This window comes from Leptothoe sp. LEGE 181152 (assembly GCF_032906605.1).
Lineage (GTDB): Bacteria > Cyanobacteriota > Cyanobacteriia > Phormidesmidales > Phormidesmidaceae > Leptothoe > Leptothoe turfae.
The window spans coordinates 1-115343 of record NZ_JASATU010000017.1 but is presented as its reverse complement, the minus strand read 5'-3'; the positions used below and the strand labels follow the sequence as shown (position 1 = coordinate 115343).

The 115343-nt window shown below is 47.2% G+C and carries 92 protein-coding genes and 1 riboswitch (1 of these 93 running past the window's edge); of the genes, 46 read left to right on the top strand and 46 right to left on the bottom strand.

The genetic code is table 11. The annotated features are described in order from the left end of the window. Positions 1-501, top strand: the final stretch of a protein-coding gene (locus QGP82_RS08805) for a LuxR C-terminal-related transcriptional regulator (RefSeq protein WP_499058462.1). The gene continues 918 nt to the left of window position 1, outside the view; the window shows 501 of its 1419 coding nt (coding positions 919-1419); its start codon lies beyond the left edge, outside the window; its stop codon occupies positions 499-501. A 25-nt stretch (positions 502-526) separates the two neighbouring features. Here QGP82_RS08805 and sir read toward each other — a convergent pair whose 3' ends face one another. Further along, positions 527-2278 carry a sulfite reductase, ferredoxin dependent gene (gene sir / locus QGP82_RS08800; RefSeq protein ID WP_499058459.1) on the bottom strand — a complete coding sequence of 584 codons (1752 nt, stop codon included), beginning with the start codon at positions 2276-2278 and terminating at the stop codon, positions 527-529. A gap of 517 nt (positions 2279-2795) precedes the next feature. On the opposite strand from sir, the gene QGP82_RS08795 reads away from it, so the two are divergent. After that, positions 2796-3584: an inositol monophosphatase family protein gene (locus QGP82_RS08795; protein ID WP_163698544.1), complete on the top strand. Its 789-nt coding sequence runs from the start codon at positions 2796-2798 to the stop codon at positions 3582-3584. Between the two features lie 120 nt (positions 3585-3704). On the opposite strand, the gene QGP82_RS08790 is transcribed toward QGP82_RS08795, so the two are convergent. Together QGP82_RS08790 and QGP82_RS08785 are read right to left on the bottom strand one after the other, a co-directional pair. Beyond that, complete coding sequence (locus QGP82_RS08790; RefSeq protein ID WP_163664189.1) at positions 3705-4646, bottom strand: RNA polymerase sigma-70 factor; 942 nt, start codon at positions 4644-4646, stop codon at positions 3705-3707. Between the two features lie 12 nt (positions 4647-4658). Beyond that, positions 4659-5117, bottom strand: coding sequence for a carboxymuconolactone decarboxylase family protein (locus QGP82_RS08785; RefSeq protein ID WP_499058457.1), 459 nt, complete (start codon positions 5115-5117; stop codon positions 4659-4661). A 249-nt stretch (positions 5118-5366) separates the two neighbouring features. Between QGP82_RS08785 and QGP82_RS08780 the strand changes: the two genes are divergently transcribed. Beyond that, positions 5367-7709: an ATP-binding protein gene (locus QGP82_RS08780; RefSeq protein WP_499058455.1), complete on the top strand. Its 2343-nt coding sequence runs from the start codon at positions 5367-5369 to the stop codon at positions 7707-7709. 289 nt (positions 7710-7998) lie between these two features. Beyond that, positions 7999-9606 carry a ribosomal protection-like ABC-F family protein gene (abc-f, locus tag QGP82_RS08775; RefSeq protein WP_499058453.1) on the top strand — a complete coding sequence of 536 codons (1608 nt, stop codon included), beginning with the start codon at positions 7999-8001 and terminating at the stop codon, positions 9604-9606. 101 nt (positions 9607-9707) lie between these two features. Here the strand turns inward: abc-f and QGP82_RS08770 are convergent, their stop codons facing one another. Then, the gene (locus tag QGP82_RS08770) at positions 9708-10121 is read right to left on the bottom strand and encodes an ArsR/SmtB family transcription factor (RefSeq protein WP_250564922.1); all 414 of its coding nucleotides are present in this window, start codon (positions 10119-10121) and stop codon (positions 9708-9710) included. A 239-nt stretch (positions 10122-10360) separates the two neighbouring features. On the opposite strand from QGP82_RS08770, the gene QGP82_RS08765 reads away from it, so the two are divergent. Next, complete coding sequence (locus QGP82_RS08765; protein WP_250564923.1) at positions 10361-10717, top strand: urease accessory protein UreE; 357 nt, start codon at positions 10361-10363, stop codon at positions 10715-10717. A 401-nt stretch (positions 10718-11118) separates the two neighbouring features. Here QGP82_RS08765 and QGP82_RS08760 read toward each other — a convergent pair whose 3' ends face one another. After that, complete coding sequence (locus tag QGP82_RS08760) at positions 11119-12540, bottom strand: NAD(P)/FAD-dependent oxidoreductase (RefSeq protein ID WP_163664195.1); 1422 nt, start codon at positions 12538-12540, stop codon at positions 11119-11121. Positions 12541-12915: 375 nt separating this feature from the next. Here QGP82_RS08760 and QGP82_RS08755 point away from each other — a divergent pair, with 375 nt between their 5' ends. The 3 genes from QGP82_RS08755 to QGP82_RS08745 all read left to right on the top strand — a co-directional run bounded on the left by QGP82_RS08755 (position 12916) and on the right by QGP82_RS08745 (position 16234). Then, positions 12916-14049 (top strand): saccharopine dehydrogenase NADP-binding domain-containing protein, encoded by a 1134-nt coding sequence (locus tag QGP82_RS08755; protein WP_499058450.1) that lies wholly within the window; start codon positions 12916-12918, stop codon positions 14047-14049. 338 nt (positions 14050-14387) lie between these two features. Continuing rightward, positions 14388-14939, top strand: a complete 552-nt coding sequence (gene comJ / locus QGP82_RS08750; protein WP_499058448.1) for a competence protein ComJ — start codon at positions 14388-14390, stop codon at positions 14937-14939. 134 nt (positions 14940-15073) lie between these two features. After that, complete coding sequence (locus tag QGP82_RS08745; protein ID WP_499058446.1) at positions 15074-16234, top strand: methyltransferase domain-containing protein; 1161 nt, start codon at positions 15074-15076, stop codon at positions 16232-16234. Positions 16235-16359: 125 nt separating this feature from the next. Here the strand turns inward: QGP82_RS08745 and QGP82_RS08740 are convergent, their stop codons facing one another. Both QGP82_RS08740 and QGP82_RS08735 read right to left on the bottom strand, forming a co-directional pair. Then, positions 16360-17196: a hypothetical protein gene (locus QGP82_RS08740; RefSeq protein WP_499058445.1), complete on the bottom strand. Its 837-nt coding sequence runs from the start codon at positions 17194-17196 to the stop codon at positions 16360-16362. A 224-nt stretch (positions 17197-17420) separates the two neighbouring features. Continuing rightward, entirely contained in the window at positions 17421-20165 is a 2745-nt protein-coding gene (locus tag QGP82_RS08735; protein ID WP_499058443.1) for a cation-transporting P-type ATPase, read from the bottom strand. 673 nt (positions 20166-20838) lie between these two features. Between QGP82_RS08735 and QGP82_RS08730 the strand changes: the two genes are divergently transcribed. Then, the gene (locus tag QGP82_RS08730) at positions 20839-22023 is read left to right on the top strand and encodes a WD40 repeat domain-containing protein (protein WP_499058441.1); all 1185 of its coding nucleotides are present in this window, start codon (positions 20839-20841) and stop codon (positions 22021-22023) included. A gap of 43 nt (positions 22024-22066) precedes the next feature. Here QGP82_RS08730 and QGP82_RS08725 read toward each other — a convergent pair whose 3' ends face one another. Beyond that, positions 22067-22657 carry a glutathione S-transferase family protein gene (locus tag QGP82_RS08725; RefSeq protein ID WP_499058438.1) on the bottom strand — a complete coding sequence of 197 codons (591 nt, stop codon included), beginning with the start codon at positions 22655-22657 and terminating at the stop codon, positions 22067-22069. An 83-nt stretch (positions 22658-22740) separates the two neighbouring features. Further along, the gene (locus tag QGP82_RS08720) at positions 22741-24696 is read right to left on the bottom strand and encodes a S9 family peptidase (protein ID WP_499058436.1); all 1956 of its coding nucleotides are present in this window, start codon (positions 24694-24696) and stop codon (positions 22741-22743) included. Between the two features lie 676 nt (positions 24697-25372). Between QGP82_RS08720 and QGP82_RS08715 the strand changes: the two genes are divergently transcribed. Together QGP82_RS08715 and QGP82_RS08710 are read left to right on the top strand one after the other, a co-directional pair. Beyond that, positions 25373-25702 carry a PadR family transcriptional regulator gene (locus tag QGP82_RS08715; RefSeq protein ID WP_163669492.1) on the top strand — a complete coding sequence of 110 codons (330 nt, stop codon included), beginning with the start codon at positions 25373-25375 and terminating at the stop codon, positions 25700-25702. 1 nt (position 25703) lies between these two features. Then, positions 25704-26597, top strand: coding sequence for a cytochrome b N-terminal domain-containing protein (locus QGP82_RS08710; RefSeq protein WP_490796175.1), 894 nt, complete (start codon positions 25704-25706; stop codon positions 26595-26597). Between the two features lie 54 nt (positions 26598-26651). On the opposite strand, the gene QGP82_RS08705 is transcribed toward QGP82_RS08710, so the two are convergent. Then, complete coding sequence (locus tag QGP82_RS08705; RefSeq protein WP_499058434.1) at positions 26652-29156, bottom strand: VIT domain-containing protein; 2505 nt, start codon at positions 29154-29156, stop codon at positions 26652-26654. Between the two features lie 156 nt (positions 29157-29312). On the opposite strand from QGP82_RS08705, the gene QGP82_RS08700 reads away from it, so the two are divergent. From QGP82_RS08700 to QGP82_RS08675, 6 genes are all read left to right on the top strand, one after another. After that, the gene (locus QGP82_RS08700) at positions 29313-29816 is read left to right on the top strand and encodes a globin family protein (RefSeq protein WP_250565564.1); all 504 of its coding nucleotides are present in this window, start codon (positions 29313-29315) and stop codon (positions 29814-29816) included. Between the two features lie 132 nt (positions 29817-29948). Further along, a complete protein-coding gene (locus QGP82_RS08695) occupies positions 29949-30797 on the top strand; it encodes a YwiC-like family protein (RefSeq protein ID WP_499058431.1) in 849 nt (282 codons plus the stop codon). A gap of 231 nt (positions 30798-31028) precedes the next feature. Continuing rightward, positions 31029-31793, top strand: coding sequence for a phosphonate ABC transporter ATP-binding protein (gene phnC, locus QGP82_RS08690; RefSeq protein ID WP_250565139.1), 765 nt, complete (start codon positions 31029-31031; stop codon positions 31791-31793). A 78-nt stretch (positions 31794-31871) separates the two neighbouring features. After that, positions 31872-32765, top strand: coding sequence for a phosphate/phosphite/phosphonate ABC transporter substrate-binding protein (phnD, locus tag QGP82_RS08685; protein WP_163669486.1), 894 nt, complete (start codon positions 31872-31874; stop codon positions 32763-32765). A gap of 111 nt (positions 32766-32876) precedes the next feature. Beyond that, positions 32877-33701, top strand: coding sequence for a phosphonate ABC transporter, permease protein PhnE (gene phnE, locus QGP82_RS08680; RefSeq protein WP_163696177.1), 825 nt, complete (start codon positions 32877-32879; stop codon positions 33699-33701). Positions 33702-33961: 260 nt separating this feature from the next. Continuing rightward, positions 33962-34867 carry a hypothetical protein gene (locus QGP82_RS08675; protein WP_163669482.1) on the top strand — a complete coding sequence of 302 codons (906 nt, stop codon included), beginning with the start codon at positions 33962-33964 and terminating at the stop codon, positions 34865-34867. 47 nt (positions 34868-34914) lie between these two features. Here QGP82_RS08675 and QGP82_RS08670 read toward each other — a convergent pair whose 3' ends face one another. Further along, positions 34915-36627, bottom strand: a complete 1713-nt coding sequence (locus tag QGP82_RS08670; RefSeq protein WP_499058428.1) for a TAXI family TRAP transporter solute-binding subunit — start codon at positions 36625-36627, stop codon at positions 34915-34917. A gap of 85 nt (positions 36628-36712) precedes the next feature. Here QGP82_RS08670 and QGP82_RS08665 point away from each other — a divergent pair, with 85 nt between their 5' ends. The 8 genes from QGP82_RS08665 (at position 36713) to QGP82_RS08630 (ending at position 47186) form a co-directional block, all read left to right on the top strand. Further along, entirely contained in the window at positions 36713-36943 is a 231-nt protein-coding gene (locus QGP82_RS08665; protein WP_499058426.1) for a hypothetical protein, read from the top strand. Positions 36944-37159: 216 nt separating this feature from the next. Next, complete coding sequence (locus QGP82_RS08660; RefSeq protein ID WP_499058423.1) at positions 37160-37495, top strand: CU044_2847 family protein; 336 nt, start codon at positions 37160-37162, stop codon at positions 37493-37495. Positions 37496-37509: 14 nt separating this feature from the next. Then, positions 37510-39300: a VMAP-C domain-containing protein gene (locus tag QGP82_RS08655; protein WP_499058420.1), complete on the top strand. Its 1791-nt coding sequence runs from the start codon at positions 37510-37512 to the stop codon at positions 39298-39300. Then, complete coding sequence (locus QGP82_RS08650) at positions 39297-40298, top strand: AAA family ATPase (RefSeq protein WP_499058418.1); 1002 nt, start codon at positions 39297-39299, stop codon at positions 40296-40298. Before QGP82_RS08655 ends, QGP82_RS08650 begins: the two co-directional genes overlap by 4 nt. Before the next feature lie 23 nt (positions 40299-40321). Continuing rightward, complete coding sequence (locus tag QGP82_RS08645; RefSeq protein WP_499058415.1) at positions 40322-43066, top strand: SAV_2336 N-terminal domain-related protein; 2745 nt, start codon at positions 40322-40324, stop codon at positions 43064-43066. A gap of 175 nt (positions 43067-43241) precedes the next feature. Further along, complete coding sequence (locus QGP82_RS08640) at positions 43242-44054, top strand: formylglycine-generating enzyme family protein (protein ID WP_499058410.1); 813 nt, start codon at positions 43242-43244, stop codon at positions 44052-44054. 226 nt (positions 44055-44280) lie between these two features. Next, positions 44281-44715, top strand: a complete 435-nt coding sequence (locus tag QGP82_RS08635; protein ID WP_499058408.1) for a class I SAM-dependent methyltransferase — start codon at positions 44281-44283, stop codon at positions 44713-44715. Positions 44716-45158: 443 nt separating this feature from the next. After that, on the top strand, positions 45159-47186 hold the full coding sequence (locus tag QGP82_RS08630; protein ID WP_163696170.1) for a S41 family peptidase: 2028 nt from the start codon (positions 45159-45161) through the stop codon (positions 47184-47186). Between the two features lie 105 nt (positions 47187-47291). Here the strand turns inward: QGP82_RS08630 and QGP82_RS08625 are convergent, their stop codons facing one another. The 3 genes from QGP82_RS08625 to QGP82_RS08615 all read right to left on the bottom strand — a co-directional run bounded on the left by QGP82_RS08625 (position 47292) and on the right by QGP82_RS08615 (position 48284). Further along, positions 47292-47537 (bottom strand): hypothetical protein, encoded by a 246-nt coding sequence (locus QGP82_RS08625; RefSeq protein WP_163669474.1) that lies wholly within the window; start codon positions 47535-47537, stop codon positions 47292-47294. A 100-nt stretch (positions 47538-47637) separates the two neighbouring features. Further along, positions 47638-48138: a helix-turn-helix domain-containing protein gene (locus tag QGP82_RS08620; RefSeq protein ID WP_163669472.1), complete on the bottom strand. Its 501-nt coding sequence runs from the start codon at positions 48136-48138 to the stop codon at positions 47638-47640. After that, positions 48135-48284, bottom strand: a complete 150-nt coding sequence (locus tag QGP82_RS08615) for a hypothetical protein (protein ID WP_163696165.1) — start codon at positions 48282-48284, stop codon at positions 48135-48137. The genes QGP82_RS08620 and QGP82_RS08615 overlap by 4 nt, the downstream gene beginning before the upstream one ends. Before the next feature lie 206 nt (positions 48285-48490). On the opposite strand from QGP82_RS08615, the gene QGP82_RS08610 reads away from it, so the two are divergent. Further along, positions 48491-48796: a nucleotidyltransferase family protein gene (locus tag QGP82_RS08610; protein ID WP_163696163.1), complete on the top strand. Its 306-nt coding sequence runs from the start codon at positions 48491-48493 to the stop codon at positions 48794-48796. Continuing rightward, positions 48789-49178, top strand: coding sequence for a HepT-like ribonuclease domain-containing protein (locus QGP82_RS08605; protein ID WP_163669466.1), 390 nt, complete (start codon positions 48789-48791; stop codon positions 49176-49178). Before QGP82_RS08610 ends, QGP82_RS08605 begins: the two co-directional genes overlap by 8 nt. A gap of 271 nt (positions 49179-49449) precedes the next feature. Here QGP82_RS08605 and QGP82_RS08600 read toward each other — a convergent pair whose 3' ends face one another. Continuing rightward, positions 49450-51303 carry a metallophosphoesterase family protein gene (locus QGP82_RS08600; protein ID WP_499058405.1) on the bottom strand — a complete coding sequence of 618 codons (1854 nt, stop codon included), beginning with the start codon at positions 51301-51303 and terminating at the stop codon, positions 49450-49452. Positions 51304-51981: 678 nt separating this feature from the next. Here QGP82_RS08600 and QGP82_RS08595 point away from each other — a divergent pair. Together QGP82_RS08595 and QGP82_RS08590 are read left to right on the top strand one after the other, a co-directional pair. Continuing rightward, the gene (locus tag QGP82_RS08595) at positions 51982-52611 is read left to right on the top strand and encodes a hypothetical protein (RefSeq protein WP_163669461.1); all 630 of its coding nucleotides are present in this window, start codon (positions 51982-51984) and stop codon (positions 52609-52611) included. A 174-nt stretch (positions 52612-52785) separates the two neighbouring features. Next, complete coding sequence (locus QGP82_RS08590; RefSeq protein ID WP_163669459.1) at positions 52786-53409, top strand: dioxygenase family protein; 624 nt, start codon at positions 52786-52788, stop codon at positions 53407-53409. A 28-nt stretch (positions 53410-53437) separates the two neighbouring features. On the opposite strand, the gene QGP82_RS08585 is transcribed toward QGP82_RS08590, so the two are convergent. From QGP82_RS08585 to QGP82_RS08550, 8 genes are all read right to left on the bottom strand, one after another. Then, positions 53438-54070, bottom strand: a complete 633-nt coding sequence (locus QGP82_RS08585; protein ID WP_499058401.1) for a hypothetical protein — start codon at positions 54068-54070, stop codon at positions 53438-53440. A gap of 42 nt (positions 54071-54112) precedes the next feature. After that, positions 54113-57310: a valine--tRNA ligase gene (locus QGP82_RS08580; protein ID WP_499058400.1), complete on the bottom strand. Its 3198-nt coding sequence runs from the start codon at positions 57308-57310 to the stop codon at positions 54113-54115. Between the two features lie 274 nt (positions 57311-57584). Further along, positions 57585-57923: a hypothetical protein gene (locus tag QGP82_RS08575; protein ID WP_163669445.1), complete on the bottom strand. Its 339-nt coding sequence runs from the start codon at positions 57921-57923 to the stop codon at positions 57585-57587. Positions 57924-58029: 106 nt separating this feature from the next. Beyond that, positions 58030-58656, bottom strand: coding sequence for a trimeric intracellular cation channel family protein (locus QGP82_RS08570; protein WP_499058398.1), 627 nt, complete (start codon positions 58654-58656; stop codon positions 58030-58032). A 14-nt stretch (positions 58657-58670) separates the two neighbouring features. Then, positions 58671-59546 carry an ABC transporter permease gene (locus tag QGP82_RS08565; protein ID WP_163669441.1) on the bottom strand — a complete coding sequence of 292 codons (876 nt, stop codon included), beginning with the start codon at positions 59544-59546 and terminating at the stop codon, positions 58671-58673. A gap of 161 nt (positions 59547-59707) precedes the next feature. Next, entirely contained in the window at positions 59708-60739 is a 1032-nt protein-coding gene (locus QGP82_RS08560; RefSeq protein WP_163669439.1) for an ABC transporter ATP-binding protein, read from the bottom strand. A 159-nt stretch (positions 60740-60898) separates the two neighbouring features. Then, positions 60899-61864: a heme o synthase gene (locus tag QGP82_RS08555; RefSeq protein WP_163669437.1), complete on the bottom strand. Its 966-nt coding sequence runs from the start codon at positions 61862-61864 to the stop codon at positions 60899-60901. Positions 61865-62119: 255 nt separating this feature from the next. Beyond that, positions 62120-63055, bottom strand: a complete 936-nt coding sequence (locus QGP82_RS08550; RefSeq protein ID WP_163696145.1) for a COX15/CtaA family protein — start codon at positions 63053-63055, stop codon at positions 62120-62122. 638 nt (positions 63056-63693) lie between these two features. Between QGP82_RS08550 and QGP82_RS08545 the strand changes: the two genes are divergently transcribed. From QGP82_RS08545 to QGP82_RS08535, 3 genes are all read left to right on the top strand, one after another. After that, a complete protein-coding gene (locus QGP82_RS08545; RefSeq protein ID WP_250565432.1) occupies positions 63694-64647 on the top strand; it encodes a cytochrome c oxidase subunit II in 954 nt (317 codons plus the stop codon). Between the two features lie 71 nt (positions 64648-64718). Further along, entirely contained in the window at positions 64719-66410 is a 1692-nt protein-coding gene (gene ctaD / locus QGP82_RS08540) for a cytochrome c oxidase subunit I (RefSeq protein WP_499058395.1), read from the top strand. An 81-nt stretch (positions 66411-66491) separates the two neighbouring features. Next, positions 66492-67106: a cytochrome c oxidase subunit 3 gene (locus tag QGP82_RS08535; protein WP_163669430.1), complete on the top strand. Its 615-nt coding sequence runs from the start codon at positions 66492-66494 to the stop codon at positions 67104-67106. Between the two features lie 98 nt (positions 67107-67204). On the opposite strand, the gene QGP82_RS08530 is transcribed toward QGP82_RS08535, so the two are convergent. The 4 genes from QGP82_RS08530 to QGP82_RS08515 all read right to left on the bottom strand — a co-directional run bounded on the left by QGP82_RS08530 (position 67205) and on the right by QGP82_RS08515 (position 73665). Then, positions 67205-68629 (bottom strand): ABC transporter substrate-binding protein, encoded by a 1425-nt coding sequence (locus QGP82_RS08530; protein ID WP_499058393.1) that lies wholly within the window; start codon positions 68627-68629, stop codon positions 67205-67207. Positions 68630-68915: 286 nt separating this feature from the next. Further along, a complete protein-coding gene (locus QGP82_RS08525; RefSeq protein ID WP_499058391.1) occupies positions 68916-70082 on the bottom strand; it encodes a benzoate/H(+) symporter BenE family transporter in 1167 nt (388 codons plus the stop codon). A 41-nt stretch (positions 70083-70123) separates the two neighbouring features. Beyond that, entirely contained in the window at positions 70124-70966 is an 843-nt protein-coding gene (locus tag QGP82_RS08520) for a helix-turn-helix domain-containing protein (RefSeq protein WP_163696136.1), read from the bottom strand. A 77-nt stretch (positions 70967-71043) separates the two neighbouring features. After that, the gene (locus QGP82_RS08515; RefSeq protein ID WP_499058388.1) at positions 71044-73665 is read right to left on the bottom strand and encodes an NACHT domain-containing protein; all 2622 of its coding nucleotides are present in this window, start codon (positions 73663-73665) and stop codon (positions 71044-71046) included. 269 nt (positions 73666-73934) lie between these two features. On the opposite strand from QGP82_RS08515, the gene QGP82_RS08510 reads away from it, so the two are divergent. Then, positions 73935-74111, top strand: coding sequence for a hypothetical protein (locus tag QGP82_RS08510; protein WP_163696132.1), 177 nt, complete (start codon positions 73935-73937; stop codon positions 74109-74111). A gap of 125 nt (positions 74112-74236) precedes the next feature. Here the strand turns inward: QGP82_RS08510 and arsH are convergent, their stop codons facing one another. From arsH to QGP82_RS08485, 5 genes are all read right to left on the bottom strand, one after another. Further along, positions 74237-74881 (bottom strand): arsenical resistance protein ArsH, encoded by a 645-nt coding sequence (gene arsH, locus QGP82_RS08505; protein ID WP_163696130.1) that lies wholly within the window; start codon positions 74879-74881, stop codon positions 74237-74239. A 209-nt stretch (positions 74882-75090) separates the two neighbouring features. Continuing rightward, positions 75091-76131, bottom strand: a complete 1041-nt coding sequence (locus QGP82_RS08500; RefSeq protein WP_499058386.1) for a permease — start codon at positions 76129-76131, stop codon at positions 75091-75093. Positions 76132-76246: 115 nt separating this feature from the next. Next, a complete protein-coding gene (locus QGP82_RS08495; protein WP_250565145.1) occupies positions 76247-76681 on the bottom strand; it encodes an ArsR/SmtB family transcription factor in 435 nt (144 codons plus the stop codon). A gap of 102 nt (positions 76682-76783) precedes the next feature. After that, positions 76784-78031, bottom strand: a complete 1248-nt coding sequence (locus QGP82_RS08490) for an adenylate/guanylate cyclase domain-containing protein (protein WP_163669512.1) — start codon at positions 78029-78031, stop codon at positions 76784-76786. Positions 78032-78137: 106 nt separating this feature from the next. Beyond that, positions 78138-78989 carry a sterol desaturase family protein gene (locus tag QGP82_RS08485; protein ID WP_163669514.1) on the bottom strand — a complete coding sequence of 284 codons (852 nt, stop codon included), beginning with the start codon at positions 78987-78989 and terminating at the stop codon, positions 78138-78140. A 419-nt stretch (positions 78990-79408) separates the two neighbouring features. On the opposite strand from QGP82_RS08485, the gene QGP82_RS08480 reads away from it, so the two are divergent. From QGP82_RS08480 to QGP82_RS08460, 5 genes are all read left to right on the top strand, one after another. Continuing rightward, on the top strand, positions 79409-81958 hold the full coding sequence (locus QGP82_RS08480) for a sensor domain-containing protein (protein ID WP_163669516.1): 2550 nt from the start codon (positions 79409-79411) through the stop codon (positions 81956-81958). Positions 81959-82022: 64 nt separating this feature from the next. Further along, complete coding sequence (locus QGP82_RS08475; RefSeq protein WP_163669518.1) at positions 82023-82244, top strand: hypothetical protein; 222 nt, start codon at positions 82023-82025, stop codon at positions 82242-82244. 125 nt (positions 82245-82369) lie between these two features. After that, the gene (locus QGP82_RS08470; RefSeq protein ID WP_163669520.1) at positions 82370-82828 is read left to right on the top strand and encodes a DUF2141 domain-containing protein; all 459 of its coding nucleotides are present in this window, start codon (positions 82370-82372) and stop codon (positions 82826-82828) included. Positions 82829-82994: 166 nt separating this feature from the next. Continuing rightward, positions 82995-87056 carry a TIR domain-containing protein gene (locus tag QGP82_RS08465; protein ID WP_499058382.1) on the top strand — a complete coding sequence of 1354 codons (4062 nt, stop codon included), beginning with the start codon at positions 82995-82997 and terminating at the stop codon, positions 87054-87056. A gap of 103 nt (positions 87057-87159) precedes the next feature. Then, positions 87160-87495, top strand: coding sequence for a hypothetical protein (locus QGP82_RS08460; RefSeq protein WP_163669524.1), 336 nt, complete (start codon positions 87160-87162; stop codon positions 87493-87495). A gap of 180 nt (positions 87496-87675) precedes the next feature. On the opposite strand, the gene rbp is transcribed toward QGP82_RS08460, so the two are convergent. After that, on the bottom strand, positions 87676-87921 hold the full coding sequence (rbp, locus tag QGP82_RS08455) for an RNA-binding regulator (RefSeq protein WP_163669526.1): 246 nt from the start codon (positions 87919-87921) through the stop codon (positions 87676-87678). Between the two features lie 768 nt (positions 87922-88689). Between rbp and QGP82_RS08450 the strand changes: the two genes are divergently transcribed. The 3 genes from QGP82_RS08450 (at position 88690) to QGP82_RS08440 (ending at position 91665) form a co-directional block, all read left to right on the top strand. Next, complete coding sequence (locus QGP82_RS08450; RefSeq protein ID WP_499058380.1) at positions 88690-90258, top strand: phytoene desaturase family protein; 1569 nt, start codon at positions 88690-88692, stop codon at positions 90256-90258. Positions 90259-90349: 91 nt separating this feature from the next. After that, positions 90350-91165, top strand: coding sequence for an SDR family NAD(P)-dependent oxidoreductase (locus tag QGP82_RS08445; RefSeq protein ID WP_163669529.1), 816 nt, complete (start codon positions 90350-90352; stop codon positions 91163-91165). 212 nt (positions 91166-91377) lie between these two features. Further along, a complete protein-coding gene (locus tag QGP82_RS08440; protein WP_163669532.1) occupies positions 91378-91665 on the top strand; it encodes an AMP-binding enzyme in 288 nt (95 codons plus the stop codon). A gap of 517 nt (positions 91666-92182) precedes the next feature. Here the strand turns inward: QGP82_RS08440 and QGP82_RS08435 are convergent. Together QGP82_RS08435 and QGP82_RS08430 are read right to left on the bottom strand one after the other, a co-directional pair. Continuing rightward, the gene (locus tag QGP82_RS08435) at positions 92183-92986 is read right to left on the bottom strand and encodes a hypothetical protein (protein ID WP_163669534.1); all 804 of its coding nucleotides are present in this window, start codon (positions 92984-92986) and stop codon (positions 92183-92185) included. A 2-nt stretch (positions 92987-92988) separates the two neighbouring features. Further along, positions 92989-93432: a hypothetical protein gene (locus QGP82_RS08430; protein WP_163669536.1), complete on the bottom strand. Its 444-nt coding sequence runs from the start codon at positions 93430-93432 to the stop codon at positions 92989-92991. A 427-nt stretch (positions 93433-93859) separates the two neighbouring features. Between QGP82_RS08430 and QGP82_RS08425 the strand changes: the two genes are divergently transcribed. Beyond that, the gene (locus tag QGP82_RS08425) at positions 93860-94723 is read left to right on the top strand and encodes a methylated-DNA--[protein]-cysteine S-methyltransferase (RefSeq protein ID WP_163669538.1); all 864 of its coding nucleotides are present in this window, start codon (positions 93860-93862) and stop codon (positions 94721-94723) included. Continuing rightward, on the top strand, positions 94720-95589 hold the full coding sequence (locus QGP82_RS08420; RefSeq protein ID WP_163696115.1) for a DMT family transporter: 870 nt from the start codon (positions 94720-94722) through the stop codon (positions 95587-95589). Before QGP82_RS08425 ends, QGP82_RS08420 begins: the two co-directional genes overlap by 4 nt. Before the next feature lie 260 nt (positions 95590-95849). Here the strand turns inward: QGP82_RS08420 and QGP82_RS08415 are convergent, their stop codons facing one another. Then, a complete protein-coding gene (locus tag QGP82_RS08415; RefSeq protein WP_499058374.1) occupies positions 95850-96956 on the bottom strand; it encodes a hypothetical protein in 1107 nt (368 codons plus the stop codon). A 220-nt stretch (positions 96957-97176) separates the two neighbouring features. Here QGP82_RS08415 and QGP82_RS08410 point away from each other — a divergent pair, with 220 nt between their 5' ends. Then, positions 97177-98280: a TIGR03032 family protein gene (locus QGP82_RS08410; protein WP_499058373.1), complete on the top strand. Its 1104-nt coding sequence runs from the start codon at positions 97177-97179 to the stop codon at positions 98278-98280. A 29-nt stretch (positions 98281-98309) separates the two neighbouring features. Here QGP82_RS08410 and QGP82_RS08405 read toward each other — a convergent pair whose 3' ends face one another. From QGP82_RS08405 to QGP82_RS08385, 5 genes are all read right to left on the bottom strand, one after another. Next, positions 98310-99995, bottom strand: coding sequence for a ShlB/FhaC/HecB family hemolysin secretion/activation protein (locus tag QGP82_RS08405; RefSeq protein WP_499058371.1), 1686 nt, complete (start codon positions 99993-99995; stop codon positions 98310-98312). A gap of 56 nt (positions 99996-100051) precedes the next feature. Next, positions 100052-103357, bottom strand: a complete 3306-nt coding sequence (locus QGP82_RS08400) for a DUF4347 domain-containing protein (protein ID WP_499058369.1) — start codon at positions 103355-103357, stop codon at positions 100052-100054. A gap of 440 nt (positions 103358-103797) precedes the next feature. Then, positions 103798-104391 (bottom strand): LysE family translocator, encoded by a 594-nt coding sequence (locus tag QGP82_RS08395; protein WP_499058366.1) that lies wholly within the window; start codon positions 104389-104391, stop codon positions 103798-103800. A gap of 567 nt (positions 104392-104958) precedes the next feature. Next, positions 104959-106071, bottom strand: a complete 1113-nt coding sequence (locus QGP82_RS08390) for a sodium-dependent bicarbonate transport family permease (RefSeq protein ID WP_490796116.1) — start codon at positions 106069-106071, stop codon at positions 104959-104961. 916 nt (positions 106072-106987) lie between these two features. Beyond that, the gene (locus QGP82_RS08385) at positions 106988-107233 is read right to left on the bottom strand and encodes a hypothetical protein (protein ID WP_163696104.1); all 246 of its coding nucleotides are present in this window, start codon (positions 107231-107233) and stop codon (positions 106988-106990) included. 479 nt (positions 107234-107712) lie between these two features. Between QGP82_RS08385 and QGP82_RS08380 the strand changes: the two genes are divergently transcribed. Then, on the top strand, positions 107713-108030 hold the full coding sequence (locus tag QGP82_RS08380; protein ID WP_006514274.1) for a P-II family nitrogen regulator: 318 nt from the start codon (positions 107713-107715) through the stop codon (positions 108028-108030). Between the two features lie 542 nt (positions 108031-108572). Here the strand turns inward: QGP82_RS08380 and QGP82_RS08375 are convergent. Together QGP82_RS08375 and QGP82_RS08370 are read right to left on the bottom strand one after the other, a co-directional pair. Beyond that, positions 108573-109055, bottom strand: coding sequence for a RidA family protein (locus QGP82_RS08375; RefSeq protein ID WP_499058362.1), 483 nt, complete (start codon positions 109053-109055; stop codon positions 108573-108575). Between the two features lie 72 nt (positions 109056-109127). Beyond that, entirely contained in the window at positions 109128-110045 is a 918-nt protein-coding gene (locus tag QGP82_RS08370; RefSeq protein ID WP_499058359.1) for an AraC family transcriptional regulator, read from the bottom strand. A gap of 169 nt (positions 110046-110214) precedes the next feature. On the opposite strand from QGP82_RS08370, the gene QGP82_RS08365 reads away from it, so the two are divergent. Next, the gene (locus tag QGP82_RS08365) at positions 110215-110982 is read left to right on the top strand and encodes an SDR family NAD(P)-dependent oxidoreductase (protein WP_499058357.1); all 768 of its coding nucleotides are present in this window, start codon (positions 110215-110217) and stop codon (positions 110980-110982) included. A 565-nt stretch (positions 110983-111547) separates the two neighbouring features. On the opposite strand, the gene QGP82_RS08360 is transcribed toward QGP82_RS08365, so the two are convergent. The 3 genes from QGP82_RS08360 to QGP82_RS08350 all read right to left on the bottom strand — a co-directional run bounded on the left by QGP82_RS08360 (position 111548) and on the right by QGP82_RS08350 (position 115159). Then, positions 111548-112225 (bottom strand): dienelactone hydrolase family protein, encoded by a 678-nt coding sequence (locus QGP82_RS08360; protein WP_163669567.1) that lies wholly within the window; start codon positions 112223-112225, stop codon positions 111548-111550. 199 nt (positions 112226-112424) lie between these two features. Further along, complete coding sequence (locus QGP82_RS08355; RefSeq protein ID WP_499058355.1) at positions 112425-113684, bottom strand: D-amino acid dehydrogenase; 1260 nt, start codon at positions 113682-113684, stop codon at positions 112425-112427. A 44-nt stretch (positions 113685-113728) separates the two neighbouring features. Continuing rightward, a riboswitch (glycine riboswitch) is annotated at positions 113729-113841 on the bottom strand. Positions 113842-114271: 430 nt separating this feature from the next. Then, complete coding sequence (locus QGP82_RS08350) at positions 114272-115159, bottom strand: formyltransferase family protein (RefSeq protein WP_499058353.1); 888 nt, start codon at positions 115157-115159, stop codon at positions 114272-114274. Between the last annotated feature and the right edge of the window lie 184 nt (positions 115160-115343).

Below are 115343 nucleotides of genomic sequence, written 5' to 3'. Positions count from 1 at the left end.
GTATCACTGAACATTCAATGTCGCTTACCACTTTTGCAAACCGGCTTTACTCAACTGGCACATTTGGCCGGGATCACAGTACAGATGACTCAGGAACGTCATATTCCTTTGTTAACGGATCAGGTTGATTTAGTCGGTAGTTGCGATCGCATCATTTGGCTTCATCACAATGCCAACATCAGACCGGATGGGGTCAATGCCCAAGTCACACTTTCCACCACAGCCAACCAACTACGAGTTGCTGTAGAAGCAGTCATAAAAGGAGAGGAATGGGGTCTTGGCAACAAGGGTAGTCAACCACAACTGCGGCTTTCCAATCGAGAACAAGAGGTGATTGGATTACTGACCCAGGGATTTCGAGATCGCGACATTGCAGAGCAGCTCCACATTAGCGACAGTACCGTCAAGTTTCATATCAACAATATCTTAGCTAAAGTCAAAGCCAAAACCCGATTGCAGGCACTGTATCAGTTAATAAATACCCATGGACTTAATTTGTGAGAGCCGTCAGTCATCTCTTTTCTCCTTAAACAGCCTGCAACCTATCCAGCCCAATACGATTGCAAAAGGGCCCAAAGCGTTCACCGGGTTTGCGATTGGCTTGAAAATAACGAAATATCGGTTCTAAAAAAGTTTCTAAGTTTTCAATCTGTAGGCTTGGGCCATAGGGTTGGGCTAATGCTGTTCCATCAGGAGTTCCGCCTAGCCAAACCTGATAGCTGCCAGGTCCCTTGCCCACTAGACCTAATTCCGCTAAATAGGGACGGACACAGCCATTGGGACAGCCTGTCATACGAATGATCAGGGGTTCATCTGCCAGATCTAGCGTTTCTAGTAATTGATTAATTCGCTGCAAAATCGCTGGAAATACTCGTTCTGATTCAGTGATGGCTAAACCACAGGTGGGGAATGCTGGACACGCCATACCATAGCGAATCAGGCCATTGAGTTGATCTGGATGACTAGTCAAACCGTGTTTTTCTAAAATTGTTTCAATGACATGGCGCTGAGATCGCTGAATATCGCAGAGGAGAACATTATGGTGAGGGGTCAACCGCAAGGGGACGTTAAACTGTCCTACAATTTCCCGCAAAGCCGTTTTTAACCTCAGGCTACCCTGATCTTGAATCCGTCCATTCTCAACTAAGAGGCCGAGAAATAGATTGCCATTTCCTTGCTCGTGCCAGCCAAGAAAGTCTTGGTATTGCCAGGGAGGAAGGTCCTTAAATGGTTGTAAAGGTTTGCCAAAATAGCCTTCGACCTTAGTCTTAAACGTATCGATGCCCCAATCGTGGATCAGGTATTTCATTCTGGCATGGAGCCGATTCGTGCGATCGCCATAGTCTCGTTGTAGTGCACCAATGGCTCTAAGTAAGGAGTAAATGTCATCCTTATGGACATAGCCCAGGGGATCAGACAGACGAGCAAACGTTTCTTCTTTATTATGGGTACGCCCCATGCCTCCACCGGTTAGGACATTAAATCCCTCCAGCTCACCATTTTGATCAGTTATGACAACTAGACTAATATCGTGGGTATACACATCAACAGAGTTATCCCCTGGTACGGTCACGCAGCACTTAAACTTTCTGGGTAAATAGTGAGGACCGTAGAAAGGTTCAGTGATGTTAGAGCTGCCGTTATTATTTAAAACTTGTTGTCGAGCTGCATTTGGGTTGAGATCTTCTTCAGCGCTGATTGCCTTGTCGCCATCTAGCCAAATCTCATAGTATGCCCCTGTTTGTGGCGTGAATAAATTAGCCACATTATTGGCATATTCCCAAGCATATTGATAGTCTGAGCGCTGTGTAAACGGAGCGGGAGGGGCCATCACATTGCGATTCAGATCACCACATGCCCCCAGGGTTGAGCCCATATTGTTGATAATATCAGCAATGACAGTTTTCAAGTCTTGCTTGAGTACCCCATGCATTTGAAAGGCTTGACGGCTTGTTGCTCTCAGGGTTTGATTACCGTAACTCTCTGATAAATGATCTAACGTTAAATAGAGCTGCGGGGGCACAATTCCACCGGGCGTTCGTGTGCGCAGCATCAGTTGATAGTCTTTTCCTTGCCCTTTGACTCGGTTATCACGGTTATCCTGTTGATAAGAACCATGAAACTTGAGAATTTGCTGGGCAGCTTCACTAAAATGGTTCGTATCTTGTAATAATTCTGTTGCTAAGGGTTCGCGCAAAAAATTACTATTTGCCTTTATCTTTTCTATTTTCGAGAGTTTTCTCTGAGAGGTTCCTTTAGAGGATTTTTGAGCGCCCATCTTCTTCTAGACCGAGAAACAATAGTTCAGATATGGTCATATCCAAACCGAATTCTGTTACAGCTTAAGCGTACTGAAGTAGGCACCGTAACCCTATATTTTAGGAGTATTGAGAACGGTTTTAAAGCGAGACTGGTTGTGAATTTCAATATTGTCCACAGTCTATGCAGACCAGGACGTCAAGTAATCGAGCTTAAGCAAACAGCGGCCATATACAACAGGGTTACTATTAATTTTGCCAGGGTTTCACCCCTGAATTATGGGTAATTTTCAGCCAGTGACGGTTTATACCTATGGATTTCGCCAGGGCAAATATTTGTTGTTAATGCCAGGTGACCCAGGTTGACTTTAATGACTATGATCGTCAAATACCCATAGGTGCCGTACAATCATCTTGACAGCACCTCCATAGAAGGAGGCTTAGATAGAGGATGTTTGGATAGAGGAGGCTTAGATAGAGGAGGCTTAGACAGAGGCACCGACAGTAAACATTAACCATAGAGCATTAGCCTGATTTATGATTGAAAGCCTGATACCAACCGTTTCAGAAGTGGCCCAGTATCAGAAACAGATGTTTATGGATGAAAACATTGTCTTTAAGACTAAAACAGACAAGTTTGACATTGTTTCTGACGTGGATATGAGATCGCAACGCATCCTCTTAGCAGCCATTGAAAAAGACTTTCCCGCCTCTGGTATCGTGGCTGAAGAAATCGGACAGGATAAACCATCCCAAGATGGCACCTGGTTTTTGGTAGATCCCCTAGATGGTACCGCCAACTTTAAGGCAGGCATTCCTCTATGGGCCATTTCCATTGGCTTTGTGAAAGATGGTGCCATCAGCAGTGGAATTATCTCATTGCCATTTACAAGGGAACTCTTTTTTAGCCAGGACAGTGTGCCGATTATGAAACCGTTAAAGACCTTAGCTTCAGCTGAGTTCTACGGTATCGACAGCACGTTTGAAAATCAACCCTTGCATGGATTAACGCTCAAACGTCGACAGTTAGGGGCGGCTGTGCCTACGTTGATGTGGTGCTGTGATTCTCGCCATCGTCAACGCCCACGGTTAGACTTTGCCTTGATGGGTAAGGGCTCTTTTTGGGATGTCTGTGGTGCGATCGCATTTCTTAAGCAGAAAGGTGGAGCCCTGATTGATGCCACCGGGCAAGACTTTACCGAGTGCTCAGATGTATTTCAGACATTGGGGGGGCTGCAAAAACTTCGCACCTACAACTTTCGATATGTCGCCAGTGCTAACAAACATGTTGCCCAGGAGATATATCAGCGTTATTTAAAGACCTAAAAGGACAGTCCCATGCAGAAAGATACGCCCTATTACGCCTCCAGACTATTGGTGTTCTCATTTCTCATCAGTTCTCACATGAGGGTTGAATAGTAGGGTGTTCTCCACTTAATCGTGTTTTTACCGCAGGCTCACCATCTCAGCAATGGCTTTTGAAAAACTCTGTTTTAGCTTGTCCGGGTTTCTCATAAAATAAAGAGACTGAATGCGATTATCAACAATCTCAATGGCCACAACAGTTTCGATAGTGTTGTCACGGGTGTAAACCAGGCCAGGTTGGCCATTGATCTGAGCCAGCTCAACCTCATATTCCCAGCCAAGTTTTTGAGCCCGACGGTAGATTGCCCGTAGGAATCCGGCCACCTTAGCTGCACCGTGCAGCGGCTTCAGACAAGCCACAACCTGACCACCACCATCGGACCAAAGCGTAATGTCTTTAGCCAGTAGGTCGAGTAGTCCCTGGACGTCACCCTGCTGAGAGGCCTGCATAAATTTATAGGTGAGCTGTTCTTGCTGCTGAAGCGAGGTCTGGAAGCGTGGCCGCTGATCAGCCAGGTGCTGACGTGCCCGTCGAAAAATTTGACGACAAGTGGCTGCTTTTTTCTCGACAATCTGGCCAATCTCGTTGTAATCATAGCCAAAGGCTTCCCGTAGCAAAAAAACAGCCCGCTCCAATGGTGATAGTCGCTCTAGTAAAACCAAAAAGGCCATGGTTAGAGAGTCTGCCAACTCAGCCACTGTCATGGGGTCAGTAGCTGAGTTGGTAGTGGATTCAGTGACGATCGGTTCAGGCAGCCACGACCCGATATAATGTTCTCGCTGGACACGGGCAGAGCGTAGCCGGTCAATACACAAGCGAGTAATGATTGTAGTCAGATAGGCTTGGGTCGATTTGATGGATTGCTCAGATGCCTGTTGCCATCGGAGAAAGGTGTCTTGCACCATGTCTTCGGCATCCGTGACGCTGCCAAGCATGCGATATGCGATCGCAAACAAAAGCGAACGATATTGATTAAACACGTCAAGTCGATCGATGGGGTCGTTTTTGGCTACGGTAATCATGGTCACCTTATCCTATGCTGCTTGAACTTGATAGCTGCCGGGTAAAATCTGGGTTGTAATGCTAAGGCGATTCCAAGCATTGATTGCAACAATCGCCATCAGCAGGTTGGCGATTTGCTCAGGTGTAAAGTGGCGGTTTACCTCTTCATATACTGCATCAGTCACACCATTTTCTCCAATCAAGGTGACGGCTTCGGTCAGGGCCAAGGCCGCGCGTTCTTGAGGTGTAAAAAAGGGCGTTTCTTGCCATGCACTGAGGGCATAGAGTCGCTGCTCTGTCTCACCCGCATGTCTGGCATCTTTAGTGTGCATATCAATGCAGAAAGCACAGCCGTTAATTTGGGATGCTCGGGTTTTCACCAATTCCACCAGGGAGTTGTCCAGGCCACTTTTGCGAACATAGTTTTCTACTTCCATCATGGCTCGGAAGGCAGCGGGGGCCACTTTTTGAAATTCAAATCGTGTCGTCATGGGGAATATTCCTATCAAAGGTCTTCATTAGAGAAGACGAGATGGGAACTAGAAATGTGACAGGTACTCTATAATCTGCTGGGAAGTTTTGGATGGGAATACCGACAAATTTTAGGCCTGTGGTAACTTTACTTATCCATTTGCCGTTAATAGTGTGAATTATGCCCCCTTTACTGTGAAAATTGGCTAGGCTGAGGTTATTCAAACTAGCTTGGGCTAGATCCTTAGGCAAAGGAGTAGGGGAAGAGAATGCGTTGGAATCTCAGTACCAAGCTTGTCGTTGCTTATTCCGGTCTGCTTGCTTTGATGGCAGGTGCTTTATCTGTAGGAATTTATTGGCAGCTACAGCGATCTCAACGGGCAGAATTACAAGATCGGTTACTGGGAACCGTTAGCTTAGCTGCCCTACAGATTGATAGTGCTTATCAATCTGTCAATGATCAGCCTAAAGATACTGACTCTGACCCTATTGTTAATCAGAAAATATTGCAAGATATTCAAGCCTCGGAGCCCAGGATTGTTCGTCTTTACATCGTGCAACTTCGCAATGGCCACTACAGCGTTACCTCAGACTATCGTCCTGGGGGAAATCGTCTTCCCCAGTCTCCGACCCTAGTCGGAGATGTGTGTTCTGACTTACCCCATCTTTTACAACAGCAGACTAAGATTCAAGCACCGATTACTGAAACAACTATCCGTACCAATCGAGAAGGCATAGCCGTTTTACATGGATATGCCCCAATTCAAAGTCAGCTAAGGCGTTCTGATAGCATCCTGGTAATTGAAATGGATGCAACGTCTGTCGGTCAAAACACGGTGCGTGTTTTTATCATTGCAGGGGGCATTTTGGGCGTTATGTGGTTGATTGCCCTACCTTTACTGGGGTGGTTAGCGCGGTCATTAGTGGTTCAGCCCAACTTACATTCCAACCACGGAATTCTCCAACTACAGGCAGCCTTTAAGGAATTACAAAATTACTCTCAAAATCTAGAGCACACAGTAAAAGAGCGCACTAAAGAACTCTCTGAGTCTCAAAATTTGCTCTATTTGGTGATCAATAACCTACCCCAATCAATTTTTTGGAAAGATCGAGAAAATATCTATCTAGGATGCAATCAAAGTTTTGCTGAGGTAGCTGGTCTAGAGCCTGGGGAAATCATCGGAAAGACTGACTATGATATGCCTTGGGCCAAGGAAGAAGCCGGTTTTTACATTGAGTGCGATCGCAGAATCAGAGAGTCTAAGGAACCTGAGTTTGGCATTATCGAACCGATGTCTAACGGCAAGGGTAAACAGGGCTGGTTAGAAACCAATAAAATCCCCCTTCAGAATTTAGACGGGGAAGTCATGGGGGTCATTGGCATTTTCCAAGATATTACCCACTACAAAGAAGCTGAGGACGCGGCCCACCAGGCTAACCGCACCAAGACTGAATTTTTAGCTAACATGAGCCATGAGTTACGCACACCTCTTAATGCCATCTTAGGTATGGCAGATGGGTTGCAGGAGCAAGTGTTTGGCTCTATCAATGAGAAACAACATAAGGCCCTGGGCACTATCGAGAGCAGTGGTAAACATCTCCTAGAACTGATTAACGACATTCTTGACCTATCCAAAATTGAATCTGGCCATGTCGCTCTAGATTGTCATCCCACTGCCATTGCCCCTCTCTGCAACTCTAGCCTTGCTTTTATTAAAGAGCGAGCTTTGAGAAAACAGATCCATCTCAAAACCGAACTACCGCATAAGTCTCCCCTGTTGTTTATTGACGAACGACGGATTCGCCAGGTTTTGATTAACTTGCTCGATAACGCAGTTAAGTTTACTCCTGATGGTGGGTGTATCACATTAATGGTTAAGTCAGGTCCACCCTTACCTATATCGACACAAGACAGCTATAAAGTGGCCAACAGCTTAAAAATTTCCGTTATTGACACCGGTATTGGCATTATTCCTGAAAATATTCCAAAACTATTTCAACCATTTATTCAAATCGACAGTGCCCTCAATCGCCAATACAATGGCACCGGCTTAGGGCTTTCCTTAGTCAAGCGGATTGTTAAGCTGCACGGTGGCGAAGTCAAGGTCACGAGCCAAGTCGACAATGGCAGCTGCTTTAGCATCACCCTGCCTTGTGCTAACGAAACTCAAATCGCAAACACGACTGATGCCAGTATATATACTGGCATCGAACAACCTACTCAGGTAAACGAGCGTGGTCCCATTGTTTTACTGACAGAGGATAATGAGGCCAATGTTATAACACTCTCCAATTATCTCCAGGCCAAAGGCTACCATTTAATCATTGCCAGGAACGGTGAAGAGGCCATTAGCCTGAGTAAATCCCAACAGCCTGACGTCATCATCATGGATATTCAAATGCCACAGATGGATGGTCTAGAGGCAATACGCCATATTCGCCGTGATCCGGCCCTTGCCCATATTCCCATCATTGCCCTAACGGCATTGGCCATGGAGGGCGATCGCGATCGCTGCCTTGAGGCTGGGGCCAATGAGTATCTCAGTAAGCCGGTTAAACTCAAACAGCTGGACCAGCTTATACAACAACTTCTAAGCAATAGAAATTCATAACTTGGACATTTTCGTTACGGGTGCGCTATCCTAGTAAAAACTCCGTTAGGCTCTAGCTCTAGATTAATGAAGTAGTATTCTTAAGTGAAACAAGCCAAGACATTAGCTTTGTAAGCGTGCCATGCCGGTTCTCTTCACCGGCAGCAATCGATATACGTCTGGCTACATCACTGGCTGAGGCAAGTTCAGTATCAGTTTTGCCTCGATATCAGTCTTTTCAAAATTCAGTCTTTTACAAAGATTCAGTCTTTTACAAAGATTCAGTAATGCATTAGCAAGGAGCTAAGGGATGTCTAACCCTCAAAGGCCCTATGTCATTGCGGAGAGCTTAGGCTACGCAATAGAATCCACACGAACATTGTTTCAAGGGATTTCTCTGAGCATCACGCTGGGCGATCGCATTGCTCTAGTCGGTCCTAATGGTATCGGAAAATCAACCCTGCTGAGGATTTTAGGGGGTCAACTTCGGCCTACTCAAGGCACCGTGAGTACCCATGGTGCCATCTACTATCTGCCACAGCTCAACACAATTAGAGCGTCACTGCGATCAGAGTCTGTTTTTGACTTTCTCAATACCATTTCTGATGAATGGTGGGAAATTGAACAGCTACTGGCAACTGCTTTCAGCACAAATCTGGATTTATCTCTATCTATGCAAAGTCTGAGCGGCGGAGAACTCACCAAGCTATTTTTAGCCATGGGTCTGGCCCAATCGCCCGATCTACTCTTGCTAGATGAACCCACTAATCATCTCGATTACCTGGCCTTAGAAGAGCTGGTTCGGGTCCTTGACCAGTATCAAGGGGCATTTGTCGTTGTCTCCCACAAACCATCATTTCTAGACCAAGTAGCTAAAACCACATGGGAGCTAACGGCGACAGGTCTGCACGTTTACGGAGGGAACTTTTCGTACTATCGAGAACAAAAACAGCTGGAAGAAACAGCCAAGATCAGGAGCCATGAGACGGCACGGAAGGAACTAAAACGGGCTAAGGCCACTGCCATCAGGGAGCAAAAACGGGCTAGTCAGTCTCATCGCAATGGGCGGCGACAAGCCCTCAATGGCAACATGCCTCGCATTGTTGCTGGCAACTTAAAGCGTAAGGCTGAAGTGGCTGCAGGCAAACTGAAAGAGAAACATGACAAGGCAGTCACTGTAGCGACTCAAAAAGTAGCCACCACCAAAATTAAAACCCATAAGACAACGAGTATTCAGCTAGAGGAAAATGGCCATAAACATAGGAATCTAATTGATATCCAGAAAGCTGATCTTTGGGTCGGAGAGCAATTATTACTCCAAGCGATTGAGCTACAGGTCAGCAGTTGCGATCGCATTGCCATTGCTGGCCCCAACGGTTCAGGGAAATCCAGCCTCATCAAAGCCATCCTAAATGTCAGAGACACCCCAGCCCATTTGCAAGGCGGCAATATTCATTTAGCCAATATGCGCACAGTCTATTTAGACCAAACCTACGATCTAGTTGATCGCACTCAAACCGTTTTGCAAAATATGCAACGGGCCAATCCCACACTGACCTATCAGCTGCTGCGACAACAGCTGGGGCATTTTCTATTTTTTAATGATGATGCCCATAAGATGGCCTCAGTGCTAAGTGGCGGGGAATTGGCGAGGCTTGCGATCGCAATGCTGACAATTTCAGAACTTGACCTGCTGATTCTAGATGAACCCACTAACAACTTAGACATAACTACCGTCGATCAGATGGTAACGGCCCTCAATAATTACCACAGTGCCCTTTGGGTGATCTCCCATGATTTAGACTTTTTAAGCCGCATTCGTATCAACCGCTCTTTTCAACTCAAAGCCAGGACCTTACAACAAACCGCATATCTTCCCAAGGAAAAAGCCCATTACCGCAGTAGCTTAACTACATAAAACCGGTAGCCTGTCAAGGCTTGTTTTTTTGAGTAGGAGAGGTTTCCAGCTTTGCCAGTTCCTTAAATAACCATCAGCCACAGGCTCAAACCCCATCGGGTTCAAACATCTTGCAACATTACACCCAGTGCTTCGAACTGTTCGTTTTGATGATCAATTTGAATTGAAAGCGCATCACAAACCAGCTCACAAAGTTCAAAGATAAATGGATTTGAAATTTGATAGTAGGCACAAACTCCCCGAGCCTGACGGGAAACAATCCCAGCCTGAGCCAACATTTTCAGGTGCTTAGAGACATTAGCTTGCCCTAAACCGGTAATTGCAATAATCTCGGTAACATTCTTAGGCTCGGCCTTTAAAGCACACACGATTTGTAGTCGACTAGATTCAGATAACATCTTAAAGAAATCCGCCATTAAACCCAGTGCTGCAGGCGACAGTTTAGCCACTCCGCAATCGGCTAATTGAGCGACATTAGACAAGTTTTTCTTAGAAAGAGCTGCTTTTTTTGGCATCGAAGGAGGGGTGAATCTAGACAGGTTATTCCATTATATTGCCAGATAGTAGTTAACAATTGATTCAACTCACTTTTAATAGTGCACTTTAAACACAAAACTTTACTTTTGAAGAAGCGTACGAACTAATGAACTCATGGCTTTGATAACGAAGTGTACCCTTTGTCTAAAATATAACTAGACAGTGATATAATCAGCTAATCAACAAAGCCTTCTCTAAACAGTAGTAATCCAAGGTCATGACTCAAATGAATGCCAAACAACTACTTGTTCAGCCCCTTAAGACTGGTGATATCACAGTCATTAGCAATGTCACCAGTGTGACCGTTAATGCAAATAAAATCTCTCGACTCGAAAAAATTCCAGGGCATGAGCAGGAAAGCCCCTCAACGGTACATGTGGACTTTGATGTAAATCAGCCCAGCCGCCTGGCTGCAGTTTTAGAAGAGACTAAAGAACTAGGAATGATCCTTGAACTAGAGGATGCTGTTCAACTAGGCATTTTTCTGATCGCAATGGGAATGGAGAATGCAACACCTGATGATATCTCGGCAATCATGACACGTCTGTCTAAATTGATCGCTGATTTACAGTAACCTAAGCTATTCAAGGCTTAACTCAATAATTATTCAAGGCTTAACTCAATAATAAGGATCCGTTAAGCAATAACCTCATGATTTGAGTTTCACACTCTAAATCTTCCGCAGAAATCAATACGTTGGTTTTTAGGGCGGCGTTCCGGCCCTAACCATGGGGAAGCCCAGTTGGCCTAGTTGAGATAACTGGATTACTTCCGGAAAGGGAACTCGGATGGACCCCAAGCAACATCTTTCACACCCAACCAGTCGCCCAAGCTATTTCCCTAGCTAAAACCACGAGCTTAATTTTTAACAACCCCTAGGTGAATATAAGCGATCGCAGGAGCGATCGCTTATATTTCTATCATTGATAGATGTGCTGTTTGATCATCACAACCTTTTTGGCCAACGGAGGTGTCTCAACCGAGACGATTGTTGGATGACACGTGATGATGCAGATTATCACTACACTCCTCAACAACATCTGAGTCAGTATGTTGTTGAGGAGTATGATGCTGGAAACTGCGACGAGCATGAATCTCTTCTCCTAAATCAGGTGTAGAAGCGATTGGAAGAGGCTTAAGCATTTTGAGCCCAAATAGTCCGCGTAGGCCTAGCCTCTCAAACCAGGGCATACCCGTTCCAGTACGGATTTTGGCCATAAAATAGGCTTCGAATGCAGCCTTGACCCAGACGATCCAGGGGCCACGTACAGCATAGGAATATTTTCGTTTACCAGTCTTAGGATCAGGTAGGACGGGGGCAGCAATATAGGCAATGCCAGTATCGCCAAATTCAGCAAAGCAGAGAGCTTCTAAGGTAGGAACCTGGTGGGAAGATTGAATAGCGCCAAGGTCAACGGCAATATTGTGGGCTACGGCTGTCGCCATAGCTTCTGCCATTTGACCACTTTTGGGTAATCCAATGGGTATTTGGGTTTGATCGGGCTGCCGTAATTTAACACTGACCCCCGCCGCATAGATCGAGGGAAAGTCAGGATGGCGCTGGGTTGGCAAGATGGGAATAAAGCCTTTTTCATCGCCCAGACCCGGCACCGTTTTAATGAAATTAGACCCGTAAAAAGCCGGTAAAACCATGGCGTATTTGAAAGGTAGCTGACGACCGCTGGCCACGGTTATGTGCCTGTTATCTACGGCTGTGATGGCAGTATTCTCAAGACAGTTAATGCCACGTTTTTGCATCAGGTCTGCTGTCAACTCTCTGGCATGTTTCACATTAGAGACCCCTAAATGTCCGACGTATGGCTCTGGCGTGACATAGGTGATGGAGACTTGTTCCCGTAATCCATGACGACGCAATTCATGGTCAGCCATGAGGGCAAACTCATAAGCTGGGCCAAAACAGCCTGCACCAGGTGCGGCTCCAACCACCAGGGGGCCAGGATCTTTGAGAAAATCAAGCCAGGCCTGACGTGCGCCCATAGCATGATCTGGAGTACACACAGACTGGGTATAGCCATCATGGGGACCTAGCCCAGGAATTTGATCAAAGGCCAGGGATGACCCGGTTGCGATCGCAAGGTAGTCATACGGAACAACAAGGTTGTCTTCGACGGTAACAGTCTGCGTTTGCGGATTAAGATCTGTCACCTTACCAGGCACCCAATTTAAGCGATGACGTTTTGCTAAACGAGCAAGATCAAGCTGAACATGCTCTAGCGGCTTCAAGTTTAGGGCGACCGGAATCAGGCCTGGGATAAACGTAAACTTAGGCTCATTAGAGATTAACGTCACTGTATGTTTGTGGGGAAGTAAGTGACGTAACTCATAGGCTGCAGGCAGTCCAGCTAGACCTGCCCCAATGACAACAACATTTGCCATAGCTAAATTCAATCCTCTATCTTCAAAGTTGGCTCAACTAACTGCACAGCTTGCCCTCAACCACCGCACAAATTCACTGAGCAAGGGACGAGATACTACAGGGTAAAGAAGTTCTGACCTTAATTACTGATTAGTTATATGCTCATAATAATAGAAAAGTTAAAAAAAAGCTTGCACTTATTGAAAACATAGCTTGATGCAATAAATAGCTAGCTTTTGTGATACATATAAGCTTTGTTGTTAGCCGAATTCAGCCCATCTATTGAAATACTTGAGATAAATAAAAAGCTGCTAGATACGGTTTGACTGTGCCGTATGCAAGTAGCCAAAGTAGGATGGTTAGCATAGGTCCTGGGCTTGGGACTGAGGCCGATCATGAAAAATAATCTAACCATATTAATTCTGGGAGGATATGGGAGAACAGGAAAACTGTTTTGTCGCCATCTCCTCCAAGAAACCCACGTCAACATTATCGTCGCAGGTAGGAGGCTCAAAAAAGCCACAGAATTTGTCAGTCAATTAAAAAAAGAATTTTCACCCCAACGAATTGCGGCTCGCTATGTCGATGCATCTGATGTAGCGAGTCTGCATAGTGCTCTCCATGATATTGATCTTCTGCTGGTGGCCGCTACTACCACACCATGGGCAAAGCAGATTGCAGAAGCAGCTATTGCAACCCATACTGACTATTTAGATATCTATTTTCAGCAGACCGTATACCCTGTATTAGAAACTCTGCAACACCAGATAACGGCGGCTGGATGCTGCTTTATTACCCAGGCAGGCTTTCATCCTGGACTACCAGCCACCGTTATTCGCCATGGGGCTGACTATTTTGATCAGTATGACAAAGCGATTGTCGCTTTTGTGATGAATACTCGGCTTGACAATTCTGAGTCTCTCTATGAGTTAGTAGATATGGTAGCCGATTATCGACCTGAATTTTATCAAAATGGTCAATGGAAAATTGGCACCTATCAAGATGCTATCAATATTGATTATGGGCCTAAGTTTGGTGTGCGAAGCAGCATGCCCATCGATATGGTGGAAATCAAATCATTGCCAGAAAGTCTAGGGTTACAGGAAACGGGGATTTATACAACAGGATTTAATTGGTTTACAGACTACCTGATCTTTCCACTGATCATGTTTTCACAAGAGATCAAGAAAGGGTTTCTTAGGGGGTTTTGGGCAAAGATACTAGCCTTTGGAATTAATACATTTTCCCATCCCACAGAGGGCGTTGTTTTTTTGCTAAAAGCTGAAGGCAAAAAGGACGGACACCTTCAACAAATTGATATTATTTCTGAACATGACAGTGCCTATGAGTTTACGGTAATTCCAGTAATTGCCTGTTTGCATCAATATCTTGACGGTTCGATCCGTAAAACAGGCCTGTGGATGATGGGACACCTTGTGGACCCTGGTAGATTATTGAATGATATGGAAAAGATGAACACTAGGCTGCAAATATGCATCAGCTATAGAGATACTGACTTGAGCAATTAATATATTCTTGCTATTGGCAACCAGGTAAACGTTGCTCAGCTCTTTATGTCTATGCTGTTTACTTGATTAAGCGGCCACTTCATTTGTTGAGGTGGCAGGTCACCGACAACCTGTAGTGTGATAGCGATTCTGTTTTATAAACTTAAAGAACAATTAATTGAGTTGGTGCTTTGTCACCCGAACCTGTAGCAAGGCAATGATACTGCTCACCTCTCTTAGTAATGAGTAGTATCATTGTCATTAATGGCATTGGCAATGATAGGACCTACATATAGAGTCACTGCATCATGCAACTAATTGAGGATAAGTTTTTTTATGCAGCACATACCAGACATGTTATGGTGGTTCATCCATCAGGTCCTTATGGTGATATGCCAAACGAAGGCTATCATGCACGGGATGTTCAAGGGTTTGCCTGGTACCCAAATTGTGTGACCTTTGACCTTGCCAATGGTGACAGCTGGCTGACGGTTTACCATTCCCAGAAGTTAGAGATACAGCCTGAGACCACTCGGGCTATTCTTGTTCCTTTTAACGTACCTGGGGATGGCTATATTGAAATAACTGGAAATTTCGATGTCACTAGACTAGATATACCCACTGGACAATACCAACTCTTATTTGAACTCAGGCTATTAACCAAAGATGAAATCTTTACAACTGAGAAGTATTCCAACTTTAGGCCGCAGCAAGCAGATAAAGACTTTTTAGAACCACCTGAGCTGTGCACACTGACATTTACCCCAACTGCTGAAAGAGTAGAGCCAAAACTCTTGCGATTTACACCCTGGCATATTCCTAGGGAATTTCGCAAACAAGTTGAAAAGGGATTGATTTCTCTTGAGTCTTTGGTTCCTGAAACCTTAATTATGTTTGATAATTTACTATAGGACAAACTTTATTAGGTAGTTGACTGAGATAATCTCACCTCACTACCAACGGTTGTATTTATTCGGCATTAAACCGAGGCAACATTCATCGAGTATGTTAAATCAGTTCAAACCCACCCAATACTTGGATAGAAATGACTTCAATCTCAAGTTACGTCGAAGGTCTAATCGAAGACTTGATTACTAAAGGTGCTATAAAAACTATAGCTATCGAAGCCGCATTTCGATCTGTTCAAAGGCATTTATTGCTAGAGAGCTTTCAACTTTCTAGGGCTAACAAGCAAGAACTAGTCATTGTAAGCGACAAAATGGAGCAGGAGATATGGAGAACTATTTACTCTGATAGCTCTCTTGTTACTCGTTTTAAGCAAACTGCCGCATCAAGCTCATCATCTGAACCATCACTGATGGCCCGAATGCTAGAGGAGCTTGAGCTACGACCAGGGTTAAATATCTTAGAAATTGGTTTAGGAATAGGATACAACGCTGCTTTATTGGCTGAGATAGTAGGTGCTCAAAGTCTTGTAACCTCTCTGGATATCCAGGCTGATGTAGTTGAGCAAACCCATCGGCTATTGAAAAAAGCTGGATATTCAGAGATAGGAGTAGTGTGCTGCGACGGTTTGAAGGGATTCTCACCAAAAGCCCCGTACGATAGGATTATAGCAACTGTTGGTTGCATGGATTTATCCCCCTACTGGATAGATCAGCTTGATACAGTAGGGCTAATCCTATTCCCGCTTCACCATGCAGGGTGGACACCTTTGCTTAAAGTCAACAAGAGTGAAGAAAACCTGATAACCGGATCAATAGTGGGTATTTCAGGCTTTATGCCTATTGATACCGTTGATAGTAAAGTAAAGATTTGGCCTTGTCGCCCAGACATACAACCGGTACTTACGCAGATGGAAAGGCTCCCTCTGTTTGATGACCTAGAAGAGCTCCACTCATCCAAATCGTTGGTATGGGCTTCTTTCCCCAAAGATTTTTACTATTTTTTATCAATAAAAGACTTGCGCGCATTTTTTAAATGTAAACCACCTGGATACGGTCTATACGATAATTCCAGCGGAATTGTTTTTATCAGTCCAAGCAATAAATGCACTTTCTTGTCTGGGGACATGGGTTTATACAATGCATTGAAAAGCATTTATAGGGAATGGAAGAGCATGAAAATGCCTTCCATGGGTGACTATAATATTTCTTTTGTCCCAATATCTCAGAAAAAAAGAAATAATAATTACATTTCTTTGATAAGACGATCTTTTTTCGATCAGGTAATCAGTATACGATAAAGGGGGGAATTATCGATTACACTGGCTAAAGGATATAATTTTTAGAGAAAAAGAACAACAGCAGGCATAAGGAAGGAAGGACATACTTATGTGCGTTATTATTGCTGTACTTGTAAACAAAGGGTCTAAACCTGCGAGTAATGACGTGAGATAATACCACGGGTAAAAAGAATAAAGGGAATAAAGCAAACTGTACCCATGGTGGCGACAACGACAATATCAGTCACATTCAAAGAAGCTGCTGTTAAGAGAGGCTGCAAGCACATCACCATAAGCAAGGCAATGAATAGCAGACTTGCCTGGAAGAGCAGTCCCAGTCCTGTCATATAGCCCAGTGTCTGACGCCGCCACAGCGAAATACCACCGATAATCCAAGCTGGAGTAATAATAAAATCAGCGATTAACACTGAAAATTCTGCTGTAGCAATTGGAGTTTGGCTAACGAGAGCATTTACCATAACCCCAATCACTCGCAAGAAAAACAACAACCCAAAACCCACTAAGGTAGAGCCACTGACCCTTTCCGGTACAACGCCGACCAGCTGTTGTTTAACAGTTGGTCCATCAATACTTGCAACCAGGTAGCCCAGCGTACCAGCGCTCAACACAACCAATATCAAACAGGGCAGGAATATGATGTTGAAAGGAAGGGCAAAAATATACGCAATATAGTTGTAAAGTACGAAGAAAATCGCACCTGGCCAAAATAATAGACCGACCAACTGGCCCTGTCGGGTGAGCCACATTGAGCCCAGTAATATCGGTATACCGAGACAAAGATTAATCACATCATTGGGCATAAATGCCTGAAACAGGTCATCGGCTGGATAGACAACCGTACCGTAGAGTACGCCCGTGATGGAGGTTATTGCCACCACCAGCGCAATGATCAGGGAAAGGATGTAGGCAAGCTTGAGGGGATACCTGATAGGTAACGTAATCTTATGTGTATGCTTACCCATGGCAATCCCTCTCAGATATGAGCATAGACAGCTACCAGATGCTGCCTAATGCTCAACTTAATTAAATAATCTGAGAAACCTGTGAGGCCATTAACGCCATTAATAGTCCTTAAGGGGCTGAACAAAAATAAAGACCCAGGTTGGGGCTGTAGATGGGTGGATGAGTGATGGGGTAATGGGGTGACTATTTAAGCGCAAGCGCCTTAGCTATGGGTGTGGAGGAGTCATCGATGATTGATAGCTTTGCTATGGTGTGGGTCAATGACGTTGCTCAAGATAGCAACAGGAATCATAGGAATCATGGGTAACAAACAAATGAGCCACTGGTTCCAGGTCAACGGTGCTGTTTCGAAGAGTATATTCATCAGAGGCACCTGGCTAAAGACTAGCTGTAGTGCAACAGCTCCAATAATGCCTACGAGCAAGATCGGTGCATTGGTTACCGAATTAGAGCGACGACTAATGTAGTTGAACAGACTCACCCCCAGTTGGCTAATGCTCAATAGATAGATAATCCGAGCGGCAACTAAAGATTGAATCGCCATTGTTCGGGCCACCGCGATATCACCCGTCGTTGCTTTTGCCCACTCGAAAATACCAAAAATTAAAATCCAATTAAACAACGAAACGGTTAAAATTCGTCGTAATAATTTTTTGGTTAGCAACGGTTCCTTGGGATTGCGAGGCGGTTGCTGCATCAACCCGTTAGACTTTGGCTCAAAGGCCAGGGGCACGGTCATGGTGAGGGAATTGATCATATTCAGCCACAGCACCTGAAGCGAAAGAATAGGTAAATCCCTGGCCAGTAAGGCACTAATCAAAATGGTCATGGATTCACCGCCATTGACGGGTAGGAGAAATGCGATCGCTTTTCTCAGGTTTTGATAAACCGTGCGACCTTCTTCCACAGCCGCTTCAATTGAGGCAAAATTGTCGTCAGTCAGCAACATATCAGCGGCTTCTCGGGCCACTTCTGTACCTCCCTTGCCCATGGCAGTGCCAATATCCGCTTGCTTTAATGCTGGGGCATCATTGACACCATCACCCGTCATAGCGATGATTTCCCCCTTACGCTGTAGCGCTTCCACCAGCCGCAATTTTTGAGTTGGCGCAACCCTCGCAAAAACATCACCGTCATCAACCGCTTGGGTCAGCTGGCCATCGTCCATGGCAGCCAGTTGTTGCCCCTCATAGGCAATCACCTGCTTAGATTTCTGAATACCCATGCGTTGAGAAATCACACGGGCCGTGGCAATATGATCGCCAGTAATCATCTTGACCTGAATGCCAGCGGAACGGCAGGCATGAATAGCTGCAATCGCCTCTGGTCGGGGCGGATCAATCATGCCCTGTAACCCTAGAAAAACTAACCCTGTATCGATGTCGTCATGATCGATGGCATGGTGATGTTCACCAACCTCTTTTTGGGCAAATGCCAACACCCGTAACCCATGTTCTGCCATGGAATCTACCGCTTGCTCAATTTCGGATAATGACAGTTGAATCCTGTGGCCATAGGCGTCCATCATGTAGGAACAGCGAGCAAGAATAGCCTCGACTGAGCCTTTGACATAAATAACTCGGGGATGGGCATCGTGTAGCGTTGCCATGTACTGATACTGAGACTCAAACGGAATTGAATCTAACCGAGGTTTTATGGCCGCTAACCCAGATTGACTCAATTCGGCTTTAGCTGCAGCTGTGACCAATGCCCCCTCAGTGGGATCCCCCACCACTGACCAGGTGTCATCTTTCATTTGCTGTAAACGTGCATCATTACAAAGCACACCAGCCGTGAGACAGCTTTCTAAGGCAACTGGCACGCCAGTCTCAAACGGGCTGACCGTACCATGATCAGTCTCTATGGTAATGTCCCCCTTGGGACTGTAGCCTGTGCCAGTCACCTGATAAAACTTACCAGCATAAATTGACTGGACCGTCATCTGATTTTCTGTCAGCGTGCCGGTCTTATCAGAACAAATCACCGTTGCTCCACCCAGGGCTTCAACAGCGGGCAGCTTACGGATAATGGCATGACGGCGAGCCATGCGGTTTACACCAATGGCCAGGGTAATGGTTACTACTGCGGGCAAGCCCTCCGGAATCGCACTCACCGCTAGGGCCACCGCCGCTTCAAACATATATTCCCAGGACTCTCCTTGCCCCAGACCAATGGCAAACGTCAGGGTTGCCAGGGTCAAAATGCCATAGAGCAACAGACGACTAAATTTTGCAAATTTTCGCGTTAGGGGCGTACTCAGGTTGACCCGCTGCTCCATGGATTGGGAAATTTTGCCAACCTCGGTCGCATCTGCTGTGGCAACAACAATGCCTGTACCCTGACCAAAGGTAACAAAACTGCCAGCGTAGGCCATATTTATCCGTTCTGCCAACAGTGTATTATCCCCTAACGGCTGAATAGCTTTGCTCACGGGGACAGACTCCCCTGTGAGAGCTGACTCATCCACCTGTAGATTACGCGTCTTGAGCAATCTTAAGTCTGCCGGAACTTTATCTCCTGATGTCAGCAAAACGATGTCTCCGGGCACCAAATCCTGAGATGGCACTTGCAACATTTGGCCCTCTCGGATAACCGTTGCTTCTGTGGTCACAGCCTTTGCCAAGGAGGCAATTGCCCCTTCTGCTTTAGCTTCTTGAATATAGCCAATGATGGCATTAAGGACGGTTACGCCCCAAATAACGGCGGCGTTAGTCCAAGACCCTAAAGATGCTTTAACTGCGCCTGCAATCAACAGAATATAGAGGAGTGGTTGATGAAACTGTAGGAGAAATCTCAACCAGGCCGGTTTTCCTGGTTTAACAGGCAGCTCATTCCAACCATAAATCTCGTAGCGCCTGGCAACCTCTTCTGCTGTCAACCCCTGAGTCAGGTCACTATCCAATCGCTTGATGGCCTCATGAACAGAAAGTTCATGACTGGAACGAGATTTCAGCTGAGATTGCACCATAACGTTTAAAGATTTACCCGAAGATTCTCTATGAGCTGATGCTAACAAGGCAAAATAAGGATACTCTCATCTGCCTACACCCGCATGGGTTGATGCTAGCAAAACAGAATCTTGATGTTTACGATCACACATAGAAGATGTACATCGTAATAATAGGGATTTTTAGGCTTAATAGCTTGCTAATGGATGTGTGATTGATTAGCATCTGCATTAGAGTTTTTTAATGACAACAACATGTTGTTATAGATAAAAATCTATAGTCTTTAGTCTTTGATACACTCAAATCTATTAAGATTAATTTAAATATAGGAGTTATGCATTGACAAAAGTTCATCACTAGCGCTGAACAAATGTGGTTTCTGTTGTGTACTTTAGAATAAACTGACGGATGACGGGTATAAACAACTGTCTCGATATCTCATAATAGTTTCCAATCACCCCGACGCACGATACGCATTAACACTTGGACAGGCATCGTCCTAATACTTATTGCTTTGCTATCTTAATTCTGACGGTGTGATTTTTTGCAATGCAGGTTTTAGGCTTTCGAAGATTAGCGATATTTACACTGGTATTTGTTTTGCAAGGATGCATAAACAGGTCGGTGGTGGCACTCACAAATGATCCTTTGCTTCCCTCCCCCCTAGCAAATAGAGGAAAGCAAAACACTCAGATGACGTCCCTAGTTGTTGAAGAAGGGGCGAGGTTCCCCGGTAGATTTGAGAGATTTACTCCCGATGGCCAAGGTCTAGTCACCTATGACTTTGATAGCAACCAGACTCGCATATTCAACCTAGATGGCACAGAGCGGATGGCCTTTACAGACACCAGTATCGGGTTTGCTCCTGAGGGACAAATCATGGCATTGATGTCACCAGGAAGTTTGAGGGCATCTTCAGATGTAGACTACACCACTCGATTAATGACTCTGAATGGAGTAGAGATTGCTCAGCTTCAAGGGGCCACCACCACGTTTGTCCCTAATGAGCAACTGCTCGTAATCCATGATATCCCCAACGACATTTCCCGTTTGGTCACCTTTGAAGGCCATGAAATTGCCACATTGAGAGGGCGCTACTTCGGCGAATCTCTAACACAGCAAGATTTAGTCACCTATTCCAAAACTGAAGGTCGATATTATCTATACGACATGGATGGACAAGAAATCGCTTCTTTCCCAGGTGACATTGAAGGCTGGCAAGCAATGCCAGGTGGACAACAAGTCCTTGTTTTCGGAAATGGACAAACACGCCTGTTTCGCTATGACGGAGTGGAATTAGCAACATATTCAGGGCATGGTACTGGGGCTCTACCTGACGGTCAGGGAATTTTCATTTCTTCTACAGAAGTAAACACCTCTCGTTTGCTTGGTCTTGATTGCAAAGAAATAGCATCATATGTAGGTACCTTTCCTACATTGACTCCTAATAATCAGCGAATCATAACGCGATCATTTGAGAGTGCCGAAACTCGAATATACACTCTCAACAATGCTGAGGTAGCGGTTCTACCCGGCCTATTCAGAGAGTTTACACCGAATGGAGCAGGGGTGGTCATAACTAACCATGACGTGCAAACAACAACTCTGTACACATTAGATGGAACTGAAATCGCGACTTATACTGGCGAATTTAGACAGTTTTGGCCTGAGTACAACAGTGTTATCACATCCACTTCTCAACTCACCGATTCATCTCCTTACCCAACAATCTATACCCATATATATAGTCTTAACGGCGAAGAGCTTGCTGTATTGCCTGGTAGTTTTGGGGGGATATCACCGCATGGAGACACCATTACGGTTTCTCCTAATAACGTCTCTCGTACTGATTTATATGAAGCCCGTGTAGACAATTAAGCGACATGCATTGAGCTAATAAAAGACATAGCCCCTACGAGGCTTAACGCTGCATCGCTCTGATGAGAGCCGGTCTTGGTCTTAATCGTTCTAAATAGGCCGCAATATTGCTGTGTTGGTCGGATAACAGACCGAGCATGTTGATGGCCAGTAAACTGACGGACACCATAATATCGGCCCCTGTAAATGAATCACCAACAATATAGGACTGGTTAACTAGCTCATGATCAACACATGCGATCGCAATATCCAATTCCTCTTTCATGGCAGCTACAACAGTTGGTGCAGTCTTTTCAAACCGACGAATAGCATTGATATAGGGATTCAGGGTACCTTCTGGAAAATGCATCCACTGCAAAAAGTTAGCCCGTAGAGGAGCCCCTTTGGTAGGAGCGAGATGACCGCCACCGTAGCATTCAAGTAAATACTCAATAATCGCCCCTGACTCACCCATGGTAATGGCACCATCTTCCAGGGTGGGAAATCGTCCGGTTGGGGTGTCCTGGGCAAAAATCTTACCGTCCTCGGGTAGCTTCAGCTCCACCGGTTCCAACACATAGCTCAACCCAAGTTCTTCCAACAGCCACAGCACCCGCAAAGAGCGCGTCATCGGATTGTGATAAAGCTTGATCATACTGCTCCCATCATCTATTCAAGAATGTCTGTACACAAAAGCTCGGCCACCAAGAACCAAAAACCAAAAACCAAGAACTCACATCACTGCACTATTTCAATATCCACCGTCAAAATCTCCAGCTGAGCTTGTAATTCTGGAGAAAGTTCTGCCTGATAGCGTCCACCAAGATGGTTGGCAAAAAAGCGCTCCAGGGCAGCGGTCGTGGCAAATATATTATCTTCTTGACGAAAGCCATGGCCTTCATCCAGGGCCACCAAATATTCCACCGGGCGGTTACGCTCTCGCAACGCAGCAACAATTTGATCCGACTCAGCTTTGGGAACCCGTGGATCGTTAGCACCTTGCACAACCAATAGCGGTGCCTGAATTTGATCGGCTGCAAATAACGGGGATTGGGCCATGAGACGGTTGCGATCGCGAGGATCATCCGGATTGCCAACCCGTAAGCTTAAGCTATCCCGAATCGGCACCCAGTAGGGTAGTATTTCCTGCATCAAGGTAATCAAGTTTGAGGGACCCGACAGAGAAGCCCCAGCCGCATAAAGCTCAGGTGTAAAGGCTAGTCCGGCCAGGGTCGCATACCCCCCATAGGAGAACCCTGTAATGCCGATACGTTCTGGATCAGCAATACCTTGGTCAATCAGGTACTGTACTCCATCGGTGACATCGTGCTGCATCACCCCTTTGCCCCAGGCCTGATTACCCGCATTGAGAAACGCCTTGCCATAGCCAGCTGACCCCCGAAAATTAGGCTGTAGTACAGCATAGCCACGGTTAGCAAAAAACTGCCCCAAGGGACTATACCCCCAGGTATCCCTGCCCCAGGGGCCACCATGGGGAAAAACAATCACAGGCAGATTTTCTGGGGTGATCCCTTGGGGGAGCGTCAGATAGGCCGGAATCTCGACGCCATCGCGGGCAAGGTAACGAATAGGGTCTACAGTCGCCAGATATTCACTCGGTAGCTCTGGCCAAGCATCATAGAGTTTTTCAAGGGTTTGGGTGCGGCGATCATAGAGATACATCGCACCAGGATTAACATCACTTTGCACCCCAACGAGGGCCAGTTGGTCGTCTCGCGTCACAGAATCAAGAGAGAGCGTCACACCGGGGAGCTGCTGTTGAAGAAAAGCAAAATCAGTCGCCCAGGTCTCATCTTTTGCATAAATGCGACGGCGATCGCCCACATAGTAGGTGGCAATCAACTCATGGGTCACATTGGAAAATAACGCCCCCTCAAAATCCACCTGATTTTCCGGATCAGTCTCCACCAATCGACTTTGCCCCGTCTCCAAATCAAGCAGTTCTAATTGAGTCAAATCTGTATCTCGATTGGTTTTCAGATATATCTGCTGACCGTTAGGATGAAATTGCACTGGAGCACAGGTTTCCTCCAATGCACACCTATAAATGGGTTGAAAATTGCCATTCTCAACCTTGAGAAGTTCGTTACCCCCTGCTAAAGATTGACGATGGGCCAACCGCACAGTCCCCCTCTGGTCAACAGTCCAATCAGCAATAGTCTCGTCATTTTGGATAATTAACGAACGCTCTCCTGTCGTCAAGTTGAGACGATAAACATCGTAAAACTTTGGATCGCGGTCGTTAAGCCCAATAACAATTTCATTGGGCGTCTGCTGGGGAATGCCATAGAGCTGTACCGTGGCATTATCCACCGGCGTTAAATTTCTAGTAACAGGCGTCTCACCCAGGGCTGTGCCGAGTTCTGCCCCATGGAGATGGAAATTCTCATTCCCCCCCTTATCTTGAATGTAGAGAATATAGCGACCATCGGCACTCCAAAAGTAAAAGAATATTGGGCTCTCTGTATCAGATGTGACCGGATACGCAGCAGAAAACGGCTCGTCAATGCCTTTAACCCAAACGTTCATGACACCGTTTAGCTGTTTTTGAAACGCCATAAAGTTGCCATCAGGAGAGAGTTGAGCGCCAATGATCTCAGGATCAGCTAAAAACAACTCACGATCCATCAGGGGAGGTAACGTTTTCTGATCGCTAACTGCTGAATGCGCCATCCTGATGCTTACCCCTGAATGCATCGGTGCTCCCCATGACCTGCTAACACTATTTCCCACCAGGCTAGCGGAGATTATCATCAGGCTGATGCTGAGGTGCAGTCGGTTCATGGGATTTACCACAAAAGTGGAACAGCGTTTGAAATTTAGCAGACTGCATCAACGCGTTTCCATATCGGAAAGTCATGGTGAAAAATGACGTTTGTCATCAGAGTTGTTATCAACCATGGGCGCAAGCTTACATTTAATAACCCCCAATGCCACAGGCACCGGAGGCTGTTTCGTTATAGTGAGCTGGCTATAGAATGAAGAAGCAGTATGTCTGCTCTCTATGGTTATACAATGGCCTAAATTCAGTTTTCGGACATAACTTCCATAACCATATTCATAGAATGCAGGAAAAATACCTGGAAAGAGATAAGCTTCAACCAACTGTGATAGACATCCTTTACTTTCGCATGACTCCGTGCATTTTCTGAGGCTAAGAGATAATTCGAGCTGAGTGCTCCTACTGAAAATCTTTATATACCTCTAAAAAAATTAGGCCTAGCTATCTTACGGAGAATAGCTAAACGTATTGATGGCATCCATTGCATCTTCAATGGTCACTTTAAATATATATCCATTAATTAGATAATACAATTACAATTAGATAATATATTCCAGCATGGTGGCCATGGGTGATCAAAATTTGAGCCTGACTCCTAACCAGGAAATTATTTTGTCAGCGCTGCGTTTGCGCCGACGCTATGGGTTAGAAATCATAGAGGCGATTGAAAACAGTGGCGGTAAGCAAATTGGGTTTAACTCGCTCTACCCCAATTTGAAAAAGCTTGAGCAGAAAGGCTTTGTCAAATCTGAATGGGGTGATGAACTGCCTGAGGAGCACACGGGGGCTCGGCGGAAGTATTACCGAATTACGGGCACAGGGGTGCAAGCGCTGGATGCAAAACGCCAGCAGTTAGAGAATGTAGCTCATTGGATTCCGGAACCCAAGGGGGTATGACATGGCTGATAAGGATGTGGCATTAGCTGGCAAAATTGCAAATTTTATCAACCGTTTTCCTGATGATTGGCAAGAATATCAAGACTGGCTCAGGGCAATTATGTCGTCTCGACCAGGGCTACTGGAGCAGTATCCAGCCTGGCAAGCGACGTTAATCTTTCGCTGGCGTCTGTTTTACTTTGTCAGTTATGTAGCTAGCGGCATCTTTTTCAGGTGGCTGCTGAATCGAATAAAAGATTATTTCCCATCGAGAACCTGGCAAACGCCTGAGAGGGGCGTTGTTGTTGGACAACATAAACCCTATCGCTATAGGCTTCAGCGCGTTGCCACCCTCTTAGCAATTGTAGAGCTGACACTCTGTGGCATGGCTGCCTTAACCGGTGTGATGCTGGCATTTTATTACCAGCCGACAGCTTTAGGTGCACACACCTCGCTCAGTATGATTGCGAACAACGTGGCTAATGGCACTCTAATCCTTAGTTTGCACGATGTTGCGGGCAATGGTCTGATTGTGTTTTCTCTGATTCAAATTGTTGTTATGTTTTTGGGGCGAGAGTTTCTACTGCCCTGGTTGACAGCCTGGATTAGTGGTATTTTGCTGGCCCTGACGGCTATGGCATTAAGTTGGACCGCCATTGTATTGGCATGGGAGCAAACGGGATTCTGGCGGTTTAAGATTGAACTCAATATTTTAGGGTCATTGCCGCTAGTGGGTCCCACACTGCGAGATGTGCTATCTGGCGGTAGCGGCATCAGTAGCTTTACCCTGCAGCATATGTACATGTTGCACAGCTATGTACTTGCGATCGCAGCTATTTTCCTCTCCATTACGCACTTAGCAACCCTAATTCTGCAAGAACAACAGTGCCAACCTAAAGAAACGCAGTCCAGCTAAGGTTAGCTGAACTGCACGGTTTAGATCGGTTGCATAGGTTAGGCAGAACACTGTCTAAGGCTGCACCCGTAGCTCTAAACGTAAAGGTTTAGCCACAATTTGGGGACACTGCCACGCCATCAGTATGCGTCGCAGCTGAGAGACCACAAACGGATCTTTGAGTTCTGACGCCTCCATATCTAACATCACCCGTTTGACCCGTCCCCGTTGAATCACCAGCTCAAAGATGAGGGTACCAGCCGGGGGATTGGCCAACTGGAGCTGCTGAAGATGGTGTTTAAGCTGTTTTAGGGCAGCATCGTTCAGCCCTTCTGCCTTAACAACTTGAATCTGTTGGGGTGAATCGGAGCCTGCACCGACCTCTGCTGGAGCAGCTCCAGGAAGCACAGTTTCATCCGCTGACGCACTGACTGGAGCACTATCAACGGTATCTGCGACCCCATCGCTACTATCCCCATCGTCAGCAATATAAGGAGACATATAACGCGCCTCATACATGGAATCAGCCTTGGAATCAGCCTTTAAATCAGCGCTGCTTTCTGCGTCTATGCTTGGAGCAGGCATCGGTGGGGGAGCTGCCTGCTTACTAAATAGGGTAACGTGACGACCTTTAGGCGCAGCACTGCCAGGGCGAGCACGGCTTCTGATGGGTTGTGCTACAGCCACTGTCCCAAATACCCCTGCATAGCTAACGGCTTCTGGCATAGTCACTGGCACATTCACCGAAATTGAATTATTGAGGTGGGCAACCCGGCTCTCTTCACTCACGGCCACAAACGCGGTGTACTGCGACAACAGCTGATAGGCCAGGGCTGTTTCGGTGACCGCCTGTACGCCATGGGTGGTTTCACCACTGACCATTTGATTCATCAGCTCTTTGATGCGCGAGCGTCCCCACAGTTGGGCAATGGCTGGATTCCCGGCTGAGTCGAAGGCAACGGCCAGAGACTGCTTAAACGGGTTTCCCCCGGCGGCTATCCCAGAGAGGTGGAGAGTACCTGGCTGTTTATCCGTCTTACGACCAAACAGCATCAGGGGTTGTTCTGCAAACACATCAGGAACGGCCATGGGATAAAGACTAGGTGCCTCGCCAGCGCCTTCCCAATGAGCGGAGAGATTGCCCAATACCGGATTGTTGATTTGGCCAAAGAATTTGTCCACAATGCGGTCAATGCCTTCATCATGGCGGACCACCTGGGAAATGCCACGGCCCATTTCTGCTACACGGTTGAGCAGAAAGCGATTGACTGAGCTACCGGCCCCAAAACTATGGAGGCGAGTCGCTAGGCCCAAAGATTGCTGCACTTCAGCAAAGATTTGGGTTTCGTTGCCAATATAGCCATCGGTCAGCAGCACAATATTGCGAATCCGCTCCGAATTGGGCTGAGGCAAATTGAGTACAGTTTTTAGCCCCCGTAACATCTCGGTCCCACCACCGGCCCGTAGGCGATCAACATAGTTCAGCGCCTGCTGACGGTTACGGGACGTATTTCCCAGGGGTACCTGAGACAGCTGCTGAGTCGTGTTGGCAAAGTTAACAATATTGAACGTATCTTGGGGATGCAGTCCTTCAATAAACCGACGCATCAGCGCCTGACACTGGGCCAGGGGAGCCCCTGACTGAGAGCCGGATGTGTCAATTAAAAACACCATATCCTTAGGAATATAGGCATCGGTGTCGTAGGCCAGGGCCGGAATCATATACACCGCAAAGTGGCCACCGCGCTCATCGGACTGAGTCAGGAGAGATGTTTGAGTTGTCTCCGTAGCCACCTGGTAGCGCAAAATCAGATCCTTATTGGGGATAGTATCGCCAGGGGCGAGGGTAATCCGGGTCAGGTTTTCTGTTGTATCTACCACGATTTGGTGGGACGGGGATTGCAACTTGGTGCGATCGCATGGGCATTGCCCTGTTTCAGTTTCAATCTGAACGGTGACTTGAATATCGTGGTCCGACCGCATATCTGATGGAATAATTGGTCCATTTAAGCGACTGGCATCAGGGACTAAATCCGTATCTTGATTCAGGGTCATCGGTGCGGCTGCAGAGCCATGGGTGGTGTCTGCCTCAGCGATGGGATTGCCAGGGATATAGCGTGGCCCCACCACCATGGGAAAGACAAATTCATAGGCCCCCTGTTTGTAGGGCAGCTGGTCGCTGTAGGTGATCACCACCTCGATCGGCTCCCCTGGCAGAATATTGGCCAGGGACTGGGTAAAGATATTGGCTCGCTCCTGCTCTAGCAGTCCGGCGGTTTGACCCTTTTGCTTAGCCCGTTCATAGATGGCCTGGGCATCTTCGCGCTTTTCGATGCGGCCCTGGATAGTGCGATCGCCCAACCGAATTGTCATCGTATCCACAGCAGCTTCATCCGGTAGTGGAAAAACGTAGGTGGCTTCCAGGGCTGTCGTAAACGGGTTTTCAAAGCTGTGGGTCACCTCCACACGGGAAAGATTGCCACTGATTTGAGCCTTCACATCGGTATGCTTCAGCGGAAATGCCAGGGGTTGGTCCTGCACGTATAAGCCAGCAGTTTTTTGGGGTAACGTTTGTACCATAAGACCTCCAGGAGTTGAACTGACTCCAGATTAGGCAAGCTCACAGGCAAAATATGCTCAGTTTTGGACTCAGTAAATTGATTCAGTAAATTGACTCAGTGACTCAGTGACTCAGTGTATCGCTTCCCTATTCCCTATATGAGGTAGCTCATGGTGATGCGCAGGGTATCTTGGCAGACTGTTGAGGTAACAACAGTAGAGATTGTTTCTGCAATGGCCTTAAACCCTGATTTGCTAAAGACTAGCTTTACTCTCCTAAAGGAAGATCAATCTGCGTTTAGCGACCTTTTCTACAGCACACTCTTTTCGGACTATCCCCAGGTAAAGCCTCTGTTTGCCCATACGAATATGGAGGAGCAACCTAAAAAGTTGTTTGCTTCTCTGGTATTGGTGGTGGAGAATCTTGTTAAACCTGATGTATTAACAGCAGCACTGCAAGGTTTGGGCACTCGTCATATTAAGTATGGAGTACTGCCGGAGCACTACCCGATGGTCGGTGGTACATTACTGAAGTCCATGGAGACTATCTTGCAAGATAATTGGACACCCGAGATTTCAGCTGCCTGGGCGGAGGCCTATGCAGCGATTACTGAAATTATGTTAGAAGGTGCGGATTATCCTGCGGAAATTCTCAATCCTAAAAACACAGTCTCGGTTTAACTTAGATCGTGTCCCTGGCAGGGCAGTGAGCTTGCACCTGCCGTGGCCTTCAGCTACGTTGATGTTTATGAGACTATCCTCGTCTTAAGGGCAGTGAGCCATTTTAAGTGAACCATTTCAGGGGATAAGGCTATGACGTTTTCTGATTCCAGTAACCCCACTATTGATACGTCCCAAGCTCCTAAGGCTGGCTCCCACGTTCCAGCCTGGCACCATCCAATTCTTTCGCCAGAGCATGGGGTGTATGTCGTGCTTTTGGTGTCATTTCTGACGGGAGCAGCGGCAGCACAGCAGTGGACTTGGACGACAACCCTGGTGCTGATCAGTGCCTTTGCTGGCTTTCAGGCAGAACATCCACTGGTGTTACAAATCCGGCGACGGCGTAGTTGGAAGCCTCGTTTTCTGGTTTGGGGTGGGCTATATGGCAGCCTTGCCTTGGGCATTGCGATTTATCTGGCGCTGAAATCCCCCATGCTTTGGTGGCTATATGGGGCTGCGATCGCAACGTTAATTTTAGATGCGATCGCAGTTTTCCAGCGGCAACACCGGTCCATTGCCAATGAACTCCTCACCTTTGCTGCTGTGTGCCTGACGGCACCGTTTGCCTATATCGCCACAACGGGTACTGTCACCGCTGCCATTGTTGGCCTATGGCTATTAAACACCTGCTTTTTTGGCAGTGCTATCTTCACGGTCAAGCTGCGTAAAACCCGGACAGCAGCATTAATGCCAGGCATTGTGTACCATGCGATCGCTATTCTATCGCTTGCAACACTTTGTTATTGCAATTGGCTGGCTCCCGTTACAGCGTCAGCATTTAGCATAGCGTTACTCAGATTTTGTTTGGTTATCGGCTGGCAAGACTGGTATAAAGCAGCTCAAATTCAGTATGTAGCGAGCCTGGAAACTCTCTCATCTATTCTTTTTCTCGCGATTACGGCGATCTCTCTCCTGCCAGCCCATCTTCCTGCATCAATGTGAAATCTATTCAGTAAGAGAAAAGGGGAACCTGGCATCCCTTTAATCGCCTCTACAAAAACTGGCTGATGGGATTTTTCTCTGCAAAATAATCAACCCTACCTCTGTAGTTATATGCTATTGGTTCACCCACATGGGCGTAAGTCCATCGCTAATTCAGCAATGGTCCATGCTAATTAAGCAATGGTCCATCGTTAATTCAGCAATGGGGTTATAGCCAGAAGGGGCGTGTCAATGCAAGGAGCTGCAATTGTTGGTCTTGAGAATGTGGGTGTTACCTATGGGAACGGTGTCACTGCACTGAAATCTGTATCATTACAGCTCAATCGTGGTGAGTTTGTAGTGGTACTGGGCTTGTCCGGCGCTGGAAAATCAACACTCTTGCGAACGCTTAACCATTTAACGCCCCCAACCCAAGGACGGGTAATGGTTGATGGGATGGGAGAACTGTCCACGCCCCAAGCATTACGGTTGCATCGTCAGCGTACCGGTATGATTTTTCAACAGCATCAGCTGATTGAGCGGCATTCTGCTCTACAGAATGTCCTAATGGGGCGATTGGCTTACCATTCATTTTGGCGTAGCTTATTTCCTCTACCCCAGACAGATCAACGACTTGCCGTAGATTGTTTGAAGCGAGTGGGGTTAATGAATAAGGCGCTTACACCGGTCAAGGCTCTGAGTGGCGGTCAAAAACAGCGTGTTGGTATCGCCCGTGCTTTGGCACAACGGCCCCAGCTCATGTTGGCAGACGAGCCGATTGCCAGCTTAGATCCAACGAGTGCCCATAAGGTGCTGTCTTTACTGCGCACCATTTGTAAAACCGATGGGATTGCCACGTTACTGAGCTTGCATCAGGTGGATTTTGCCAAACAGTATGGCGATCGCATTATTGGCTTAGCCCATGGTCGCGTTATATTTGATGGCCCGCCGTCTGTGCTAGAGCACCACACGTTGGACGAAATCTATACTGACCAGACAATGGCGGTTGTATCGTAGGGGCGATTGGCGAGGGGTGCGATCGCAAGCATGTAATCGCAAACATTTATAAGTTGTTATCTGTTGGAGAAAAACATCATGGTTAGCATCAAGTTGAAACAAGGAATGACCAGTATTGGCTTAATAGGAGTGATTACCTTAGCTGGATGCACTGGTTCAAACTCATCAACCGCCGAGAAAGCGAATCCATCTCAATTAGTTGTTGCCTTATTGCCAGACGAAGACGCCGCTACGATCATCCAAGACAACCAGGGTCTGGTCCAGCATTTAGAAGCAGCCCTAGACAAAGAGATTGAGCTAGTTGTTACCACAGACTATTCATCCATGATCGAAGCCGCCAGTAATGGGCGGTTAGACCTGGCCTATTTTGGTCCCCTATCCTATGTTTTAGCCAAAACCAAGAGTGATCTAGAGCCCTTTGCCGCCCGCCTAAAAGGTGGCTCAACAATGTATACATCCATCATTATTGGCAATGTAGCGGCTGGAGTAGATGAGTTTACTGATATTGAGGGCCAAACCGTTGCTTTAGGCGATCCAGCTTCCACCTCCAGCCGCTTATTTCCTGAGTTGACCTTGGCTGAAGCGGGTCTCAAGTCAGGAGAGAATTATGAGGCCGTTTTCTTAGGTGCCCACGATGCCGTTGCCCTGGCTGTACAGAATGGCAATGCCCAAGCAGGGGGCCTGAGCCGTCCCATTTTTGAGTCTTTAGTAGAGGAGGGCACTATTGACCCTGAGAAAGTAACCATTATTGCCGAATCAGAACCCATACCTCAGTATCCCTGGACCATGCGCTCTGATTTAGATCCAGCCCTGAAGGAAAACATTCGCACAGCATTTTTGGAGCTGAATGATGAATCTGTATTGGGACCATTTAAGGCCGATGGATTTGCGGCGATGGAAGACAAAGATTACAACGGCATTCGCAAGGCAGGCGATATTTTGAACTTGGATTTAGGAGAGTTTGTGCAGTGAGTCTTTAACGTTAGGTGTTGGCATTAGCGGTTAGAATCCCTCTGCTTGCAGCACCTCCCCTAAAGGGGAGGACAGTTCTAAACACAATTCCATCACAGGAAGTTCTCCCCTATGACCACCAACAGTCAACCCCCTGACTCTTCTCCACTCAATAGCATCCTGCGACAACATCAACGCAGATGGCTCCGACACACTATACGAGTCTTACTCCTCCTCGGTCTCATCATCATCAGCTTTATCAGTGTCGAACTGTTCAACATCGAACGCATGGCTGACGGCATTCCAGCTATCTTCAAGCTGATGGGGGAGATGTTGCCACCTGACTTTAGCCGTTTTCCCCAGTGGATTGAGCCGATCTTTGACACATTGGCCATGAGCATTGCTGGCACTGCCCTTGCCCTTGGCCTCTCCTTACCCCTGGGGTTACTCGCCGCCAGAAATACTACCCCCCATCCCATTGCCTTGCACAGTGCTCGCACCATTTTGAATATTACCCGTGCCATCCCAGAGCTGATTTTAGGCATGATTTTAGTGGCAGCAGTCGGCTTTGGTAAGCTCCCAGGCACCTTGGCTTTAGGCTTACATTCGGTTGGTATGGTGGGTAAATTCTTTGCTGAAGCTATTGAACTTAGCGACCAGGCCCCAGTCGAAGCCGCCCGCGCCGTAGGTGCAACTGCCCCCCAGGTCATTGTCCATAGCATTTTGCCCCAGGTCTTTCCCCAGATGACCGATGTCACCTTTTATCGCTGGGAATATAACTTCCGAGCATCCATGGTTTTAGGAGCCGTTGGCGCAGGTGGAATTGGGTTAGAAATTATCAGCGCTTTACGTATTCTCAAGTATCAACAGGTCTCAGCATTACTGATCGTGGTGTTAGCGATGGTCACCCTGGTGGATGGCTTCAGCAATTATCTACGCAAAGGCTTTATTGAGTAAGCGCTATAGTTCTGCAAACGCCCCAAAACACCCCCAATTCTCTATTCCCCGCTCCCTAACACCATCGAAATACACCCATCCCAATCGAACACTGCTATAAATTTCTACCCTTTTGCATAATTTGGCTCATTCTCCCCTGAGTTACGGATAACGCACGTTTTCTGATGCTGCTTTATGTAGTGATATTGCAGCTTCAAGGAAAGGCAGCATTAGAGACGAATGACGTAACACACCTAACCGTAATCGAGGAGATTATACCTATGACCGCTCAATGGCGTCGTAAATTTGGCATTGGCTTGATGATTGCAACCGCTAGCGCCTCTTTGCTTATGCAAGGGCGGGTTCAGGCGAATCCAAGTTTGCCATTTACCCTCAACTTTGAGGAGGGCAACCTACAGGGCTGGCAGCAAACGGGAACAGCCTTTGCTAACCAGCCCACCCTGGGCGACAATCCGACTGCTCGCAATCGGGGCCAAGCTTCTCAACACCAGGGGCAATATTGGATTGGCGGTTATGAAAACTATCAAGGACGACCAGGGCAACGTCCGGGAGCAGTGCAGGGAGATAGGCCTCAAGGCACATTGACCTCAGCCAGATTTAGGATTCCCTCGGGGACCTTAAGCTTTTTGGTCGGAGGTGGCAGCAGCCCTCAAACCCGTGTTGAACTGGTGGTCAACGGTCAGCCCCAGTTAATGGCCTCTGGCCAGAATAGTGAGACTATGCAGCGCGTTACCTGGGATTTAACCCCCTATGCTGGCAGAGCTGGCGTGATTCGGATTGTGGATGAATCGTCTAGTGGTTGGGGGCACATCAATGTAGATGATTTTCGCTTTAGTCAAGGGTTAACAGACTCACCCCAGGTAGACTCACCTCAGACAACCCAAAACCTATCTGGGCAGTGGCGAGGAAATGATGGGGGTACCTATTACCTCAACCAGATTGGTAACACTCTTTGGTGGTACGGCGAAAGTGGTGATGGTGGCTCAACCTGGACCAATGTCTTCCACGGTACAATTCAGGGAAATCGTGTGGTTGGAGAATGGTCGGATGTGCCCAAGGGCCGCATTAACCAGTCCGGTGACATGGAATTGCAGATTGACTCAGCTGGACGATTGAGCGCCACTCGTAAAACTGGGGGATTTGGTGGCAGCGTCTGGACAAGATAATGGGTTAGCCTGGGTAGGCTTTGCAGGGCTGGCACGAGGTGCAGCCCCTACGAGATTATCTTTGTTGATTGTAGGGAAATATTTTTGATTTCTCCTGTTGCGTCTAACTCCTCTAAGCCTTCTCTACCATTCTGCTGAAGAGACTCTTTTGTCGTGTTATAGACTTCTATAAACGTACGAAAAGATTCTTGGGAGATGCGATCGCATGCCAAATCATCCAGCACACGCTGCAGTACCCGCTCCATTTGCTGCGAACTGTCTTGGTGAGATAGGGTATCGGCCTGATGAATCACCACCAGGTCCTGAATATACTGGGCCGTTAGATGTTGCTGGATAGACTGATGGTGCTGTGCTTTGGCTTCTATATCCCGTTCAATTTTCTCACAGGCTGTTTTATAGGCTTCGTTAAATGTACGAAATGCTTCTTGGGAGATATCTTCATCCACTAACCGTTTTGCAGCCCGGTCAAAAATTTGATACAGCATACTCTGCCGTTCTTCCAGGGTTTGCTCAGGAGCAGCGTCGTCATCGTCATCCATAACTTTGATCACATCGTTGATGTAGCCTTCACAGAGGCTTTTACCACGTTTTTCAGCTCGCGATCGCAACTCCCAAATCCAGGATGCAATGGGTACAACAATAGATAACAACAATGCCAAAAAATCAAAGTTCCTTGCAACAAAAGACGGATTTGTTTTGGTTTGCTTATAGGCTGCAACGGCTCCAGGGTGAATAGGAATGCCAAAACTGCTGCTAGGCCGACCAATGTTGGCCACCAATGGTTTCACCTCAACCGTATCCCGTGAAATAGCGTTCGAAATCTCTTGATGATGATCCTTCAGAATGGTTGCGATCGCTTGCACCACCCGCTTATTCGTCTGCTTACTGGCATACAACATCTTATACACACCCACGGTGGGAATATCCTTGGGGGGCACGATGGGGAAACTACCGTGATAGGTCCCCTTAGGGATGGTCGCCGCCTTAAATGCCGGGTGCTTAATCTTCATGGCTGAGACTTGTTCAATGGGCAATAAGCGTCCCCGGTGATATTGCACCATATCCTGAATAATCCAGTTACCAGGAGCCCGCACCCGAAAAATTGCATCCACCCGATCCGTCTCAAAGGCAAAGGCCGCTTCGTCATCATCCACCCCAACAAAATCAAAGTCTTCAGCCGTCAGATCAAAATGGTTGGCAACTTCTAAAAATGATAGAAACTGCCCACTCTCTCGCTGTACACCAATACGTTGCCCTCTGAGGTCTGTAAACTCGTCGATACTGCTTTTATCCTGTACCAGTAGCTGGAATAAATCCCGATAAAGCGTGGCAACAGCTTGGGCTTTGGGACCAGGGGTAATGTCAGATTGCACCGTAATCAGCTCAGCTTCTCCGGCGTCTAACCGGTTGATATTATCGACAGAACCTACGGTTTCTAATAAATCCAGACGAATATTGGGATGATAATTTTCAACCACCTGTTTGATGGCCTTACCCAGGATATAGCTTTCTCCCCCAGAGCCACCCACAGCAAAATTGACATGATAAATTGGCCGATGGGTGACATTAAAACTGACCGAATGCCACAGGTCGACAGCCGTAAAACCAAACCATACTGTCAGAGCCATCACCAGAAATAGCCGCAGCAAAATTGTCAGTTGATCCAGGGGCTTAAACAGGCGATCGTTCAACAGCTTGAGCAACTGATCTAGCTGGCGATCAATCCAGTTTTGCTTTTCAGGTGTTTCAGGCTGAGACATCAATATTATTCATGACCTATGGCCCTATTAAACCTCGTCTATATCCAGAACGTAAATTTCACAACTTAATCAGAATCAGCTTTCGGTGGCTGGACGTGATATTGACTTGGGAAAAGATTTTCCGCCGGATTTAATTGAGGAGGTAAACATTACCCACACAGATATTGATAATTTACAGCTGTATAGAGCGATAGGTGTGTCGGATTTTGGCGATATAACGGGGGAATTTAGCGGTTTTATCAGTTGCAGGGCTCTGCTTATGGGGGCTGGAGAGAAGTCCGACGTTTCCGCAGATACCAAAGACAAAACTGTATGAGGTTTTGGCGATGGCTCGCTCGGGTGGGTGAGATGAGGGCTGATCAGCAGCTGCGGGAATGGGCGAGATCGCTGACTAAGCAATAACTTGTTCCCTCAGAGAAAGCAAGGTATGGGAGTGACAGAATAACCTTACACTTGTTTACAAAACACCTCATCATGCCTCAATTTCTGTTGATATAGAGTTAAGCGCTTTGTTAGATATGTACTCGTTAATATGGATAGAGCTCTTGCTCAATTTATGCTGGAAGATGGAACTTCCTTCTTGGTTGAAATTGAAGAACCCAAAAGTAGTGTGATTGAACGGGTAGCTTTATTAGAAACCGAAGCAATGGTCTATAAGGCCAAGAAAAATTTGGAGGAAGCACTGGATGTGGTCAAGCCAGTAGCTTCTACTTTGATTTCAAAATTAAAGTCTGGAATGCCAACACCTATTAATGAGGTCCAAGTTACCTTTGGCCTTAAACTCAGTGCTGAAGCAGGAGTTGTGTTTAGTTCAGTTGGAGGTGAGGTGACATTTGAAGTCACGCTCAAGTGGTCGAAGGATAACTGAGTAGGTGACTGAGCATGGGCTTTGATCAAGGTAAGTGTGCGATCGCACGTATTTACTCTAATAGTACAGATAGCGTGATTGGGACTGGCTTTTTAGTAGCTGAGCGCTATGTGCTTACCTGTGCCCATGTAATTGAGGCAGCCCGTTTGGGAAGTGATATCCGGGAGATAAAGCTAGACTTTCCCTATCTGAAAACGCTACCTCCTTATTATACGGAGTTGGGTTGGCAGCAATACGATAAGCGCACACCTGGAGATGATTTTGCTCTTTTGCGATTGCCAGCCTCGATCTCAAAAGAAGATGTCGAGCCTATTCAAATAGAGTCAAAAACTCTGAGCCTAGGCTGCCAGCTTAGTGCGTTGGGGTTTCCGAGGGGAGATACTACAGGACGTTTTCTATTTGCTGTGAATCGAGGGGAGCTACCTATTGGCTGGGTACAGATTGAAGATACTAAGGCCCAAGGGCTAGCAATTGAACCAGGATTTAGTGGTGCACCAGTTTGGAATGAGGATACTCAAAGCTGTGTGGGAATGATAGTTGCCCGCGATAGGAAGCGCTCAGATGCAAAAATTGGATTCATGTTCTCTGCCGTAAGGTTAGTGAGGTCTCCATTAAGATGCCTCACTAACCTTACCTTGCAAGATATTCTAAGATCGGAGCTAGGTAACTGGAGGGACAAACAGATCCAGGAGGCTTATCGGACCTGCCGACCAGTTGGATGGGATCAGCCTTTACAAAAGAGCATAACTAAGATTTTGGAAGACTTAGTGGATATGCCCGATGGGCCAGCGGAGCAACCTAAGCTTTTACAATTTGTAGCTTGTTTACTAAATCAAGTGCCAAATATTCCATTGCAAGCCTGGGCAGAGGAGCAAACACCTACCCTAACTGAGTTGCGTCAGCACATGACGGCTATCAACTTGGAAAGAAAGGCATCAGCATCAGCCCGACCATCGCTCCAGGCTAGCCTTTTAGTGCAACTGCAAGGATTAAAATCCAAACCAGGTTTTTACGACATTAAGGGATGGTTCATTCCCAATATAGAAAAGTACAATTCCGAAACAGGCGAAGGCATTGACGATCAGATTACCTATGATGGCGAACTTGATCTAGCTGAGGGAATTGCACTAAAAGATATCCCAGCAGTTTTGGCAAACTATATGGCTCAAATTGGTAATCGAGGTGATATTGATTTGAAAAGGGTAGTAGTGGAATTTTTTCTACCCATCTCGATGATGAATGAGCCCGTTGACCAGTGGCTGATTGAGGATGACTTTGGGTTTAAGCAAACCCTGGCTGAAGAATGCCAGGTCGTGATGCGCTCGATTGAGCGAACGAGATCGAAACGCTATAAGGCTCGAGGGATGTGGGAAAAGAAGTGGTGGCAATTGCGGCAAAACTTGCAAGCTGATGCCTGCCAGGCGTTTGTAACCTGGGAAGCAGATCTGGCCAGTTTGCGCCAAAGATTAAGTCGGGATACTGCTCTAGGACTCAAATTAGGAAAGTGTCCCAGTTGTGAGAAAGGGGGAGAGTTAGCACTACTATTAGCGACGGGGACACCCATGGCTGTATGGATACGGCATGATTGTCCGGATCAACTCGTGGATTGGTGTCCTTTACTAGACAAGCAGGTCTTGTGCTGTAGTCTTGGTCAGTTGCTAGCGCAGGTAGCTGGAGTGCGTCAAGAACAGACTGCCCCAGATTCAACAGATGAGATTCTACCCATTGGAGAATACCTGACCTTTGTGTGGGAAGATCCGCAACGATTACCGCCCAGTATTGTTTATTCTTCAGCATCGTTATGACCACCTGGAAACATCAGATTTTCAAGGGAATTGGGGAACCCCATGATGGCATTGCGAATTTACCCCCTCCCCCCAATTGGCGTGTCTTTAAGGATGTTCAGACACAGCAGACGAATAAGGGCAAAACGTTTCAAGCACGTCCTGAGGAAATAGAGTTGGTCAATGCAGCATTATTGTTGAGGCGTCCATTGCTGGTGACTGGTAAACCGGGAACGGGTAAAACCTCCCTGGCTTATGCGGTGGCACGGGAGCTCAAACTAGGTGAGGTACTTTACTGGCCGATTACAACACGAACCACCTTGAAGGATGGGCTCTACAGCTATGACGCGATTGGTCGTTTGCAAGATACCCAGCAGCGTGAGCAAGCAGTTGAGTCTTCAGGTAAAGTCAGAGATATTGGTCAATACATTCGATTAGGGCCTTTGGGAACCGCCCTATTACCATCACCAGATCCCATAAAACCTCGGGTCGTCTTGGTTGATGAAATTGATAAGAGTGATCTTGACCTGTCCAATGATCTCTTGCATGTCTTTGAGGAAGGAAGTTTTGAGATTCCTGAATTGGTACGGATTAAAGATACGGAAAATGAGGTTACGGTGAGAACGGCTTATAAAGATCGGACACAGGAGCCTTATGTAAAGATTCAGGCTGGGCTTGTGCAATGTATGAACTTTCCTTTTGTAATCTTGACCAGTAATGGGGAACGAGACTTTCCGCCACCGTTTTTACGTCGTTGCATTCGACTGGAAATGCGAGAGCCTAACAAAACCGAGTTAGCCCGCATTGTACAGGCACATTTGGGGACGGAAGTGCTAGAACAGTCTGTCACTCTAATTGATGAATTCTTGCGGCAGCGTGACTCTGAAGGAAAGGAGCTGGCAACGGATCAGTTACTCAATGCAATCTGTGTGATGTTGCAACGAGAGTTGACAACCCAGGAGTCTAGAGATCAGCTCTTGGATAAGTTGATGAAGCCCCTGTCTGGTGTGGACGCGTAAAGGATAAATGGATGAATGAACAGATGAATCAGCAATTATTGTTGGAGGAGATGATTGCTCGCTTGCATCAAGCGAAAATTGACTGGGATGCAGAAAAAATTGCGGATGTGTTGTGGTTAGCTCAGCACATTGCCCCCACCTCTGCCGTTGAGCCATCGACACCAGAAGTACAACCAGAAGTGCAACCAGAAGCACCATTAGGTGATGAACCCGCTGTTATTTTTGAAGATATTGAACCAGGAAAAGTACAAGAGCTGCCGCCACCGCCAGACTTTGCACTCTATGCCCAGACACCTAAGCCTCCTGTTCAACCTCAACCTCAGTCACATTTTCAGGGACTGCCCTTTAAAACCCCAACTGCACCTGCCCTACGAAGAACATTGGCAATGGGTCGTTCGTTGCGTCCCCTCATGCGCAGGGTTGATGCCTATGAGCAAACCGTTTTAGATGAGAATGCCACCGCCGAGGCAACGGCGGAATGTCAGATCTGTATGACTGTGATAAAGCCTGCTAAAGAGCGTTGGTTAGAAGTGGCACTGGTGATCGAGCAAACTGCTTCTAGTTTTATTTGGCAGGACACAATTGAGCAGTTTAAGCTGCTGCTGGCAAGTCAAGGTGCTTTTCGGCGAGTGAGCCTCTGGTATTTAGACACCTTGACAGAAGGGCAAATACAGTTACTAGCAAAAGATCCTGAAAAGTATCCCAATCAGCCCAATCGTAGCCCCAAAGAACTTTTAGATGCCGCCGGACGGCGATTGATTTTACTGGTCAGTGACTGCATTTCATGGACCTGGCGACAGGGGATGATTCAACAAGACTATCTCAGTCTTTGGGCTACCCATGGTCCTGTGGCCCTGGTGCAGTTGCTGCCAGAAACCTTTTGGGAGCGAACTGTTTTAAGTGCAGGTTTACCAGTACAGTTGAGTGCACTGATGCCAGGTATGACTAACCCGAAACTACGGGTACAAGAAGTACCTTTGTGGGAAGAGATACCCCGTGGAGATGGATTAAAGCTGCCAATTATTACCCTAGAGCCAAACTCCCTTAAGCAATGGGCCAAGATGCTAGCCGGGTTGGGCAATTGCTGGGCAACAGGCGTTTGGTTTGATAAGGAATGGCAATCTGAGTGGGTTGTCTCACGCTCTAGTTCAACGGATTTGTCAGCAGCGCAGCTTGTGAAACGTTTTTATGCAACAGCATCGCCGATGGCAAAGCGGCTAGCCAAACTAATGGCAACTGGACCGGTTAGCTTACCGGTGGTGTATCTAATTCAGGCGAAGATGCTGCCTGACTCAACGCCAATGCATGTGGCAGAAGTGTTTATGAGTGGGCTGGTCGAACGTACAAATCGGGTAGGAACATTGGTTGGTAAGGAGTATGACTTTTTGCCAGAGGTCAGGGAGTTATTATTGGATGCGGTCTCCAAATCCGAAGCCGAGAGCCTGTTAGACAAAATCTCTGAATTTGTCGGCGAGAAGATTGGTAAGACAATTTATAGCTTTACCGCTCTTTTGATGCTGGAAACAGAGTTGGGGGATACAGCCAACGCAGAGCTACTGAAATTTGCCAATGTTAGTCGACAAGTGCTGAGACGACTGGGAGGTGAATACGCAGCACTGGTGCATGCGACAGAGGGAGCAGGAATTAGGCAACCGTCCCAATCAACAAGCCCAATGCCGAATTTCCCAGTGTTGGGGACCTTAACGTTTGAAACGGCCAGGTTTTCTGACGAGGAAGAGGTTTTGACTCGCTTTTCACTGTTACCAGCAGAAGAGGGTAACGGTGAAAACGATTCCCTGGAGTTTGAGGATAATGTAGCTGGGCTACTACCCTTTGAGTTTATGGTTGCCACATTAGAACCCCAACGCAATTTTTTGTCGATTTCAAGTGAATTGGTTGTTAAGCGTCAGCGGGCTCAGAATTGGCAGTGGATAGAGACGTTTGGAGATGATCTAACCCTGGAGATGGTGGCCATCCCTGGCGGTAACTTTAGGATGGGTTCTGTTAACATTTTTGTTAATCAAGACGGAAGTAGTTACATTCAGAATGAAGACGGAAGTAGTTATATTCGGAACAATCCGTCTTCCTATTACTTGTTAAGTGACAATCCCATGCATATGGTGACTGTGCCAGCCTTCCTGATGGGAAAATATCCAGTCACTCAAGCTCAATGGAATTTTGTGGCCGGTTTACCGCCAATATCCCGTCTGCTAGAGTCCGATCCATCCGAATTCAAAGGTGCCAATCGACCGGTCGAGCGAGTGAATTGGCATGAAGCGGTTGAGTTTTGTGAGCGTCTTTCTCGATATACTCAACGCGACTATCGATTGCCTACAGAAGCCGAATGGGAATATGCCTGCAGAGCCGGTACAACCACTCTTTTTCACTTTGGTGAGACTTTGGCAACAGCGGTAGCGAACTATGATTGTAGATCAGTCTATGGCTATGATCCCACAGGGGCATACCTTCAAGAAACCACACCAGTAGACCATTTCAATCTTGGTAATGCCTTTGGGCTTTGTGATATGCACGGCAATATTTGGGAATGGTGTCAGGATAACTGGCATAGTAATTATAAAGGTGCGCCCACCGATGGCAGTGCCTGGATGACCAAGTATGGTGAGGCTAAGCGGGTCTGTCGTGGCGGCTCCTGGCTCAGTAAACCTCGTGAATGCCGTTCCACTCACCGCAACTATTTTTCACCCGGTAACCATTCCCATAGCGTTGGCTTTCGGGTAGCGTGTTCGAGTTTCGGAACACTTGCATAACCCTTGCACTATGGCGTCAGTTGTATGACAACTAGAGTAAAAATTCTTTGACAACTTGCCTCAAAGATGCTTGTTTGATGTGTCCAAAGATAAAATCGAGTCATCATAGTTTGGTAAATGTAGTTCGTTAAGCTTTTCCAAGCATGAGCTGGCTCATCGACTGTAATGCTAGGTTATGTCTGATCTTAAACTTCAACGTCAAACCAAAACTGCTCAGTATTTCACGGAGTCTTTACCTTTAGAAAGTGGGATTGACCTGGATATGATTCTGATCCCTGAGGGCACATTCCTGATGGGTTCCCCAGTGGATGAGCTAGAACGCTCTGAATTTGAAAGCCCCCAGCATAAAGTGACAGTGCGGCAGTTTTTTATGAGCCGTTACCCAGTAACTCAAGGGCAGTGGCAGTTTGCAGCTAATTTACCTGTGGAAAACCGCGATCTTGAGCCTGATCCATCTGGATTTAAAGGTGCTAACCGCCCGGTCGAGCGAGTGACTTGGCGTGACGCAGTTGAGTTTTGTGAGCGTCTCTCCCGATATAGCCAAATACGCTACTATCGATTACCCACAGAGGCGGAATGGGAATATGCCTGCAGAGCCGGTACAACCACTCCTTTCTACTTTGGGCAGACGCTTACAACAGAGGTAGCGAACTACGATGGTAGATCTGTATATGGTAATGGTCTCCAAGGAAAATGCCGTCAGGAAACCACGCTAGTAGATCATTTTGGTCTTGCTAATGCATTTGGGCTTTGTGATATGCATGGCAATGTTTTCGAGTGGTGTCTGGATGAGTGGCATCAAAATTACGAGGGAGCTCCTGCCAACAGTAACGCTTGGATATCTTCTGGAGAAAGCAAAAATCGTGTCTATCGTGGCGGTTCTTGGCTCAGTGATCCTCGTTATTGCCGCTCTGCGTTTCGTGATAAGAATCTCAGCGACAATAGGAGCTTCCTCCTCGGTTTTCGAGTTGTCTGCGCTGTTTTATAAAAGCTGAAACCTTTGTTGCTTTGTCTTCTTAGCTCAATACCTCAAATCACATACTCACCATCAAGCAGCTAAAAGCAAAAACAACAAAATCAGTAAGCCAGGAGATAACCGAGACTTCCATCCACAATTATCCCCCGTAGAGAACGCAATTTATCCAGAATAAAGAGCACTCACCACTCGAATCAAGCCAGGCCCCATATATTGTTATCAACAAGATCTCTTTCCCATGCCCCCAAAAACATTTGACCAATACGAGCAAGAAGGCTGGCAACGCAACGCAGCAACCTATGATGCTATTGACCTGCCAACAACTTGCCAAGCAGTCACGCCTATTTTGAATAGCCTTGGCAGCTTACAAGACCTACCTATCTTAGAACTAGCCTCAGGGACAGGTTATTTGGCCGCACAGGCTGTTACCCAGGGGGCAACCATTACTGGCATTGATATTTCACCAAAGATGGTAGAGATCGCTCAACAACGCGTACCTGTTGGGGCCACGTTCTTAATAGGAGATGCGTCGGATCTTCCCTTTGAAGCAGAGCAGTTTGATGCTGTCGTGTGTAGTGAAGAAACGATGGCCTATATACGGAATGGCAAAAAGAGTATTCCCTGTCCGGGAATGTTAGTAATCGATTCAAAGGCTGTAGTACGCATGGATTAAAGGCCATTATTAGCGATCGCAACCAACACTAAAGCATCAAAATTTAAGACGGAATGATGAATAAACTTTAAATAGATCAAAGCGAACTTAAAAATGGTGACTATACTTAAGTTCTTAGATTGAATTGTCAACTTTACGACCTAATCGTCACGATTTTGGAGCTTAGGCAGAGGTTTTTCCGCCTAGGGTATCATGCTGGGAACATAGATGATCTTTTTCTCTAAGAGCTAACTAGCTAGCCCAATTTCTAGTAAGTTTTCAAGCTTATGCTAAGGGGTTTAGACAAGCAAACAAGCCAATAGAAAGTGTTTTTCAGAAGCCGAATAGTCAACGATTGCGAGAATTGTAGACACTCTGCAGACACTCTACGCAGACACTCTGCGCAGACACTCTGCCAAAAGATGTCTGTCAACCGTAATATATAATGTCGTGGGAGAAAAACCATGGTGCGACTAGATACAAAACGAGCAAAAAGAATCACGTCAGCGACAAGAAGCTCCAAGTTGAATGGTCATGATAAGGAAAAGATTGGTCTTACTTTTTTAAATAGCGTTCATCCTGCTATTAAACAACAGTTAGCTGATGCAACTGACCTAAAAACTTTTCTTGAGACGGCTGCTGGTGTCTTAAGTCTCGATAAACGTAAACAAATCGTTGAACAAGCTCTCATTCTTTTTGAGGATAATTTTGTTCATTTGCCTTTAAAGGAATCGATGCATGGGGTCAATCCTATTCAAAAACTGCGTCTAATCAAACATCGCCTTGAACAAGAAACGGATGCCGAATTAGAGAGTGAACTGACATTTCACAGTGAAATATTGGATATTTTCAACTCTGTTCGGGATCTACATACAAACTATCTTTTACCTTTTCCATTTGCAGGCAAGATTGCTTTCTTACCCTTCCAGATTGAAGAATATTTTGAAAACGGTGAGCCACATTATATTGCCACTCACTTTGTTCAGGGATTCTCGCATCCACACTTTAAGACGGGTGTAGAAATCAAGCTTTGGAATGGGGTGCCGATTGGTCGCGCCATTGCATTATCTGGAGATTTACATGCAGGCAGTAATTTAGCAGCTCGCCATGTTCGTGGAATTGATGGACTCACTATTCGTCCTTTAGTACGTTCATTACCACCAGACGCGTTGTGGGTTGTGATTGGTTACACCGATCTTGACGGTATTGATCGCGAAATTAAGCAAGATTGGATTGTGACGTCCTCCCCACCAACGTTTGTTGAGGCTAATGCAGATTCATTGAGTACAAGCGCAGCTTCTCAGGGGATTGATTTAGAAGCTCATATCACTCAAGAAACAAAGAAAATGCTGTTTGCGCCAGAAGTACTGGCAGCAGAAACGAAAGAAACCAAACTATCCACCCAAAAAGCGGTTGCCGGGCAGACAGTGCCAACCACCATGGGTAGTGTTTTCCACGCAAAAAGTGTGAACACAACCTTTGGAGAGTTTGGACACATTCGGATCTTTACGTTTAGTGTGAATGATCCAGGAGCATTTATTCACGAGTTTATTCGGTTAGTTGAATTACTACCGCAGAATGGTTTAATTCTGGATGTTCGGGGCAATGGGGGGGGGCACATTTGGGCCAGTGAAGGCCTGCTACAGGTGCTAACGCCTGTCGATATAGCACCACAGCCTACTCAGTTTGTTAATACGTCTCTCAACCTACGTATTTGTCAGCGACATGAAACCAATCCCACTGGTCAAATTGACCTTGGAGCTTGGGTACCTTCAATTCGTCGTTCAGTAAAAACGGGTGCTGTCTACTCAGGTGGTTTTCCCATTACGCCCGTTGATTTTGCCAATCAAATCGGCCAGAGATATCACGGCCCCGTAGTACTGATCACCGATGCCCGTTGTTACAGTGCAACCGATATTTTTGCAGCAGGCTTCCAAGATCATGACATTGGCCATGTACTTGGCATCGATGATAATACGGGAGCGGGCGGTGCCAATGTTTGGACCCATGGTCTGTTGCAAGCATTATTACGCTTTCCTAGTCCACCGGATGATGGAACACCCTATGAGGACTTACCCGGCGGGGCTAATATGCGGGTTGCTATTCGCCGTACCCTCCGGGTTGGCAAACAAGCAGGTACCCCGGTGGAAGATTTAGGGATCACACCAGATTCCCGCTACCACATGACAAAGAATGATTTGCTATTAGGCAATATCGATCTCCTTAACAAGGCTGGAGAGATCCTCTCAAGGATGTCTGTGCGTAGGTTGAATGTGACAACTACGTTGAATCAAAACACGCTTACCCTTCAAGTAGAAACCCTGGGGCTTACCCGTGTTGACATCTATGTTGATGGTCGTCCGATTGAGAGTTTCGAAGTTACAGACGGTATTCAGTCCATTGAAGTCTCTCTACCAGCTGGAGCAATGCTATTAGAGTTGGCAGGTTTCAACGCGAATGAATACGTGGCATCCAGGATGTTAGACCTTTAGTCTCTGTTGTTTAGAGACTGTATAAGCCAGAGGAGTATGCTCTATTGTCAGTAGCATACTCCTTTGTAGATAGCTCCCCATCGAGCTATACCAAAAGCTGCTCTTTTAAGCCACTCTCACCTTCTTCGTCAAAATCGCCATCACCTCATTAGGCCGTCCAGTAGACATAGGCTTACTCCAATCATTGGGTTCAGCATAATGCTTACTATGCAGCTCTTGGATAGTCCGGTGCACACTGGTAAGGCTACCAAAGAGCATATGGCGAACAATCTCAAACTGATGTTCAGCTAGCGGTTCTGGAGCAGGCGGAACTGTGGGCGCAGTTGCCCCCTTGGTTGGATCGGTCAGCATCATCTGTAATCTCCGAAATAGTAATGATCAAAAACTTGCGCCAGGAGTACACCTGATCGCATAACTCATTTTGACCGCTAACCGGACACAAGTCAAACAACTATTGTTGTTCTGACAACATTTTCTGGAAATTGGATTGTTTAGCAATCAGTTCTAGAAATTTTGTTTTTGAGCGATCGGGATCATAGACGCCGTTTTCCCATTCGCTAACCGTTTGTCGACGCACACCTAACTCTTGGGCAAATTGGGCTTGGGTCAGGCTCATGTGCTTACGCAGGGCCTTAATGGCATCCTGTTGCCAAACAACAGCCCCATCCTTTTTCTGAATGTTGTATTCTGCCTGAAATTTACGAAAGGTAACTGTTTGTTGCGCTAGATCAACAGTTTCGATGTGATAGCCAGCATGAACCCAGGCTTTGGCCTGAAGGGCGCTGGAACTATCACGATTGCTCCACCAATTTTTTTTGTTAAATGCTGAAGTGGGCAAGGTGTTATCCAACACCGCTTCGATTTTGGCAAATGTAAGCGTAATTGCATCCTCGTTGCATTTTTGCAAATGCTCAAACAGCGGATAGTATTTGCTACCAGGCTTGACAGTCATTTGAGCTGCCCATGGAGGTGGCCTTCGATCAGTTCTGCTTTCTGGAGGTGTAGGGTGGCATTGTAGTGATGCTCACATTCGTAGCGATTGAGATGATCGCCATTTTCTAGGGGATGGAGCTTGGTTCTGATGTCGGATTGAACCATAGAGAAGGATAAGCAGCTTAGCCTCTATGATAAGCGATGCTTTGGCAGTGCATAGTTAGAGGCTTGGGACGGCTCATAGTAAGGTGTCGATTAAGTAGGTAATCAAGTAAGCGATCAAGCTAAAAAGCTATTAGCGTTGTAATGCATGGGCAGTAAGGGATGGGGGATGCCGAGAACGATACAATAAAAGTTATGGAGGTGATGGAATGAAGACAAAGGTAATTGAACGTAGTCAGGTTTTAGACCTTCTACGCCGTATACAGCCGACTTTGAAGGAAAAATACGGTGTGACGAAGCTGGGTATTTTTGGCTCGGTTGCCAGAGGTGAGGCGACTGAGAGTAGTGATGTGGATATTGTCCTGGAAATGAAGCGTCCTAACCTTTTTATAAGGGTCAACATCAAGGAAGAACTAGAAAAGTTTTTGGATAGGCCCGTAGATGTGGTGCGTTATCGGGAACGAATGAATCCTTATCTCAAACGTAGAATCGATCAGGATGTAATTTATGTCTGATCGAGTATTGATTTATGAAAAGCTACTCCAGATTGATATGGCTCTGGGGCGCATTAGGCGAAGATTTTCAGGTATTGGCTCTGCCGCTGATTTTCTTGATAGCGATCATGGTTTGGATATGCTAGATGGCATTAGCATGATGTTAATTGCGATTGGAGAAAATCTGAAGAATATCGATGCCAAAACACAAGGTGCTTTTTTAGAGCGTTATGACTCTGTAAATTGGAGAGGTGCTAAGGGTGTGCGAGATATTTTGTCACACCATTATTTTGATCTAGATGCAGACGAGATTTTTGATATCTGTCAGAATGATATTCCTAACCTTGCTTTGGTGATCAAGGAGATGATTGAAGAGTATAAAGACGCAGGTTCCTCAGGCTAAATGTCTAATTTGATTGGTATCTAGGACGTACATTAAAATGGTTCCCTGGGTAAATCCGAGAGTCTTTGGATTTTTGTGTAAATCACTGATTTTCAATGAGAAATCAGGGGTTGCAGGCCTATTCGACACGATTTTGTGCAAACTCCCTGCGATGGTCCAGATGTGATTTGACAATGATGGTTGGTAAAACTAACACAAAACCAAGCAAAAGAAGGCTTTCAGCCATACCATTGCTTGGTTTTTACTATGATTTATTTGCTGATGCTAAGCCCTAGTGAAGACGCTTCCTAATGCCTAGGGCAGACAGACCAAATAGTGCCAGCGCAGACACTATACCCGGCTCAGGCACCGGAGCAATAGTCCCTTCTGAGGTAATCAACAATGAAATCTCATCACTGTATACACGCCGCTCAGTGCCTAGCAAACTGTAGTCACTGTCAAGCAGCGGAAAGCTATACACCGGAGTAAAGGTGACTGTCGTATTCTCTCCTTGACGCTCAAGATTAACTTCGAGATGGCCGTAGTGCTTACCCCCTTCAATGATCTGTAAAACACCATCAACCTCTTGCCACAGCTCGGGTTCATCCTGGTCAGCCGTCCATTGGCTGAAAGCGTTATACCCTAAGGGTTGTTGGCCATCCTCTGTGCGAACTTCGCCACGCAGACCGTCGCCTGCAACACCCACATCGTAGTATTGCACGCCAACGCCATCGCCATCTTCATCAACAAAGCTGCGCTCAAACATCTCGCTATGGCCTGAGAAAACAGCAACAACACCATACTCTTCAAATAGGGGGTGGTACTGACGCAAGGGTGTTCCCCCCTGACCACTGGAAAGCTCATGATTCATCGCAAAACCATGGGTACCGCTAGAGTAAGGGGCATGGTGGAACTGTGCAAAGATGATTTGACCCTGGGCACGGGCATCTTCAAGCTGCTCAATCACCCAATTCCACTGGGGGCTACCAGGATTAAAGTCAGCCAAGTCGGTGCCACCCGCCGCTTCATACTGTTCACGAGTATAATTTTGCTGAGTATCAGTACCGGGGTCAGTAAATTCCAGACCGCTGATTTTCGGGGGCTGGCCTTCGCCACCATAGTTATCGCGGGTATCGTCAGGCTCACCATTAGAACTATCTAAAGTGAGAATAGTAATCGGGCCGTAGTCAATGCGGTAGTAGTTGTCTTGATGCTCAGGTGTGCCATTGTCAGGCGCATCAAAGTACGTGTGGAACTTATCACGGCCAAACTTAGGCCCAAAGCGACCATCGGCATCAATACCATAGCCACCATTGAGAGCACCAAAGTTCTCCCAATTGCCTAGGGCAGGCAGCAATGGATACTCAGATAAACCACTATCAACCTCACCCGCATTGTGACGGAAGAACTCATCCCAGCCAGGCTGATAGCCGCCACCCTGCATCAGGTCTCCAGGCATCATCAAGAAGTCGGGCTGACGACTGTTGACAATAGCGAGGTTAGCCGCATACCCTTCTGTTTCAGTCAGGGCATAGCGGAGGCGAGTACCGGTTGTGCCAAAGGTCTCAGCCCACAGGCTGCTCTCTGGATCGGGACGAGCTGCTGACCCTGGTGCTAAAGCTCCCTGCTGCCAATCACGACCAATGAGACGACCTGCCGGTTGAGTTTCACTATCGGCAAAGGTAATAAAGCGAATGCTATCCCAATCAGCTGCAGTGGGGGCTGTTTTGAAGGTAGAGTTGAATATATTGTCACCCAGAGCAACGGTGTAATCGTAAGTGGCGTTGGGTGCTAAGCCACGTACATCAATCGTGTGCTTGTAGTTATTATCACCCAGTAACCAGGAACCTTGCCCCAGATCACCAATTTCCTGACCCTTTTCGGCATTGGTGTAAGCCAAAACGGGTTCTAAGGAAGGATTGCTAGTGAATGTGAGGGGTGTAGTGAGATCAGCCCCAGTAATCGTGAGGGTACCCGCAATGTCTGCTTCAGTGAACCAGGTGAAGTACATGCCGTCGGAAGACGGCTGTTGCAAATAGGGGTTTACACGAAAGGTGGCTGCCTGGGCGGGCAAGACAGCCATTAGGCTCGTGCTTAGCGTTGCTAACAGAGCATGGCTAAACAGCTTAAAACGATTTGAGGGCATAAGCTCAAGCGATAGATGTGATGTTCTTTAAATCAGGGGCATTGCTGATCCGAACTATGATTTCAGCTGAAAGACATGGCTAAATAGCGCATCTTCCAGATCGGTTCATCCCAGCAGCGGTAAAGGCTGGAAGGAGGCTTCTCAGCGGGCGAAAAATACGCCAGTAATGAAGATCAAATGAGAAGAACTTTAATAAAAGATTAACTGAAGTTGATTAACTTGGTCTTTCTCTTTTAAGAGAAGCTTATCTTCAAGGAAACTTTACGCGGTTAGCCTGTCTGTTGGCTTGCCTTCACAAAAAGTTTGGTGGTGCTCCCCGAGCGGAGTCGAGGGGAGCGAATAGTTAGTTCCAAGTAGATTTCTACTCCCTGAGGAGAGTCAGTCGCCGTTCCCTGAGCGGAGTCGAAGGGAACCATTTAGAAAATTTTTCTGCATGATGGAGGTGGACATCGGAATGAAACACACTCCACTGATTGGCAAACGTTCAAACAAGTCTTAGTCAGAAACATCATAAATCAAGCAGGAATCTACTCAGATGATGCTGTAGGTAAAGGCCAGATAGATGGTGAAAACCGTACGTTACAGAACGATATGTAGACGTTACGCTATCGATGAAAGGCAACGCTGAAAATTCCTTATCTTGCAACGTTAAGCATCCTTGCCAAGGAACGAAAAATTATGGAATCTCTAATTGATTGGCTGCAGCAGATCGACATCTCAATGTTCGGTGACCTTAGTGAATTTGACTGGACAAATATTGCTACCTACGGTGTATTAGCCTTGGCACTGGCAGGTGTCGTTTGGACAACAGCAAAGAGTTTAGTTCAGTTCCTATGGCAGAAAACCGAAGGATTTATAGGGTTTACCGTCAGCACTCTGGTTGTTATTTCCTTGTGGTACACCCTTTTACGTGTTCACGTCAGCATCTCTTTTAATCTAGATAAAGAAGTCTTTGATAATCTTCTCTGGTTCTCCGCAGTTCTTTTTACACCTTACTATTTAATCCATTACAAACTCCTAACAGGTTTTATATTGACCGTAGTCAGAAGTATAGAGCTTGTACTTGACCTGCTAATCTTCTCCTGGTTTCCACAAAAAGCAGAACAGAATCGTGAGAAATGGAGAACCCGGATCAGTAACCTATATCAGAACTGGAAAGATGGTGTAGAAGCCTTGTTCCAAAAGGAAAAAACAGGAGTTCCAACAGCTGAGATGCTATTGGATACCAATGAAGGCACCAATCTAACAGAAAGTTCGACAGAAGCGGCTGGAGATGCTGAAGAGTTAGGAGAACAGCCAGCATCGTAGAGACACTGCTCGCGAAAAGTGACAGTTGATCGAATATAAGGTGCGATCGCACCTACCCATGTCCCTCTAACCAATGCTTTTAATGGTTAGAAGGATTAACTATGGCTACAGGCAGTCGATTTGGAAAATCCAGGTTTACCATAAAATCAAATACCGAAACCATGGTGGTCCCTCATGCCTAATACACGGTTAAATCGTCGCACGCTTCTGAAAATCGGCCCTGCCACCCTCGTTTCATTTCTATCAGCCACCTGTAGCCGCTCACTATTGACCAAAAACACTACACATCAGACGGCCCAGGCTCTGTCACCCACCCCCGCCTGCGGTCATGATGCAACCACACCATCCCAAACCGCAGGTCCTTTTTATACCCCTGATTCCCCAGAACGCCAATCTTTATTAGAGCCAGGGTTGCCGGGCACGCCCGTGGTAATTACAGGTCAGGTGCTCTCGTCGCAGTGTGTGCCCGTTGCTGGTGCTTTAGTAGACTGCTGGCACACCAATAACCAAGGTGAATACGACAATCGTGGCTACACCTTTCGCGGACATCAGTTTACAGACACAGATGGACGCTACCGCATTGAAACCATCGTGCCCGGTATTTACCCTGGGCGCACCCGTCATTTCCATATCAAGGTACAAGCTCCCAATCAACCTATTCTTACCACTCAGCTTTACTTTCCAGGGGAGCCTGCCAATCAGGGAGATTTTCTCTTTAACCCAGCTCTTTTAATGGCTGTAGATGATAGCGATGGTCGTAAAAAAGCTGCCTTTAACTTTGTCCTGGAAACAACTTAGATACTGTAATTAAGTTTAGCTGGTTTGATTAAAGCTGTGTCGGCGATAAATCCACGCCGATCATGTTGTGAATAATATCCGAAACGCAGTCTACGGTGGTGATATATTCGCCATCGATTTCGACACTTACGCCAGCCTCAGCCGGTTGATTAATGTCTAAACGATCCCGTGCCCAAGACACTATATAAACCGTGTCTTTATTAGGAATGCTGATGGAATAATTTTCATACCGGCCAATCCCCTGCCACTGAAATGTGGATGCTTCCTCGCGAGGCACGTCGAGTACAAGTTCGGGCTGCTCTTCCGGGCCAAACACATACTTGATGACGGTATCCCGGTCATATAGGGCAATCAGCTTATCCTCAGCGGTATGACAGGAAAATAAGACCTGGCCACTATCGGTAGAAACGGGTTGGCTAGCAACTGAGGGGGCTTTTGTTACTGGATTGAGTTTGTCAGGATTAGAGTCGGGGTTTAGTGCGATCGCACCCTCAGCAGCTATATCCTCTTGAACCAATTCATCTTGCACTTGTACGTCATCAGCGACACGATCAACACTGTCTTGACGACCAGCTGGCCCAGAAGCAGTTGCGCAGCTGCCCAAGAATGTTATTGCACCGAGTAAAAACACACCGTACTTAAACCTTGAGAAGTGCGCCATACGCCTATGCCTCTGTAATTAACAACAGCTGGAACAACACAATTACAGCATTGCCAACCGCTCTCTCAGCAGTTTTGCTTGGGTCTCTGCTTCAACCAGAGAGTCCCGAGCTTCCTGAACCACATGGGCAGGAGCCTTAGCGACAAAGCCCTGATTACTCAAACGACCATTGATGGACTTAATTTCCCCTTCCACCTTAGCCAGAGACTTCTCGATCTTTTGCTTCAGCGCATCCACATCCACCAGACCCGTCAGCGGAATCAGCACCTGCACAGTACCAAATACACCGGCAAACATCTGTCGAGTGTCTCTGATGCCTACAAGCTTCTGTGTGAGTTCTGCATCATATTCTGGCGCACTCTCATCCTTGCTAAAGGTACCGACCACTTCATCCCAGAGACCAACTGTGTTATCCCAAAGCTGTCGACGGTTGGCCGCTTTTAGCAGATAGCGACCACCAAACCAAGCCGTGTAACCCACACCAATCATCTGGAAAAATCGACCAACGAATGGCACTGTATTGATGCCAGAAATCACAGCTGCCGCCAATCTCAACCCCAGAGCACTTAACCCCAGAAACAGTAGAACAGATGCAGGCTTTTTAGCGGCTTTGTATGCCTGTCCCATATAGCCGAGGGGATGCTTTAGAAGAGTTTGCACTGCATCTATACCATCCGCCCAGTCAATTTCTGGTAGTTCACCAGACTCAGATTTCTCGGAATCGTTAGAGGTATCTGGCGATGTTGCTTCACCAGCAGTTTCTGTCACCGCTAAGGTCTTTGCTGTCAACGTGGTGCTACCAATTGTTAGCGTCTCAACCTTGGCCGCATCCTTGAGATACACCTGAGTTGCATTCAGAATACGGACTTCATTGGCATCATCGGTTTTAAGAATCGCTTCAATTTTGGCCGAAGGTTTGACACCTGCAGCAGCCCGCAAGTTACGAATGGTGCGAATAGTACCAATTAGTAGGTCAAAGTCTTTCTCCAACTCAGCATCCACTAGCTCAGGTCGCACGGTGGGGTAGGGCTGCACCGCCAGATAACTATCCTCACCCGTCTGAGTCAGTGTATGCCAAACCTCTTCAGTGATGTGGGGTGTAAACGGATGCAACAGCTTGAGAATACCGTCAAGAACAAAGGCTAGCGTCTGTTGTGCCACCAGCTTTGAATCCTCATCTTTTCCATAAAGACGGGGTTTCACCAACTCAATGTACCAGTCACAAAAGTCTCCCCAGGTAAACTCATACAGCACCTTGGCAGCTTCACCCATGCCATATTTGTCGAGATACTCTCGGGTATTTGTAATGGTCTGGTTAAACTTGGAGAGAATCCATTTATCTGATAATTCTAACTTGGTAGGTTCAGGCTCACCCAAATCCGCTGGAGTTTTGCCCCCCAGATTCATCATCACAAACCGAGAGGCATTCCACAGTTTATTGGTGAAGTTTCGAGACGCTTCCACCGAAGATGACTCATCAGTCTTGCGATTATAGTCCAGGCGAATATCTTGACCCGCGCCAGCCACCTCACGAATCAGGGTGTATCGCAGAGCGTCGGTGCCGTACTTGTTGATCAGCACCAGCGGATCGATGCCGTTGCCCTTGGACTTGGACATCTTCTGGTTTTTTTCATCCCGCACCAGACCATGGATATACACCGTTTCAAAGGGCATGGTGTCGGTAAAGTGTCCCGCCATCATCGTCATACGGGCCACCCAGAAGAAGATAATGTCAAACCCGGTGACCAGGGTGGTGGTGGGGTAGTAAGCCTGGAAGTCCTTGGCATTTTCATCGGGCCAGCCCATGGTTGAGAAAGGCCACAGACCGGAGGAGAACCAGGTATCAAGAACATCGGGATCTTGCTTTAGCTGCACGCCTTCGCCAAACTGTTCAATTGCTTTAGCGCGAGCTTCTGCTTCTGACTCAGCGACAAAAAATGGTGTGGTGTCGGTAATTTCACCATTGGTTTGACTCACAGCATACCAGGCAGGAATCTGGTGGCCCCACCACAGCTGACGAGAGATACACCAATCGCGCAGATTTACCAGCCAATCACGGTATACCTTGGTCCAACGCTCGGGGACGAACTTGGGAGACTGATGATTATCCAGCGCATCCAGAGCGTTATCGGCCAGGGGACGAATTTTGACAAACCACTGGGTAGATAGCAGCGGTTCGACCGGTACCTTGCCGCGATCGCTATAGGGAACGCTATGCTTATAGTCTTCTATACGCACTAGCGCATCCACGTCATCCAAAGCCGCAACAACTTGCTGACGCGCTTCAAACCGATCAAGGCCTTCAAAGCGGCCTGCGTTTTCATTCATCGACCCATCTTTATGCATGATGGTGATCATGGGCAGATTGTGGCGCTCACCCATGGCAAAGTCATTGGGATCATGGGCCGGTGTCACTTTGACACAGCCGGTCCCAAATTCTTTGTCCACATAGTTGTCAGCAATAATTGGAATCTCACGACCTACCAACGGTAACGTTAGCGTCTTACCCACCATCTCTTGATAGCGCTCATCCTCCGGGTTAACCGCTACTGCCGTATCACCCAGCATGGTTTCGGGACGTGTGGTAGCAACTTCCACATGGCCAGACCCATCGGTCAATGGATAGCGGAAGTGCCAGAGATTACCATCTACCTCTTTGTTTTCAACCTCAACATCGGACACCGCTGACTGACTGGCAGGGCACCAGTTAACCATATAGTTGCCGCGATAAATAAGTCCTTCTTCGTAGAGCTTAGTAAACGCTTGTAATACAGCCTTTGATAGGCCTTCATCCATAGTGAACCGCTCACGGGTCCAGTCTACCGATACACCTAACTTGCGCAGTTGGTTAACAATGGTGCCGCCAGACTCTTCTTTCCATTGCCAGGCCCGCTCTAAAAACTTTTCACGGCCTACATCTTCACGGTTTTTGCCCTGGGCTTTCAGTTCTTTTTCAAGAATGGTCTGCACCGCAATACTGGCATGGTCGGTTCCTGGCAACCACAGGGTATTACGCCCATTCATTCGCTGGTAGCGTACCAGGGTGTCAATTAATGCATTCTCAAAGGCATGGCCCATGTGTAGGCTACCGGTGACATTCGGTGGTGGAATCACCACACAAAATGGATCGCCACCATGGTCTGGATCGGCCTTAAATACAGCATTGTCTTCCCAAGCGGACTGCCACTTGGATTCGGTCTGGGAAGGATCGTACTGGCTCGATAAATTAGGGGCGGTCATTTCCTTAGGGGTACCTTGAGCGCGATATTAATGACTAACTAACCAATGTTAGGCCATAACCGGAAAGTGTCGCAGGACTGGTGCTGTATCGGCTTGAAATTTTGGGAAATAGGGAATGGGGAGTGGGCAATGGGGGGAAATTTCAAGCTTGGCAATAGTCGTTTTCTTAAAACAAACGGGGGTAGCAATGCTACCCCCGAAGGCTTCTTTATCTAAGGATTTCACCTAGGCAGTAGGCTGATCCCTACTGCTTATGCCCTATTCCCTTTAAAGACTAAAGCTGCTCTTCCAACTCAGGTGTGCCTACCACACCACCTTGCTGGGTGCCAATGGCTTCCTGCTGACGCTGACGAAAATCAGCAGCGGCTTCGTCAATATCGCGATCGGTTTTTTGGCTAAACTCACCCTGACTTAAACCATCGGCGCGACGAGCATTGCTTAGCAGGTCAGTCAAACTAACGCCGCTACCACCGAACACTTCATTATTATCAGAATCACCGCTTAAATCCTCAAACCCACCATTGGATTGAGCTAGTGCTGGAACGGTTGCAAAACCTAGGACCAAACCTAGACCTATTACAGAAGCGAATACATTTTTAAGGATGCTTGCCATAGGAAAGGTTACTGTGAGTTTATTTGCTATGCATTATGCCCATAGTTTAGCAAGACTATTTAGGGTTGATACACCTGTAGGCAATTTTTTTAATTGGCTAACTGGGCTAATGCTCTAGTGGGGGATCCGAAAGGCTAAAAATTGGTAGCATCAACCCCCAAATAATGGCAGCCAACCTCAATCCAGCGACTATTGTCATCCCCACCAGAGCGGCCCAGGTCTGCACCATACCCAACCTTTGTAACGCCAGATAGACCATAATGCCGACGATGGCAGCGGTTGCGTAAATTCGACCTCGCCTCAAAATCACTGGAATATTCACCAACAAGACATCCCGCAGAACGCCACCAGCAGCACCGGTAATTGTGCCCATGACGATCACGAGTAAGGCTGCCAGGTTAACCTGTTCGGCAATTTGGGCACCGCTAATGGAAAATAAGGCAAGTCCAAAGGCATCGGCGACTAGCAAGGATTTATGGGGAGGACTAAAAAATTTGGTATAGACCACCGTCAGCAACGCTGATCCTAAAATTACAGATAGATACACTGGCCTTTCGATCCAAAAGACCGGATGCCGATCTAGTAAAATATCCCGTACAGTCCCGCCACCAATGGCTGTAACCACTGCAATCACGACCACACCTAGCAAATCCAGGTGCTTGCGTCCCGCTGCTAAGGCTCCACTGATGGCGAAGACAGCAACACCCACTAAATCTAGAATATGCAGAATCACTGTCTATACCAAGCTTAGGCAATACGGCGATTAATCAATGGATACGCCAACGCTAGGGCACCACTACAAAAACCGGCCAGCAGCAAGATGGACGTACCCATGGAAATATCACCCCAGGGAGCCTGCATGACGATGTTGCTAAAGCTCCAGTTATTGTGGAGATAAAGGTAACGAATGGGCTCAATGGCATAGCTGAGGGGGTTTAGGCTGGCGATGATGCTGAGCCAGCGGGGCATAAATGATAGGGGCACTAATGCTGTACTTGCAAACAGCAGCGGCAAATTAGTCACAAAGATAACGGCGATCAGCTCAATGTGCCCCGGTAACGCAAATGCCAGCCCTAGACTAAAGGCGGTTACGCCCAGCACCAGCATTAAAATAATGGCCACCATCAGCCCTAAACCAGCAACACTGGGCAACCCCGCACCGAGAAATGTACTGAGGCCAACAATGGCAGCGGTTTGCACCATGCTCATGGCGGCGATAAACAGCGCTGAGGCAATCACGATGGAAAATCGAGACACCAGTGGAGCCACTAGCAACCGGTTCAAAAAGCCAAACTCTCGGTCGAACATCACTGGCAATCCAGCATTTAGTGCCCCACCAAAAGCCGTAAATACGATGATGCCAGCTCCAATGAACTGTCCGTAGTTAACACTATCGCCAAACAATCCCTGGGGCACGTTTTGGAACAACGCACCAAACAGAATCAGCCACATCAAAGGCTGGATAATGCCAGCCGCCAGTGTAGAGGGTCGGCGCTGTAGCTGAATAAATAGGCGCTTGGTTAGAGCTAAGGTTTCTTGGATAAATTCGCTGAGGCCAGGGGCTGCGATCGCATCATCTTTCCACTGCTGTAGCTGACTGTTTTGAATACTGGAACTGCTCATCTATCTATAGCTATAAATTCTAAATTTTGAGGTTTGAGTTATCTGTCTGAATGTATGAGGTCAGAGTAGCGAATTTTGAGCCTAAGCGTGAGTATCCTTTTACTTGGACTATACCTACATGGGATAGATCCAACTCAAAATTAAAAACTCAAAACTACCCGCTAACGTTTCATATTTTGCTGTTTCATTTCCTTTTTCATATCCCGCTTACTAGCAGCGGCCATTTGCGCATCCATAATGGTGCGCCCCGTTGCCGCCAGGTACACATCGTCGAGGCTAGGCTGCGACTGAGCAATGCCAAAGGTGGGTAAACCTGCCTCTTTGAGGGCTTTTTGCACTGTCATTAAAGCATCGGCCTCAGACTCTACCACCAGATTTAGGGAATTCCCTTGGGCGCTATTGACGATCACCTCTTGCACCACAGGCAATCCCTGAAGCATCTGACTGGCCTGTTCTGCCTCATTCAAAGGAGTAAACTCCCGGATGCGTAGAGTAATGCGCTCACCACCGACTTTAGACTTAAGCTCAGCAGGGGTACCGGAGCTGATCACCTGACCCTGATCGATAATGGCGACTCGATTTGCCAGGGCGTCAACCTCTTCTAAATAATGGCTAGTAATCAAAATCGTTGTACCCGCTGCCTGTAGCTGGCGCAAAAATCGCCATACCGCTGAGCGGCTTTCGATATCTAGACCCACTGTCGGTTCATCTAAAACTAATACATCCGGCTGATGCAGCAAACCAGCAGCTAAGTCCAGACGCTTTTTCAACCCACCGGAATAGGTGCCCGTTTTCTTATCAGCCCAGTCGGTTAACTCCAGCAACTCAACCATCTGGTCAATGCGGGATTTGGCCAGTTTAGTGGGCAGATGATAAATTGCCGCCTGCAACTCCAGCAGCTCTCGACCGGTCAGGACCTTATCTAGAGCAACTTCTTGAGCGATATAGCCCAGTCGCTGTCGCACCCGCCGTGGATCCTGGATAACTGATATCCCCATCACTTCCAGATTGCCAGCATCGGGCAATGCCAGGGTACACAGACAGCGAATCGTCGTAGTTTTACCGGCACCATTGGGGCCAAGTAAACCAAAGATTTCTCCAGGTTCAATCTGTAGTGATACATCCTTCAACGCTAAGACATCGCCATAGCGTTTTTGAAGGCTTTCAATGACAACTGCAGGCGGCTGCGACATCCTAAACCTCACGTAGGTGCCCTTTGGGGCTGACGAATCACACTACATTGTAATTGTGATTCGTAGCCTAGGGTATCAGCTTGAGTTGGGAAATCTTGGCCAGGTGAGGCTAAGTGTCCTGTAAAGGATCACAGTCATCCCGAGGATCAGCAATGCCGATCAGCTAATGAAAGTGCCACCCAAAAAACCGACCAGGGCTTGCACCGTGTACCGTGTTACAGGCAGGCTATCCACCACCATAGCTGCTGACAATAGCATCATGTAAAAGATGGAATATTTGAAGACACCTCGAGCCAAGTCGCGATCGCCAGGACACTGCTTTAAATCATAGGCTTTTTGTAGAAATAACCCACCCAGCAATAGTGCCAGCAGACCATATAGCCAACCGCAAGCTTCCGTCGGACACACCATGAGTAACGTCACGGGTACCAGAAGAATGGTGTAGAGCCAAATTTGCTTAGCAGTCTCTTCATTACCTACAATCACTGGCAACATGGGCACATTCACCTTGGCATAGTCATCTTTAATCAGTATGGCCAGTGCCCAAAAGTGAGGGGGTGTCCATACAAACACGATGGCAAAGAAGATCCAGGCGGCCCAGCCTATATGGCCAGTAACCGCAGCCCAGCCAACCATGGGAGGAATCGCTCCGGCAGCACCACCAATAACAATATTTTGGGGTGAAGACCGCTTTAACCAGTGGGTATACACACCGATGTAAACAACAATACCGGCCATCGCCAAACAGGCCGCCAGCAGATTGGCAAATCCAGCCAATAGGGTAAAAGATGACAGCGCGAGTAGCCCTGCAAAGATCAGCGCATCCCGTACTTGAATCCGCCCGGAAGGAATCGGGCGATCGCGAGTACGTTCCATATCGTAATCAATGTCGCGATCATATACACAGTTGATGACCTGAGCAGATGCTGCTGCCAGCCAACCGCCGATCAGTGTGACTAACACCAGCAGTAAGTTTGGATGCCCCTGCGCTGCCACCCACATACTAGCCGCTGTTTCAATCAACAGTAGAGGAATGATGCGAGGTTTTGTGAGCTGATAATAACTGCGAAAGACTTGATTAATGTTCTCGTGGTGAACCTGAGAAGCAATATTGGAGGGCTGCATAAGGGATCAAAAAAGAGTATGAAGGAGTCCGTAGGAGAAAGGAGACATTAATCTGGAAAATACTGGCTGAGGACAAGTCCGCTAGATCGATGCATCCCCTAAATCAGCAACAGCATCAATATCTTAGTTTTGAGTTATTTGTTGACGATCTATTTGTTGACGATCAGTGTTGACACCAAAAGCGTCGCGTAAAAAATCTGACCGCGTACCACTCAAAATACTCAGTCAGCTGAGAAGAGCAAAGCTCAAAAAAAACTAAGACTTAATTAACAAGGGGCCGCTTTCAAAGAATCTATCCCTTATGGAGAGGACAGTAAAACAAACTAAGGTGCCTAATAAACCAGCACCTACGGCTTGATGACAGACCGTTAGGGTCTCAACCTGCAGATGAAGTCGGAAGGTGGCAAGGCCGAGAATGAGTTGGAGAATCAGGAGCCCAAAAGCAAGTTGAGCTTGCGATCTCAACACATTATCCAAAGCAGGCGTGCGCCAGACAAAAACAGCCAATAAAATTACTGCTAGGCTAGCAGGAATTATGCCAATCAGGTGGGCGTTTACAACATTACATAACTCCGCCAACCCAAAACATTGATGGGCCGCCCAGCGGGAACCGACCAAACCACCTAACAAGCTTTGGGCATAAACGAATACCACCGCTAGGCCGCTCAGCCAGGATAATTTACCGGCAGTTCCCTTAGCCTGATAGGGCAAAAGTGCCATGCCCATGGCCAACAGAGTGCAAAACACCAAAAGTGCAGTCCCTAAATGGGCGGTAACAATATCAAACCGCAACAACTGTGTCACCGTAAGACCACCTAAAACACCTTGGAAAATAACTAGAAAAAGAACAAAACAAGCTGCCCAAGGTACCCAATTTGGCAAGGATTCACGCCACCGCATAGCGAGTACTACTAAACCAATGGCCATCAGGCCAATCAGCGAAGCATCCAGGCGATGAAACCATTCTAGAAATACTTGTAAATTCATCTGTTGGCTAGGCACAATTTGCCCATAGCACAGTGGCCAGTCTGGGCAGGCTAACCCTGCATTCATCACACGAGTAGCACTGCCAATGGCCATCAATATTAGAGTTGCTATAGCCATTTTCCACACCCAGCGGCGCAGATAACGCACTGGATCAAACCCAGAGACACTGTCTGCATGGAGAGCGGATAACGAGGAATGAGCCATGAATCTAAAAACTCTCTTAAGAAATTGAGAAGTTGAAACCGATTAACAGAAACACTTCTCTACAGAGTAGAAAATTTTTTTACCTTCGATGAAATACATTTAGCATTTCTTCTCGTTTGGTGTGATTTATAAAATTTCCTTAAAATGATGCCGTCTTCTCCATCAGGCAAAAACTCCAGAAACACTTGTTATTCAGGGCTTTTAGCCACATTGACATACACAAAGACAAAAAGAATCTGAAGAAAATCCTTAAATAGCTAAAATCAACTTTACAAAGACTGTCATTTACGAAGAGATAGCGTTACCTTGAGGGGAGTTTTAGAAAATCCTTTCTATCCGCCTTTTGAATTCTATTGATATTGCTCTACGGTTCACCCCAATAACCCCATGAACGTTACGTTCAGTTACAGGTTAATGAATTGATACAGCTTACTACCTGAGGCCGACAATTTGTCGAGAATACCCTATCTTAGGTAGCTGCACTTTAGAACGAGTAGATTTTCTTGTGTCCAAAGAAAAATAAGCGTCCTTAATCTGTTTTCTCCACTCCATCGTTAACCCATTCTATTTTTATACAACGGACCACCCCACAGGAGAGTGTTCAAATCGTGAACGGTATTCCTACTTCTATTGTCACCATGCTGATCGGCGTTGCCGTTACGCTGATCAGTCTTTGGTACGGTCAAAACCACGGTTTGATGCCTGTAGCCGCATCCACCGAAGCCAGTGAGGTCGATCAGTTATTTAACTTAATGATGACCATTGGTACCGGGCTGTTTCTCATTGTTGAGGGTGCCCTGGTGATTTCCTTGATTCGATTTCGTCGTAAGAAAGGGGATGAAACCGACGGTCCTCACATTGAGGGCAACATTCCCCTGGAGATTCTTTGGACGGCGATCCCAGCCATTATTGTGTTAGGTCTCTCGGTATATAGCTTTGAAATTTATACCGAGATGGGCGGTCTCAATTTAATGGAGCATCATTCCTCTAAGGCAGTCCAGCTTGCCTACGCATCATCGAATGAAGATACATCCAGCTATCCCATGGTGGCAGCGTCTGGTTTGGGTAAACCGCCTGCTCCCGGTGAATTAGCTGAAGATACCCTCAATATTGATGTACTGGGCCTGCAGTTTGCATTTGTCATGACGTACCCTGACACTGGCATTGTGGATGGTGAGGTCCATGTTCCCGTTGGCAAATTGGTAAAGCTAAATCTCAAAGCGCAGGATGTGATTCATGCGTTCTGGCTGCCGGAGTTTCGCATTAAGCAAGACATGATTCCGGGGAAGAAAACAACTTTGGTGTTTAAGGCGACACGAGAGGGTACGTACCCTGTTGTCTGTGCTGAACTATGTGGCTCTTACCATGGCGGCATGCGCACCCAAATGATCGTTCATTCTCCTGAAGAGTATGACGAATGGGTACAGAAACGTATTGCTAGTGGATCCATCGACCTTTCAACAGCCATTGCAGCCGCCAGCCAAAAACCAGCTGAAACCGACACTGAGTATTTGGCTCACTTTAAAGATTCTCTGCATATGCCAGCGGAGCCTATGCCCCATTCCCACATGGATATGGCGTTGATGCCTTAGGGGCTGGCATTGCCAACCCTCCATCCTTAGAACGTTCCTTTTATTTTTCCAATTCTTCCTTGACGATTCACATGGCACAAGCAGAGGCTGTAAAAACACCTGATCCCTCACCGTCTCCTCAACAACCTTTGGGTAATGAGCGTAAGTGGACTCACTTTTTTACCTTTAGTACCGATCACAAGGTCATTGGTATTCAGTATTTGGTGACGTCTTTTGTGTTTTACCTGATCGGTGGAGCGCTGGCGACGGTGATTCGTACGGAGTTGGCCACACCGGCCCCGGATTTTATTACTCCTGAGACCTATAACGGGGTGCTGACGCTCCACGGCACCATTATGTTGTTTTTGTGGATTGTGCCAGCGGGAGCCGGACTTGCTAACTATTTGATTCCGTTGATGATCGGGGCCAAAGACATGGCCTTTCCCCGAATTAATGCGATCGCATTTTGGCTGATCCCCCCCTCCGGCATCATGTTAGTGGCCAGCTTCTTTTTCGAACCGGCCCAGGCTGGCTGGACATCTTATCCCCCACTGAGTCTCTCCAATGGCATGTTGGGCCAGGGCATATGGATTATGAGTATCCTCATCGGTGGAACCGCATCGATTTTGGGTGCTCTCAACTTCCTGGTCACCATTTTGAAAATGCGAGTGCCCAGTATGCCGCTGCTCAAAATGCCGTTGTTTTGCTGGGCCATGATTGCTACGTCCTTGCTGATTTTGATCAGTACACCGGTTTTGGCAGGCGCATTGATTCTGCTTATGTTTGACCTGGTGGCTGGGACCGCATTCTTTAACCCCACAGGCGGGGGCGATCCCGTTGTTTATCAGCACATGTTCTGGTTCTACTCCCACCCAGCGGTATACATCTTTGTACTACCTCTGTTTGGAGCAATTTCCGATGTGCTACCAGTCCATGCGCGTAAGCCCATCTTTGGCTATCGTGCCATTGCCTACTCCAGTTTGGTGATTAGCTTCTTGGGTCTGATTGTGTGGGCCCACCACATGTTCACCAGCGGTACTCCACCCTGGTTGCGCATGTTCTTTATGATCACCACCATGGCCATTGCGGTGCCAACGGGTATTAAGGTCTTTGGTTGGACTGCCACACTGTGGCGAGGCAAGATTGCCTATACCAGTGCCATGCTGTTTGCCATTGGCTTTATTGCCATCTTTGTGATTGGCGGTATTAGCGGTGTAATGCTGGCGGCGGTGCCTTTTGATATTCACGTTCATGACACCTACTTCGTCGTAGCACACTTCCACTACGTTCTGTTTGGGGCATCCATCTTTGGTATCTACATGGCCCTATACCATTGGTTCCCCAAGATGACTGGGCGGATGTTGAATGAATTTTGGGGCAAGGTGCACTTTATCCTGACCTTTGTCGGCATGAACCTCACCTTTATGCCCATGCACCAGCTGGGGCTACAGGGCATGAACCGACGTGTCGCCCTGTATGATCCCGAGTTTACAGACCTGAATGTGTTGGCCACTATTGGTGCCTACCTGATGGCAGTATCTACGGTGCCCTTTATCATCAATGCTATCTGGAGCTGGCACTGGGGTGAAAAAGCGCCGACCAACCCTTGGCGGGCACTGACGTTAGAGTGGCAAACACTATCACCTCCGGCCCATGAAAACTTTGAAGGGGTACCTGAACTCAAAACCGGTCCCTATGACTATGGTCTGGGTTACATTCCGGTGAAAGACGATCCTGAAATTTACGAAGAAGCGATCGCAGCGGCAGTGGCCCATGCGCACTAATGGATAACTTTCCCCTCCCAGGAGGGGATGATTTTAGAAAAGATTTAGTTTAGATGGATTCTTCTTTGTTACTCTCCTCCTATGCAAAGCTCAGCTGTTAACCAAGCCGATACTGTTGTCGTCGACCATAGTGATCACGCCCATGACGAACATCCCGATTTACGAATGTTCGGTGTGCTTGTCTTCCTCTGTGCCGAGAGCATGATCTTTCTCGGTCTGTTTATCGCTTACCTCAGCTTTCGGTTGATGGCCCCAGCCTGGCCCCCAGAAGGAACCGAAGGTTTAGAGCTACTACTACCGGGGATCAACACCATCATTTTGATTTCCAGTAGTTTTGTGATTCACAACGCTGACACAGCCATTAAGCAAAACAATGTCAGTGCCATGCGTAAGTGGTTTGCGATCACGGCTTTAATGGGAGCCGTCTTCCTGGGTGGACAAATCTATGAGTACACCCATCTAGAGTTTGGACTAACGACCAATATTTTTGCCAGTACCTTCTATGTATTGACTGGGTTTCACGGTTTGCACGTATTGTTTGGCTTACTGATGATGTTGGCGGTATTATTCCGTTCTCGAAAGGCGGCCCACTACTCCTATGAAAATCACTTTGGCATCGAGGCGACAGAACTTTACTGGCACTTTGTTGATGTCATTTGGATTATCTTGTTTGCCCTGCTATACCTGTGGCGCTAGCTAAAACCTGTGGCGCTAGCTAAATTTTTAGAATTCACAGCAAATCCCTGGTAGATAGCCTATCCATCAGGGATTTGCTGTAAAGCCGATTGTGTTAACTACCCTTCTGGCTGAAACCCGTCCTTGGTCATGACCCCAAGGGAAAGGAGTTCATACCCCGTTCTAGTATCGAGATTGATGCTAACCCTAAGTAAACGCACAGCATCATTGGTATTACTATCGATGGCCTGTTGAACGCCTTGCCGTGTGGGCGACTGCTTAAGCCCCGTAATCACTGCCTGAGTCAGATTGTAGCTGGCAGAGGTGCTCCAATCTGTTGATTTTTCCCAAAGGTCTTGGGTTGGTTCGCTAAAGGGAGATGCAGCACTTTGATAAAGGGCCTCTGGCACCGCCAAAATAGTCCCGGTAGCCATTGACCCAAATAGATTTAAGACCTCTGGGCTAAAGAGCTCATGTCCGCCAAAAACGTGACGATAAAAATGGTCAACCTGATCGTTAGGGATAATTTCAATGGATTCCGTTGCAGTTTTGAGGGGACTATCTCCTGGTGATAGAACAAAGATTTCTGCCGTTGGTGTTTCAGTGGGGGGACTAGCGGATAATTCAGCCAGGTTCACCTCAGCTGTCATCGTGCCTTGATTAGCCTGAAGAGCCTTTTCAAAATTAGATTTAAAGGCAAGGCTGGAGTCACTATTGCCATCGTAGAAAAGAATGGCAGTGCGGTGGTTTAGCCTTGCCATGTAAAACGCTAAGGCATCTGCAATGGGCAAATCGTTGGCCAGTAGTTGCTTAATGGCCGGGCTGGCACCTGCACTGGTGGAGACAAAGGGCAGAGCACTGGCCGTGTAAATCTCCGATGTAGCATTGGCAGTTTCTGTCGTATTGTGACCAAGCACACCCACAATATCGGGGAATTCGCTGAGATCAGTGGCAATTTGCTGAGCGATCGCAACATCTTCTTGATCATCAGCCAAGAAAATCCGCAGCGATTTCCCTTGAATGCCACCGGCCTGATTGATTTCTGTCTGAGCCTGGGCCACCCCCCGCAACAGGCTTGAAGCTGTTGTGGGATCTGACTTAAGTGGGACAACAATAGCTAAACCATAGGCCTCTTGCTCACCAATGCGAGCATTGTTCAGGTAAACCAATGTTTCCGGGTCAGAAACATCTGCTCTACGTGCACGTTCAAAGGCCGTAACGGCAGCACCGTAGTCTCCAGAAGCGATGGCTGCCGCCCCTTCCTGCTTAATGGGCAGCGCCGACGTGGCCAGCAAAATTTGCTCACCTTGACTCAGCTGGCTGGCAAGCTCTTCCGACGCGTCTGACTCAGCTGGCTCAAGCTGGGCTTCTTCAGACGGCGTCTGCGCAGTGCCATCGCTTAGACCTAATTCACCGCGACTAATCCACGTAAGTCCTAAGAAAGCAGCACCCAGGATACCCGTTGCCACTAAAAATACCTTGATACTAAATAGATCCTGGCCTGTTTCCGTTTTCCGGAAATCACCTCCACCGTCGGGTGTCATAGCAATATAAGTGGGGATAGATAGTCATGAATGTTCAACTATTTTTTTGCAGATGAATTAACTCATAAACAAGGTCAATACAAGGCAACATACACGAAAAGTTTTGCGTTTTTAACACACCATACAGTTTATTCATATGGGCAAATTACCGAAACACCTAGAACCATTAGAAAGTTGAGATAGGTAATAACAAGTACACCTCCTTTTCATGAATACCGGTCATCTCGTGTTATTCAGGCATATTGATAGCATGGCCTCCCAGGAGCATAGCTGATGACGTCAAGCCTCACGGTGTATTGAACCGAACAATCAGTGTGGCTAAGCCGCCAGCTAATATCCCCCAGAATGCGGAACCGATGCCAAAGAGGCTGAGGCCTGATGCTGTAACCAGGAAGGTTACCAGGGCGGGTTCGCGTTCTTTTTCCTGGGTTAAGGCGCTGACTAATCCTTTACCGATGGTCCCAAGGAGGGCCAGCCCTGCGATCGCAACTACCAGCTCGCCAGGCAGCGCTGAAAAAATACCCACCACTGTGGCCCCAAATAGACCTATCAAAATATAAAGCACCCCAACAGTCACCGCCGCAACGTAGCGTTTATCCGGGTCTTCATGGGCCTCTCGCCCCATGGAAATGGCCGCCGTAATGGCCGCCAGGTTAATGGCAAAAGCACCAAAGGGGGCCAGTATCAATGACGCCATCCCACTCCAGCTAATCAGGGGAGAGGTGGGCACCTGATAGCCAAAAGCGCGAATTGTGGCCACTCCCGGCACATTCTGTGAAGCCATGGTGACAATAAATAGGGGCAGGGCAATGCCAACCAGGGCGTTAATCGAAAATTTTGGTGCAATAAAAACCGGTCGAGCCCACTGCAGCTGCACAGTCTCCAGTTGCAATAATCCTTGAGCACCCGCCAGCAAGATCCCTAAAACCAAAGCGGCAATCACAGCGTAGCGCGGACTATAGCGCCGCATGATCAGATAAGCGATAAACATGGCAAACACCATTAAAAACTGGGTTTGCATCGCGGTAAAAACATTCAGGCCAAACTGCAAAAGCACTCCCGCTAACATGGCCGAAGCCAGGGACAGGGGCAGGCGATCCATCAGCCGCTCAAACCAGCCAGTAAAGCCAAATAGAGCAATCAGCCCAGCGGAGATAATAAAGGCTCCCGTAGCTTCTTCCAGGGTGACATCGGCGGTGGTGGTCACGAGCATGGCTGCGCCCGGTGTAGACCAGGCCATCACGATGGGGGCACGATAGCGCAGGGAGAGAATAATGCCGGTCAACCCCATGCCCCAGCCCAAGGCCCACAGCCAGGAGCCGATTTCAGTCGAGTTTGCCCCTAACGCCTGTGCAGCTTGGAAAACGATCACGGCTGCACTGGTAAAGCCCACCAGGATGCTAACAAAGCCTGAAATCACCGCAGATAGTGAGAAATCTTTGAAGAAGGTCATGATATCCCTAGATGCACGACTGGCTTCCAGGTTAAAAATGACTACCCCCAACCGTATTGGACGGAATTGCCCTTTTGATATTGACCAGGGGTAACACCGTAGGTTTTCTTAAAGGCGCGGTTGAGGTGGCTCTGGTCATAGAAACCATGGTCGGTTGCGATCTCAGTCAGCGATCCGCCATTCCGTAGCGCTCGCTTTGCCTGAATCAGTCGCCAGTGACGCTGATACTGATGGGGCGCACAGCCCACCTGCTGACGAAAACAACGAATCAAATAATAGGAACTCAGGTTCACTAACTGAGCTAGCTTATCCAGGGAGACATTGTCGGCATAGTGAGCTTCAAGGTAGGTGCGCACATGGGCAACCGCTGTTGATTCTGGTTGGACAGGCCTAACAATAAATGAATTTTCTGCATTGAGCTGGAAGAGTTTTGACAACAGTTCTAGTAGCAGAGACTGTTGTTTGAGCTGAGAACTTGGTGTTGTTAAACAGTGAAACAGCTCATAAAAAATGGGCTGTACAGAGGGCGCTTTGACGATCGGTGCTTTGAAGTAAGGGATGTCATGTCCTGGCCAGTCCAACTGGGTTAAGAGCTGTTCGATTTGCGAAAACTCCACATAGATATTGCGAAAACCCCAGCCTTCCGTTGAAGCAACCTGCCCTGTGTGAATATCACCTGGATTAATCAAATTAAAACTACCAGAACCCAGAATACGATTTTCACCATGGTGTAGGCAGCAGCCTTGACCACTTTCATTAAAGCCAATGGTATAGGCCTCATGAAAATGTTTACCAAATCGATGCTGGTGAAGTTGGGCTTCAAACAGCTCAACACCTGGCAGGTCTGTTTTCCAAAGACGTGCTGAGTCAGTTTGTGTGCTCATTTTCCGAAACCTGAGCAACGGGAACAAACTTTTGTTGAGCTGACTGTTGAATGGCTACCATAGCTAACCTCCAGCGGTTAAGAAGAAGACTTTAATTGGGCAAAATGTTCCATTAATGATCGATGGATAAAAATGTAACCACTGCCTACTTTCTGCAAGAATGCTAACTCAGCGGCATGATCAAGAAAATGCGTATAATTCCAGGGCATACGGTTATACAGAAAGCACACCACTCGTAGACTGAAATGCACAATACAAGCAGTGCCACCCATTAACGCCCCCATCCATAGCCCGAAAAATACGCCTCGATGTGGAGAAGTAACAATTTCACTACTAACATTATTGATTAGATAAATACCAAGGGCATAACAAATTGAGATGAGAAGGGCTATAGTTACGGATGTTTTGATAGATCGCCAAATTCCTTGATTTGGTATGGTAAGGGTTTCAATTTCAGTCCCCGTGCGGAGCCCCACCAACAAGCCAAACACGGATCCTTCTAATGCCCCAAAGAGTAATCCTTCTAGCACACTATGTTCTAGGCTATTGATGAAACCAATTAACAAACTAAATGGTGCAGCACTAATAACGCCAACAAGTAAATATCGTCTAATACTTATCCAAGACCATTTGAAAGACTCGATAGGCTTGAGGATACTTATGCTTAAAGTGCCTCCAATGTACCAGTCAAGCCCTCCTATAACTAATGCTGTTAATATCCCAATAACAATACCTATTTCAGGTGTTCCCAAGAGGCCAGCATACATTCCAAATATTGCCCCTCCTAAAGATCCTGTCCAGAGACAGTCGGTCAAGCGTTGTAAAAACATCTGATTAGGACTGGGTTGCCTCCGTTCAATCATAATCATGGTTCGTTCCATAATTAGATTAGGAATACTGTAGAGCACCCAAATCAAAAGCCCCACCGACAAACCACGATAATTATGCTCAGTACTAACAGAGAAAATACAACCATACATTAGCCCAGTAAGAAGTGAACTGAGAATAACGTACAGCCATAGCTGAGAATTTGTTCTAAGCCAACTACGATCAAGCCATTCAATCAAGAAAATGGTTTGGGATGAATTCACCAGTTGTTGGGCTAACCAACTTAACCAGCGTAACGTTTGCGTTGGTGAATAAGGAATATCGCTTTTACGTCGTTTTAACATCCGATCGATGTAGGTGTTAAATATCTCTTGATGATAGGTTTCTACATCCATTTGAGGAAAGTCTTCTACACTGATACCTTCATAGGCCAAAATTAAAATATTTAACATCAGTGGAGATTTAGCCAGTTCCTGTAAAGCACTATCTGTTATCAAAAGCTGGCGTAACCCGGTGAGGTCAACATGCAGTTGATTGAGATAACGATCAATTTGATTGGGTTGTAATGGCTGTATATAAATAGCCTGCTGTACTATCAGACGTTGAGAAAGGGCTTTGTAGTCTTTTATGCGACTACAGATAATTGTTTCAGTACCCTGTTTTTGTTGAAACTGATTTATTGCAGCAACACAGTCATTTCGTAGGGGAGCTCGTACTTCATCAAGGCCATCCAGCAATATTAGGATTTCTTGGTTTTCCAACCAGGGTTGACTAATTACCCTTGGGATCTGATATTTCAAGTTTAATTCTGAAACTAGCCAGGCTGAAATAGGTTGTTTACCATCCCAAGAGGATAAGTTAAAAACCACTGGCATAGGATAACTTGTATCCTGCTCTGCACGGATCAACAAATCTCGGGCCAATTGCAACAGAGTAATTGTTTTTCCTGAACCTGGCTCTCCCAAAATAAGTAAGTTACAGCCAATACCCAGATCATCGAAGATATTAATAATCTCGCTATTGGCAGGCAAAGTATGTTGGGTGTTTTCTACTATCCCAAGGGCAATGTTAAATGGATCGGCCAGGTCTATGCGCTCCTCTAGCCCTAAATTAATCAGCACCTGATGGTGAAGCGAATGCTCTAAGACACCTTTGATCCAATAGCTTTTGACTTTATTGAGCAGGGCGTTGCGATCGCGATATGCTTTTTTTGAAAGTGCTGTTGAGGGCTGCCTCAGGGGTAAACTCGGTGCCCGTTTCAACTGAATCAAGACGGGAGCTACAGGCTCGGCTACCCCTGCAGATTCTGCATGGATAGATACATCTCGATAAATCACAATGGGCTCAACGGCAATCGCCGCCATGCCAAACTCATAGGCTTCTGCCAGGGAGCGACCATAGCCCAGGGCATCATAAAATCCCACCGCAAACTGAATGGCAATAACATCGCCAATGGCCTGATTCATGCCAATCACATAGGGAACATGCTGGGCAATGGCCAATGCCTGTACTTGGGAATAACAGGCATTGAGCACTACACACTCTACACTCGGGCAAAGTTTAAACAATTGAACCAGCACGGTGGCGGCCACAGGCTCTGCCTGCCCCATTTCATTTTCTAAAATGAGGCCCAATTCACCTGCCCCATGGCCAGAAAAATGAACGATTTGTGGAGCATATTCCAGTAAAGCTCGCCTCAAATCCTTGGTACGCACGGCCCATTGAGTAATAACTTCAAAAGCATTCCTGCCTGTTGATAGTTTGAGCCCCTCTTGAATATCCCGAATTTCTTCATCTAGCCGTAATCGACTGGTGTCTTTAGGATTAGCCGCCAGAAAAAGAATTTTACGGGATGTTGGCTTCAGAGCCATGGGTTATTGGAAGAAATATATATAACTAGCCTCTAAAGGTAGGATACGTTGAGATTCTGGCTATTTACGGATTTCGATAGATTACGTTGCACAGGTCCGTACTACATTGACTATCATTCATTCTCTCAAGAAGATTAATTTTGTTCATTTAACTCTCAGCTGGATCTTAACCAAGTATGCGGTGAGACTCAGACGAGCTTTCTATCTTAAAAACTGTCAGAGGTGATAACCCGTTGGTTAACACCTTGCATTGCATCGAGGTTTTTGAAATGAAACGCTTCTTCTTATCCACACTAACAGTTTTGATGTCCATGGGGGCAGTGGCTAGCGCGGCCAGTGCTGCCCAGGTAGGTCTTGGTAACCCCATTGCCGATCTAAACGAAGATGGTAGGGTCACCCTCCACGAAGTGGTTACCTACAATCGCGATCAGAGGGATAAAAGTTAAAAAACAAAATTACATCGGGTTATCTCCGTAGGGGCGCACAGCCGTGCGCCCTACAAAAGATTTGGCTGCATACCCGTATCCCAGGCCCCATAGGCATGGGTCCCTATGGATTGGCTCTCTATGGGTCAGGTCAGAGCGTTTTTCGCCGTTTCTTCTAGCTGTTTCGCTGCAGTTGCTTTACGTTCACTGTAGCGATCGGTGAGTTCATCTACGTTGTCTCGTAGTAGCAGGGTAAACCGATAGAGTTCTTCCATCACATCTACCACTCGATCTCGGTAGGCGGACTGCTTCATGGTGCCGTCTTCATTAAACTCTTGATAGGCTTTAGCCACAGAGGACTGGTTCGGAATGGTAAACATCCGCATCCAGCGTCCCAAAATTCGCATGGTATTAATCGCATTAAAGGATTGGGAACCGCCAGATACCTGCATCACAGCCAATGTACGGCCCTGGGTAGGGCGAATGGCTCCCATGCTTAGGGGAATCCAATCAATTTGGGTTTTCATTAGCCCTGAGATGTTGCCGTGCATCTCAGGGCTCGACCATACCTGTCCTTCTGACCATAGCGAGAGGTCACGCAACTCTTTCACTTTCGGATGAGTATCCGGTTCTGCACCGTGGAGGGGTAATCCTCGAGGATCAAAAAACTTTACCTCAGCTCCAAAGTCTTCAATAATACGAGCAGCTTCTTCCGCTAGAAGACGACTGTAAGAGCGTTCACGAAGAGAGCCGTAAAGAAAAAGAATGCGTGGTTTGTGGTCAAATGTCATGGGTAAAATTAGAAGGAAAGGGAGAAAATGAAAGTGAATGGGTAGAGAAATAAAACCGTTTACTCTAGTGACGATGATGCATGGGGATGGTTGGATAACGTAAAAGATACTGAGTAAACGAGCTGTGGTCAGAAGTTTCAGGAGACAGATTTCAGGAGTCAGGAGTCAGAAAAATTCTCTCCCCTATCTCCTGACTCCCGACCTCTTCCTTAAAACATCACACTATAGGCTAAGCCCGCTGTCACCGAACCGATAAAGGCAAAGCCTAAGTAAGCCAAAAACACTGGGCGACGAGCCAATGCAAAGACTGCAATCATGGCTGGAATACTAGTGGCCCCACCTGCCAGCAAAAATGCCATACCAGCCCCCGGTGCCATACCTTGATTCACTAAACCCGCGACTAGAGGTAACGCTGCATATCCATTCAGGTAAGCGGGAATCCCCACCAGAGCTGCACCCACCACGGACAACAGACTACCATCTCCTGCAATCGTCTGAATCCAGGCGTTGGGTACATATACCAGCATTAAACTCTCCAGCAAAAATGCCAGCGCTAGCCATTTACCCAGGAACCAGCCATTGTTACGTGCTCCCTGCCAAAACTTCTGGCGGCGCTCCGCCTCAGGCCAAAATTTCCACACAACCGGCTTAGGATTCCGTACGCGACTACCGCCACAGCCACCATTACCGGCTCCCTCACGCAAAGGATTTCTGAAGGCTACAGTCGATACGCCCGAGTTCATCAAGGCCAGCGTACCGAAACCGCCCAGCAGACCAATGGCAATTGTCGCTAGGGTTTTAGCAATGGCGAATTGCAATCCCAGAGTACCCACGGTAAGGATAAACATGGACGGATCCATCAGTGGGGAAGATAGCCAAAAAGCCATCACCGCTGAAACCGGCACCCCCACGGAGAGGAGCGCCGCAATTAGTGGGATCACACCACAGGAGCAAAAGGGCGAAAGTGCTCCAAATAGGGAAGCCACAACAATCATTACCGAGATACGTCCTTGAAACGCCTTGGCAATCAGATTATCTGCACCACTGGCCTGGGCATAGGCCGCAATCCCGATAGACAGTAGCAAGAAGGGAGACACCTGCACCAGGCTGCTGACCAGGAAGCCCAAGCTACCAGAAAACTGAGGCGGCACCAGGATAGCCAAGGCAAGAAAGATAAGGACAATGGTGATAAAAACCTTATCTAGCTGTTGAACACTGCGATTAAAGCGATTGAAGACAGTTGAAGTCATGACGGGCAGTCCTTCGGTATTTCGAAAAACATCAAAATAAAGGTCAAAAATTTTTCATTGGTCGGGGCATTCCATGAAATGCCCCGACCAATGGGTGGGCACCGCCCACCAAAAATCAATCCGGACGATCAGGACAAGGCAAAGGTTCAGCGACGTCAGTTAGTTCAAAGGTTTCAGGATCAACAACTCGATTACGGGTACAGCATTCCTCAAAAAGGAAATCAATCAGGTACTTAAGGGCATCAGACTGGACGCTATACCAAATCCATTGGCGATCCTTCTCAGCCTGCACCAGCCCAACCTGACGCAGTTTATCTAAATGGTGAGACAGCGTTGAAGCCGTAATCCCTAGCTCCCGTTGAATTTCGCCCGCAGGTAAACCTTGGGGATGGGCCGATAAAAGAAGCCGCACGATATTAAGTCGTGAAGGCTGTCCAAGGGCCGCAAAGGCAGCGGCTATTTCTTCGACGGAACGCGATTGGCTATCTGACATATTTCGATGATCATCAAAATACACGTTTTTGTCAAGGGCCCAGAAAATATTGGGCATTGCTGATCCTCAAGATGACGTTAGTTGTGGGATACCGTCAAATAGCAATGGCACTAGACGGGTTTTTCTTCCAGACCAGCAATCGTAAATATTGTCAACAAACTATTCACCTGAAGGCAGCACAAACACTTCAATGTGCTGATCACGCCCCCGGATAGGCAATTGGCCTAGGGATTTAAGGGATAGGCTTTTGAGGCGTTGCTGAGTAGTTTTGCTAATCAATAGAGAAGAGTCCACTTCCTTCGTTAAGGATTCCAGTCGAGAAGCGACATTGACCGTATCTCCAATCACAGAGAATTCCAGATGACCATCGGTGCCTAGGCAACCGGCAACGATGGAGCCTGAATGTAAGCCAATGCCAATGGGCAAAGGGCTCAGTTGTTCGACCTCTGACAAAATTGCCTGGGCCGCCTGTACTGCATGGTCTGCGTGGTTGTCTAACACGTTTGGCGCACCAAAGACGGCCAGCATACCATCCCCCATAAAGGTGGTAACCCAACCATCATGGCGTTTGACGATGGTGGACAAAAGACCCTGGAGCTGATTCAGAAACTCAAATACATCAGCGGGTTCAAGTTTTTCCGCATAGTGAGTAAAGCCGCGTAGGTCAGTCACCATAACCGTGACATCAAAGGTCATGGGCTCTTCTATCAGATCTGTCGGTGTTTCAAACGCCGCGTCAACAACATTCGCTGGCAGAAACTGCTGCATCAATAGACGGCCCGCTTCATTTTTGCCTTGGCGGCGGACAATGCCAGAGGTGAGCATGCCCATGAGCCCGGTACCCAGAATGGTAAACAGTGCAAACACACCGATTGCTAGATTTAACTGAAACAGAAAAATAGCATAGGTAAAGTTGGCAAGGGCTAAAACGGTGGTAATCGCTGACGCCTGACGGCGAATACGAATACCGCCAGAGACCGCTAGTAAACAACAAAATGCAGCAACGTTAGTGACAATTTTGGGTTGAGTTTCCCCTAAGACACTTGCAATATTGGTAATGAAAAGTGCGAGTAACAGGCCATCAAACAGGGGAATGGCAATCTGTAGCTTGGGTAGCCAGCGCCAGGCAGTCGGCTGACATAGGGCCAGGAGAAAGCCGCTATATATGATGCAGGCACTAACAGAAATCAGAGCAACGGTAGGCGAAACAGAGGCTTCACCGATGATGCGCTGTGGGAAAAAGAAAACGAGCACATCTAGAATGCTTGAAATTAGCACCACCACTACTTTGACATAGGCAACCTTACGCTCGTTGCTAAGGGATTCTTTGGCAATGACTTGATGAACAGCAGCCTGAATAGGCTGGACTGTAGGTTGCCTAAAACGGGCCTCTTTAGGCTTCGTCATATATTCCTTTGCCTATAAAACTACGTATTCAGCAGCACCCCAACGGATCTAACTAATTTTAGCGCTCCATTTTTTGGATCTTTGCAATATCTCCCGTGCCCATGTCTTAGCGGGTACGAAGGACTGGCTCTTCAGTCTTTGATAAATGGTTGAGAAAAGGAAAAACCAGCATCCAATGCAACTGCACAACCCGTAAATCTTGCTGGTGTTCAACAAGGCCAATGACCATCTCTTGATGGCCAGCCAAGGGGTGTCTGCGATAGGTTCCAAAGATGTAGTCCCACCAGGGAATATTGAAGCCAAAATTGCTATTGGTTTCTTTGGTGATGGCAGAATGATGGATGCGATGCATGTCTGGAGTGATTACAAACAGCCGTAGTAAGCGCTCTAATGGGGCAGGTAAACGAACGTTGCCATGATTGAACATTGATGTTGCATTGAGAATGATTTCAAATATCAATACAGCAACGATGGGTGTCCCTAACAACAAAATGATAATCATTCTATTGGCCATTGATAGCAAGATTTCAACGGGATGAAATCTTAGGCCTGTCGTCACATCAAAGTCGAGATCAGCATGGTGCACTCGATGGAATCGCCACAGTGCTGGCAAGGCGTGAAACAGGACATGGTTTAGGTAGGTAATGAAATCCAGACAGATAACAGATAGCACTACAGTCTGCCAGTGCGTCAGAGGCAACGTGTAAAATATTCCCCATTGCTGTTCCTTAGCAATGGCAGCAACACCTAATGATGCCAAGGGAAAGATGGCTCGTAACACAATCGTACCCAGGGTCAATAATCCAACATTGCTAAACCATCGCATTACCCTGGGAGATGAGGAATGCCGGCAAGGGGCCATGGCTTCCCATAGTTGCATCAACATAAGTATGCCGAAGAAAAAGCCACACCGAATCGTAAACTCATACTCCAACAGTTGTAGCTCGCCGATCATCATTCTATACGTCCTCTAGTGTATGGAGCAGGCCATCTATATCTAGTCTAGGTCTCCTCGTCACACAAATAGGGCACTTTGTCTAGGTCTCCTCTTGACATAGATGGGGCACTTTGTTCAGCAACCTGTATGATTATTTATTTTTTGAATTAAAAAAGATAATGGTTATGAATCAACACTAATGTTTCTAATATTCTTAGAGTCGATTAGAGGCCACAAATAGAGCCATTAGAACGTCAGTATTCGAGTACAGAGGCTTTTTAACGCTGTACTAAAGTTAGAAATCTACGAGTATGCTTGAGGGTAGTTCAATTGGATTACAATTCTATTTTTTGGGAGAGTGGCTTGGCTCGCCAAAGCTCACATCACAGCTTGATTTGGAAATAAAGCAAACGGTTCTGATGCTAGCTTTGGGCAGCTCGATGATCAGTTTGATTGTGGTTGCCATACAAAACTATCGATTAAACCAAGAGGTTAAGCGTCGCCAGCAGGTTGAGGCCGAGTTGCTGGCCAGTGAAGCCCACCATCGGGCCCTCATTAATGCCTTACCTGACTTGATCATGCGCATCAATCGCGATGGCATCTATCTTGAGTTTTTAGCGTCCCCCGACTTTCCCGTCCTCGGTGAACTACAAAATTGGGTAGGCACCCATATCACTGATCGGCTACCGCCAGATATCGCTCAAAAACGGTTAGAGGCTTTGCAAAAGGCGTTGGCAACCCAATCGATTGAAACCTATGAACACACTCTTTTGATTGATGGCAACAAACAAATCGAGCAGGTTAGGGTTGTTCCCTGTAGTGCAGATGAAGTGTTGATGCTGGTGCAGAATATTAGCGATCGCAAACAGGCAGAGGCCCGTCTACAGATGAGTGAGCAACGGTTTCGCCGTGCGATCGCAATGGCTCCATTTCCGATCATGATCCATGCCGAAGACGGTGAGGTCCTGCATATCAACGGTACTTGGACTGAGCTGACAGGATTTACCCAGAAGGATCTGCCCACTACTCAAGTATGGGCCCAGCTAGCCTATGGTGAGAGGGCGACTGAGATGCTCGAAACTGTCATTGCGAAGAACTATAGTCTGGCATCTCGTGGAGATGAGGACACACAAACTATCAATATTGCCAAAGGCAAGCAGCGGATCTGGCAGTTTAGCTCCGCACCGTTAGAAAAGCTGGCAGATGGTCGACGCATTGCCATTACGATGGCCGTCGATATTACCCAGAGCTGCCAGACTGAGAAGGCCCTACGGGACAGCGAAGAACGCTATCGCAGTATTTATAATCAAGCCGCTGTTGGGTTGGCCAATGGCACGCTCGATGGCAAATTTGTTGATGCCAACCCCCGCTTCTGTGAAATGCTGGGATACTCTCGCGAAGAATTACTGGCCAAACCCATTAGCGAGATTACCCATCCGGATGATCGAGACCAGACTCAGGTTATGGCCCATAGGCTATTTACCAATGAAGCACTTTACCTTTTTCATGAAAAACGCTATTTAAGAAAAAACGGTAGCTTTTTTTGGTCCAATACAGGAGTATCCATTGTAAAAGATGCCCAAGGTAATCCTCAACATACGTTGGCTGTTATTCAGGATATTAGCGATCGCATCAAAGCAGAAGAGAAATTAAAACATGATGCGTTTCACGATGCGCTAACGGGCTTGCCCAACCGTAGTCTGTTGATGGAACGTTTAGAGTTGGCCCTTAAACGAGTCAAGCGACACCATGAAACCCAGCTGGCTGTAATGTTTTTAGACCTAGACAACTTTAAGGTCATCAACGATAGCCTGGGTCACTCCGTTGGAGACAGGCTGCTGTTGGCAATTTCCACCAGACTCAAGGGCGTCATTCGAGAAACAGATTTAGCCGCCCGTTTGGGCGGCGACGAATTTGTCATTCTCCTAGAGGAGATTGGAGACCTGGCAGAAGCCACCATGGTGGCAGAGCGCGTTTTAGAAGTGCTGCAAACACCGCTTAACATTGCGAACCAACGGTTATTTCCAGGGGTAAGTATTGGTATTGCCCTATCCAGACAACAACATCATTACATAGCCTCTGAACTTTTGCGCGATGCCGATGTCGCCATGTATGACGCTAAGCGTAGGGGGCGAGGGCAGTATGTTGTCTTTGATTCCACCATGCATCTACAGGTGGTGCAGCGACTGCACCTTGAGAACAAGTTGCACAGGGCATTGGAAAATGAAGAATTTTCACTCTACTATCAACCCATTGTTAATCTGAAAACTCAAAAAATAGAAGCCTTTGAAGCCCTACTCCGCTGGCAGCATCCTGAAGAGGGACTAATGTTGCCAGATCGATTTATTGACATTGCCCAGGAGATTGGGCTGATTGCCCCTATTGACGAATGGGTGTTGCGAACAGCCTGTCAGCAGTTAGTGCTCTGGCAAACTCATTTTCCTGAACATTCTCCAGGGATCAATATCAATTTTTTAGGTGAACACCTCAAGGAATCGCTACTGGTCAAGCTTGAGAAAGTTTTAGCCGTCCATAGACCTGTAGACAACAGTTTAATGATTGAAATAACAGAAAGCATGCTGGTGCAGGATTATGAAACCACCCAACCTTTGCTGAATCAACTCAAGCACTTTGGTGTGGGCGTTGTTATTGATAATTTTGGAGCAGGATACTCCTGCCTACGCCATTTGCATCAGCTACCTGTAAAAGCCCTCAAAATTGACCAAGGCTTTGTGAGTTCAATGGAATTAAACGGAGTCAATCAGATTATTGCAGAGTCAATCATTACCATGTGCCAGTCTTTGGGATTGACAACGATTGCAGCAGGTGTAAAAACACGGCAACAACTGCATTGGCTAAAAGAAATAGGTTGCAATGCGGTACAAGGAGACTATTGTGCTGAACCGATGGGGGTAGAGGAAGCAACCGATCTGTTAGCTCAAGAGCAATCTTTCCAGCGGCCTCATTTTCCCAGGGATGCGTCTGAATAATTAATTTTGATTTGTTTTTTGTTAAATGTGCTACATATAACTAAATCGTTAATGAGTCACATTCATGAGACTGGATCGCTTTCAATGGGGTCTATCCGTTTATCGATGTCATGGTGCCCTTTCCCCTTGGGCTGAGCTAGAGGCCTATCGGCAAATGCTGATGGATGTAAGGGGCGTGACGGAAAGTGCGATCGCAAACGGTCTATCGTTAGAGGCGTTTTTAGCCTCAGATCTGACCACTGGCTATGATCCCATCTGGGGCCAGGGCTTTTTATCCCCTGAATAATTCCAGACAATTGTTTACCAAAGCTTCGCAGAATAGACGCAGCCGATTTTAGAATGCGGATAGCACAATAGGGAATGAGTAGAGTTAATCGGCTCACTAACTAAACGTTCATTAGGAGGTTACAAATGCATAATCGCCATGTTGTAGCTGGTGTTCTGATGATGACCACGGTGGGCAGCTTAGCCTATCCGGCCCATGGGCAACTTGAGCACACCCAGCTGGCAGTAGAGATCAGTGGTGTCAATACCCCCCAAGGACAGGTCTGCCTTAACCTCTTTAATAGCAGCGATGGATTTCCTGGGGATCGAGAAGAGGCCCTGGAAAGCCTATGTTTAACGCTGACAGAGGACTCCCCCCCCGTAGCCACCTTTGAGAATCTGGCCCCTGGTAGCTATGCGGTTTCAGTCTTCCATGATGCTAACAACGACAATGAGTTTAACCGCAACTTTGTCGGCATGCCTGCCGAGGGGTTTGGATTTTCCAGAAACCCAGAAGCGCTAACCGGGCCACCTGAATTTGGAGACGCTGTATTTTTGGTAGCAGGCGCAGAAAACAGGATCGAGGTTGAACTCAGCTATTTTTAAGGCAACTTCTAGATAAATTAAACTTATCCCCCTGATTTTAAGGGGGGGTGAGGCAGATTCTAAGAATTCAAACAGCTTGCTTAGATAAAATATTGAGTGCATATACCCTGGTGATGATACACCCAGGGTATACCACCACCAGTAACTCGATATTTTAGAGTCTGTTATGAGTGACGTTTACGATGCCTTTATTTCTTATGGTCGTGCTGACAGTAAGGCATTTGTTGTCAACTTGGGTAAACGGCTGACGGATGTTGGCTATCGCATCTGGTGTGATTTTAACGATATCCCCCTGGCCGTAGATTTTCAGAACCAGATCGATAGCGGCATTGAAAAATCCCATAATTTTCTCTTTATTATTTCACCCCACTCCGTCAACTCAGACTATTGTAGTAAAGAAATTGAAATTGCCCTGCGTCATCAAAAACGGATTATCCCCATATTGCACGTAGAGCAGATTAATCGAGAAATCTGGCAACAGCGAAATCCCCACGGCGGCGATGCACAATGGCAAGATTATCAGGCCAAGGGACTGCATTCTAGCTTTCCCAACATGAACACCCAGATTGGTAAAATCAATTGGGTTTACATGCGGCCAGAGCAAGATGAGTTTGAAAAATCTTTAACGGACCTCCATCAGATTTTCCATCGTCATCAAGACTATGTGGAGAATCACACTCACTTCTTAAATCAGGCCCTTGGGTGGGAGCGACAACAAAAGCAAACGGAGTTTTTACTATTAGGAGAAAAACGACAGCTAGCAGAAACCTGGCTGAAACAACGGTTTAAAGACGAACAGGCTCCCTGTGAGCCCACCGACTTGCATTGTGAGTTCATTACTGAAAGCATTAAAAATGCTAACAACATGATGACTCAGGTGTTTTTGGCCTATGCCCAGGCGGATGCCAACGTTATGGACAACATTCGGCGATCGCTGCGACGTCAGGGGTTTACGGTTTGGAGTAATCAGACGGATATCGCCACAGGAGAGGCCTTTAAACGGGCTGTGGATCGGGGGATTGAAGAAGCTGATTCCATGGTGTATCTGCTGTCGCCCGATTCTCTTCGGTCCAAATATTGCCAGTATGAATTGAAGTATGCCCTGACCCTTCACAAGCGAATTATTCCTATTTTAGTCAGGCCCCTGGGGTCCGCTGAGAGCCCACCGGAACTGGCCTCACTGCAATATATCGATTTAACGGATAACTTAAATCAAGACGATTATCAGCTGGACGAAAACGGGTTGATTAAGACCCTTAACCAGGATGCGGTTTATTATAACCAGCACAAAATTCTCTTGACCAAAGCCTTAAAGTGGAAACGGCAACAGGAGAATCCTAGTGTGTTGCTGCGGGGCTATGATCTAAGCCATGCAGAGGCCTGGTTAAAAACAGCGACTGGGCGAACCGTGCAGCCAGCAATGACGTTGCACCATGACTTTATCCAGGCCAGTTTAGACCAGCCACCCCTGTCTTCCATCGATGTATTTATCTCCTATTCCAGTGCCGATGCCGATATTGCCCGTAAGATCAATGGCGCTTTGCAAAGCCAAGGTAAAACCACCTGGTTTGACCAGGAGAGTATTGCCGCAGGTACTGCCAACTTTCAGCGAGAGATCTACCAGGGCATTGAGGTATCTGACAATTTTTTGTTTATTTTGTCCCCTCGGTCCGTCAACTCACCCTATTGCAAATTAGAGGTAGACCATGGAGCCCGCTTTAACAAGCGATTTGTGACTATTTTGCATCAGCCTATAGAGACCGCTGACCTGCATCCCCAACTTGCCCAGGTTCAGTGGCTAGATTTTAGCCAGCAACGGGGCAACTTCACCACCCATTTTAATCACCTCATCCGCACACTGGATACGGACCGTGACCATGTGCAGAGTCATACAAAATGGCTCCAGCGCGCCCTGGAATGGCAGCAAAAAGAGCAGAGTCATGATTTGCTATTGCGGGGGGCGGAGAGTGCGATCGCAACCCAATGGCTGCAAGACACACAACAAAAGCAGAAAAAACCTGCCGTCACAGCAGAGCAACAGAGCTTTATCACCGCCAGTCAGAATGCCGCTAAAGCCGAAACCCGTCGTGAAAAGCGACGTATGAGAATTACCCAATCTCTACTGGCAGGTGTGAGTATTTTGTTTGTGATTGCAGCGGGAGCCAGTGCCATTGCCTTTAGGAACAACAGTCGTTTGGTGCTAGATGAGAACGCAGCGGAGACCAGCCGGTTACTGATTACTAAACCTGTAGAAGGGCTGTTGGACTCTCTCAAGTTGGTTGGCAAAAGCCGCGCCCACCTGAACGGACTGCGTCTTTCTGTGCGCTCTACCCTGCGAAATGCCATGGGTGCGACGGTGGAAAAAAACCGATTGCTAGGGCATCAAGATGCGGTTTGGGCAGCGGTGTATAGCCCAGACGGGGAGATCATTGCCAGCGGCGGCTTCGATGCTGTTATTCGACTGTGGGACAAAGACGGCAATGTGATTGGTCAACCCTTTGCAGGCCATACGGATGATATTTGGTCCATAGCGTTTAGTCCAGACGGTGAAACCATTGCCAGTGCCAGTTCTGATCAAACGGTACGGCTATGGAATTTGCAGGGCAACCCGTTGGGGAATCCACTGGCAGGACATTGGGGACATGTGAAGACCGTTGCGTTTAGTACAGATGGGGCCTGGATTGCCAGTGGTGATCAGGGGGGGGCTGTCAGGTTATGGAATCGACAAGGCCGACTGTTGTACCCACCGTTTCAGGCAGATGGCCAAAGTACGGTCTGGTCGGTGGCCTTTAGTCCGGACCGTACACAAATTGTCAGCGGTCGCGAAGATGGGCTGCTTCATGTTTGGAGCCCTCAAGGGCAATTGTTGAAAACGTTGCGAGGGCATACCGGCACCATTATGTCGGTGGTATTTAGCCCCGATGGCAGCCTGCTTGCCAGCGGTGGTAACGATAACATTGTGCGGATATGGGATCGTCAGGGCAATCTACGGCACCAGCTAGAGGGCCACACCGATAATGTCATCTCCCTGGCCTTTAGCCCCGATAGCCGATGGTTGATTAGCGGTGGTGACGACAACACTGTGCGGGTGTGGAGCCGAGATGGGCAGCCAGTGGGACCACCCCTGACTGGCCACGATTACTATGTGTATTCTGTTGCCGTTAGCCCCGATGGCAACACTATTCTTAGCGGTGGTGAAGATCACACGCTGCGGCTATGGGATATGCAAACTGTCCTGTTGCGCCAGGCCACCCAGCTACATAATGGTGCGGTGCATGCCATGGCGGCCAGCGACGACGGTCAAACCCTGGTGACGGCAGGGGCTGACGGCAAGATCAACCTGGTGCCAAACGGGGGCAGAGCCCTTACGTTTCAAGGACATACCGATGCAGTTCTATCGGTGGCCGTTAGTCAGGATGGACAAACCTTTGCCAGTGGCGGTGAAGACAACGTTGTTAAACTTTGGAATCGTCAGGGCTATGGGCTTGCAACCCTCACCGCCCACCAGGCACCCGTCAATGCAGTCGCGATTCATACCACCCAACCGCTGATGGCCAGCGCCAGTGACGACACCACTATCCGCCTATGGGATCTGCAGGGAAATCCTGTAAGGCAATCCATTGAAGGGCACACTGATAAGGTGAATACGGTTGTGTTTACCCCCGATGGCCAGCGGCTGATTAGCGGCAGCGACGACCGCACCATTCGCCTGTGGGATCTAGACGGCGATCCCATTGGCGATCCCATCACAGGGCACACGGATGATGTGAATGCCATTGCCTTTAGTCCCGATGGCCAAATGTTTATCACGGCCAGTCGAGATCGCACCCTAAGATTATGGGACAGCAACGGTCGCCCTATGGTAGATGAGCCGTTTAGAGGTCACCTTAGCGATGTGGTGGCCGTCACCTTTAGCCCTGATGGTGAGTATATTGTCAGTGCTAGCCGGGATCAGACCCTACGGCTATGGGATTTAACCGGCAAGCCCATTGGCAATCCATTAACAGGCCATAATGCCACCGCCAGCACAGTTTTATTCAGTGGTGATGGCCAATGGATCCTCAGTGCCAACAGTGATGGCTTTCTGCGACGGTGGGAAGGGGGCAGTCTGCAAGATTGGGTGGGGCGGGGATGCGAGCGCATTCGCGAGCATGCTCTTGTAACGTCAGACGATGTAGACATTCGCTCTCCCAATGCGGATGCGGTGAGTAGCGTGTGTCAGTTCTAATAATTGTCTTAGTGAAGAACTTTTTAGGCGTGCGATCGCACCTCACCCCCTGCATACCTCTGCTAAGCTCACCGTATCTAACAACAAATTCATCCTCCTCAACATGAGATTACTCGTCCAACTCATTGGCCTTGTCCTGATGCTGCTAGGGATTTATTACTTAGGCAGAAACATCTTTTTCACCACCAATGTGAATCCCTACTTTTGGCGCGGCATTGCGGCTGATGCATCAATTTTCTTGCTGTGTGCTGGCATTTGCCTGTTAGTGTTTATGCCATTGGGATTTATGAAGCAATTAGGTTGGATTTTCGTTGCTGGTGGGATTCTCTGTATTTTCGTGAGTAGTCGAGCCATTCTGAACCCGACCAGTCTTTGGCAGTTCTTTGTTGCCACGGCATCAATGGCGTTTGGCTATCGGTTGTTTGCGACCGGGCGTTAGCGTTGAGTCAGCACTGAATATCCCCTGCGTTCTCCACAACCCTATGGAATAGTCGACAGTCAATTACATACAATACAACTTTAAGCGGCCCTGAACCGCTAAGTTAGAGCCGCTTAAAGTAGTTGAAATCGTTAGCTCGTACTCATTAGCCAATAAATCAGCCAAACAGGATGAGCTGCATTATCTACGGGGTTTTGCCTTATTGACTTTCAGATTACGGCCCATCCACTCAGCGCCATCCAGTGCTTCAATAGCAGCCGTCTCTTCTGCCTCTGTTGCCATGTCAACAAAAGCAAATCCACGCTTCCGACCGGTTTCCCTGTCGGTGGGTAAATGGGTACTTTTCACGGTGCCGTACTCTGCAAAAGTCTGATTTAAGTCATCTTGTGTGACGTCAAAAGATAAATTACCAACATAAATCGTCATCGAACTTCTCCAATAGTAAGCGTGTGCAGATTTAAATTCGGAGAACCGTTGGTTAGACGAATTGCATAACCGAAAATAAGCCATAGGCAAAACGCTAACACGGGATTCAGGATAATAGAGGAAATGCAGCAAAATTTAAATCTGAAGAGAATTCGGACTCAGTCGTTAAATGACTCTGTCATCCCACGGGCTTAGGTATACTTCATCTATAATGATTTTAGGGAAATTATCTAGGAAACGAATATTTAATATTTGCTTACTTGTTCCTATTTTAAGTAGCCTTAGCAGCTTAGTTCCCTCTCCTAATGGCACTTTAATGTGTGATGTTGCCAGGTTGTTGATTAGCTAGCCAGAAGCATAGGCCTACTGGGAAATCGTCAATTTATTCATCACTCCAAAGCTCTTGGAAAGGTATTCTCAGCTACAATACATTCCCTTAAAGTTAACAATGCTTCCTCGTACAGATATTCCTTACCCTAGTTGTTAAACCTTTGGTCATTACCGCTCTCGTTAGTGAGGAAATGTGTAGGGAGTGAAACCAATACCTAAAATTTCGATAACAATATAGGTATTGGGCAGCTGATTGATTAGTAAGTTCTCTTTGTAAGAAAAAAGAGAGAACTTAAGGCTGTTGTGACCTGATTTAGGGATGAGGGTTTTATAAGGTCCTAAGTCATGGCTGTACAGAGGCATTTCATGGAACGCCCACAGGCACAAGGTCAGCCCCTACGTTAAAAAAACTGAATAACATACGCTTGGGAGACAATTATGGAAAGCTTTGATTACATTATATTGGGCGCTGGCTTAGGAGGGCTTTCTGCGGCAGCTTGTTTAACACGTCAGGGCCATAGGGTGGCTGTTTTAGAAAAACACTATTTGCCAGGGGGATGTTGTCACACCTTTGATTTTGGCGATTATCGATTCTGTGCAGACGTGCATTACATTTCTCAGTGTGCACCGGATCAGGCCATTGGTCAGTTTCTTAGCTACATTGAGCGGCCCGTGGAGTTTAATTCGCTGGATCCAGAAGGTATTGATCGGGTGATTACGCCGGAGGTGGATTTTAAGATTCCGTTGGATTGGGAGGCGTTGCGATCGCGTCTTCTCGCTACGTTTCCAGATGAGCAAACGGCCATTAACCGCTACTGTAATGAGATTCACCAGCTGCACACAGAAATTCGCGGCCTGACCAACGAGATTAACTGGTATGACCGCAAGTGGTCTGACTGGTTAAAGCTGCCCAAATACTGGAACCTCTACAGTAAGCGTAACTGGACCCTACAGGATTTGTACAACCATGTGGGGCTGTCCCCCAAACTACAGAATCTGTTGGCAGGCCAAAGCGGTGATTATGCCCTGCCCCCCAACGAAATTGCCCTGATGACTCACACCTCTCTAGTGTCAGATTATGCAGAAGGGGCTTATTATCCCAAACATCACTTCAAACATTTTGTCGATACCATCGTAGAAGCCATCACCGCTGGCGGTGGGGTGGTGCAGCTATCCACCCCCGTAGAACATATTGAGGTCAGCGAGCATCGAGTGCAGCAGCTGATTACGGCCAACGGAGACATCTATCACGCGGAAAAGGCCTACATCAGCGATCTAGACCCGAAGCTAACGGTACAGCTGATGCACATTCCTGGCGTGCTCAGTAAGCAAGAAACCAAACGTCTGACCGGCTATGATTATTCTGCCAGTGCCTTTAACCTCTATCTGGGCTTAGATAGCCGCTTTGAACCAGAGCGCTATGGTCTGGGCAACTGGAATATTTGGTATTACCCCACCGGCAATTTAAACCAGGAATATCAGAAACAACTCGCTGGCGACCTCAGTCATCCCTGGATCTTTCTCTCTTGCCCCACTCTAAAATCCAGTGAACCTGGGATGGCTCCAGCGGGACATCATGTTTTAGAAATTGCCACTGTCTGTCCCTATCAGCCGTTTGGAGAGTTACATAAATACGATAAAGCAGGCTACAAAGTCAAAAAGCGTGAGCTGTATAAACAGATTATGAACAGCGTACGCGACTTGATTCCTGATGTGGATCGCTATGCTCGGATGAAAGTGTATGGTACACCCACCACCAGTGAGTATTACCTGGGCCAGCCCCAAGGCAATATTTATGGCGCTAAGCTGATTCCTAAACAGGTGGGTCTGCACCGTATGGGCTATACCACAGAGCTGCCAAACCTGTTCCTGGTGGGGGCCACTGCCGGTTATCCCAGCGTACCCGGTGTGATAATTAACGGCATGGATGTGGTAGAGCTGATCACAGGTCGGACAATCCAGCACAAACAAGCACCTGCCAACGTTCCAGAAAAAGTCTCAATATAACAGTTCAAAACAATTTTTTTAACTGCAGAAAATGCATTATGGAACAGGCATTTTCTGTAGTTTTATGATGATTTTTAAAAATCATTGAGCCGTGAGACTTCTCTTTTTCCCAATTCTCGGATTTAGTCGAGCCAAGCTACAGCAACGGCTGGCGGGCAAGACTGGATTGATTACGGGGGCAAGCTATAGCATTGGTGAATGTTTGGCAGAGAGTCTGGCAGATACGGGTGCCCATCTGCTGCTGGTGGCGCGCACAGCTGAGAAACTGAGGCAGGTAAGACAGCGGGTTGAAGCAAAAGGTGGGCGAGCGGACGTACTACCCTGCGATTTACGAAATCCGGCTGAGGTGGATGCATTACTGCATCAGCTGTCAGGCCGGGTGGATGTTTTTGTCAGCAATGCCGGAAAATCCATCCATCGCTCTATTTTTGACTCCCTCCATCGAATGCATGATTTTACCCGCACCATGAATCTGAACTACGTTGGCCCGGTGCAGCTGATGCTGGGTCTGATTCCTGGTCTAGTGGCGCGGCAGGGACAGGTGATTAATATTTCTGCGGTCAATGTGCTGCTGATTCCTGCCCCTAAGTGGGCGGCCTATCAAGCTTCAAAAACGGCATTTGACCAGTGGTTTCGCAGCGTCGCTCTGGAATTAAATGCCCAGGGTGTCAGTACCACATCCATTTATCTACCGCTGGTGCGTACACGCATGATTAAACCGACCAAGGCATATAACGACATGCCTGCCATGCTGCCCGAGCAGGTGGCGCAGTTAATTTGTCGAGCAATTATTTCCCGCAGGCGCACCTATGCCCCATGGTGGTTGATGGCTGGACAGTTGGCATCCGTAATCGGTCGCTGGCCCTGGGAAGTGATCCTCGGACATAGACGCAAATCAAGAACCTGATGAGCACGCTGCTAGGGAAGCTATATTGCACTCGGTTGTTAACGCCTGTGGGCCTGTTTTATCTGCTTCTCAGATGGCCTATCAGCCAAGCAACAAGCAGCTGAAGCGAAGCAAACCAGATCGCATCGTATTGTAAGACTTTAATTGAGACGGGCGATCTGGCCTATCGAGATGACCAAGGAGATATTTTTCTCTGTGGTCGGGTGGATGACATGATTGTCTCTGGTGGTGAGAATGTTTACCCGATTGAGTTAGAAACCGTTTTAATACAGCATCCGCACATAGAGGCGGCAGCGGTGCTGGGGATACCAGATAAAGAGTTTGGTCAACGGCTAAAGGCAGTAATTGTTATAAAGCCAGACAGTGGGTTGGATGTGTCGGCTATGCGTGATTGGTTAAAAACCAGGGTTGCGCGGTATCAGATACCTGGAGTGATTGAGTTTCGGGAGGAGCTACCGTATACGTCGTTGGGCAAGCTGGATAAGAAGGCGTTGTTGTGAGTTTAAACGTCAGCGTGGCCTGTTATCACACAGACGAATGTAATAATGCCAAACAACCATATGGGCATAAAGACAGTGCTGCCGCCACCACGCCCACCATACCAGCGCGAAAACCCTCTTTAAAAGACCTTTATTCGGATGGGGATTTGATGGTCTGATGATAGCAGAAGCCGATAAATATTGTTCACCCTATGAAGTTGTTTATATTGGGAATAGCCAAGCATTCTGCCAATACGAGAACACGATATATTCGTCTGGTCATCTAAACACTAAAGCGCATAATATTTTCCTAGATGACCTAGTTTCTATCGGAATAGTCGGGCTTTCAACTAAAATCTTTCTTTTTCGGACTCATATGAATTTTATAAAAGAGAATTTTACTTCTCAAGCTATAACTATAGTTGATTTGATATACCTTTTAACTTGGTTTGACTGTGCCCAATTTAGTCATCTGGCTTGGTGGTTTATGTCAGCTGAGTAACAACATCAATAAGGCTTAAAATTTTGATGTTATTATTTAGCCGTCGAGATATGCGTTTTGGGAAAACCATAAGCAATCAATCCTATCAAATGGGTCTTTGCCCATTTCTAGGAAGTCGAACATATAGTTGTTACTTGATTCCGAATCTCGCATAGGGAGAAACTCTGGAATATAGATGCCCAGCCTATCCATTATGCGCCCTCTAGGATAAGGTCTATCTGCCGTAATTTCCTCCTTTATGACAAAACTATCAATATCTTCTATTCTATCAATTACATGATAGTATGTGCTTGTCATAGGTGGATTTTCGTCTCTTCCACATTCTTGCCGTCTTACATCACTAGCCTCAACAAGGTATCCCCAATAGTCCCAAAGTTCACGTCCTGTGAGGTCCTCATAGCCTTTTATAGTTGAGAAAGCTGGAATAAAACACTTTTCTAGTATTCCATTTCTATAAATAACGTATCCTGCCTCTTCTCCTGTAAAAAATCTAGCTACTGATGCTGCTGGAAGCAATTCTGAAAGAATGCGCAGCCTAATGTCCAGTGCCTGCTCCAGACAAATCTGGTCAATATCGAGAATGATGTACTTGTATCCTTTGAGCCGGTAAAGCAGCGCGTATTTCCTGTCGAATAAGCTAACAGTTTTACCATAGACATTTGAGAGATGCTGCTCAATACCAAGAGTGCTATCTAATGCACACAGCACACTATCAAAGTCTGTTTCAAAGACATAGGCTTCCCTGTGTGAGTCGGGTGAAGAAAAACCCCAGTTCTTAGAAACTGAAATTAAGCCATTCTCCAATATTATATCGTCAAGGCAAGTTAGTCTGCTTACCATTATTATTGTGGAATAACAAACACTACTCCATGTATCTCAGGGTCAGGAAGGCCTTCTGCTCTTCTCTCTCGTAACCACTCGTCATACTCAACATTTTTCTCTTCCACAAATGCATCAATCCTAGCTTGCCTTTCCGGAGAAACAGATAGATTGTTGCTGAGAGCATCGACCACTTGTCGAGCCATGTCTTCAGTTATATAAGGTATGGTCTCATTTGGTATCTGTGATGCAATTTCAGGTGGTAGGATATCAATTGGTTGCATAGGAATTTGTTTGTTTAAGTTATCTTGTCGGGCGCGATAGACAAGATCGATGATGACCATAAAAATACTAGCAAAGCCCAATCTTGGTTGTGGCACATAATCGAAGGAAAAGTAACTGATTAGGTGGCCAGGAATAGCAGCAGTCATAAGAAAAATAAGACCACGAATATTGAGTGTGGCCATGGTTAAGCACTAATTGTTTAGTGCTAGAGGTAGAAATAAAAGCCTGGTGCACCAGGCGGCAAACGACTTTAGGGTACCCGGAGGCCGTCGTAGATGCGTTAGGGGTAATTCCACGGAGAAATGCTTTAATTCCTGGCGCTTTACAGTTTTTTTGTGTTGGTAAAGTTTTGGAAAGTTTGGGGGTGGAAATTGTGGAAAATAGCGTTGGCCGTTGTTGGTTTCTATACTGGCGTTTTTGGGATCTACCTCGCCTTGCAGTGGGCTTTCTATGGGGTGGGTTCTTTTTTATAGGATAGTGAGATAGTAATGCCAGATCTTAATAGCGAACCATGGGATTGTCAGTCTAGTTAGCAAGAAACGGGTGGTAGGCCCCTGCTGTTATCGATACCTTGATGAAATGCAACTAGCATATGATCAAGGCGACAGCATGAGTTTATTAATGAAGGCTACGGATTATAGCGCGCACACCTATGGGCAAATAGCCAAAGCAATTACATTCATTCGCGAAAATCATTTGGAGCAGCCGAGTTTGGCTACGATTGCTCGGCATGTAAATCTTAGTGAGTATCATTTTCAACGGTTATTCACAAAATGGGCTGGTATTAGTCCAAAACGTTTTTTGCAATACCTCACCCTTGAATATGCGAAATCTAAAATTGCTGAAACTAAAAGCCTGTTGGAACTAACGCTAGAGTCAGGCTTGTCAAGTTCAGGTCGTTTACATGATCTGTTTGTGCAATTGGAGGCGATGACACCGGGGGAATATAAAGCATCAGGTGCAGGATTACAGATTCGCTATGGCATTCATGACACACCGTTTGGCGGCTGTTTGATCGCGATTACTGATCGGGGTATCTGTAATTTACACTTTCTCGATAATGTAGACGAGTCCCCTGCTGTACAGCACTTGCAAGCAGAATGGCCCAAGGCTGATATTATCAGCGATCAAAACGAGACTGAGATCATGTGCGATCGCATCTTTCAATCTGATCAGCAGTCTCCCTTAACCCTCCATGTCAAAGGCACAAATTTTCAGATTCAAGTGTGGCGTGCCCTATTACAAATCCCGTTTGGGGGGCTTACCACCTATCAGAGCTTAGCTACGGCCATTGGCAAACCCACAGCAGCTCGGGCCATTGGCAATGCAGTTGGTCGTAATCCGGTGGGATATCTGATTCCTTGCCATCGAGTGATTCGTGGTTCAGGAGAGATCGGTGGCTATCGTTGGGGCTTAGACCGAAAGACTGCACTGTTAGGTTGGGAAGCTAGCCAGGCAGAGGTGCAGCCATGAAGCTATCAAATATTCTGGAACTGTTATTGCTGGCAGCCCTATGGGGTGGTTCATTTTTGTTTATGCGGATTGCAGCGCCCGTGTTAGGACCCGTTTGGCTCATTGAGTTTCGTGTTTTGCTGGCAGGCCTAGTTCTGTTACCAGTACTGGCTCGGCTACGTCTTATGGGAACAATGCGTCGTCAGCTGATGCCCCTGTTGATCGTTGGGTGCCTCAATTCCGCAATTCCATTTTTGCTGTTGGCCTTCGCGTCCGTATCGCTCCCCGCAGGCTTTACGTCTATTTTGAATGGGACAGCCCCGCTCTTTGGAACGGTGGTAGCCTCGGTGTGGTTGAGCGAGAGACTGACACCATCCCGCAAGGTGGGATTTGTGCTGGGCTTTATTGGTGTTGTTATCCTCGTCGGTTGGAAAGCTGTCGACACCACCCCTAGTTTTTTAGTGGCTGTAGTTGCAGCATTATCCGCTGCATTGATGTACGCGATCGCAGCTCCCTACATTAAGAAAAACCTGGCTGGTGTTCCATCATTAGTTGTGACTACAGGCAGTCAACTGGGAGCCGCTTTGGTAATCATTCCAGCCCTCCCCTTCACGATTCCTCAGCAGGTGCCATCTGCAGGTGTTGCCATAGCTGTTCTGGCCCTAGCTGTATTATCTACCGCCTTTGCCTACATTCTCTACTTCAGACTGATTCAAAATATTGGTTCCACCAAGGCGCTGACCGTTACCTATTTGATTCCCATGTTTGCCATGCTGTGGGGGGCCATTGTCCTACAAGAAGCCGTAACATCATCCATGATTTTGGGGTGTGGGCTGGTGCTGTTGGGAACAGCTATTGCCAATGATCTGTTCCCTACGACACACTAAAGTTATCAAAGGCCTGGCAGAACCAACTGTTAGTTATGATGAAAGCCCATCACCACGAATATTCGGAGAGAGGTATGCCAAGGAGAAACAACTATGTATCGGTATTAGTACCAGGGGTACTCAGCCCCATCAGTAGTTAGCCGCTGGCTCGATCTATGGTGGTGTAATTTTCTCTTTTGGAAATGGACAGGCAACTAAAATCTTTTTAGGAGCCGCAGCGGAGTAATCTCAAACTACGGCTCTAAACCTATCCGTATGCCCTAAGGATAAGGTGTCGTAAAGTGATTGAGATCAACAGTATAGTTGACACCGCCGTTACCGCCGCCAGGTCCCATAACAACCTGCAGAGCATAATCTCCAGACGTGGTTATATCGTTGATGTGTTTGTCAAGGACGCCTGCAGAGCTTACTGCAGCAATCACCTCTCCAGAATCCACAATGCCATTGTTATTGTTATCTTTGATCAGGCGCATATAGGCCTCACCTGTCAAATTTGTCAGCGTAATATCCACCCCTTCGTATAGTCCCAAACTAAACTCATACGTATCAGTGGTGAAACCATTGCCTACCACGCCGTCGTTACTATAGCCAAAACCTGTAAGGTCACCAACATCAAATTCACCGACAAGCAAATTGCTAGCTTTGCTATTGCTTCTAGAGAGCTTGAGGTCATACTCAAAGAAGGTACTATCACTACTGAAGTACTCTAGCTCAACAAAATAGGTATCCGCAGTTCCTCTATAGTTCAGACTATTTTCACCCGAAGAGTACAACTCCCCAGCTACAAGGGTATCTGCCGCATCAAAAACACCATTGCCATTGTCTCTGTACATTCGTAAACTAACATTGCCGCCATTGGTAATGTTGTCAACGGCTACGTTGATGTTTCTCTGAAAAGGGTGATTTGTCGTAAACTCAATAACATCTTTTGGATTAGTGTTACTGAGATAACCACCGCTGTAGCTTTTAACCGATCCTCCGAGTGTACCAGCACTGTGGGTGGCCTGTAGATCCAGGTCATAGCTGACACTGCCAACGCTATCATTTACACGATTTACTTGAAGCAAGTAATTACCTGCTGAAGCATTAAAGCTAATAGTGTCATCATCATTATTGGGAGCCAAAGCCAAGGCAACCCAATCGTCGGAAGCATCAATGGTACCGTTATTATTTGTATCTCGCCACAGCGATAGATTGGCATTGTCATTAGCACTAATATCGTGTAAGCGAATGCCAATTTCGCGATTACCCATAAAACCACCAAAGACACTGAATCGAAAGACATCGGTTGGGTCGCCTTGGGTAAGACTATAGTTGGTGTAACTAACGATCGGATCGTGTAATGCTCCTACATTATAGTTAGCCATAAGACTTGTTTCTCCTTGAAAATAAATGCGGCCTAAGTGATCTACATTGATCAAAACAATCGGATGACCGAAATCATGACCGAGTTTGTGTGACTTCTGACCGAGATATTAGAGCTGTCGCCAATTCCATTGAAAAAATAAGTTCACTCTTTTCAGATAGTGTTCAAACACGCTATGGTTAGGAGATGAGATTTTTCTATCTCCTAACTCACCTATGCCTATGGCATCTTACTCTTCCGATACTGTGTCTCTTAAGCCCTTGCGAAGTGTTCACACCCAAAATCTAACGGAAATACTGACTCAATGTGGTATATCACTGGTAGTATCTACCTATCAAGCGGGCAAACTGATTGTGGTTCGTGCCGATGGCAATGTGGTAAATACCCATTTTCGCGTTTTTGATCAACCCATGGGTTTGGCTGCCGATCCTGAGAAAATGGCCCTAGGAACAAGCTATCAAATTTGGGAATTTCGTAATGTTCCAGCAGTGGGGCAGACCCTTGATCCGCCTAATAAACATGATGCTTGTTATCTACCTCGCAACAGTCATATAACAGGCGATATTGACATTCATGAAATGGCCTATATTGGTGATGAACTATGGTTTATCAACACTCGATTTTCTTGTTTATGTACTCTGGATCGGAAAAACAGTTTTATGCCCCGCTGGCGACCACCATTTGTCAGTGCCTATGATATTAATGATCGCTGCCACTTAAATGGGTTAGGTATACGTGATCATCAACCACGTTATGTGACAGCCTTGGCACCCACAGATACGGCTAACGGTTGGCGTGAGCATAAGGCCCATGGCGGCATTGTGGTGGACACTACCACCAATCAGCTGTTAGCACAGAACATTTCAATGCCCCATTCTCCCCGATGGTATCGCGATCAGCTATGGGTTTTAGAATCAGGTCAGGGAAATTTATCAACAGTCGATCTAAAAACAGGACAATTAAATGCGGTTGTGCAATTGCCTGGATTTACTAGAGGGTTGGATTTCTGGGGGCCACTGGCTTTTGTAGGACTGTCACAGGTAAGAGAAACTGCCGTATTTAGTGGACTCCCCATTACTGAACGGTTACAAGAAAGGAACTGTGGTGTTTGGGTTGTTAATATAGAAACTGCCACGATTTTGGCTTTTTTGAGATTTGAGGATGCTGTTCAGGAAATCTTTGGTGTTTCTATACTACCGGGGATTTGTTTCCCTGAGGTGATTGCCTGGGATGAGACATTGTTGCGCAACTCATTTGTTTTGCCGGATGAAGCCCTTGCAGAAGTCAATGTTACAACTGCATCAGCCGAGCATCAAAAACGTTGACCTGTATGCCAAGATCAATTGCAACAAGGTTAATAATGATAGTTCACAGTGAAGTAAAAGCCATCATCCTGGACATTGTCACCCCGATCATTCAAGTCGACTAACGGTAATCCATAATCCAGTTGCAGGCTAAGCCCCTCCAAGGGTTGGTAGGCAACGCCGAGACCTGCTCCCACCAAAAAACGCTGAGAGGGTTGTACATTGGGATTGCCGTTTTGATTCCATACATATCCCATATCCAGGAATGGCATGATTTGGAGGATGGATGATTGAGTGTCTTGATCGCGGAGCACGGTAATTCGGTCTTCCACTGATAGACGAAAACCATTATCCCCAGAACGAACATTTTGACGATATCCCCGTAGGGACTGACCACCCCCAATAACAAACTGTTCTGAGGCCAGTAAACTATCAGAGGCTAGTTGACCGCTGGCTTGTATAATCAGCAAATTGTTTTTATCTAACCGTTGAACTCGCTGAGCTTGTCCTAGCCAACTGAGAAATTGACTATCGGGAGTGGGGGAGCCATTATTGGTCGCGTTAAATAGGCCAGTACCCAGGCTGAATTGAGATTGAAACGCCCACGCGCCAGAGGGGTCTCGCCGGATGTAATCCTGACCAAATTTAATCACACTGGTACGGCTAATGCCATTGGCATCCGGGCCGCTACCAAAGGGAAAAGGAGAACCGAACAGAAAGGTTTGGCCTTCACGATAGGCAAATCCTAAAGAGAGCGCAAATTCTTCCCGTGGTGTACGCACGAGGGGTTGGCGAAAATTAACTTCATAAAACTCAGAGTCACCGCTGACATCCAGACTGGTCAAGGTTTGGGTGCTATCGCTAATCAGCGTCCGTAGCTGCAGCGTTCCGTCCATGGCATTTAACGGAATTCGATAGCCGATATCATACAGGTTAGACCCCCCAGTGGTGGAACGATGATAGGCCAAGGAAATCTGGTCTCCCCAACCAGTCAGGTTGCGGTAACTTAGACCGATGCCCATGCGTACATCCCCCACACTGGGAGGTGAATAGTTATCGATGGAGAGATCCGCATTAAACGGTTTTGCCTCATCCACGGTAACTGCAAGAACACTTTCTCCCAGGTCTTCTCCGGGGAGCAGGGTGCCTTCCACAGAGTCAAATAGGGGATTGAGTTGTAGTAATCTGAGCTGATCTTCTATTGCCCCCAGTTGAACAGGGGTATCGGTTCCCAGACCAAGGCGCTGCTCTAGATAATGGGTTTGAGTTTGTTGATTGCCTTCAATTTGAATCTTACCAATACTGCCTTCAATCACCTGAATGAGAATAGACCCTTCAGTAATATCTTGTTCTGGTAAAATCGCCCGAGAAGTTAGATAGCCCTGGTCAAAGTAAAGGCGGGTAATGTTATCAGCTAGGGTCTGCAGCTCTGTCAATGTAACGTCTCGCCCTTCTAAAGGCTGAACCAGTGGATCAAACTCTTCTGGACCAAAGATAGTACTGCCTGACACCTCAATTTGGTTAACAGAAATAACCAAATCCTCATCTGGTATTGGCAGCTCTATGGGAGATTCAGGTGGAGTAATCTCTGGAATTGTTTCAGGTGGAATCGCTTCTTCAGGATTGGGTAGGGATTGGGGTAGGCGATCTTGGTTCGGGTTCGGGCGTTGGGCAAGGACTGGGGATACGCAGAGTATGGAAAGCAGAAGCGTGATCTTAGGAATATTCTGTCGCATAGATAGGAACCTAATCACATTAATCAATGAAAAAGACAAGCAGGATATCTTCTTTCCTAGTAATGCAACTGGCAATCTGTTTCTGATGTAGTTGGACTCTTTTCATTGGAGATAGCTGGAGAGTCTAGATCTGGTATGTCCACGACAATGTCCACATCAGGGACTGTCTCACAAATGGGATCGGAGAGTAGTCGCGTTGCTTGCAGATCTATCCACAGTTCTAAAAGGTTAGATGGTAGTGTCGGTTCCGGCTCTGGTTCTGGTTCCGGCTCTGGTTCTGGTTCCGGCTCTGGTTCTGGTTCCGGTGCCGTATTGGTCAGGTTAAACGTGGCAGAGTCTAACATTGCAGCATCAGCAGTCACGGTAAAATCACCGCCGGTTTCATTTGCCGTTAGCAGACTGGTAGCGGTGGCCAATCCCGTGGCATCGGTCATGACACTGCTATCTGGACTGGCGCTTGCTCCACTACTGCCAGGATTTGCCGTAAAGGTGACGGTGACATCAGGAATCGGTAGTGCCGAATTGACAAAGTTTTCTGTGACTTGAACTGCCAGAACTGTGTCAAAAGATTCGTTCACCAGGGTACTTTGGCCATCTCCGGCCACCGCCGTCAGACTATAGCCTTGGGATTCGAAAGCGCCAATATCCACTGGGCCGTTGAAGCGATCGGCCCCTCGTTGGTCTGTAGTCAGGGCTGCCGCTGTGGCCAGGGCATCACTACCCGCATCCAGCACGGGGCTGTCGAGATAGAAGGCGTGGGTTTGGGTGGGGCCGCCGTAGTCACCCAAGGAGAGCAAAACCGGGTCGATTGGCGCGGCATCACTACCGACCAGGGTACTGGTGGTAAATAGTCCCTGGGAATCAATACCAATCAGGTTATTGCCGTTGTCGACAATGGGGGAATCAGTGGCGCTTGTTCGGCTTACATCTGGATGTACCGTAGCCGTATTCTGGGCAACGATGCTGTTGCCCACGGTGACCCGCGCCGTATTGACACCGCCACCCACGTTAAGGTTGAGAATGCCGCCACCTGAACTACCTGGATTGGTTACTTCATTCTGGACAATGGTGCTATTGGTGATGGTGATGGTCCCACCCAAAAGGGACGTTTGCCCCCGGTTGTAGAAGCCACCCCCACCAAAAACGGCTTCATTGCCAGAAACGGTGCTGTTGTTGACGATGACCACTGCACTATTGTCAGAATTTTGTCCCAGGTTGGCAACGCCGCCGCCAACATTAGCCGTATTACCCGTAATGGTGCTGTTGTTGATGGTTATCACCGCTGCATTAGGGGCTGGAGGAGCAGGAGACGTAAATGAGGTGTTAGACAGGCCACCGCCATTGCCCCTGGCCGTATTGCCAGAGATGGTGCTGTTGTTGATGGTCACCACCGCACCATTGGTGATAGTCCCATAGCTAGAAATACCACCACCATCATCCCGAGCATAATTGCCCGTAATGGTGCTGTTGTTGACGGTGAGCGTTCCGTTATTGTAAATGGCTCCACCATCGGCTCCAGGTAAAAATCCCCCAAATGGACCACCAGGATCGGCCACCCCGCCTGAAAGAGTGCTCTCGTTTAACTCTAACTCGGCACCCAGGGCCACATGCAGTAGACGGAAGTCAGGCGCAGCGGCATCTCGGGAAATGGTGTTCCCCATACCGTTGATGGTCAGTTTTTCTGCTGCCGTGATTGAGGGTAAACCATTGTCCCCATCAACAGCGTTATCGACTGCGGTGAGGGTGATGTTGTTGGCCAGGTTAATGGTATCTGTTTCTACATTGCCATTGGCCGTATTAATGGCGGCAATCAAACTGGTGGCATCGGTTGCCGTCAAGACTTGCAACAGGCCGTCATACTCCGTCAGGGTTGTTTGTTCAAAGGCATTATCCGCTTCAATCGTGCCGATCGAACGCTCCAGAGTCCAGTCACCGCCTCGGCTACTACTGCCGGTTAAATCCGTGCTGCCAGCAATATCAACTCCGGTTAATCCAGCAATTTGATCTAGCAGTGCCAGTCCACTTTCCCCTCGTGCTGTTAAACAAGCGTAGATCAAGATATCAGCTTCGGCACCAATTAACCCGCCCCACTGTTGTAACTGACTTCTATATTGTTCCAGAGTCTCATCACTGATATAGGCATTACCTAGCCAAAATTCTCCTTCATTGCCCTCCGAGACAATATGGATGGTATCAATAACATCTGTTGCTCCTACTTGGCTGAGAACCTCGGTGATGCGATCAATGCCATTTTCACTGGTGGGCACGACTACCGTAGTGGTCCCGGCCTTGGCTCCATAAAGCAGTTGGGTGTAATCGGGCGCGATCGCATCCAGAAAGACTAGCTCATTAGCATTGGTGCCGTTTTCACTAAATCGGGTGATAATCGGAGCGCTGTGTTGACCACCGTGGGTGCGAATTGTCTGAGTGGGATCTTCGGGAACCAAGACTTGATTAGCAGCGGCTAGCTGCACTTGGTTACCAGATACTGTTCCAGCGACAACCACATCGCCTGGATTAACAGATGTATTTAATAACCAGATCCGTCCAGCATCATCTACGTCTACGCCAGTCGCAACGGTAATATCTCCTCCAGTCAATAAATCAGAAAGAGAACTTGCATCAGCTAATTCAGTTGCATTTTCGACTGCTGCTGGCATCTCCAGACTCAGTAGCAGCTGCGGATGATCAATCCGTACCCGTCGCTGACCCGGTATAGCGGCCATAGTGACGTGGTTGCCTGAGAGAGTGCCAGTATTGACGACGGTGCCACCAATGAGGCTAAGATTGTTGCCGTCACTGACTGCTAAGTTTCCTGCGTTAACAATGCTACCGGGGCTGCTGCCAAACAACAGGCTATGGGGATTACCGATTAAGCTAGCATAGTCATTTTCACCAATGGCATTGAACCAAACATCGTCTATGGCAACACCATCGGCGGTAGTCACCATAAAATCTGCTGGCACGTTTAAAGTGGCGTCAGCGCCAAAGATGACTCCGGCTGGATTGATTAGATACAGGTTGGCGCTGCTGTTACTAACTTGTATGAGGCCGTTAATAACTGACGGGTCACTGCCAACTACGCGCCCGAGAATGTTTTGAATATTTTGATTACTGAGAAAGTTGGCTATTTCTCCTGAGCTTAATCCAAACTGCTCAAAGCTATGGAACAGGTTGGCTCCATCTCCTGATAGGCTACCACCGTTGATATTGTATTGATTGCCATCCACTGTGACAATGGTTTGCGCTCCATTACTATCCGCTGTAATTGATTGGGCTTGGGCAGGTTGCAGATGAAATAAAACACCCAGGAACGGAATTAATAGAATACGGCTGGAGAGCACGGACTTTAAAGCTAGCATGGTTGAAAATATATTCTTACCAAGAAATAATCTGACTGTATCTGTAGATTTTTCTGAGGAAACTGTTGTTAGACTAAAAGACTAAACACCAGACTTAATCAGGTTTTCTACCAGACTATTCCATTTTTTTAGATTACTAACCTCAGAGATTTTACGGTGACTGAAATCTCGAACAACTCTCAATAAAGTTTCCCTAACGTACCCCTTCGAGCCATGTATCCTCAGCATCATGAGCAATCACTGGCCTCTAATCCTGGCACCAATGGGCAGGATACAGTCCCTCTGCAATACGCTGATGGATGGTCGTAATTTAGAAACAGCTCGTCAAAAAGACCGCTGATAGTCTGCCCCAAAGCGGATGACCACGATACTGAAGGGTCTGGTACCGTCATCCCGTTTGGTTAACGGGTGCTTATTTATATGCTTTTCTCTAGAGTATGTCAGGTCCTGACTATAAGGTAGCTACCAGCTCCAATCATTAAACCACCTGCAACCTTTTTTGACACTTTTTGAAGTTTCCTTCGTTCCAGAAAAAGTGCAACATGGGTAGCAAACACAGCATATAAAATCTTTACGCCACCAACTCCAAAAACTATTATTGACACGATAGTTATCAGATCAAAGACTGCTAACGTTGATAGATCTTCAAACATAGGTAATAGGCTGGCATAGAAGAAAATTGCTTTGACATCTCCCAAGGTTAAGATAAAGCCTGAGACAAAGCTTGTTGTCAGCCCCCGCTTGGCATTACCTATACTACACGTTGCGATGTCAACAGGTTCATCATTGGATCGCCACAGTGATATTCCGAGCCAAATCAGATACATGCCGCCCAACACTTTGACAAGTATAAAAAAACCACCCATTGTTTCAGCAACAACAGACAGACCTAGGATTGCCAGGGCCACAAATACAAGATCGCCGCAAACTATACCCATAGCCACAGCAATCCCACTTTTAACGCCCAAAGTTGCTGCACGCGTAACAACCAATGCAACACTTGCACTTGGCAAAGCTGCTAAAGCAGCCATCATTGTAAAAAGCGTAGTGACCTCTATAAGGCTCATTGCAAGGGAATCCCGAACGATATCTTAATACTAAGAATATAACTAATCTCTAAAAACCACTCCAATGTGATGCGAATTTTCTCGACAAGAATCACACCATTCTCATGCAGTTTGAGAGGATTTGGCCCAGTTATTTCAGACAGTTAATTGAGAGATTTAAGCAGTCCAAAATGAGCACTAATTTGGACATGGGTATTGACGACAACATAATTGTCCCCAAGCACAATTGCAGCTTTTCTCTGTTCTCTGATAGTGCAGGCAAGGCACTGCGACTCTATATCCTAAACGTTTGATCGAGTACCTGCACCACTAAGCACAAAACCCAGACGATTAAACCCAAAAAGCCGGGGCGTGAACCCGGCTTTTTGGGTGGCTGTGTTGTGTACCTGCGGGACATTAACGCCAGCAAAGAAGTCATTGGCCCAGACCTATGGACCCGCGCGGCTGTTGAATGAAGATGCCGCAGACCTTGACATAGCCTTAGCGTTGGTCGCCGGACTAGGGGAGCACCGGCAGACCGCAACCCGTTTAGAATCAGCTGCCCATCAGCGCCTGGGCAAGCGCGATGTAGAGCGGTATGCCCAAGGCAATCGCAACCGGTGTGCCAACAGCTGTGGACGAGCCGATGTAGGCGGAAGGGTTGGCCGATGGGATGCCGGCTCGTAAAGTGGGCGGCCCTGAGATATCTGAACTGGAGGCGGCGATGACGGCAAGGATGACGACGCCTCCAGGGCTGAAGCCCGTAACAGCATGGGCGATCATGCCGAGACCAAAGGCAATGAAGCCATGCAGCAGCGGTGCCACCAGGGCGTATACGGCATACCACTGGGCTACCTTACGCAGCTCGTTAATTCTTGCCGTGGCTTCCATACCCATGATTAGCATCAGGATCGAAAGCAGACCACGGAAGAGGGGATCGAAGAAACTCTCATAGACGCTTTCTGGCCGAGTCAAGAGACCTAGAGCAATACCGAGCAGCAATGCCGACAGAGCAGAGCCCTGGAGACTTTCTTGAATGATGGGCCATATCTTGACCTTATTATTTGCGGCACTGCTCTGCTTGCTACGATACTCAACTGCGGTACCTCCTCCCTGCTGGGCGCGATACTCTTGCTGGCCGAGATACTCCTGCTTGCTGAGATGCTCGTCTGCGGCATTGCGCTGCTTGCTGAGATAAACACTGGCCAAGACAATCGCAGTCACGAGCGCTGGGATATCCATAAATGGATAGAGTGCGGCGGCCCAGGGCTCGTATTGCATACCTCCCGTTTCCATTAGTGTCAGGGCGGCGGCGAGGGTAGAACCACTCACGGCACCGAACAAGCCTGCGGTCGCAATGGCATCCACGACTTTGACGTTTGGCAGCTTGGCCAAAGTGTAACGCCCGATAAACACGATAAGGATGCCCACTGCCATGGCAAACGCTGCCGGCAAAAGCATCTCCGCCAGATTTGCATTGCGGATCGCAATGCCGCCGCTCAGGCCGACTTTAATGAGCAGCATAAAGACGATGAACTTATAGACCGCATCCGGAATTGCCAGTCGGCTACCGAGGGCGGCAACAACTCCACCACCAATTAGAAAGCCGAGTGTCGGGGACTGCAACTTCGCCAGGAAGTTCGTCAAAAAATCGGACAAGAAATCCACTAATACCTCCTTCCGCCTCCTCTAACGAGGAATGATTATTGTGATAAGTGAGCTTTAAAAAGTAGGGGTAAAGCGCTTCACCCCTAAAGTACAGGTGTTACGCGAGAACCTGTCGACAGAGTATTCAGAGAGGGCCACTCTCCAAACAGGGCTGGAAGATAACTGCTATTTTGCATTACCTTCTATAGATTTTGATCTATTAAAATCTAAATCTCTATGTATTTAAGTCTATCCTGAAATGCACAGATTTTTGCGCACTCTCAACAAGGATTTGGAACGCAATGTCAAATTCCAATCATAAGTTTTTCTTTTTTCTGTTTGGTGATCTTCGCTTCTGGTTAATGTAAATTGCGATCGCAGAGTTTTCTCAAGGCGACATACCCTTGACCCAAGAGTCAAATAACTGCCATCCCACCTTGTCAATAGAATATTGAGCCTATCCGCCTAGCAAACATCCACTAACGAAACCTCAATTAAGCACTTGACCGAGGGGTATGCATAGCGATCTGACCTGCCGCCGCTATCAGCACTGAAACTGCTCGAAACCTGAGCCCTATTGACCTAACCAAATTTCTAATATCTCGCCGCTAGCCTCCCTTGAGGCCTTAATGTCGCTGTCCAACAACCAAATTTCTGATATCTCACCTTTATCTGGGCTGGATCCAACCAAATATTTAGCAATCGGCAACAGCTGAATTGGTTGGCTTGCGAGGCAGGTGAGATCCACTCGCCCATCTATCCTGTGCAACCAGAGAGTGTTTGTCTCTTCTCGTCTAGCAATTTGCTCGCCCCATCTATACCCCCGAATATGGGGGGTCTGAGGCCACCCCGTCTTTGTGATGGGTAGCTCCACAAGCGCCTTGAGGTCCAATGACGATGCCTCAAGGCGAATATCTTATCCCTAGGATGGGTCGTATCAATCCATTTGCAATGCGGGTAGTTCTGTTGGTGGGGTCGGCTCTAAGGGGGTACTGTAACGAGCGGCGTTTATCCAAGTTACTGAAAGGAGTAAACCAAGACCGCAACCGAGCAAGAAGCTCCAACCGTGGGAGGCGTCTAAAACACAGAGCAAACGGCGATCACCGCTATATACCTGCACTAGCCAGCCTTCGCTGGTGTTGTCAAACTTGGTCCGCAGTTTAGTTGAGTCAAACTTGTTCATGGTGTCCGTTCCATGCTGATCAAATATATATATGACGGTGGCAGACAAGTGCCCGTCGTTACGCAAACACCTGTCAGAAATTCACCTGTGACTGGAGATACTCTCCAGGAGAGAGACTGGATCGCTCACACTTGACATTGATGTCGAACGAAAGACAAAAGTCTATGCTTTCACCTTGAACGATATTCTTAAGTCTATACTTAGATTTGCTTCGACGACCACATTTTTTTTCAAAGTTAGTGAAGAAGCCTTGTTCTCTTACGACCTCAATCGGCACACAAGTCGTCAACGATACAAAGCCCACATCCACAAGGATAAGTGTTTTTTATAAAATGCTTCCGCTAATCTGAGCCCATCTTACTCAAAAGAGGGTAGTGGATTGGTCGATCTTTGTCATAAACTTAAATATATGGTTCAAGATAAAACCATAGATTCTTATCTTGAATTATCACAACAAAACGCATCAAGAGGTAACCTAAATGACCCAGCAAGCCAGCAAGCTCGTCATCGTCACGGAAAAGTTGCTGCTGAAACAGATCGCCAAGATCATCGACGAAGCCGGGGCCCCCGGTTATACGGTGGTGGACGCTGGCGGTAAAGGCAGTCGCAACGTGCGCTCGTCGGGACAACCCACCGTTTCTGGCACCTACTCCAATGTAAAGTTCGAGGTACTTACCCCAAGTCGGGAGATGGCCGTGAAGATTTCAGATGAGGTTGCAGCAAAGTTTTTCGACGATTATTCGGGCATTGCCTATCTCTGTGACGTGATGGAGGTACTGTACGCGCACAAGTTCTGACTCCAAATCCCTTAGTGGTGCAGAAAACTCTGTCGTCCATGGTCAATGGTCTCATCATGGGAACGTCACCACCTTTAAGAACTCAATCCGAGAGTTTCGAGCCTGCTGATAATGCTTCAAGGTATAGACTTTCGGAAGATTTCGCTGGGGCAGAGTTGTGCGGCTGTGCAGTACCTTTAACTCTTAGCTGATCGTTTTTGCTCAGGCCGCTCTAACGTTGTGTGCGGGGCAAAATTATTGGCGGAGGCTGCCACAATCGCAACCTGCACCCATCCCATTTATAAATCACTAAAAACCGATCATCGCAAGTGAGATAGCTGACTACACTACAGTAATGACAGGCGATTGCTCCAACATTGATCTGTCTCTTGGCAAAATTCTCTCTCGATTACAGCCGAACGGTTTGCTTGTACGCCTGCAAATATCTACGGTATCCTACAACCTTTGCTAGCAAAGGTTGTAAGATTATCACCCCTGACATCACCGTTAGCACCTTGGCCAACAACAACTGACATTGTATTAGCTAGGAGCTTAGGGGTTACTCATTCTTCGATAGGAGCGTAGAATGTGCCTTCGACTTCAACAATATCGTCTTGATTAAGCCGATCTACCTCAATGATCGTGCGGGGCGGATAGGGACCCTCTCCCCAGAGTTCTTGCTGAATCTGGTTGACAATTGGGCGATAGCGATACATATCTGTCACATACACCACTAGACGTACTGCATCCCGCAGGCTGGCTCCCTCTGATTCAGCAATAAGCTGCATGTTTAAAAATGCTTGTCGGACACGACCTTCAGCCTCGGGAACCAGGGCATTCAGTTCGGGATCAATCCCCCGCATCCCTGCAACAAAGATATAGTCTCCCGCACGGGTCCCCAGACTCCATGTGGCAGTTGGCATAATACCGCCTTCAGGAGTTAACGTTCTAACACCATTAGGTGATACATGATCGTCAGCAGCCACTGGACTTGATAGTATTCCCAGGGTTGCGATCGCAAGCATTGAAAAAGCAATCGGTTTCATTCAGTTGAGCTTGGTCACACCAAGACGAGTGTAGGTAGTTAGCGAGGAAGACTGTGTACCCTTAGATACAAATCAGGCTATCCGTAACCGCTGAATATCCTGGATGGGGGGTGCCCCAAACATACGGGAATATTCACGGCTAAACTGCGAGGGGCTTTCGTATCCCACCTGATAGGCAGCATGGGTCGCGTCGACGTCTTCAGTTAGCATCAGGCGACGCGCTTCTAACAATCGTAATTGTTTTTGGTACTGTAGCGGGCTCATTGAGGTGACTGCTTTAAAGTGACGATGTAAGGATGAAGCAGACATGTTAGCTTGCTGTGCCAGCGCTTCAACCCGTAGCGATTGGGTAAAGTCAGTTTTGATCCGTTCGATAACTCCGGCGATGCGCTGCATGTGGCTACCGGAGGTGGCAATTTGACGTATCGCTTCACCATGTTTCCCTGTGAGCAGACGGTAGTAGATTTCGCGGATAATAATCGGTGCTAGAAATGGAATATCCTGTGGCGTATCTAAAAGCTGGGTCAGTCTGAGCGCACCATCCATCAGGAGCAAATCGACATCGCCGACGAACAACCCTCGACAGGAGCTGTCTTTGGCATCTGTTTTGAGTTGAACCTGGGTAGCAATATCAGAGAGTTGAAAGGGGGAGAGTTTTAACAGAAAACCTAAATATGGCTTGTCGGGCGTTGCCTCCACGATAAATCCTCTGACGGGTAGTTCAACAGAAACCATCAGATATTGAGCAACACCGTAGTGATAAGTCTCTTCACCGAGCAATATCTCCTTTTTCCCCTGAACAATGATGGCAAGTGCCGGTTCATAAACATTGCATACCATCGTGGAAGCATCGTCTCGAATGAATGCCAGTTGAGCGATCTCAGTTAGGTGAACGCCATTGCCCTGACTATCCGTGTGTCGTGCTGCCCGAATCGCTAGTTCTGCACAGCGACTAGCGATCTGATCGTGGTAAATCGTTTCAGTCTGCATGCTGGGTTTGGACGACTGCAATCGTTGCCTACGGGTCCATTGTAGAGAATAGCGTCTCGACCAACATCTAGGTTGAGAGGATTAGGCAATAACCTGCCAGATTTGGGCATTCAGAGCCAATGTATCCCGACCTACGATCAACCCAAGCAAGCGCAGAAAGGGTAAAACCATGCCACAGGACAATCAAAAAATTGCATTAGTGACTGGATCGAGCCGAGGGTTAGGTAAAAACACCACATTGACCCTGGCCCGGAAAGGCGTCGATGTGATCGTGACATATCACAGCGATGAGGCTAAAGCCAACGCAGTTGTCTCTGACATTAAGGAGATGGGGCGTGAGGCAGTTGCCCTGCAACTGGATAGTTCGAATACCCAAATGTTTGAAGATTTCGTCGGACAGGTAAAGCAATCTTTGCAACATACCTGGCAAACGGATCGCTTTGATTTCCTGGTCAATAATGCAGGGTTTGGATTCAATCAGCCATTTACTGAGATCACTGAAGATGGCTTTGATCGCCTGTTCAACATTCACGTCAAAGGTGTTTTCTTCCTCACGCAGAAACTCTTGCCCTTGATCAAAGATGGCGGACACATCGTGAATCTTTCGTCAGGGCTAGCAAGGTTCAGCTTGCCAGGGTACTCGGCCTATGCCAGCGCGAAAGGGGCGATTGAGGTATTAACCCGATATCTAGCAAAGGAGTTGGGTAACAGACAAATCCGGGTAAATGTTGTGGCCCCTGGCGCGATCGAGACGGATTTTGGTGGGGGTGTCGTCCGCGACAATAAGGAACTCAATAATTTCATTGCATCCCAAACGGCCCTTGGACGGGTGGGGGTACCCGATGATATTGGCGGTGCGATCGCATCTTTACTCTCTGAGGACAACCGCTGGATTAACGGGCAGAGAATCGAAGTCTCTGGCGGCATGTTTCTGTAATGCAAATCAGTTTTAGCCACACCTATCCAAACAGCCCAAAACCGGAAAACGGTCCAAAAACAGACTGAACCTTCCGTTGGGCTGGATCTTCAATGGAAATAACGACGACGAGGCCGCTTAGGCATTGCCCCTTTCAAATCAAATTGTTGCCCTAACGGGCAACTTATTTCTTGTGCCACACCTCATGACTTTCTCATAATAACTAGGGGAATCACAAACAAGATACAAGCAAAGAGAAAAAATAAACTACCCAAGAGACTTAATACATCTCCCACCCTGATACTCGCCGCCACAAAAAAGCTTGCCGATAGGATGAATAAAGCCCATCCCCAAAGCTGAAATTTCAGTTCGATCTTCTGAACGCGATTATTATGCTGTGACATTTACAGATAATCCCAAAAACTGCTAATACTCATCCATAAACCGTTGCTTTCCAATGCTCCATACTGAACTGAAAAGTAGAGAATAGACTTAATCGGAAATAAAGGCATTCGCTAGCATGCCAATGATATCGGGCTCCCATGGTCCCAGCTACTGTTGTGTTCGTCTTTGGTCAACAGCAGCCTCAGAAAACTTCATCAAAAAAATCAATCATAGATTTCCATGAACGTCGAGCCGCTGCTTCATGATACTGCAGGCCATTCTCTGGCATATTTGCACCCTCAAACGTAAACGCGTGTACTGCGCCACCATGAATGTGCGCCTGCCAATCAGCCTTACGTTCGTCCATCTCATGGGCAAATGCCAGGTAATCATCGGTGGGTACTAACGGATCAGCCCAACCATGTTCGATAAGAATACTTGCCTTCATTGGCTTCGTATTCTTCAGGTTATTTCCAGTGAGTCCGCCGTGAAAACTAACAACACCCTGAAGGGCATCTGGCACTGACCTCGCCAAGTCGAGTACACACAAGCCGCCGAAACAATACCCTATGGCACCAATTCGGGTAGTATCCACCGTCTCTATCTCTCTAATAGCCGCATAACCAGCCTGTAAGCGATCTCGCAAAACACCTCGATCCTCAAGCAGGGGAGTCATTAAGTGCGAGTTGTCACCCGTGGGATCACCTCGCATACCCTTACCGTACACATCGACGGCAACGGCGACATATCCCAGTTGTGCTACACGTTGGGTGATATTCTCCATAGGCTCGTTCAAACCATCCCATGCATGGGCTACAAAAATGGCCGGCAGAGCCTTCGTCCCGCGTTCTGGTTGGGCAACGTACAGATCGAATTCCATTCCATGTAACTCGTATGTTGCTGCATTTGTTGATATTGAGTTCACTGTAGGCTCCCAAAAGTAACGCTACGAGCGTAGAGCCTTTAGAGTTGAATGTATTGAACGTTTGCGACATCTATAGGTAGAACGCTGAAAATCCCTTGGGTCAGGTACAGTTGAATTAGTTCAATCCCTAGAGTACACTCATCAAAAACTTTCTCTATAGCGTTTGAGTAAACTGAAAGTTCACCTCAGGTTTTTTACCTGAAATGATATTTGCGATCGCTTTACCAGAACCGCAAGCATGGGTCCACCCCAGGGTGCCATGGCCTGTATTGACAAATAAATTAGAGTAACGAGTTTTTCCAATATAGGGCACATTAGAGGGCGTCGAGGGGCGTAAGCCAGTCCAGAACTTGGCCAGCTTTGGATTAGTGGCCCCCGGAAATAGCTCCATCACCCGATCGACAATGGCATTGCAACGGGCTGCATTCAACGCTAACCCATAGCCATTCAACTCTGCTGTGCCAGCCACCCGTAGCCGATTGCCCAGTCGAGAGAAAACCACCTTATACTCATCATCCGTAAGACTGGTGGTATAGGCTAAATCCTCACATTCCACTGGAAATGTGGCTGAATACCCCTTAACTGGGTAAATTTTCAAATTAATACCCAACGGTTTCACTAGTTGTCGACTGTAGCTACCCAGACAGACTACGCAAGCATCTGGATTAAGGGTGGCGCGACTGCCATCTGCCTGGGAAATTTGCAATCCATTCACCTTCTCACCAAGTGTTTCCAGCAAATGCACCTGGGTATTCCACAAGAATTTAACCCCTCTTTGCTCACATAGGTGAGCTAAGTTTTGCGTAAACCGATGGGCATCTCCAGACTCGTCAGCGTCGGTATAGGTTGCCCCCACAATTTTTTCCTGAACAGTTTTAAGTGCTGGCTCAATACGAACAGCATCCTCCGCTGTCACCACCTGACGATCACAGCCAAAGTCTTGCATAATCTTGGTCGACTTAATGGCCGCATTAAACTCTCGCTGGCTAGTATAAAAGTGCAGAATGCCCTTCGTGAGATGATCGTAAGTGATGCCTGTTTCTGAGCGCAGGGCTTGCAAAGCGCTACGGCTAAATGTGCCCAGATTCAACAGCTGGATCAAATTATGACGGGCTCGGGAGTGCACACATTCCTGCAAGAACTGCCATCCCCAACACCATTGGCCCACATCGGCCCGTAACCGAAACAACAAGGGAGCATCCTCACGGCCAATCCACTTGAGAATTTTCTCGGGTGTACCTGGATTTGCCCAAGGTTCAGCATGGGAAACGGAGATTTGTCCACCATTGGCAAAACTAGTCTCCAAAGCGGCGGCTGGCTGCCGCTCGATAACCGTAACGTCAAACCCTGCATTATGGAGAAACCATGCCGTAGTCACCCCAACAACACCAGCCCCTAAGACACAAACTTCCATGGGAAACCTCTCGGCAAATCGCCGCAAAAAGACAGCATTCGATAACGCCCCTCTCTGTCCTTTTACCTGAGAGATTCACAGAGTAGTCCTAGTTTTAGGTCTACTCTGCTTGCCCCTTCGGTGGCTGCCTAAAACAGCACTCTCCAGATTTTCCTACAGTTCAGCAGTAAATCGACCTGAGCGTTTTTGGGAATGCGCCTTCGGTGTCAGTGCAGGGGATAAACCCTACCAAGACTCTCCTGCATGAACCTGAATATGTATACACTACCAATAAATTTTAACTTAGATCGATAGCGTTCTGAAACTTAGCACTACTTTAGAATAGAATATAAAGGGGAGTATTCGTTATTTCGGATCGGAATTTCGGATCGGAGAATAGACGCTAATTCACTAGAGTCTAAGTGCGCCTGCATCAAAAATATCGGGAGCTATGCAATTCCATGGCCATCAACAGCACATAGGGGACTGCACAAAAATAAAGGCCCTGGTTGGGGCTGTAGATGGGTAGATGAGTAATGGAGTAGCGCCAGTGCCCTACAACCCTCCAAATCCCTAGCACTATTCCCAGATTAGTTAAAGCCCAAAACTCATGGCACCGAGCAGGCAGATAGCTGAACTATTTCCTTCATTGCTAAGTAACCTGTTTCGGCCCCATGTCTCTTAGCCGCAGAAAAATCTTTGCTCTTAAAATTTTTGCCACGCAACGCCGGGTCAGGAATAATACCAGCAGGAACAGTTTCAGAACAATTTAGCATTACCTCAGCTGTATTGATGTAACAATCGAAACTGCTCATATAAAGGTATGCCTTTAAATCCCATAAAGTTTTAAATCTGAAAGGATCAACAACACGTTCGGCACGAATAATTGCCCCTGTATCCACTTGTGCATCTATATAGTGAATGGTAAATCCCGCAGCTTGCCGAAATGCCACAATATCTTGTGTTGCAGCTATATTTTCAATTGTGTAAATACCTCTTGCATAGGGCAACACAGCAGTGTGACTATTCACCAAACACCCAGGCAGTGTATCCACCCACTGAGGTTTGAAAAGTTGCCCGATACAGCTAAACAGCCAAGGTAATGAAGCTGTTTGGGTAATTGACTGTAGCCATTGTCGAGCAGTTTCGCTGTTTACATCATCATCAAGAAAGATTGTGTCTGGATGATGGCTAACTGCATCAGAACACAGGCCATATGTGTTTACTATGGCCTGTATTGTTGCTTGTTCTGCTTCACTGATTTTTGGATACAGTTCTATCAGCTCCTTCCACTGATCTGCTGAGAGTTTATGTTGTCCTGCATATCGCGCATGAAACGCATGGCGTGCTTGTAGTATAGATACATCTGGACGTTTTTCCCTGACCACAACACCGCGAAATTCAGGATGTTTCTCAAATTGTGTCCACCAGCGGCTGGTTAAGTAACTACATAAAATACTTGCATCAGTCAGCAAATAAAAACCCATTTTTTGCATCTATATTGTTCTGATTCTCGATATATCTCAATGATACTTATGAGAAATCATACTCATGGGCACCTCGATTAATTCAAAAATAGAGTCTCAATATGAGATCATGGTTACGGATTAGGGTTGACAGGGAGACTTCTGATGGGACAACAAGGATTTTGGGATTTTGAGACCCGTCATCAAAAGCTGG

Bases quoted from the DNA above. Each gene is read 5' to 3' on its own strand.
- QGP82_RS08385 (WP_163696104.1), bottom strand. From the start codon at position 107,233: ATGAACAAGTTTGACTCAACTAAACTGCGGACCAAGTTTGACAACACC.
- QGP82_RS08770 (WP_250564922.1), bottom strand. From the start codon at position 10,121: ATGCCAAAAAAAGCAGCTCTTTCTAAGAAAAACTTGTCTAATGTCGCT.
- QGP82_RS08675 (WP_163669482.1), top strand. From the start codon at position 33,962: ATGACCGCTCAATGGCGTCGTAAATTTGGCATTGGCTTGATGATTGCA.
- QGP82_RS08600 (WP_499058405.1), bottom strand. From the start codon at position 51,303: ATGCCCTCAAATCGTTTTAAGCTGTTTAGCCATGCTCTGTTAGCAACG.
- QGP82_RS08585 (WP_499058401.1), bottom strand. From the start codon at position 54,070: ATGGCGCACTTCTCAAGGTTTAAGTACGGTGTGTTTTTACTCGGTGCA.
- QGP82_RS08670 (WP_499058428.1), bottom strand. From the start codon at position 36,627: ATGTCTCAGCCTGAAACACCTGAAAAGCAAAACTGGATTGATCGCCAG.
- QGP82_RS08595 (WP_163669461.1), top strand. From the start codon at position 51,982: ATGGAATCTCTAATTGATTGGCTGCAGCAGATCGACATCTCAATGTTC.
- QGP82_RS08565 (WP_163669441.1), bottom strand. From the start codon at position 59,546: ATGAGCAGTTCCAGTATTCAAAACAGTCAGCTACAGCAGTGGAAAGAT.
- QGP82_RS08425 (WP_163669538.1), top strand. From the start codon at position 93,860: ATGAGTTTATTAATGAAGGCTACGGATTATAGCGCGCACACCTATGGG.
- QGP82_RS08405 (WP_499058371.1), bottom strand. From the start codon at position 99,995: ATGCGACAGAATATTCCTAAGATCACGCTTCTGCTTTCCATACTCTGC.
- QGP82_RS08485 (WP_163669514.1), bottom strand. From the start codon at position 78,989: ATGATGATCGGCGAGCTACAACTGTTGGAGTATGAGTTTACGATTCGG.
- QGP82_RS08790 (WP_163664189.1), bottom strand. From the start codon at position 4,646: ATGATTACCGTAGCCAAAAACGACCCCATCGATCGACTTGACGTGTTT.
- QGP82_RS08785 (WP_499058457.1), bottom strand. From the start codon at position 5,117: ATGACGACACGATTTGAATTTCAAAAAGTGGCCCCCGCTGCCTTCCGA.
- QGP82_RS08430 (WP_163669536.1), bottom strand. From the start codon at position 93,432: ATGGCCACACTCAATATTCGTGGTCTTATTTTTCTTATGACTGCTGCT.
- QGP82_RS08355 (WP_499058355.1), bottom strand. From the start codon at position 113,684: ATGGAAGTTTGTGTCTTAGGGGCTGGTGTTGTTGGGGTGACTACGGCA.
- QGP82_RS08465 (WP_499058382.1), top strand. From the start codon at position 82,995: ATGAGTGACGTTTACGATGCCTTTATTTCTTATGGTCGTGCTGACAGT.
- QGP82_RS08375 (WP_499058362.1), bottom strand. From the start codon at position 109,055: ATGAAACCGATTGCTTTTTCAATGCTTGCGATCGCAACCCTGGGAATA.
- QGP82_RS08780 (WP_499058455.1), top strand. From the start codon at position 5,367: ATGCGTTGGAATCTCAGTACCAAGCTTGTCGTTGCTTATTCCGGTCTG.
- QGP82_RS08435 (WP_163669534.1), bottom strand. From the start codon at position 92,986: ATGGTAAGCAGACTAACTTGCCTTGACGATATAATATTGGAGAATGGC.
- QGP82_RS08720 (WP_499058436.1), bottom strand. From the start codon at position 24,696: ATGGCGCATTCAGCAGTTAGCGATCAGAAAACGTTACCTCCCCTGATG.
- QGP82_RS08365 (WP_499058357.1), top strand. From the start codon at position 110,215: ATGCCACAGGACAATCAAAAAATTGCATTAGTGACTGGATCGAGCCGA.
- QGP82_RS08740 (WP_499058445.1), bottom strand. From the start codon at position 17,196: ATGGGTAAGCATACACATAAGATTACGTTACCTATCAGGTATCCCCTC.
- QGP82_RS08660 (WP_499058423.1), top strand. From the start codon at position 37,160: ATGGATAGAGCTCTTGCTCAATTTATGCTGGAAGATGGAACTTCCTTC.
- QGP82_RS08765 (WP_250564923.1), top strand. From the start codon at position 10,361: ATGACTCAAATGAATGCCAAACAACTACTTGTTCAGCCCCTTAAGACT.
- QGP82_RS08460 (WP_163669524.1), top strand. From the start codon at position 87,160: ATGAGATTACTCGTCCAACTCATTGGCCTTGTCCTGATGCTGCTAGGG.
- QGP82_RS08350 (WP_499058353.1), bottom strand. From the start codon at position 115,159: ATGCAAAAAATGGGTTTTTATTTGCTGACTGATGCAAGTATTTTATGT.
- QGP82_RS08650 (WP_499058418.1), top strand. From the start codon at position 39,297: ATGACCACCTGGAAACATCAGATTTTCAAGGGAATTGGGGAACCCCAT.
- QGP82_RS08725 (WP_499058438.1), bottom strand. From the start codon at position 22,657: ATGATCAAGCTTTATCACAATCCGATGACGCGCTCTTTGCGGGTGCTG.
- QGP82_RS08695 (WP_499058431.1), top strand. From the start codon at position 29,949: ATGACGTTTTCTGATTCCAGTAACCCCACTATTGATACGTCCCAAGCT.
- QGP82_RS08480 (WP_163669516.1), top strand. From the start codon at position 79,409: ATGATCAGTTTGATTGTGGTTGCCATACAAAACTATCGATTAAACCAA.
- QGP82_RS08590 (WP_163669459.1), top strand. From the start codon at position 52,786: ATGCCTAATACACGGTTAAATCGTCGCACGCTTCTGAAAATCGGCCCT.
- QGP82_RS08700 (WP_250565564.1), top strand. From the start codon at position 29,313: ATGCGCAGGGTATCTTGGCAGACTGTTGAGGTAACAACAGTAGAGATT.
- QGP82_RS08520 (WP_163696136.1), bottom strand. From the start codon at position 70,966: ATGAGCACACAAACTGACTCAGCACGTCTTTGGAAAACAGACCTGCCA.
- rbp (WP_163669526.1), bottom strand. From the start codon at position 87,921: ATGACGATTTATGTTGGTAATTTATCTTTTGACGTCACACAAGATGAC.
- QGP82_RS08495 (WP_250565145.1), bottom strand. From the start codon at position 76,681: ATGCCCAATATTTTCTGGGCCCTTGACAAAAACGTGTATTTTGATGAT.
- QGP82_RS08475 (WP_163669518.1), top strand. From the start codon at position 82,023: ATGAGACTGGATCGCTTTCAATGGGGTCTATCCGTTTATCGATGTCAT.
- QGP82_RS08470 (WP_163669520.1), top strand. From the start codon at position 82,370: ATGCATAATCGCCATGTTGTAGCTGGTGTTCTGATGATGACCACGGTG.
- sir (WP_499058459.1), bottom strand. From the start codon at position 2,278: ATGGGCGCTCAAAAATCCTCTAAAGGAACCTCTCAGAGAAAACTCTCG.
- QGP82_RS08515 (WP_499058388.1), bottom strand. From the start codon at position 73,665: ATGGCTCTGAAGCCAACATCCCGTAAAATTCTTTTTCTGGCGGCTAAT.
- QGP82_RS08560 (WP_163669439.1), bottom strand. From the start codon at position 60,739: ATGTCGCAGCCGCCTGCAGTTGTCATTGAAAGCCTTCAAAAACGCTAT.
- QGP82_RS08500 (WP_499058386.1), bottom strand. From the start codon at position 76,131: ATGACTTCAACTGTCTTCAATCGCTTTAATCGCAGTGTTCAACAGCTA.
- QGP82_RS08525 (WP_499058391.1), bottom strand. From the start codon at position 70,082: ATGACCTTCTTCAAAGATTTCTCACTATCTGCGGTGATTTCAGGCTTT.
- QGP82_RS08370 (WP_499058359.1), bottom strand. From the start codon at position 110,045: ATGCAGACTGAAACGATTTACCACGATCAGATCGCTAGTCGCTGTGCA.
- QGP82_RS08640 (WP_499058410.1), top strand. From the start codon at position 43,242: ATGTCTGATCTTAAACTTCAACGTCAAACCAAAACTGCTCAGTATTTC.
- QGP82_RS08620 (WP_163669472.1), bottom strand. From the start codon at position 48,138: ATGACTGTCAAGCCTGGTAGCAAATACTATCCGCTGTTTGAGCATTTG.
- QGP82_RS08535 (WP_163669430.1), top strand. From the start codon at position 66,492: ATGCAAAGCTCAGCTGTTAACCAAGCCGATACTGTTGTCGTCGACCAT.
- QGP82_RS08605 (WP_163669466.1), top strand. From the start codon at position 48,789: ATGTCTGATCGAGTATTGATTTATGAAAAGCTACTCCAGATTGATATG.
- QGP82_RS08645 (WP_499058415.1), top strand. From the start codon at position 40,322: ATGAATCAGCAATTATTGTTGGAGGAGATGATTGCTCGCTTGCATCAA.
- QGP82_RS08730 (WP_499058441.1), top strand. From the start codon at position 20,839: ATGACGTCCCTAGTTGTTGAAGAAGGGGCGAGGTTCCCCGGTAGATTT.
- comJ (WP_499058448.1), top strand. From the start codon at position 14,388: ATGGTGGTTCATCCATCAGGTCCTTATGGTGATATGCCAAACGAAGGC.
- QGP82_RS08760 (WP_163664195.1), bottom strand. From the start codon at position 12,540: ATGGCAAATGTTGTTGTCATTGGGGCAGGTCTAGCTGGACTGCCTGCA.
- QGP82_RS08745 (WP_499058446.1), top strand. From the start codon at position 15,074: ATGACTTCAATCTCAAGTTACGTCGAAGGTCTAATCGAAGACTTGATT.
- QGP82_RS08440 (WP_163669532.1), top strand. From the start codon at position 91,378: ATGATTGTCTCTGGTGGTGAGAATGTTTACCCGATTGAGTTAGAAACC.
- QGP82_RS08635 (WP_499058408.1), top strand. From the start codon at position 44,281: ATGCCCCCAAAAACATTTGACCAATACGAGCAAGAAGGCTGGCAACGC.
- phnC (WP_250565139.1), top strand. From the start codon at position 31,029: ATGCAAGGAGCTGCAATTGTTGGTCTTGAGAATGTGGGTGTTACCTAT.
- QGP82_RS08395 (WP_499058366.1), bottom strand. From the start codon at position 104,391: ATGATGGCTGCTTTAGCAGCTTTGCCAAGTGCAAGTGTTGCATTGGTT.
- phnE (WP_163696177.1), top strand. From the start codon at position 32,877: ATGACCACCAACAGTCAACCCCCTGACTCTTCTCCACTCAATAGCATC.
- QGP82_RS08410 (WP_499058373.1), top strand. From the start codon at position 97,177: ATGGCATCTTACTCTTCCGATACTGTGTCTCTTAAGCCCTTGCGAAGT.
- QGP82_RS08705 (WP_499058434.1), bottom strand. From the start codon at position 29,156: ATGGTACAAACGTTACCCCAAAAAACTGCTGGCTTATACGTGCAGGAC.
- QGP82_RS08420 (WP_163696115.1), top strand. From the start codon at position 94,720: ATGAAGCTATCAAATATTCTGGAACTGTTATTGCTGGCAGCCCTATGG.
- QGP82_RS08575 (WP_163669445.1), bottom strand. From the start codon at position 57,923: ATGGCAAGCATCCTTAAAAATGTATTCGCTTCTGTAATAGGTCTAGGT.
- QGP82_RS08610 (WP_163696163.1), top strand. From the start codon at position 48,491: ATGAAGACAAAGGTAATTGAACGTAGTCAGGTTTTAGACCTTCTACGC.
- QGP82_RS08360 (WP_163669567.1), bottom strand. From the start codon at position 112,225: ATGGAATTCGATCTGTACGTTGCCCAACCAGAACGCGGGACGAAGGCT.
- arsH (WP_163696130.1), bottom strand. From the start codon at position 74,881: ATGACATTTGACCACAAACCACGCATTCTTTTTCTTTACGGCTCTCTT.
- QGP82_RS08710 (WP_490796175.1), top strand. From the start codon at position 25,704: ATGGCTGATAAGGATGTGGCATTAGCTGGCAAAATTGCAAATTTTATC.
- QGP82_RS08415 (WP_499058374.1), bottom strand. From the start codon at position 96,956: ATGGCTAACTATAATGTAGGAGCATTACACGATCCGATCGTTAGTTAC.
- QGP82_RS08735 (WP_499058443.1), bottom strand. From the start codon at position 20,165: ATGGTGCAATCTCAGCTGAAATCTCGTTCCAGTCATGAACTTTCTGTT.
- QGP82_RS08530 (WP_499058393.1), bottom strand. From the start codon at position 68,629: ATGACACCCGACGGTGGAGGTGATTTCCGGAAAACGGAAACAGGCCAG.
- QGP82_RS08625 (WP_163669474.1), bottom strand. From the start codon at position 47,537: ATGCTGACCGATCCAACCAAGGGGGCAACTGCGCCCACAGTTCCGCCT.
- QGP82_RS08795 (WP_163698544.1), top strand. From the start codon at position 2,796: ATGATTGAAAGCCTGATACCAACCGTTTCAGAAGTGGCCCAGTATCAG.
- QGP82_RS08655 (WP_499058420.1), top strand. From the start codon at position 37,510: ATGGGCTTTGATCAAGGTAAGTGTGCGATCGCACGTATTTACTCTAAT.
- QGP82_RS08545 (WP_250565432.1), top strand. From the start codon at position 63,694: ATGCTGATCGGCGTTGCCGTTACGCTGATCAGTCTTTGGTACGGTCAA.
- abc-f (WP_499058453.1), top strand. From the start codon at position 7,999: ATGTCTAACCCTCAAAGGCCCTATGTCATTGCGGAGAGCTTAGGCTAC.
- QGP82_RS08400 (WP_499058369.1), bottom strand. From the start codon at position 103,357: ATGCTAGCTTTAAAGTCCGTGCTCTCCAGCCGTATTCTATTAATTCCG.
- phnD (WP_163669486.1), top strand. From the start codon at position 31,872: ATGGTTAGCATCAAGTTGAAACAAGGAATGACCAGTATTGGCTTAATA.
- QGP82_RS08550 (WP_163696145.1), bottom strand. From the start codon at position 63,055: ATGGCTCATTCCTCGTTATCCGCTCTCCATGCAGACAGTGTCTCTGGG.
- QGP82_RS08630 (WP_163696170.1), top strand. From the start codon at position 45,159: ATGGTGCGACTAGATACAAAACGAGCAAAAAGAATCACGTCAGCGACA.
- QGP82_RS08580 (WP_499058400.1), bottom strand. From the start codon at position 57,310: ATGACCGCCCCTAATTTATCGAGCCAGTACGATCCTTCCCAGACCGAA.
- QGP82_RS08615 (WP_163696165.1), bottom strand. From the start codon at position 48,284: ATGGTTCAATCCGACATCAGAACCAAGCTCCATCCCCTAGAAAATGGC.
- QGP82_RS08450 (WP_499058380.1), top strand. From the start codon at position 88,690: ATGGAAAGCTTTGATTACATTATATTGGGCGCTGGCTTAGGAGGGCTT.
- ctaD (WP_499058395.1), top strand. From the start codon at position 64,719: ATGGCACAAGCAGAGGCTGTAAAAACACCTGATCCCTCACCGTCTCCT.
- QGP82_RS08380 (WP_006514274.1), top strand. From the start codon at position 107,713: ATGACCCAGCAAGCCAGCAAGCTCGTCATCGTCACGGAAAAGTTGCTG.
- QGP82_RS08715 (WP_163669492.1), top strand. From the start codon at position 25,373: ATGGGTGATCAAAATTTGAGCCTGACTCCTAACCAGGAAATTATTTTG.
- QGP82_RS08755 (WP_499058450.1), top strand. From the start codon at position 12,916: ATGAAAAATAATCTAACCATATTAATTCTGGGAGGATATGGGAGAACA.
- QGP82_RS08510 (WP_163696132.1), top strand. From the start codon at position 73,935: ATGAAACGCTTCTTCTTATCCACACTAACAGTTTTGATGTCCATGGGG.
- QGP82_RS08555 (WP_163669437.1), bottom strand. From the start codon at position 61,864: ATGCAGCCCTCCAATATTGCTTCTCAGGTTCACCACGAGAACATTAAT.
- QGP82_RS08490 (WP_163669512.1), bottom strand. From the start codon at position 78,031: ATGACGAAGCCTAAAGAGGCCCGTTTTAGGCAACCTACAGTCCAGCCT.